The sequence below is a fragment of the Micromonospora sp. WMMB235 genome (assembly GCF_001855515.1).
In the GTDB taxonomy this organism is placed as follows: domain Bacteria; phylum Actinomycetota; class Actinomycetes; order Mycobacteriales; family Micromonosporaceae; genus Micromonospora; species Micromonospora aurantiaca.
On sequence record NZ_MDRX01000001.1, the window covers coordinates 2,032,501 to 2,146,913 of the forward strand.

The 114,413-nt window shown below is 73.4% G+C and carries 108 protein-coding genes and 1 riboswitch (2 of these 109 only partly in view); of the genes, 25 read left to right on the plus strand and 83 right to left on the minus strand.

Translation table 11 applies throughout. The features are described 5' to 3' along the window. Positions 1-949 carry the 5' portion of a tyrosine--tRNA ligase gene (gene tyrS, locus BFV98_RS08045; RefSeq protein ID WP_071098788.1) on the minus strand. Its footprint begins 335 nt before the window's first position, so the window shows 949 of its 1,284 coding nt (coding positions 1-949); it begins with the start codon at positions 947-949; its stop codon lies off the left edge, out of view. A 101-nt stretch (positions 950-1,050) separates the two neighbouring features. Between tyrS and BFV98_RS08050 the strand changes: the two genes are divergently transcribed. The 4 genes from BFV98_RS08050 (at position 1,051) to BFV98_RS08065 (ending at position 3,434) form a co-directional block, all read left to right on the plus strand. Continuing rightward, entirely contained in the window at positions 1,051-1,440 is a 390-nt protein-coding gene (locus tag BFV98_RS08050) for a PaaI family thioesterase (RefSeq protein WP_013285572.1), read from the plus strand. Positions 1,441-1,526: 86 nt separating this feature from the next. Beyond that, a complete protein-coding gene (locus BFV98_RS08055; RefSeq protein ID WP_030271094.1) occupies positions 1,527-2,753 on the plus strand; it encodes an NRAMP family divalent metal transporter in 1,227 nt (408 codons plus the stop codon). Further along, on the plus strand, positions 2,750-3,130 hold the full coding sequence (locus BFV98_RS08060) for a hypothetical protein (RefSeq protein ID WP_013285570.1): 381 nt from the start codon (positions 2,750-2,752) through the stop codon (positions 3,128-3,130). Before BFV98_RS08055 ends, BFV98_RS08060 begins: the two co-directional genes overlap by 4 nt. Continuing rightward, on the plus strand, positions 3,117-3,434 hold the full coding sequence (locus BFV98_RS08065) for a hypothetical protein (protein WP_013285569.1): 318 nt from the start codon (positions 3,117-3,119) through the stop codon (positions 3,432-3,434). Before BFV98_RS08060 ends, BFV98_RS08065 begins: the two co-directional genes overlap by 14 nt. 30 nt (positions 3,435-3,464) lie before the next feature. On the opposite strand, the gene BFV98_RS08070 is transcribed toward BFV98_RS08065, so the two are convergent. The 3 genes from BFV98_RS08070 to BFV98_RS08080 all read right to left on the minus strand — a co-directional run bounded on the left by BFV98_RS08070 (position 3,465) and on the right by BFV98_RS08080 (position 6,115). Further along, complete coding sequence (locus BFV98_RS08070; RefSeq protein ID WP_071095685.1) at positions 3,465-4,820, minus strand: hemolysin family protein; 1,356 nt, start codon at positions 4,818-4,820, stop codon at positions 3,465-3,467. 146 nt (positions 4,821-4,966) lie between these two features. Beyond that, positions 4,967-5,602, minus strand: a complete 636-nt coding sequence (locus BFV98_RS08075; protein ID WP_071095687.1) for a hypothetical protein — start codon at positions 5,600-5,602, stop codon at positions 4,967-4,969. Between the two features lie 9 nt (positions 5,603-5,611). Then, positions 5,612-6,115 (minus strand): GNAT family N-acetyltransferase, encoded by a 504-nt coding sequence (locus tag BFV98_RS08080; protein WP_071095689.1) that lies wholly within the window; start codon positions 6,113-6,115, stop codon positions 5,612-5,614. A 133-nt stretch (positions 6,116-6,248) separates the two neighbouring features. Between BFV98_RS08080 and ppdK the strand changes: the two genes are divergently transcribed. The 5 genes from ppdK (at position 6,249) to pflA (ending at position 13,635) form a co-directional block, all read left to right on the plus strand. After that, positions 6,249-8,909 (plus strand): pyruvate, phosphate dikinase, encoded by a 2,661-nt coding sequence (gene ppdK / locus BFV98_RS08085; protein WP_071095691.1) that lies wholly within the window; start codon positions 6,249-6,251, stop codon positions 8,907-8,909. A gap of 12 nt (positions 8,910-8,921) precedes the next feature. Beyond that, positions 8,922-9,365: a hypothetical protein gene (locus tag BFV98_RS08090; protein ID WP_030271088.1), complete on the plus strand. Its 444-nt coding sequence runs from the start codon at positions 8,922-8,924 to the stop codon at positions 9,363-9,365. A 167-nt stretch (positions 9,366-9,532) separates the two neighbouring features. Next, positions 9,533-10,543, plus strand: coding sequence for an alcohol dehydrogenase AdhP (adhP, locus tag BFV98_RS08095; protein ID WP_071095692.1), 1,011 nt, complete (start codon positions 9,533-9,535; stop codon positions 10,541-10,543). Positions 10,544-10,609: 66 nt separating this feature from the next. After that, the gene (pflB, locus tag BFV98_RS08100) at positions 10,610-12,853 is read left to right on the plus strand and encodes a formate C-acetyltransferase (protein WP_071095694.1); all 2,244 of its coding nucleotides are present in this window, start codon (positions 10,610-10,612) and stop codon (positions 12,851-12,853) included. Then, complete coding sequence (gene pflA, locus BFV98_RS08105) at positions 12,850-13,635, plus strand: pyruvate formate-lyase-activating protein (RefSeq protein WP_071095696.1); 786 nt, start codon at positions 12,850-12,852, stop codon at positions 13,633-13,635. Before pflB ends, pflA begins: the two co-directional genes overlap by 4 nt. 12 nt (positions 13,636-13,647) lie before the next feature. On the opposite strand, the gene BFV98_RS08110 is transcribed toward pflA, so the two are convergent. After that, positions 13,648-14,118, minus strand: coding sequence for a cyclic nucleotide-binding domain-containing protein (locus BFV98_RS08110; RefSeq protein WP_013285560.1), 471 nt, complete (start codon positions 14,116-14,118; stop codon positions 13,648-13,650). Between the two features lie 158 nt (positions 14,119-14,276). Between BFV98_RS08110 and BFV98_RS08115 the strand changes: the two genes are divergently transcribed. Further along, positions 14,277-15,185, plus strand: coding sequence for a universal stress protein (locus BFV98_RS08115; protein WP_013285559.1), 909 nt, complete (start codon positions 14,277-14,279; stop codon positions 15,183-15,185). Positions 15,186-15,255: 70 nt separating this feature from the next. Then, entirely contained in the window at positions 15,256-16,140 is an 885-nt protein-coding gene (locus BFV98_RS08120) for a universal stress protein (protein WP_071095698.1), read from the plus strand. A gap of 183 nt (positions 16,141-16,323) precedes the next feature. Here BFV98_RS08120 and BFV98_RS08125 read toward each other — a convergent pair whose 3' ends face one another. Then, complete coding sequence (locus BFV98_RS08125; RefSeq protein WP_013285557.1) at positions 16,324-16,950, minus strand: CE1759 family FMN reductase; 627 nt, start codon at positions 16,948-16,950, stop codon at positions 16,324-16,326. After that, on the minus strand, positions 16,947-18,044 hold the full coding sequence (locus BFV98_RS08130; protein ID WP_013474920.1) for an LLM class flavin-dependent oxidoreductase: 1,098 nt from the start codon (positions 18,042-18,044) through the stop codon (positions 16,947-16,949). Before BFV98_RS08130 ends, BFV98_RS08125 begins: the two co-directional genes overlap by 4 nt. A gap of 139 nt (positions 18,045-18,183) precedes the next feature. Between BFV98_RS08130 and BFV98_RS08135 the strand changes: the two genes are divergently transcribed. The 3 genes from BFV98_RS08135 to BFV98_RS08145 all read left to right on the plus strand — a co-directional run bounded on the left by BFV98_RS08135 (position 18,184) and on the right by BFV98_RS08145 (position 19,828). Then, the gene (locus BFV98_RS08135) at positions 18,184-18,822 is read left to right on the plus strand and encodes a DNA-3-methyladenine glycosylase (protein WP_071095700.1); all 639 of its coding nucleotides are present in this window, start codon (positions 18,184-18,186) and stop codon (positions 18,820-18,822) included. Positions 18,823-18,976: 154 nt separating this feature from the next. Beyond that, positions 18,977-19,402 (plus strand): hypothetical protein, encoded by a 426-nt coding sequence (locus BFV98_RS08140; protein WP_013285554.1) that lies wholly within the window; start codon positions 18,977-18,979, stop codon positions 19,400-19,402. Positions 19,403-19,474: 72 nt separating this feature from the next. After that, on the plus strand, positions 19,475-19,828 hold the full coding sequence (locus tag BFV98_RS08145; RefSeq protein ID WP_013285553.1) for an MmcQ/YjbR family DNA-binding protein: 354 nt from the start codon (positions 19,475-19,477) through the stop codon (positions 19,826-19,828). Between the two features lie 275 nt (positions 19,829-20,103). Here BFV98_RS08145 and argH read toward each other — a convergent pair whose 3' ends face one another. The 11 genes from argH to BFV98_RS08200 form a co-directional block, all read right to left on the minus strand. Beyond that, positions 20,104-21,567, minus strand: a complete 1,464-nt coding sequence (argH, locus tag BFV98_RS08150) for an argininosuccinate lyase (protein WP_030271078.1) — start codon at positions 21,565-21,567, stop codon at positions 20,104-20,106. A gap of 14 nt (positions 21,568-21,581) precedes the next feature. Next, positions 21,582-22,787 carry an argininosuccinate synthase gene (locus BFV98_RS08155; protein WP_071095702.1) on the minus strand — a complete coding sequence of 402 codons (1,206 nt, stop codon included), beginning with the start codon at positions 22,785-22,787 and terminating at the stop codon, positions 21,582-21,584. Continuing rightward, on the minus strand, positions 22,784-23,296 hold the full coding sequence (locus tag BFV98_RS08160; RefSeq protein ID WP_071095704.1) for an arginine repressor: 513 nt from the start codon (positions 23,294-23,296) through the stop codon (positions 22,784-22,786). The genes BFV98_RS08155 and BFV98_RS08160 overlap by 4 nt, the downstream gene beginning before the upstream one ends. Then, positions 23,293-24,219, minus strand: a complete 927-nt coding sequence (gene argF, locus BFV98_RS08165; protein WP_030271073.1) for an ornithine carbamoyltransferase — start codon at positions 24,217-24,219, stop codon at positions 23,293-23,295. The genes BFV98_RS08160 and argF overlap by 4 nt, the downstream gene beginning before the upstream one ends. Beyond that, the gene (locus tag BFV98_RS08170; protein WP_013285548.1) at positions 24,216-25,415 is read right to left on the minus strand and encodes an acetylornithine transaminase; all 1,200 of its coding nucleotides are present in this window, start codon (positions 25,413-25,415) and stop codon (positions 24,216-24,218) included. The genes argF and BFV98_RS08170 overlap by 4 nt, the downstream gene beginning before the upstream one ends. Next, the gene (gene argB, locus BFV98_RS08175) at positions 25,412-26,299 is read right to left on the minus strand and encodes an acetylglutamate kinase (RefSeq protein ID WP_013285547.1); all 888 of its coding nucleotides are present in this window, start codon (positions 26,297-26,299) and stop codon (positions 25,412-25,414) included. Before argB ends, BFV98_RS08170 begins: the two co-directional genes overlap by 4 nt. After that, positions 26,296-27,468: a bifunctional glutamate N-acetyltransferase/amino-acid acetyltransferase ArgJ gene (gene argJ, locus BFV98_RS08180; protein ID WP_013285546.1), complete on the minus strand. Its 1,173-nt coding sequence runs from the start codon at positions 27,466-27,468 to the stop codon at positions 26,296-26,298. Before argJ ends, argB begins: the two co-directional genes overlap by 4 nt. Continuing rightward, positions 27,465-28,466 (minus strand): N-acetyl-gamma-glutamyl-phosphate reductase, encoded by a 1,002-nt coding sequence (gene argC / locus BFV98_RS08185; protein ID WP_071095706.1) that lies wholly within the window; start codon positions 28,464-28,466, stop codon positions 27,465-27,467. The genes argJ and argC overlap by 4 nt, the downstream gene beginning before the upstream one ends. A gap of 135 nt (positions 28,467-28,601) precedes the next feature. Next, a complete protein-coding gene (locus tag BFV98_RS08190; protein ID WP_255368070.1) occupies positions 28,602-29,420 on the minus strand; it encodes a hypothetical protein in 819 nt (272 codons plus the stop codon). Continuing rightward, a complete protein-coding gene (locus BFV98_RS08195) occupies positions 29,417-31,675 on the minus strand; it encodes a hypothetical protein (protein ID WP_071095710.1) in 2,259 nt (752 codons plus the stop codon). Before BFV98_RS08195 ends, BFV98_RS08190 begins: the two co-directional genes overlap by 4 nt. Continuing rightward, positions 31,672-32,436 carry a hypothetical protein gene (locus BFV98_RS08200; protein ID WP_255368336.1) on the minus strand — a complete coding sequence of 255 codons (765 nt, stop codon included), beginning with the start codon at positions 32,434-32,436 and terminating at the stop codon, positions 31,672-31,674. Before BFV98_RS08200 ends, BFV98_RS08195 begins: the two co-directional genes overlap by 4 nt. A 214-nt stretch (positions 32,437-32,650) precedes the next feature. On the opposite strand from BFV98_RS08200, the gene BFV98_RS08205 reads away from it, so the two are divergent. Beyond that, positions 32,651-33,535: a Crp/Fnr family transcriptional regulator gene (locus BFV98_RS08205; protein ID WP_255368071.1), complete on the plus strand. Its 885-nt coding sequence runs from the start codon at positions 32,651-32,653 to the stop codon at positions 33,533-33,535. A gap of 60 nt (positions 33,536-33,595) precedes the next feature. Here BFV98_RS08205 and BFV98_RS08210 read toward each other — a convergent pair whose 3' ends face one another. From BFV98_RS08210 to rpe, 17 genes are all read right to left on the minus strand, one after another. Further along, complete coding sequence (locus BFV98_RS08210; RefSeq protein WP_071095715.1) at positions 33,596-36,160, minus strand: phenylalanine--tRNA ligase subunit beta; 2,565 nt, start codon at positions 36,158-36,160, stop codon at positions 33,596-33,598. Between the two features lie 26 nt (positions 36,161-36,186). After that, entirely contained in the window at positions 36,187-37,248 is a 1,062-nt protein-coding gene (pheS, locus tag BFV98_RS08215; RefSeq protein WP_047892351.1) for a phenylalanine--tRNA ligase subunit alpha, read from the minus strand. Between the two features lie 168 nt (positions 37,249-37,416). Continuing rightward, entirely contained in the window at positions 37,417-38,301 is an 885-nt protein-coding gene (locus BFV98_RS08220; RefSeq protein ID WP_071095717.1) for an RNA methyltransferase, read from the minus strand. Positions 38,302-38,333: 32 nt separating this feature from the next. Next, complete coding sequence (gene rplT / locus BFV98_RS08225; RefSeq protein ID WP_043324928.1) at positions 38,334-38,726, minus strand: 50S ribosomal protein L20; 393 nt, start codon at positions 38,724-38,726, stop codon at positions 38,334-38,336. A 32-nt stretch (positions 38,727-38,758) separates the two neighbouring features. Further along, on the minus strand, positions 38,759-38,953 hold the full coding sequence (gene rpmI / locus BFV98_RS08230; RefSeq protein WP_007075851.1) for a 50S ribosomal protein L35: 195 nt from the start codon (positions 38,951-38,953) through the stop codon (positions 38,759-38,761). 19 nt (positions 38,954-38,972) lie between these two features. Further along, the gene (gene infC, locus BFV98_RS08235; protein ID WP_013285540.1) at positions 38,973-39,620 is read right to left on the minus strand and encodes a translation initiation factor IF-3; all 648 of its coding nucleotides are present in this window, start codon (positions 39,618-39,620) and stop codon (positions 38,973-38,975) included. A 325-nt stretch (positions 39,621-39,945) separates the two neighbouring features. Next, positions 39,946-40,419, minus strand: a complete 474-nt coding sequence (locus BFV98_RS08240; protein WP_176921686.1) for a PH domain-containing protein — start codon at positions 40,417-40,419, stop codon at positions 39,946-39,948. Next, positions 40,416-41,378, minus strand: coding sequence for a DMT family transporter (locus BFV98_RS08245; RefSeq protein WP_013474911.1), 963 nt, complete (start codon positions 41,376-41,378; stop codon positions 40,416-40,418). The genes BFV98_RS08240 and BFV98_RS08245 overlap by 4 nt, the downstream gene beginning before the upstream one ends. Then, on the minus strand, positions 41,375-42,220 hold the full coding sequence (gene hisG / locus BFV98_RS08250; protein WP_013285537.1) for an ATP phosphoribosyltransferase: 846 nt from the start codon (positions 42,218-42,220) through the stop codon (positions 41,375-41,377). The genes BFV98_RS08245 and hisG overlap by 4 nt, the downstream gene beginning before the upstream one ends. Positions 42,221-42,263: 43 nt before the next feature. Next, positions 42,264-42,545 (minus strand): phosphoribosyl-ATP diphosphatase, encoded by a 282-nt coding sequence (locus BFV98_RS08255; protein ID WP_198039659.1) that lies wholly within the window; start codon positions 42,543-42,545, stop codon positions 42,264-42,266. 26 nt (positions 42,546-42,571) lie between these two features. Then, on the minus strand, positions 42,572-43,069 hold the full coding sequence (gene ribH, locus BFV98_RS08260) for a 6,7-dimethyl-8-ribityllumazine synthase (RefSeq protein WP_071095722.1): 498 nt from the start codon (positions 43,067-43,069) through the stop codon (positions 42,572-42,574). A gap of 4 nt (positions 43,070-43,073) precedes the next feature. Beyond that, a complete protein-coding gene (locus tag BFV98_RS08265) occupies positions 43,074-44,339 on the minus strand; it encodes a bifunctional 3,4-dihydroxy-2-butanone-4-phosphate synthase/GTP cyclohydrolase II (RefSeq protein ID WP_030271066.1) in 1,266 nt (421 codons plus the stop codon). Next, positions 44,336-45,031, minus strand: a complete 696-nt coding sequence (gene pnuC, locus BFV98_RS08270) for a nicotinamide riboside transporter PnuC (protein WP_013285533.1) — start codon at positions 45,029-45,031, stop codon at positions 44,336-44,338. Before pnuC ends, BFV98_RS08265 begins: the two co-directional genes overlap by 4 nt. Further along, positions 45,031-45,642: a riboflavin synthase gene (locus tag BFV98_RS08275; protein WP_071095724.1), complete on the minus strand. Its 612-nt coding sequence runs from the start codon at positions 45,640-45,642 to the stop codon at positions 45,031-45,033. The genes pnuC and BFV98_RS08275 overlap by 1 nt, the downstream gene beginning before the upstream one ends. Position 45,643: 1 nt before the next feature. Continuing rightward, positions 45,644-46,705, minus strand: a complete 1,062-nt coding sequence (gene ribD / locus BFV98_RS08280; protein WP_030271062.1) for a bifunctional diaminohydroxyphosphoribosylaminopyrimidine deaminase/5-amino-6-(5-phosphoribosylamino)uracil reductase RibD — start codon at positions 46,703-46,705, stop codon at positions 45,644-45,646. 170 nt (positions 46,706-46,875) lie between these two features. After that, positions 46,876-47,048, minus strand: a riboswitch (FMN riboswitch). Positions 47,049-47,121: 73 nt separating this feature from the next. Next, a complete protein-coding gene (locus BFV98_RS08285) occupies positions 47,122-48,078 on the minus strand; it encodes a response regulator (RefSeq protein ID WP_013285530.1) in 957 nt (318 codons plus the stop codon). Between the two features lies 1 nt (position 48,079). Continuing rightward, positions 48,080-48,760, minus strand: a complete 681-nt coding sequence (gene rpe / locus BFV98_RS08290; RefSeq protein WP_013285529.1) for a ribulose-phosphate 3-epimerase — start codon at positions 48,758-48,760, stop codon at positions 48,080-48,082. A gap of 261 nt (positions 48,761-49,021) precedes the next feature. Here rpe and BFV98_RS08295 point away from each other — a divergent pair, with 261 nt between their 5' ends. Both BFV98_RS08295 and BFV98_RS08300 read left to right on the plus strand, forming a co-directional pair. Next, positions 49,022-49,909, plus strand: coding sequence for a septum formation family protein (locus BFV98_RS08295; RefSeq protein WP_013285528.1), 888 nt, complete (start codon positions 49,022-49,024; stop codon positions 49,907-49,909). Between the two features lie 77 nt (positions 49,910-49,986). After that, a complete protein-coding gene (locus BFV98_RS08300; RefSeq protein WP_013285527.1) occupies positions 49,987-50,877 on the plus strand; it encodes a septum formation family protein in 891 nt (296 codons plus the stop codon). 43 nt (positions 50,878-50,920) lie between these two features. Here BFV98_RS08300 and BFV98_RS08305 read toward each other — a convergent pair whose 3' ends face one another. The 20 genes from BFV98_RS08305 to pyrR form a co-directional block, all read right to left on the minus strand. Next, positions 50,921-52,666 carry a M28 family metallopeptidase gene (locus BFV98_RS08305; RefSeq protein ID WP_071095725.1) on the minus strand — a complete coding sequence of 582 codons (1,746 nt, stop codon included), beginning with the start codon at positions 52,664-52,666 and terminating at the stop codon, positions 50,921-50,923. Positions 52,667-52,902: 236 nt separating this feature from the next. After that, a complete protein-coding gene (locus BFV98_RS08310) occupies positions 52,903-54,522 on the minus strand; it encodes an RsmB/NOP family class I SAM-dependent RNA methyltransferase (protein ID WP_071095727.1) in 1,620 nt (539 codons plus the stop codon). Then, the gene (gene fmt, locus BFV98_RS08315) at positions 54,519-55,445 is read right to left on the minus strand and encodes a methionyl-tRNA formyltransferase (protein WP_071095729.1); all 927 of its coding nucleotides are present in this window, start codon (positions 55,443-55,445) and stop codon (positions 54,519-54,521) included. The genes BFV98_RS08310 and fmt overlap by 4 nt, the downstream gene beginning before the upstream one ends. A gap of 5 nt (positions 55,446-55,450) precedes the next feature. Next, a complete protein-coding gene (gene def / locus BFV98_RS08320; protein WP_013285523.1) occupies positions 55,451-56,011 on the minus strand; it encodes a peptide deformylase in 561 nt (186 codons plus the stop codon). Positions 56,012-56,053: 42 nt separating this feature from the next. Next, on the minus strand, positions 56,054-57,316 hold the full coding sequence (locus tag BFV98_RS08325; RefSeq protein ID WP_071095731.1) for a cytochrome P450: 1,263 nt from the start codon (positions 57,314-57,316) through the stop codon (positions 56,054-56,056). Positions 57,317-57,410: 94 nt separating this feature from the next. Beyond that, complete coding sequence (locus BFV98_RS08330) at positions 57,411-58,391, minus strand: AAA family ATPase (protein WP_013285521.1); 981 nt, start codon at positions 58,389-58,391, stop codon at positions 57,411-57,413. 229 nt (positions 58,392-58,620) lie between these two features. After that, positions 58,621-60,648, minus strand: coding sequence for a primosomal protein N' (locus tag BFV98_RS08335; protein WP_071095733.1), 2,028 nt, complete (start codon positions 60,646-60,648; stop codon positions 58,621-58,623). Between the two features lie 59 nt (positions 60,649-60,707). Beyond that, positions 60,708-61,898 (minus strand): methionine adenosyltransferase, encoded by a 1,191-nt coding sequence (metK, locus tag BFV98_RS08340; RefSeq protein WP_013285519.1) that lies wholly within the window; start codon positions 61,896-61,898, stop codon positions 60,708-60,710. A gap of 97 nt (positions 61,899-61,995) precedes the next feature. Further along, positions 61,996-63,204 carry a bifunctional phosphopantothenoylcysteine decarboxylase/phosphopantothenate--cysteine ligase CoaBC gene (coaBC, locus tag BFV98_RS08345; RefSeq protein ID WP_013285518.1) on the minus strand — a complete coding sequence of 403 codons (1,209 nt, stop codon included), beginning with the start codon at positions 63,202-63,204 and terminating at the stop codon, positions 61,996-61,998. A gap of 14 nt (positions 63,205-63,218) precedes the next feature. Then, positions 63,219-63,485, minus strand: a complete 267-nt coding sequence (gene rpoZ / locus BFV98_RS08350) for a DNA-directed RNA polymerase subunit omega (RefSeq protein ID WP_013285517.1) — start codon at positions 63,483-63,485, stop codon at positions 63,219-63,221. 3 nt (positions 63,486-63,488) lie between these two features. Then, positions 63,489-64,040, minus strand: a complete 552-nt coding sequence (locus tag BFV98_RS08355; RefSeq protein WP_071095735.1) for a guanylate kinase — start codon at positions 64,038-64,040, stop codon at positions 63,489-63,491. Between the two features lie 25 nt (positions 64,041-64,065). Beyond that, positions 64,066-64,383, minus strand: a complete 318-nt coding sequence (gene mihF / locus BFV98_RS08360) for an integration host factor, actinobacterial type (protein WP_013285515.1) — start codon at positions 64,381-64,383, stop codon at positions 64,066-64,068. A gap of 175 nt (positions 64,384-64,558) precedes the next feature. Next, positions 64,559-65,398: an orotidine-5'-phosphate decarboxylase gene (gene pyrF / locus BFV98_RS08365; protein WP_030271048.1), complete on the minus strand. Its 840-nt coding sequence runs from the start codon at positions 65,396-65,398 to the stop codon at positions 64,559-64,561. Positions 65,399-65,483: 85 nt separating this feature from the next. After that, a complete protein-coding gene (locus BFV98_RS08370) occupies positions 65,484-66,758 on the minus strand; it encodes an adenosylmethionine--8-amino-7-oxononanoate transaminase (RefSeq protein ID WP_071095737.1) in 1,275 nt (424 codons plus the stop codon). Positions 66,759-66,860: 102 nt separating this feature from the next. Further along, positions 66,861-67,868 carry a quinone-dependent dihydroorotate dehydrogenase gene (locus BFV98_RS08375; RefSeq protein WP_013285512.1) on the minus strand — a complete coding sequence of 336 codons (1,008 nt, stop codon included), beginning with the start codon at positions 67,866-67,868 and terminating at the stop codon, positions 66,861-66,863. Positions 67,869-67,998: 130 nt separating this feature from the next. Further along, positions 67,999-71,346, minus strand: coding sequence for a carbamoyl-phosphate synthase large subunit (gene carB / locus BFV98_RS08380; protein ID WP_071095739.1), 3,348 nt, complete (start codon positions 71,344-71,346; stop codon positions 67,999-68,001). Next, positions 71,339-72,511, minus strand: coding sequence for a glutamine-hydrolyzing carbamoyl-phosphate synthase small subunit (carA, locus tag BFV98_RS08385; protein WP_176921756.1), 1,173 nt, complete (start codon positions 72,509-72,511; stop codon positions 71,339-71,341). Before carA ends, carB begins: the two co-directional genes overlap by 8 nt. Before the next feature lie 61 nt (positions 72,512-72,572). After that, a complete protein-coding gene (locus BFV98_RS08390) occupies positions 72,573-73,889 on the minus strand; it encodes a dihydroorotase (protein ID WP_071095743.1) in 1,317 nt (438 codons plus the stop codon). Next, positions 73,886-74,812 carry an aspartate carbamoyltransferase catalytic subunit gene (locus tag BFV98_RS08395; RefSeq protein WP_013285507.1) on the minus strand — a complete coding sequence of 309 codons (927 nt, stop codon included), beginning with the start codon at positions 74,810-74,812 and terminating at the stop codon, positions 73,886-73,888. The genes BFV98_RS08390 and BFV98_RS08395 overlap by 4 nt, the downstream gene beginning before the upstream one ends. Continuing rightward, on the minus strand, positions 74,809-75,393 hold the full coding sequence (gene pyrR, locus BFV98_RS08400; RefSeq protein ID WP_071095745.1) for a bifunctional pyr operon transcriptional regulator/uracil phosphoribosyltransferase PyrR: 585 nt from the start codon (positions 75,391-75,393) through the stop codon (positions 74,809-74,811). The genes BFV98_RS08395 and pyrR overlap by 4 nt, the downstream gene beginning before the upstream one ends. A gap of 286 nt (positions 75,394-75,679) precedes the next feature. On the opposite strand from pyrR, the gene BFV98_RS08405 reads away from it, so the two are divergent. Further along, complete coding sequence (locus BFV98_RS08405; protein ID WP_013285505.1) at positions 75,680-76,168, plus strand: transcriptional regulator; 489 nt, start codon at positions 75,680-75,682, stop codon at positions 76,166-76,168. A 62-nt stretch (positions 76,169-76,230) separates the two neighbouring features. Here BFV98_RS08405 and nusB read toward each other — a convergent pair whose 3' ends face one another. The 4 genes from nusB to aroB form a co-directional block, all read right to left on the minus strand. Beyond that, positions 76,231-76,641 (minus strand): transcription antitermination factor NusB, encoded by a 411-nt coding sequence (gene nusB / locus BFV98_RS08410; RefSeq protein ID WP_174361785.1) that lies wholly within the window; start codon positions 76,639-76,641, stop codon positions 76,231-76,233. Positions 76,642-76,664: 23 nt separating this feature from the next. After that, the gene (efp, locus tag BFV98_RS08415; protein ID WP_013285503.1) at positions 76,665-77,222 is read right to left on the minus strand and encodes an elongation factor P; all 558 of its coding nucleotides are present in this window, start codon (positions 77,220-77,222) and stop codon (positions 76,665-76,667) included. Between the two features lie 86 nt (positions 77,223-77,308). Then, a complete protein-coding gene (gene aroQ / locus BFV98_RS08420) occupies positions 77,309-77,749 on the minus strand; it encodes a type II 3-dehydroquinate dehydratase (protein ID WP_013285502.1) in 441 nt (146 codons plus the stop codon). After that, positions 77,746-78,822, minus strand: coding sequence for a 3-dehydroquinate synthase (gene aroB, locus BFV98_RS08425; RefSeq protein WP_013285501.1), 1,077 nt, complete (start codon positions 78,820-78,822; stop codon positions 77,746-77,748). The genes aroQ and aroB overlap by 4 nt, the downstream gene beginning before the upstream one ends. Positions 78,823-78,914: 92 nt before the next feature. Between aroB and BFV98_RS08430 the strand changes: the two genes are divergently transcribed. Both BFV98_RS08430 and BFV98_RS08435 read left to right on the plus strand, forming a co-directional pair. Next, complete coding sequence (locus BFV98_RS08430; RefSeq protein WP_013285500.1) at positions 78,915-79,457, plus strand: DUF2243 domain-containing protein; 543 nt, start codon at positions 78,915-78,917, stop codon at positions 79,455-79,457. Beyond that, positions 79,454-80,254 carry a cytochrome c oxidase assembly protein gene (locus BFV98_RS08435; protein ID WP_071095747.1) on the plus strand — a complete coding sequence of 267 codons (801 nt, stop codon included), beginning with the start codon at positions 79,454-79,456 and terminating at the stop codon, positions 80,252-80,254. The genes BFV98_RS08430 and BFV98_RS08435 overlap by 4 nt, the downstream gene beginning before the upstream one ends. Positions 80,255-80,469: 215 nt before the next feature. Here BFV98_RS08435 and BFV98_RS08440 read toward each other — a convergent pair whose 3' ends face one another. From BFV98_RS08440 to BFV98_RS08490, 11 genes are all read right to left on the minus strand, one after another. Next, positions 80,470-80,979, minus strand: a complete 510-nt coding sequence (locus BFV98_RS08440) for a shikimate kinase (protein ID WP_013285498.1) — start codon at positions 80,977-80,979, stop codon at positions 80,470-80,472. Next, positions 80,976-82,154, minus strand: a complete 1,179-nt coding sequence (gene aroC / locus BFV98_RS08445) for a chorismate synthase (RefSeq protein WP_071098791.1) — start codon at positions 82,152-82,154, stop codon at positions 80,976-80,978. The genes BFV98_RS08440 and aroC overlap by 4 nt, the downstream gene beginning before the upstream one ends. Before the next feature lie 158 nt (positions 82,155-82,312). Then, on the minus strand, positions 82,313-83,125 hold the full coding sequence (locus BFV98_RS08450; protein WP_013285496.1) for a shikimate dehydrogenase: 813 nt from the start codon (positions 83,123-83,125) through the stop codon (positions 82,313-82,315). Next, complete coding sequence (gene mltG, locus BFV98_RS08455) at positions 83,125-84,324, minus strand: endolytic transglycosylase MltG (RefSeq protein ID WP_013285495.1); 1,200 nt, start codon at positions 84,322-84,324, stop codon at positions 83,125-83,127. The genes BFV98_RS08450 and mltG overlap by 1 nt, the downstream gene beginning before the upstream one ends. Continuing rightward, entirely contained in the window at positions 84,321-84,782 is a 462-nt protein-coding gene (gene ruvX, locus BFV98_RS08460) for a Holliday junction resolvase RuvX (protein WP_013285494.1), read from the minus strand. The genes mltG and ruvX overlap by 4 nt, the downstream gene beginning before the upstream one ends. 127 nt (positions 84,783-84,909) lie before the next feature. Next, complete coding sequence (alaS, locus tag BFV98_RS08465) at positions 84,910-87,591, minus strand: alanine--tRNA ligase (RefSeq protein ID WP_013285492.1); 2,682 nt, start codon at positions 87,589-87,591, stop codon at positions 84,910-84,912. After that, positions 87,588-87,893, minus strand: coding sequence for a hypothetical protein (locus tag BFV98_RS08470; RefSeq protein ID WP_013285491.1), 306 nt, complete (start codon positions 87,891-87,893; stop codon positions 87,588-87,590). The genes alaS and BFV98_RS08470 overlap by 4 nt, the downstream gene beginning before the upstream one ends. A 32-nt stretch (positions 87,894-87,925) precedes the next feature. Beyond that, positions 87,926-88,387: a DUF948 domain-containing protein gene (locus BFV98_RS08475; RefSeq protein WP_013285490.1), complete on the minus strand. Its 462-nt coding sequence runs from the start codon at positions 88,385-88,387 to the stop codon at positions 87,926-87,928. Positions 88,388-88,533: 146 nt separating this feature from the next. Continuing rightward, the gene (locus tag BFV98_RS33060) at positions 88,534-89,151 is read right to left on the minus strand and encodes a hypothetical protein (RefSeq protein WP_013285489.1); all 618 of its coding nucleotides are present in this window, start codon (positions 89,149-89,151) and stop codon (positions 88,534-88,536) included. A 2,864-nt stretch (positions 89,152-92,015) separates the two neighbouring features. Next, positions 92,016-93,506 carry a replication-associated recombination protein A gene (locus tag BFV98_RS08485; protein WP_030271033.1) on the minus strand — a complete coding sequence of 497 codons (1,491 nt, stop codon included), beginning with the start codon at positions 93,504-93,506 and terminating at the stop codon, positions 92,016-92,018. A 74-nt stretch (positions 93,507-93,580) separates the two neighbouring features. Then, the gene (locus BFV98_RS08490) at positions 93,581-93,793 is read right to left on the minus strand and encodes a hypothetical protein (protein ID WP_013285485.1); all 213 of its coding nucleotides are present in this window, start codon (positions 93,791-93,793) and stop codon (positions 93,581-93,583) included. Between the two features lie 132 nt (positions 93,794-93,925). On the opposite strand from BFV98_RS08490, the gene BFV98_RS08495 reads away from it, so the two are divergent. After that, on the plus strand, positions 93,926-94,666 hold the full coding sequence (locus tag BFV98_RS08495; protein WP_030271031.1) for a GNAT family N-acetyltransferase: 741 nt from the start codon (positions 93,926-93,928) through the stop codon (positions 94,664-94,666). An 87-nt stretch (positions 94,667-94,753) separates the two neighbouring features. Here the strand turns inward: BFV98_RS08495 and BFV98_RS08500 are convergent, their stop codons facing one another. The 4 genes from BFV98_RS08500 to aspS all read right to left on the minus strand — a co-directional run bounded on the left by BFV98_RS08500 (position 94,754) and on the right by aspS (position 99,464). Beyond that, a complete protein-coding gene (locus tag BFV98_RS08500; protein ID WP_030271030.1) occupies positions 94,754-96,103 on the minus strand; it encodes an MFS transporter in 1,350 nt (449 codons plus the stop codon). Continuing rightward, positions 96,100-96,723: a helix-turn-helix transcriptional regulator gene (locus tag BFV98_RS08505; RefSeq protein WP_013474882.1), complete on the minus strand. Its 624-nt coding sequence runs from the start codon at positions 96,721-96,723 to the stop codon at positions 96,100-96,102. The genes BFV98_RS08500 and BFV98_RS08505 overlap by 4 nt, the downstream gene beginning before the upstream one ends. Positions 96,724-96,784: 61 nt before the next feature. Beyond that, entirely contained in the window at positions 96,785-97,594 is an 810-nt protein-coding gene (locus BFV98_RS08510; protein WP_030271028.1) for a sugar nucleotide-binding protein, read from the minus strand. Positions 97,595-97,658: 64 nt separating this feature from the next. Continuing rightward, complete coding sequence (gene aspS / locus BFV98_RS08515; protein WP_030271027.1) at positions 97,659-99,464, minus strand: aspartate--tRNA ligase; 1,806 nt, start codon at positions 99,462-99,464, stop codon at positions 97,659-97,661. 149 nt (positions 99,465-99,613) lie between these two features. Here aspS and BFV98_RS08520 point away from each other — a divergent pair, with 149 nt between their 5' ends. Next, positions 99,614-100,312, plus strand: coding sequence for a DUF998 domain-containing protein (locus BFV98_RS08520; protein ID WP_036310672.1), 699 nt, complete (start codon positions 99,614-99,616; stop codon positions 100,310-100,312). A 59-nt stretch (positions 100,313-100,371) separates the two neighbouring features. Here the strand turns inward: BFV98_RS08520 and BFV98_RS08525 are convergent, their stop codons facing one another. Both BFV98_RS08525 and BFV98_RS08530 read right to left on the minus strand, forming a co-directional pair. Beyond that, positions 100,372-101,421: a S1 family peptidase gene (locus BFV98_RS08525; protein ID WP_013285478.1), complete on the minus strand. Its 1,050-nt coding sequence runs from the start codon at positions 101,419-101,421 to the stop codon at positions 100,372-100,374. Positions 101,422-101,623: 202 nt separating this feature from the next. Further along, positions 101,624-102,100, minus strand: a complete 477-nt coding sequence (locus tag BFV98_RS08530; protein WP_071095749.1) for a helix-turn-helix domain-containing protein — start codon at positions 102,098-102,100, stop codon at positions 101,624-101,626. A gap of 56 nt (positions 102,101-102,156) precedes the next feature. Between BFV98_RS08530 and BFV98_RS08535 the strand changes: the two genes are divergently transcribed. Further along, positions 102,157-102,657, plus strand: coding sequence for a PaaI family thioesterase (locus BFV98_RS08535; protein ID WP_013285476.1), 501 nt, complete (start codon positions 102,157-102,159; stop codon positions 102,655-102,657). Positions 102,658-102,761: 104 nt separating this feature from the next. Here the strand turns inward: BFV98_RS08535 and BFV98_RS08540 are convergent, their stop codons facing one another. From BFV98_RS08540 to BFV98_RS08550, 3 genes are read right to left on the minus strand one after another with little or no spacing between them, the layout of a single operon-like run. Beyond that, positions 102,762-103,703, minus strand: a complete 942-nt coding sequence (locus BFV98_RS08540) for an acyl-ACP desaturase (protein ID WP_071095751.1) — start codon at positions 103,701-103,703, stop codon at positions 102,762-102,764. A 51-nt stretch (positions 103,704-103,754) separates the two neighbouring features. Beyond that, the gene (gene hisS / locus BFV98_RS08545; RefSeq protein WP_071095753.1) at positions 103,755-105,095 is read right to left on the minus strand and encodes a histidine--tRNA ligase; all 1,341 of its coding nucleotides are present in this window, start codon (positions 105,093-105,095) and stop codon (positions 103,755-103,757) included. Positions 105,096-105,135: 40 nt separating this feature from the next. Continuing rightward, the gene (locus BFV98_RS08550) at positions 105,136-105,855 is read right to left on the minus strand and encodes an MBL fold metallo-hydrolase (RefSeq protein WP_071095755.1); all 720 of its coding nucleotides are present in this window, start codon (positions 105,853-105,855) and stop codon (positions 105,136-105,138) included. 236 nt (positions 105,856-106,091) lie between these two features. Between BFV98_RS08550 and BFV98_RS08555 the strand changes: the two genes are divergently transcribed. After that, complete coding sequence (locus tag BFV98_RS08555; RefSeq protein WP_013474876.1) at positions 106,092-106,961, plus strand: peptidylprolyl isomerase; 870 nt, start codon at positions 106,092-106,094, stop codon at positions 106,959-106,961. A 94-nt stretch (positions 106,962-107,055) separates the two neighbouring features. Beyond that, a complete protein-coding gene (locus BFV98_RS08560) occupies positions 107,056-107,898 on the plus strand; it encodes a peptidylprolyl isomerase (protein WP_013474875.1) in 843 nt (280 codons plus the stop codon). 71 nt (positions 107,899-107,969) lie between these two features. Here BFV98_RS08560 and BFV98_RS08565 read toward each other — a convergent pair whose 3' ends face one another. From BFV98_RS08565 to secD, 4 genes are all read right to left on the minus strand, one after another. Further along, positions 107,970-110,441, minus strand: a complete 2,472-nt coding sequence (locus tag BFV98_RS08565; protein ID WP_013285470.1) for a bifunctional (p)ppGpp synthetase/guanosine-3',5'-bis(diphosphate) 3'-pyrophosphohydrolase — start codon at positions 110,439-110,441, stop codon at positions 107,970-107,972. Between the two features lie 226 nt (positions 110,442-110,667). Further along, positions 110,668-111,234, minus strand: coding sequence for an adenine phosphoribosyltransferase (locus BFV98_RS08570; protein WP_030271021.1), 567 nt, complete (start codon positions 111,232-111,234; stop codon positions 110,668-110,670). Between the two features lie 97 nt (positions 111,235-111,331). Further along, positions 111,332-112,519 (minus strand): protein translocase subunit SecF, encoded by a 1,188-nt coding sequence (gene secF, locus BFV98_RS08575; protein WP_013285468.1) that lies wholly within the window; start codon positions 112,517-112,519, stop codon positions 111,332-111,334. Position 112,520: 1 nt separating this feature from the next. After that, positions 112,521-114,413: the 3' portion of a protein translocase subunit SecD gene (gene secD, locus BFV98_RS08580; RefSeq protein ID WP_174361706.1), read on the minus strand. Its footprint extends 9 nt past the window's final position; 1,893 of the gene's 1,902 nt are visible here — the last part of the coding sequence; its start codon lies off the right edge, out of view — the gene reads right to left on this strand; it ends in the stop codon at positions 112,521-112,523.

Here is a 114,413-nt window from a genome sequence, read left to right on the forward strand (position 1 = left end):
GCTCGCCGTGCACGAGCGTGGTCAGCTCCTCGGCGAGCGCCCGCTGGGCCAGGCGCGCCTGCGGGCGTTCCGCTGTGGCCTTCTCCAGTTCCTCCAGTTCCTCACGGGAGCGGAAGCTGAAGTACCGCAGGTAGCGGCTGACGTCCCGGTCGTCGGCGTTGACCCAGAACTGGTAGAACGCGTACGGGCTGGTCATCTGCGGGTCGAGCCAGATCGTGCCGGTCTCGCTCTTGCCGAACTTGGTGCCGTCGGCCTTGGTGACCAGCGGCGTGGTGAACGCCTCCACCGGCCCGGCGCCGCGCCGCCGGATGTAGTCCACCCCGGCGGTGATGTTGCCCCACTGGTCGGAGCCGCCGTACTGGAGCCGGCAGCCGTGCCGGCGGTGCAGCTCGAAGTAGTCGTTGGCCTGGAGGAGCTGGTAGCTGAACTCGGTGTAGCTGATGCCCGTCTCCAGCCGCGCCTTGACCACCTCGCGGGCGAGCATCTTGTTCACCGGGAAGTGCTTGCCGACGTCCCGGAGGAACTCCACCACCGACATCTCGCCGGTCCAGTCCAGGTTGTTGACCAGTTGCGCCGCGTTCTCCCCGGAGTACGTGACGAACGGCGAGAGCTGCTCGCGGATGCGCTCCACCCAGCCGGCGATCACCTCGGGCGGGTTCAGCGTCCGCTCCGCGCTCTCCTTCGGGTCGCCGATCTGCCCGGTGGCGCCACCGACGAGCAGCAGCGGACGGTGCCCGGCCTGCTGGAGCCGGCGGGCCATGACGACCTGCATCAGGTTGCCGATGTGCAGGCTCGGCGCGGTGGGGTCGAAGCCCACGTAGAAGGTGGTGCTCCCGCCGTCGAGCAGCTCGCGCAGTTCGTCGAGGCCGGTCGAGTCCTGGATCAGGCCCCGCCACAGCAGGTCGTCGGTCAGGGAGTCCCGCCCCTGCGGGAGGTTGCTGTCGGTCACGGTCACCGATTCTCCCCCATCACCGGGCCCGGCCCGTACCGGGTTTGCCGAGGTGCGGCCGACTAGGCTGGCGGCGCCGTCGAACGCGAGGAGGAACCGCGGTGGACATGCCGAACATGACCGGTGGCTTCGTGGCCCTGCTGGGCCTGACGTTCGACGAGGTCAGCGGGGACCGGGTGGTGATCCGCTGGAAGGTGCGCCCGGAGCTGCACCAGCCGTACGGGATCCAGCACGGCGGCGTCTACTGCTCGGTGGTGGAGACGGCGGCGAGCATCGGCGGCGCGCTCTGGCTGGGCGACAAGGGCAACGTGGTCGGGGTGTCGAACCAGACCGACTTCCTGCGCGCGGTGCGCGACGGCGAGCTGACGGCTGTCGGCACGCCGGTGCACCGGGGCCGCAGCCAGCAGCTCTGGCTCGTGGAGATCACCGACGCCGACAGCCGGCTGGTGGCGCGCGGTCAGGTACGGCTGCAGAACCTCACCGCCGCCTGACATCCGCGGGCTCGCCGATTCAGCCCGAAAAGGGGCACTGACGCCGATATCGTCGCCTCGGTGAGGACATCCGCTCCCGATCCGACGTGAGGAAGCTGTTCGCCGCCACGCTCGGCGTGCTGTCGGCGGTCGGCGGCTTCGTCGACATCGGTGACCTGGTGGCGGCCAGTCAGGCCGGCGCGCTGTTCGGCATGGCCCACACCTGGGTGCTGCTGGTCGGGGTGGTCGGCATCTGCGCGTACGCGGAGATGGCCGGCCGGATCGCGGCGGTGAGCGGACGGGCGGTGTTCGACCTGGTCCGGGAGCGTCTCGGGCCGCGCGTGGCGCTGCTCAACCTGGTCGCGTCGTGGCTGGTCACTGTGGTCACGCTCGCTGCGGAGCTGGGCGGGGTGGCGCTGGCGCTGCAACTGGCGACCCGGCTGAGCCACCTGTTCTGGGTGCCGCTCGCGGCGCTGGCCGTCTGGCTGGTGCTGTGGCGGCTGCGGTTCGAGCTGATGGAGCGGATCTTCGGCCTGGCCGGGCTGACCCTGCTGGTGTTCGCTGTCGCGCTGGTGGCGCTGCCGACCGACTGGCCGGCACTCGGGCAGGGCGTGTGGCAGGTCAGCGCGTCCGGGCACGGCTGGCCGCTGTACTGGTTCGTGGCTGTGGCGTTGTTCGCCTCGACTGTGAGCCCGTACGAGGTGTTCTTCTTCTCCTCCGGCGGCGTCGAGGAGCGGTGGGGCGCGGCGGACCTGGCGCGGGCCCGCTCGAACGTGCTGATCGGTTTCCCGGTGGGCGGGTTCCTGGCGTTGTCGCTGGTCGCCGTGGCGACGGTGGCCTACCACCCGTCCGAGGCGTCGTTGGGCACGCTCGACGAGGTGGCGCGGCCGGTGGCGACGGCGCTCGGCGGCGCCGGCCTGGCCGCCGCGGTGCTGGCGTTCTTCGCGGTGACGTTCGGCGCGGCGCTGGAGACCGGGCTGTCGGCGGCGTACGCGGCGGCGCAGTACTTCGGGTGGCAGTGGGGCAAGCGGGTCCGCCCCCGGGAGGCGGCCCGGTTCCACAGCGTGCTGCTCGTCGGTCTGCTGCTCGGTGTGGTGATGCTGATGACGACTGTGGACCCGGTGCGGCTGACCGAGTACATGCTGGTGCTGAGCGCGGTGGTGCTGCCGCTGACGTACCTGCCGATCCTGGTCGTGGCCAACGACCGCGGGTATCTCGGCGACCGGGTCAACGGGCGGTGGCTGAACCTGCTCGGCGCGGTGTTCCTGCTGCTCATCGTCGCGGCCTCGGTGGCGGCGATCCCACTGGCGATCATGACGGGGATGGGGCCATGAGGGTTCAGCTCGCCAGGCGGCTGCTCGACCGGCAGATCGTCGACGTGGACGGGTTGCTGGTCGGGCGCGTCGACGACATCGCGTTCGCTGTCGACGACGAGGGCTACCCGTACGTGGACAGCCTGCTCACCGGGCAGGGCGCGCTCGGCGAGCGGATCGGCGGGCGGGTCGGGCGGCTGCTGGTGGCGGTGGCGGACCGGTTCACCGACGACCCGCCGGTGCCGCCGTTGCGCGTACCGCTGTCCCAGGTCGCCCGGGTGGACAGTGCGGTGCGGCTGCGCTGCCCGGCGACGGACCTGCCGCCGTCACCGGTGGAGGCGTGGCTGCGCCGGCACCTGATCGAGCGCATTCCGGGGTCCGGTCGTGCGAGCGGGTGAGCTGCTCGGCCGCACCGCGTACGACCTGCACGGGCGGCGGCTGGGCCGGGTGGTGGACGTGGTGGTGCGCGGCGGGTGGCCGCCGGACCGGCTGCGGATCACCGACGTGATCGTCGCCGGGCACTGGTGGACCCGGGTGATCAGCCGGCTGATCGGCCCCGAGCTGCACCCGTCCGGGCCGTGGCTGCTGCGGGTGATCGCCCGGTTGGTCGGGCGGAGCACCCGCCAGCTGCCCGCCGACGCGGTGCAGCTGCTTCCGCCGGTGCCCGGCTTCCCGTTCGGCCCGCCGGCCGGGCACCGCTGAGCCGGGCGCCGGGGGACCGGCCGGGGCCGGTCAGCGGCGTGCCTCGTCGAGTTCGGGGGCGTCGGCCGGGCCGGCGGCGCCGTCGGCGGTGTCGCCGTCCGGGGAGCCTTCGTGGCGGCCGCGGCGGCGGACGTGCACCTCGGTGATGGCCCGCTGGTCGACGCCGGCCACCGACAGCTCCCAGCCGTCCACGGTGACCTGCTCCCCCGCCACCGTCGGGATGTGCCCGAGGCAGATCAGCACCAGCCCGGCGACAGTGGTGTAGTCGCCCGCCGGCCGGTTCGGCAGCTCCACGCCGAGGTCGGTCAGGTCGTGCACCGGGAACGTGCCGGGCAGCACCAGCGTGCCGTCGGCCTCGGTGCGCACGGCGCGCAGGTCCCGGTCGGTCTCGTCGTAGATCTCGCCGACGATCTCCTCCAGGATGTCCTCCAGCGTCACGATCCCGTCGACCGCGCCGCGCTCGTCGACCACGAGCGCGATGTGCTGGCGTTCGGCCTTGAACTGGCGCAGCGCGTCGACCACGGGCAGCGAGTCGGGCAGCAGCATCGGCGGTCGGGCGATCTCGTCGACCGGCCGGTCGTCGGAGACGCCGACCAGGTCCCGCAGGTGGATCACGCCCACCGCCTCGTCCAGGCCGCCGTGGCGGACCACCGGCGCCCGGGAGTGGCCGGTCGCCGCCAGGACGAGCCGCGCGGCCTCCGCGGTGGTGCCGCTGTCGAGCGTGAAGACCTGCAACCGGGGTACGAGCACCGCCCGCAACTGCCGGTCGGCGATCTCCACCGCGCCGGCGATGATCGTGCGCTGTTCCTTGGTGAAGCCGTGGTTGCCGGCCACGATGTCGCGCAGCTCGTCCGGGCCGATCTCGTCCGGCTCGGCCTTCGGGTCCAGGCCGAACAGGCGTACCACCAGGTCGGTGGTCGCACCCAGCAACCAGACGGCGGGCCGGGTGATGCTGGACAGCACGTCCAGCGGACGGGCCACCAGCAGCGCCCACCGCTCGGCCGACTGCATCGCGATGCGCTTCGGGGCCAGCTCACCGAAGACGAGCGTGACGAACGTGAGCACCAGCGTGACAGCGACGATGGCGACGGTCTCGGCGGCGTTGCCGAAGACGCCCAGCAGCGGGACGAGCGGCCGGGCCAGCGACACCGCGGCGGCGGCGGAGGCCAGGAACCCGGCGAGTGTGATGCCGATCTGGATCGTGGCCAGGAACCGGTTCGGGTCCTTCGCGAGACGGGCGAGGGTCCGTCCGCCGCGGCTGCTGCGCTCCAGCCGCTGCACCTGGCTGTCGCGCAGGGAGACCAGGGCCATCTCGCTGCCGGCGAACACCGCGTTGAGGATCACCAGCACACCGACCAGGGCAAGCTGGCTCCAGTAGCTCTGCACGACCGGTTATCTCCCTCGGCCCGATCCGGGTCGGCCGATGGCCGACTCGCCGGCCGGTAGATCCGGTCGGCGTGGCCCTCTGTTGCCCCGCGGGCCCGCGCCTGAATCCTGTGTGATCACTGAGCGTCGGGCGGCGGGTGCCGAGTTTACCCGCTCGTGGCGGGGGCCGGCAGGTCGAGCACGTACGCGCCGCCCTCGGGGCGGAACCCGAGCCGGTGGTAGTAGGGGGCGATCATGCCGGGCGGGCTGACCACCCGGCGGAAACCCCGGTCGGTGAACAGCCGGCTGCGCCGGTAGACGAACTCCCCCGGCGTGAAGTCGCGGAACGGCGGTGTCACGTAGTCCAGGTCGATCTGGGCCACCCCGCCCGGTTCGGCGTGCGAGAGCATCACGCCGACCACCTCGTCGGCGCGTACCACGAGGAACGCCGAGCGGTCGGGGGCGGCCGGATCCCAGCGGAAGCCGGGGTTGAACCGGGCGATGTCGGCGGCGTGCACCCGCAGCGTGTGCGCCAGGAAGGCGTCGCCGGTGCCCACCTCGACCACCTGGTAGGTCTGCTCGTCGTGCCGGGTGGCCAGCAGCTTGCGCAGGTACCAGACGTTGATCACGGCGAGCACCACGTTCAGCCCGACCATCGGCCAGACCTGCACGGCGGTGTTGTAGCCGATCAGGATGAGGCAGCCGACCAGGTTGAGCGCGCGCAGCCGCAGGATCCGGGTCTGCAGCAGGGACCAGACCAGCAGCGCGGAGCCGGCCCAGCCGACGAGTTCCAGCCAGTTCACCCGGGGAGACTAGCGGTCTGCCTGGTCAGACCCCTCGGCGGGCAGCTCCAGGACGTACTCCTCGACCTCGGTGCCGCGGCCCGCGGCGTACCCGGAGTCCTCGCCGATCACGACGAAGCCGCACTTGCGCAGCACCGCGAGCGAGGCGGCGTTGTCCTTCGCAGCGCGGGCGTGCAGCGGCCGGTGCGGCACCTCGCGCAGCAGCGCGCGCAGCGCGGCGGTGGCGTGGCCGCGCCCCCAGTGCGCCGCGTCGATCCAGTAGCTGACCTCGGTCTGCTCGCCGACCGGGAACGCGGCCACCCGCCCGACCAGCCGGCCGCCGACGACGACGGCGCGGTTCACGATCCGCTCGTCGGCGCGGATGCGCGCCCAGTGCGCGTCGAACGCGGCCCGGTCGGACGGGTCCTTCGGGCCGAACGCGGCCATCCAGTTCGCCTGCGGGTCCTGCTCGTGGGCGAAGAAGGCGGGCAGGTCGTCGTCGCGTACCGGGCGGAGCAGCACCTCGTTGGTCACGGCCGGAACGATACGGGCACCCCCCGACACTCTCGGGACCTCCGGCCCGGTGTGTGTCCCGTCCGGCCCTGCCGCGCCGCCGCCCGGCCCGGCTACCAAGGAGGTGGAACGACTCAGCCGAGGAGGCCGGACCATGTCGAAGTACGTCTACGACTTCATCGAGGGTGACCGCAGCCGGGCCGACCTGCTCGGCGGCAAGGGCGCGAACCTCGCCGAGATGACCCGGCTCGGGTTGCCGGTGCCGCCCGGGTTCACAGTCACCACCGACGCGTGCCGGGCGTACCTGGCCACCGGTGCGCCGCCGGACGGCCTGTACGAGGAGATCAACGCGCATCTGCGGGAGGTCGAGGCGCGGCTGGACCGGTGGCTGGGCGACCCACGTGACCCGCTGCTGCTGGCGGTGCGCTCCGGCGGGCGGTACTCGATGCCGGGGATGATGGAGACGATCCTCGACATCGGGCTCAACGACACCACCGTGGCCGGGCTGGCCGCCCGCACCGGTGACGAGCGGTTCGCCTGGGACTCGTACCGGCGGCTGATCCAGATGTTCGGCCGGACCGTGCACGGCATCCCGGCCGAGGAGTTCGAGCACGAGCTGGCTGCGCTGCGGGCCACCGCCGAGCCGGGCGGGCCGGGCGCCGACCAGTTGCGCGACCTGGTCGAGACGTACAAGAAGATCTTCACCCGGCACGTCGGGCACGACTTCCCGCAGGCCCCGCACGAGCAGCTGTTCCTGGCCGTGCGCGCGGTGTTCGAGTCCTGGCACTCGGAGCGGGCCCGGATCTACCGGCGGCAGGAGCGCATCCCGGACGACCTGGGCACCGCCGTCAACGTGATGGCGATGGTGTTCGGCAACCTCGGCCCGGACTCGGGCACCGGTGTGGCCTTCACCCGCGACCCGGCCACCGGCGCCCCCGGCGTGTACGGCGACTACCTGACCGACGCGCAGGGCGAGGACGTGGTGGCGGGCATCCGCAACACGGTGCCGCTGACCGAGCTGGAGCGGCTGGACCCGGCGAGCTTCCACCGGCTGCGGGAGATCATGGCGACGCTGGAGCGGCACTACCGCGACCTGTGCGACGTCGAGTTCACCATCGAGCGCGGCCGGCTGTGGATGCTCCAGACCCGGGTCGGCAAGCGCACCGCGGCGGCGGCGTTCGTGATCGCCGCGCAACTGGCCGAGGAGGGCCTGATCACGGCCGACGAGGCGCTGACCCGGGTCAGCGGGGCGCAGCTCGCCCAGCTGATGTTCCCGGCCTTCGACGCCGCCGGCGCGCCCGAGCCGCTCGCGGTCGGCGTCGGCGCCTCGCCCGGCGCCGCGGTCGGGCGGGTGGTGTTCGACTCGGCCGCCGCGGCGGCGGCCGACGGACCGGTGATCCTGGTCCGGCCGGAGACCAACCCGGACGACCTGCCCGGCATGATCGCCGCGACCGGGGTCCTCACCTCGCGCGGCGGGAAGACCTCGCACGCCGCGGTGGTGGCCCGGGGCATGGGCCGGACCTGCGTGTGCGGCGCCGAGGCGCTGGGCATCGACGTCGAACGCGGTGAGTTCACGGTGGGCGAGCAGGTGGTGCGCGCCGGCGACGTGATCTCGATCGACGGCACCAGCGGGCGGATCTGGCTCGGCGAGGTGCCGGTGCAGCCGTCGCCGGTGGCCCGGTACCTGACCGGTGAGCTGCGGCCGGAGGCCGACCCGCTGGTCGCCGCCGTGCACCGGCTGCTCGGGCACGCCGACGCGGTCCGCACGCTCGGCGTCCGCGCCAACGCGGACACCCCGGACGACGCCCGCCGGGCCCGCGAGCTGGGCGCCGCCGGGATCGGGCTGTGCCGCACCGAGCACATGTTCCTCGGCGAGCGCCGGGAACTGGTCGAGCGGTTGATCCTGGCCGACGGCCCGGCCGAGGTCGGCGCCGCGCTGGACGAGCTGCTGCCGTTGCAGCGGGCCGACTTCCTCGGACTGCTCACCGCGATGGACGGGCTGCCGGTGACCGTACGGCTGCTCGACCCGCCGCTGCACGAGTTCCTGCCTCCGCTCGCCGAGCTGACCGCCCGGGTGGCGGGCGCGCAGGCGCGCGGCGAGGAACCGGGCCACGACGGCGTGCTGCTGGCGGCGGTGCGGCGCATGCACGAGACGAACCCGATGCTGGGGCTCCGGGGCGTACGGCTCGGGCTGGTGGTGCCGGGCCTGTTCGCGATGCAGGTGCGGGCGCTGGCCGAGGCGGCCGCGCAGCGGGTCCGGGCCGGCGGTGACCCGCGCCCGGAGATCATGGTGCCGCTCGTCGGTGACGTGCGGGAACTCGCCGCGGTGGCGGACGAGGCACGGCGGGTGCTGGCCGAGGTGCCTGACGCACCGGACATCCCGGTCGGCACCATGATCGAGACGCCCCGGGCGGCGCTGACCGCCGGGGACATCGCCGCCGAGGCGCACTTCTTCTCCTTCGGCACCAACGACCTGACGCAGATGACCTGGGCGTTCTCCCGGGACGACGTGGAGGGCGCGTTCTTCTCCACGTACCTGGAGCGGGGGATCTTCCCGGTGTCGCCGTTCGAGAGCATCGACGCCACCGGCGTGGGCCGGCTGGTCCGCCTCGCCGTCGCCGAGGGGCGGGCGGCCCGGCCGGACCTGACCGTCGGCGTCTGCGGTGAGCACGGCGGCGACCCGGAATCGATCGGGTTCTTCGCCGACGCCGGGCTCGACTACGTCTCCTGCTCGCCGTACCGGGTGCCGGTGGCACGGCTGGCCGCCGGCCGGGCCGCTGTCGAGGCCCGCACCGAGAAGTCCGACTCCCGCTAGGAGGGCAGCACCATGACCGCCATCTTCAACCCGACCGGACCGGCTGTCACGCCGCTCCCCCGGCCCGCGCCGCCGCCGGCCGCGACTCCCGCCCCCGCCCCGGCCGGGCCGGTCGGCCCGGTGCTGGAACTACCCGGGGACGCCGCGCTGGTGCCGGTGAACCGTGACGGCCGCCCGGTCGGCGTCTTCGTCGCGGCCGGCGGCCGGGTCCGCTACCGGCGCGTGGTCGAACCCGACCAGTTGGTCGCCGCCGCCACCGGCGCGTTCGCGGTGGCCGCGCTCACCGCCGCCGTGGCGGTGTGGTCGCGGCGCCGCCCGCCGTCGGTCGGCACCGTCACCATGGGTCCGGGCGGATGGGTCAGCCTGCGCGGCGTGCCGGCGCCGCGGCTGCGCCCGGACCACAGGCCCTGGTGGGCGCGCCTGCTGCGGGCCCGCCGCCTGGTCGTCGACCGCTGACCACCCCAGGGGTACGGCCGCCGGTACGTCACCGGCGGCCATACCGCCGTTCCCCCGCGCGCCCGCGAGGAGGGCCGTTGGTCCCGGGTCACCGCGGTCCTGCGCCCCTGCCCGGACGCTCCCGGGTGGACGACGCTGAGGGGGAGAACGAGAGAGGGAGGCCCCCGATGCGCGCCAGTGTCGTCACCGCGTTCGACCGTCCGATGGAGATCACCGAGCGTCCCGTGCCGGAGGTCGGGCCGGGCGAGATCCTGGTCCGCATCGAAGCCAGCGGACTCTGCCACACCGACATCCACGCCGCCCGCGGCGAGTGGCCGGTGAAGCCCACCCCGCCGTTCGTCCCCGGACACGAGGGCGTCGGCCTGGTCGAGCAGGTCGGCCCCGGCGTCACCGAGCACGCCGTCGGCGACCGCGTCGCCCTGCCCTGGCTCGGCTGGGCCTGCGGCACCTGCGCGTACTGCGTGACCGGCTGGGAGACGCTGTGCGAGTCGCAGCGCAACACCGGCTACAGCATCGACGGCGCGCACGCCGAGTACGCGGTCGCCGCCGCCCGGTACGCGGTGCGCGTGCCCGACGGCGTGGACCCGTTCGAGGCCGCGCCGCTGACCTGCGCGGGCGTCACCACGTACAAGGCCGTCAAGGTCGCCGGGGTGCGGCCGGGCGAGCGGGTCGCGATCTTCGGCATCGGCGGCCTGGGTCACCTCGCCCAGCAGTACGCCCAGATCTTCGGCGCCGAGACGATCGCGGTGGACGTGACCGCCGAGAAGCTGGAACTGGCCACCTCGCTCGGCGCCGCGCACACCGTCGACGCCGCCACCACCGACCCGGTCGAGCGGATCACCGCGCTGGGCGGCGTGGACGTGGCGATCGTGCTGGCTGCGAGCCCTCGCGTGATCGAGCAGGCGCACCGCTCGCTGCGCCGCGGCGGCCGGCTGGTGCTGGTGTCGCTGCCCGCCGACAACGCGATCACCCTGCCCGTCTTCGAGACGGTGCTCAAGGGCATCACGGTGCTCGGCTCGATCGTCGGCACCCGCGCCGACCTGGCCGAGGTCTTCGCGCTGCACGCCGCCGGCCGTACCCGGGTCGTCTACGAGACCCGCAAGCTGGACGACATCAACGACGCGGTGGACGACGTCCTCGCCGGCCGGGTCGCCGCCCGGCTCGTGCTCCAGCCCTGACCCCCGCCCCCGGTCCCCGCACCCGGCGGGGACCGGGCCACCGCCGACGCCCGGAGAGGGACCGACATGACCGCCACCGAACCCCTGGCCCCCTGGCGCGGATTCCACGCCGGAGCGTGGCAGGACACAGTCGACGTGGCCGACTTCGTCCGCCACAACCACGAGCCGTACACCGGGGACGAGTCGTTCCTCACCGGGCCGACGCCGCGCACGCTCGCGGTATGGGACCGGCTTCGGGAGATGTTCGGCGAGGAGCGGCGGCGCGGCGTGTACGACGTCGACGCGGCCACCCCGTCGACCATCACCTCGCACGCACCGGGGTACATCGACCGGGAGCGGGAGCTGATCGTCGGGTTGCAGACCGACGCTCCGCTGCGGCGGGCGATCATGCCGGCCGGCGGGCTGCGGATGGTGGAGACGGCGCTGCGGGCGTACGGACGCGAACCGGACCCGCGGGTGCACGAGATCTTCACCCGGTACCGCCGCACGCACAACGACGCGGTCTTCGACGCGTACCCGCAGGACGTGCTGGCCGCGCGGCGCTCGCACGTCATCACCGGGCTGCCCGACGCGTACGGGCGCGGGCGGATCATCGGCGACTACCGCCGGGTGGCGCTGTACGGCGTGGACCGGCTGGTCGAGGAGCGCCGCGCGCTCAAGGCGGCGCTGGACGACCGGCGCAGCACCGACGACGTGATCCGCGACCGGGAGGAACTGGCCGAGCAGATCCGCGCGCTCGGTGAGCTGAAGGAGATGGCCGCCTCGTACGGCTTCGACATCTCCCGCCCGGCCGCCACCGGCGCGCAGGCGATCCAGTGGCTCTACTTCGCCTACCTGGCCGCCACGAAGGAGCAGAACGGCGCCGCGATGTCGCTCGGCCGCACCGCCGGGTTCGTCGACGCGTACCTGCGGCGGGACATCGCCGAGGGGCGGCTCGACGAGAGCGGCGCGCAGGAGCTGATCGACGACTTCGTGATCAAGCTGCGGATCATCCGCTTCCTGCGCACCCCCGAGTACGACCAGCTGTTCTCCGGCGACCCGACCTGGGTCACCGAGTCGCTCGGCGGGATGGGCGCGGACGGCCGGCCGCTGGTCACCCGCACCGCGTTCCGCTATCTCCAGACGCTCTACAACCTCGGCCCGGCGCCCGAGCCGAACCTGACTGTGCTCTGGTCGCCGCGGCTGCCCGAGGGCTTCAAGCGGTTCTGCGCCCAGGTGTCGCTGGACACCAGCGCCATCCAGTACGAGAACGACGAGCTGATCCGCCCGGCGTACGACGACGACACCGCGATCGCCTGCTGCGTGTCGGCCATGCGGGTCGGCCGGGACATGCAGTTCTTCGGCGCCCGGGCGAACCTGGCGAAGGCGCTGCTGTACGCGATCAACGGCGGCCGGGACGAGCTGACCGGCACGCAGATCGCCCCGCCGGCCGCGCCGGTGGGCGGCGAGACGCTCGACTACGACGAGGTGCTGGCCGCGTACGACCGGACACTGGACTGGCTGGCGCAGACGTACGTGGACGCGCTGAACGTGATCCACCACCAGCACGACAGGTACGCGTACGAGCGGCTGGAGATGGCGCTGCACGACCACCCGGTGCGCCGGTTCATGGCCACCGGCATCGCCGGCCTGTCGGTCGCCGTGGACAGCCTGTCGGCCGTCCGGTACGGCCGGGTGAAGGTGCTGCGCGACGCCACCGGCCTGGCCGTCGACTTCGCCGTCGAGGGCGAGTTCCCGACGTACGGCAACGACGACGACCGGGCCGACGAGATCGCGGTGTGGCTGGTCGAGACGTTCGCGGAGAAGCTGCGCCGGCAGCGCACGTACCGCGACGCGGAGCTGACCATGTCGGTGCTCACCATCACCTCGAACGTGGTGTACGGCAAGCACACCGGCAACACGCCGGACGGCCGGCGCGCCGGTGAGCCGTTCGCGCCGGGGGCGAACCCGATGAACCGGCGGGACACGCACGGCCTGGTCGCATCGGCGCTGTCGGTGGCGAAGCTGCCGTACGACGCGGCCCGCGACGGCATCTCGCTGACCGGCACCGTGACGCCGGACGGCCTGGGTCACACCCGCGACGAGCGGATCGCGAACCTGGCCGGTGTGCTCGACGGCTACGCCGACGCCGGGGGGTTCCACCTCAACGTCAACGTGCTGGACCGGGCCACGCTGCTGGACGCGATGGCGCACCCGGAGCGGTACCCGCAGCTCACCGTCCGGGTGTCCGGGTACGCGGTGAACTTCGTCCGGCTCACGCCGGAGCAGCAGCGCGACGTGGTGTCGCGGACCTTCCACGGGTCGCTGTGAACGGCCGCCCGCCCGCGCCGCCGCAGGTCACTGCGGCGGCGCCGGGTGCCGTCACCGGCGCGGTGCACTCGTGGGACACCTCGGTCGGGGTGGACGGGCCGGGCACCCGGTTCGTGGTCTTCCTGGCCGGCTGCCCGCTGCGCTGCCGCTACTGCCACAGCCCGGACACCTGGTACGGCCGCAGCGGCCGCCGCCGCACGGTGGACGAGATGGTCACGCTCGCCACCCGGTACCGCCGGTTCATCCAGGTGGCGGGCGGCGGCGTCACGGTCAGCGGCGGGGAGCCGCTGCTGCAACCGGCGTTCACCCGGGAACTGCTACGCCGCTGCCACGACGACCTCGGCCTGCACACCGCGCTCGACACGTCCGGCTTCCTCGGCGTCCGCGCCGACGACGCGCTGCTGGACGCCACCGACCTGGTGCTGCTCGACGTGAAGGCGGGCAACCCGCAGACGTACCGCCGGGTCACCGGCACCGGCCGGCTCGCGCCGACGCTGCGGTTCGCGCAACGGCTCGCCGACCGGGGTACGCCCATCTGGATCCGGTACGTGCTGGTGCCCGGGCTGACCGACGCGGTCGACGAGGTGGAGCGGGTGGCCGACGTGGCCGCCGGGCTGGCGACGGTGCAGCGCGTCGAGGTGCTGCCGTTCCACCGGCTCGGCGCCCACAAGTACGCCGAGCTGGGCCTGACGTTCCCGCTGGCGGACACCGAGCCGCCGGATGCCGGCCTGCTGACCCGGGTACGCGGCCAGTTCGCCGCCCGCGGTCTCACCGTCACCTGACGGCGCGCCGGTTCAGCTGGCCGCCGCCGTCGGGTAGCCGTACAGGTCGAGCAGCCGGACCCGGGACGCCTGGAGGCGGTCCACCACCACGCTCATGAACCGGGTGGTGAGCTGACGGCCGAGCGTGTCGTCGGACTCCATCAGCCGGCGTACCCCGTCGGCGTCGAGTTCGACGGCGGTGCTGCGCTGGGTGGCGACCGCGCCGAACTGCCAGCGGTACGGCGGGAACAGCCAGGACCAGCCGAGCACGCCGCCCGGCCCGATCGTCTCGATGCCCACGTCACCACGGCCCGGCACCGGGAAGTCCAGCGCCACCTGGCCGCCGCGGACCAGCCAGAACCGGTCGGCCGGCTGGCCGGCGCGGAACAGCCGGTGCCCGGGGTGCCAGACCACCGGGCGGGCGTAACCGGTGAGCCGGGGCAGCCACTCGTCGGGCAGCCCGGCCAGGAAGGGGTGGACGCGGAGCATCTCCAGCGGGGTCATCGCGCCTCCAGGGTCGACAGGAGGGGAGCACTGGTCCCATTCCACCCCGCCGCCGGCCCGACCGGTAGGGGCCGATGGTCCCGGACGTGCCGGGCGGATCGACTCTGCCCAGGTGGGGGCCGTCGGCGCAGGCTGAAGGGGAACCGAAGGAGGACGTGATGACCGACAGAACCGGTGCCCCCGTCGTGGTGGGCGTGGACGGCTCCCCGTCCGCGCTGGACGCGGTACGGCTGGCCGCACGCGAGGCGGTGCTGCGGCACCGGCCGCTGCGGGTGGTGAACGCCTTCCTGTGGCCCCTGGTCGGCACGCCGCTGGGCATGGTCGCCCCGGTGCTGCCCGACATCGAGCTGCGCCAGGAGGCCGAGAAGCTGGTCGAGGAGGCGGTGGACGAGGCCCGCAAGGTCGACGCGGAGCTGGCGGTGACCGGCGCGGTCGTCGACGGCGGGCCGGTGGCGGTGCTGCTGCGGGAGAGCCGCGACGCCGCGCTGCTCGTGCTGGGTCACCGGGGACTGGGCGGCTTCGCCGAACTCCTCGTCGGCTCCGCCGCGGTGCAGCTCTCCGCCCGCGCGGACTGCCCGGTGCTCGTGGCCCGGGGTGAGGCCCGCGCCGACGGCCCGGTGGTGGTCGGCGTGGACGGCTCCGCGCTGTCGAACGAGGCGGTCGGGTTCGCGTTCGCCGAGGCCGCGGCGCGCGGCGCCGAGCTGGTCGTGGTGCACACCTGGCTCTACCCGCAGCCGGTGACCTACCGGGAGGCGTTCGGCGACGTCGTGCCGCTGGCGTACGACCCGCAGGAGTTGCGCGCCGACGAGCAGCGGGTGCTGGCCGAGGCGATCGCCGGCTGGGCCGAGCGCTACCCGGAGGTCACGGTACGGCCGAAGCTGGTCGCCGCCGCCACCCCGTCCCGGGTGCTCGTCGAGGAGTCCGTCGGCGCGCAGCTGACGGTGGTCGGCGCGCACGGGCGCGGTAGCCTCGGTGCGCTGCTGCTCGGCTCGGTCAGCCACGCCGTGCTGCACCACTGCCACAGCCCGCTCGCCGTCGTCCGGCACCGGGGCGACCGGACCCACTGAGCCGGTTCCCCGGCCCGGGCAGGGCCGGCAGCGCCACAATGGCCTGAGCCGACCGGAGGGAAAGCACCAGATGAACCGACCCGTCGTGGCGGGAGTGGACGGATCGCCGTCCAGCCTGGCCGCCGCCGACCTGGCCGCCGCGACCGCCGTCGCCCGTTCCCGGCCGCTGCTGCTCGTGCACGGCTACCTGCACCCGATGGGGTACGGCGTGCCGCTCAACCCGTACGACCTGGGGGTGCCGGCGCCCACCGCGGAGTCGGAGAAGATGCTGGAGTCGGTCGCCGCCGACCTGGCCGAGCGGCACCCGGGCCTGCGGGTGCAGGTACGCCAGGTCGCCGGCGGCCCGGGCGCCACGATGGTCGAGGAGTCCCGCCGCGCCGAACTGGTCGTGGTGGGCAGCCGGGGCGTGGGCGGCTTCGCCGGCCTGCTGCTCGGCTCGGTCAGCGGGCAGCTCGCGCAGCACGGGCACTGCCCGGTGCTGATCGTCCGCCCGGGGGAGCAGCCGATCCCGGTGGACGGTCCGGTGCTGGTCGGCGTGGACGGTTCCGACTCGGCCGCGTACGCGATCGAGCTGGCGGCGGACGAGGCCGACCGGCGCGACGCGGAGCTGGTGCTGATGCACGTCCGGTCGCCGGAACGCGGCGCAGTCGCGCCGGAGGTCGCGGCGGAGGCGTCCACCGCGGCGCGGGCCGAGGCGGCCGGGCTGCTGGCCGAGGCCGCGGCCCGGGTCCGGGCGGCGCACCCGGACCTGCGCGTGGCGGAACGGGCCGTGACCGCCGCCTCGCCGGAGACCGCGCTCCGGGAGGCCAGCGGTGAGGCGTCGCTCGTGGTGGTCGGTTCCCGGGGCCGGGGCGGCTTCGCCGGGCTGCTGCTCGGCTCGGTCAGCCAGGCGCTGGTGCAGCACTCCCACTGCCCGGTGCTCGTCGCCCACCGGCCGGAGCCGGCCGACGACTGACGCGCCGCGCCGCGCGTCTGGCCGGCCCGCTCCGGTCCGGTCCGCCCGGCCAGAGAGATGTCCTGCAAGCGTTATGACTGAGAGGCATATTTATGCCTCTCAGTCATAACGAGCTCTCCGGCGTGGTTCTCCGGCGACGGCCACGGCCGGTAGCTGCCGGGTCCGCGCCGACCCGCCCAGGCGTCAGGACGGGTCGCGGCCGGCGAGCAGGTCGGCGAAGTCGGTGGTGAGCGCGAACGGGTCGGCCGGGCCGGTCGCGGGCGGGCGGCGGTCCACCTGCTCGGCCAGCTCGGCTCCGGCCCGGCGGATCCGGGACCGCAGCGCGCTGTCGCCGTCGTCGCCGGCCCAGTCCTCCGGTGCGGCGAAGACCGCCGTGGGCAGTGTCGCCGCCCGCAGGTACGTGAACATCGGCCGGACCGCGTGCTCCAGCGCCAGCGAGTGCCGGGCGGTGCCGCCGGTCGCCCCGAGCAGCACCGGCTTGCCGGCGAGCGCGTCCCGGTCGACCACGTCGAAGAACGACTTGAACAGCCCGTTGTAGGACGCGTTGAAGATCGGCGTCACCGCGATCAGCCCGTCGGCGGCCGCCACCTCGTCGAGCGTCCGCCGCAGCGCGGCCGGGGCGAAGCCGGTGAGCAGGTGGTTCACCACGTCGTGGGCGTGCTCGCGCAGCTCGACCACGCGCAGTTCCACAGTGGCGCCGCGGCCGGCCAGCTCGTCGCGGGCGGCCGCGGCGAGCTGGTCGGCGAGCAGGCGGGTCGACGACGGCTGGCCGAGACCGGCCGAGACGACCGCGAGGGTACGGCTGGTCATCGCTGCTCCCCGGCCGGGGCGGCGTCGCGGGCGGCCAGCAGACTCGCGTGGGTGGGCGCCTCGGGCACGTGCGCGGGACGCAGCGAGTCGAACTCCTTGCGCAGCACCGGCACCACCTCCTCGCCCAGCAGGTCGAGCTGCTCCAGCACCGTCTTCAGCGGCAGCCCGGCGTGGTCGATCAGGAACAGCTGCCGCTGGTAGTCGCCGACGTACTCGCGGAAGCCCAGCGTGCGGTCGATGACCTGCTGCGGGCTGCCCACGGTCAGCGGCGTCTCGCGGGTGAACTCCTCCAGCGACGGCCCGTGCCCGTAGACCGGGGCGTTGTCGAAGTAGGGGCGGAACTCGCGTACCGCGTCCTGGGAGTTGCGGCGCATGAACACCTGCCCGCCGAGGCCGACGACGGCCTGGTCCGGCGAGCCGTGGCCGTAGTGCGCGTACCGCTCGCGGTAGAGGCCGACCATCCGCTGGGTGTGCTCCTTGGGCCAGAAGATGTGGTTGGCGAAGAAGCCGTCGCCGTAGTACGCGGCCTGCTCGGCGATCTCCGGGCTGCGGATGGAGCCGTGCCAGACGAACGGCGGTACGCCGTCGAGCGGGCGCGGGGTCGAGGTGAACGACTGCAGCGGCGTACGGAACCGGCCCTTCCAGTCGACCACGTCCTCGCGCCACAGCCGGTGCAGCAGGTCGTAGTTCTCGATGGCCAGCGGGATGCCGTTGCGGATGTCCTGCCCGAACCACGGGTAGACCGGGCCGGTGTTGCCGCGGCCCATCATCAGGTCCACCCGGCCGTCGGCCAGGTGCTGGAGCATCGCATAGTCCTCGGCGATCTTCACCGGGTCGTTCGTGGTGATCAGCGTGGTCGAGGTGGACAGCAGCAGCCGTTCGGTGCGCGCGGCGATCCAGCCGAGCATGGTGGTCGGCGACGACGGCACGAACGGCGGGTTGTGGTGCTCGCCGGTGGCGAAGACGTCGAGGCCGACCTCTTCGGCCTTGAGCGCGATGGCGGTCATGGCCTTGATCCGCTCACGCTCGGACGGCATCCGCCCGTTCGTGGGGTCGACGGTGACGTCACCGACGGTGAAGACTCCGAACTGCATGACCAGCTCCTCGCGTGGGGTCCGGACCGGTCGGCCCGGGATCGCTCCTCACAACATATTTGACGAGTCAACTATTCCGGTGGCTGCCCACCCCCGCGTGGCCCGGATCACGCGCCGCCCACCGACTACCCTTGCCGCGATGACGTACCCCTGGCTCGACGCACCCGCCGCGCAGGTCGCCGACACCGCGCGGACGCTGCTCGGCTGGACCGTGTCGTCCGGCGGCGTCACCGTCCGGCTCACCGAGGTCGAGGCGTACGCGGGCACCGGCGAGGACGCGGCGTCGCACGCCCACCGCGGGCCGACGCCGCGCAACAGGGTCATGTTCGGGCCCGCCGGGCACGTCTACGTGTACTTCGTGTTCGGCATGCACTGGTGCGCGAACATCGTCTGCGGTCGCGACGGCGAGGCGGCGGCGGTGCTGTTGCGCGCGGGCGAGGTGGTCGACGGCATCGAGACCGCTCGCGAGCGCCGGCCGCGCGCCGCCGACCGGGAGCTGGCCCGCGGGCCAGCCCGGCTGGTCGCCGCGCTCGGGCTCGGGCGGGAGGCGAACGGCACCTCGGCGATCGACGGCAGCGGCCCGCTGCTGCTGACGCCACCGACGAGCCCCGTCGACCCGGCGCGGATCGTCGCCGGGCCGCGCGTCGGGGTCGCCGCCGCGCACGACCTGCCGTGGCGGTTCTGGCTGGCGGACGAGCCCAGCGTCAGCGTCTACCGGCGGCACACGCCGCGCCGCCGGCCCGCTCCGGCCGCCCCGGTGCGGAACTCACCGGCCTGAATCGGCCGTTCCGGGCAACCCGGAACACCCTGCGGCGCGTCTGTCGTGCATGACGCGCCGTCTTCTCACCACGCCCCGGAGGCACGGCGTTGTGCACGAATGACTTTCAACAGGGTGTTGACAACAGGTCATTCTTGGGTGTGGGATGGACGGCATGGTCACCGTGGACAACGACCCGTTCACCGCTCCGGATGCTGCCCAGGCCCGGGCGCACCGCAACTACGCGGCGCTGCTGCGGATCGCCGAGCGGCACGCCGGCACCAACTCCCGCCGCCGGCGCTACGCCCACCCGGACGTGCCCGACGCCTACGAGGCGGCCACGCTGGTGATGGCGCTGGCCGGGGGCGCCGAGCTGGACGAGGGTGAGGAGCCCGTCGACCAGGCCGACCTGATGGCCGCGCTGACGCTGATCCCGCACGTGCGGGCCGAGGTGGACGCGCTGGAGGCCGGCCTGTTGCAGGTGGCCCGCGGCCGGGGCATGACCTGGCAGGCGATCGCCTTCGGGCTGGGGCTGGGCAGCGCCCAGGCGGCCCGGCAGCGCTACGAGCGGCTCACCGTCCGCACCGGCACCGGCGACTGACCGGCCGCCCGGCGGCGCGGGCTGTCACAGCGGCGGGCGAGACTGTGCCGGACGACGGCACGGGAGGACGCGATGACGCGCGAGGAGATGCTGGCCTACTGCCTGGCCAAGCCGGGAGCCTGGCTCGACCGGCCGTGGGAGGGCGACGAGGTGGTGAAGGTGGGCAGCCGCATCTTCGCGTTCCTCGGCTCCCCCGACGGTGAGGCCCGTCTCGGGGTGAAGTGCGGGGCGTCCCGGGAGGTGGCCGACGAGTGGCTGCACCGGTTCCCGGCCGACGCACGCCCCTCCCCCTACATCGGCCGGTCGGGCTGGAACACGCTGCGGCTCTCCGGCGGCATCCCGGACGACGAGCTGATCGAGGCGGCCGACGGTTCGTACGACGCGGTGGTGGCCAAGCTCCCGAAACGCGAGCGCCCCACCGGCTGACCGGAGAACCGGACGGAGCACCGAACAGCGCTGGATCGGACGGTGCACCGAGCGGCGGAGTCCGAAGTCCGAGACCGCAGCCCGAGGTCCCGCAAGGCAGGATCCGCATTCCACAAGGCAGGACCGCTGTAGATCTTGGAAGCTTAGCGCCCCTATGGGGGCCATTTCGTACCAAGATCTCGGCGCGGGGCGCGGGGCGCCGCGTCGGGCGCCCGGCGTGGGGCGTGCGGCTGGTCCGGGACGGGGCGAGCCCTGCCCCGGACCAGCCGCGCAGGTCAGCGGGGTACGACCCGCTCGGCGGCCCACTCCCGCCAGCCGGTCAGCTTGTCCGCCGCGGCGGCGAGCTGGTCGGCGACCGGGCCGGGGCCGGTGGAGCCGGGCGTGATGCGGGCGGCGAGCGCCGAGCGCACCGAGAGCACGTCGCGCACCGAGGGGTCCAGGTGCTCGCTCACCGCGGCCAGGTCGGCGTCGGACACCTCGTCCAGCGCGCAGTCGCGGGCCGCGCACAGCGCCACCAGCTTGCCGGTGATCTCGTGCGCGTCGCGGAACGGCACGTTGCGCCGCACCAGCCAGTCGGCGACCTCGGTGGCCAGCGAGAAGCCCGACGGCGCGCTCGCGACCAGCCGGTCCACCCGGACCGTCATCGTGGAGATCATCCCGGCCAGCGCGGGCAGCAGCAGCTCCAGCGTGTCGACCGCGTCGAACGCCGGCTCCTTGTCCTCCTGCATGTCCCGGTCGTACGTCATGGGCAGGCCCTTGAGCATGGTGAGCACGCTCATCAGGCCGCCGACCAGGCGGCCGGACTTGCCCCGGGCCAGCTCGGCGATGTCCGCGTTCTTCTTCTGCGGCATGATCGACGAGCCGGTGGCGAAGGCGTCGTCCAGCTCGACCCAGCCGAACTCCTGCGAGGTCCAGAGCACCACCTCCTCGCCGAGGCGGGACAGGTGCACGCCGATCATCGCGGTGACGAACAGGAACTCGGCCACGAAGTCGCGGTCGGCGACCGCGTCCATCGAGTTGGCGAACGAGGTGCGGAAACCCAGCTCCTTCGCGACCGCCACCGGGTCCAGCGGCAGTCCCGAGCCGGCCAGCGCGCCCGCGCCGAGCGGGCTGATCGCGGTCCGCTCGTCCCAGTCGCGCATCCGCTCCAGGTCGCGCAGCAGCGGCTGCACGTGGGCCAGCAGCCAGTGCCCGAACGTCACCGGCTGGGCGTGCTGCAGGTGCGTCATGCCCGGCGCGGCGGTGTCCACGTGCCGTTCCGCCTGCTCGACGAGGGCCTCGGCCAGCTCGACCAGCCGGGCCGCCACGCCGCGGGCGTGGTCGCGCAGGTAGAGCCGCAGGTCGGTGGCGACCTGGTCGTTGCGGGACCGGCCGGCGCGCAGCTTGCCGCCGAGGCTGCCGAGCCGTTCCAGCAGGCCACGTTCCAGCGCGGTGTGCACGTCCTCGTCGTCGACGGTCGGGCGGAACGCGCCGGAGGCGCAGGCCGCCTCCAGGTCGTCCAGCGCCGCCAGCATCCGGCCCAGTTCGTCCGGGTCGAGCAGGCCGGCGCCGGCGAGGACCCGGGCGTGCGCGCGGGAACCGGCGATGTCGTACGGGGCGAGGCGCCAGTCGAACTGGACGCTCACCGACAGCCGCGCGAGCGCCTCGGCGGGACCGCCGGCGAACCGGCCGCCCCAGAGGCTCGTCCGGTTGGCGGGGGCGCTGTTCTCGGTCAGGCTCTTGTCGTCCACCCCACCCATTGTGGTGCCCCCCATCAGGCCCCTCCCATCCGGGCGTCCCGTTGCGCGGCCATCGTGCTGGGCAGTCCCCACAGTCGTACGAATCCCTTCGCCAGCGACTGGTCGAACGTGTCGCCGGTGTCGTAGGTGGCGAGGCCGAAGTCGTAGAGGCTCGCCTCGGAGCGCCGGCCGGTGACCACCGCCCGGCCGCCGTGCAGGCGCAGCCGTACCTCGCCGCTGACGTGCCGCTGCGCGTCGTCGATGAACGCGTCCAGCGACCGCTTCAGCGGCGAGAACCAGAGCCCGTCGTAGACCAGCTCACCCCAGCGCTGGTCGACGCCGCGCTTGAACCGGGCCAGGTCCCGCTCGACTGTGACCGCCTCCAGCTCCTGGTGGGCGGTGATCAGGGCGAGCGCGCCGGGTGCCTCGTACACCTCGCGGCTCTTGATGCCGACCAGCCGGTCCTCGACCATGTCGAGCCGGCCCACGCCGTGCGCCCCGGCCCGCCGGTTCAGCTCCCGGATCGCCTGGTACGGGGTGACCGTCTCGCCGTCGATCGCGACCGGGACGCCGTCGTCGAACGTGATCACCACGTCGTCCGGGTCGCGTTCCGACGCCGGGTCCTCGGTGTACGCGTAGAGGTCCTCGACCGGGGCGTTCCAGATGTCCTCCAGGAAGCCGGTCTCCACGGCCCGGCCCCACAGGTTCTGGTCGATCGAGTACGGCGACTTCGCCGACACGTCGATCGGCAGCCCCTTCTCCTCGGCGTACGCGATCGCCTTGTCCCGGGTCCAGGCGAAGTCCCGGGCCGGCGCGACGACCTTCAGGTCGGGCGCGAGGGCGGCCAGGCCGACCTCGAACCGGACCTGGTCGTTGCCCTTGCCGGTGCAGCCGTGCGACACGATCGTGCCGCCGTGGGCGCGCGCCGCCGCGACCAGGTGCTTGACGATCAGCGGCCGGGACAGCGCGGACACCAGCGGGTAGCGGTCCATGTAGAGGGCGTTGGCCCGGATCGCCGGCAGGCAGTAGTCGGCGGCGAACTCGTCGCGGGCGTCGACCACCTCGGACTCGACGGCGCCGCAGTCGAGCGCGCGCTGCCGGATCACTGTCATGTCCTCGCCGCCCTGGCCGACGTCGACAGCGACCGCGATCACCTCCGCGCCGGTCCGCTCGGCCAGGTACGGGATGGCGACCGAGGTGTCCAGGCCCCCGGAGTACGCGAGCACGACCCGCTCGGTCACGAGGTGCCCCCTTCGACTGTGTCGTCGCGGCGGGCCCACGCGGCGAGCCGCTCACCCAGCGCGGCGCCGCCGTCGGCCTCGCGGGCCACGACGAGGATGGTGTCGTCGCCGGCGATGGTGCCGACGATCTCGGACAGGCCGGCCCGGTCCAGTGCGCTGGCGAGGTACTGCGCCGCGCCCGGCGGGGTGCGCAGCACCGCGATGTTGCCGCTGGAGTCGACGCCGTTGAGCAGCTCCCGCAGCAGCCGGATCAGCCGGGCCGGTGCGCCCTCGGCGTCGCGCAGCGGCCGGTGCCCGTCCTCCGGGATCAGGTAGACGCCCCGCCCGTCGCCGCCACGCGCGGTCACCGCCCCCAGTTCCTTCAGGTCGCGCGACAGGGTGGCCTGGGTGACCTGGATGCCGTCGCCGGCGAGCAGGTCGGCCAGCTCGGTCTGCGAGTGGATGGGGGTGTCGCGGATCAGCTCGACGATGCGGGCGTGCCGCGCGGCGCGGGTCAGCGGAGCGGTCATGCGGATTCCTCCAGGAGAAACGTCAGCAGCGCCTTCTGGGCGTGCAGCCGATTCTCCGCCTGGTCGAACACCGCGCTGTGCGGGCCGTCGAGCGCCTCGTCGGTGATCTCCTCGCCCCGGTGGGCGGGCAGGCAGTGCAACACGATCACGTCGGCGTCGGCGTGGCCGAGCAGCGCGGCGTTGACCTGGTACGGCAGGAACGGCGTGGTCCGGTCCAGTCCGTCCTCCTCCTGCCCCATCGACGTCCAGGTGTCGGTGGCGACGACGTGCGCGCCGCGTACCGCCTCGGCCGGGTCGGTGAGCACCTGGACCGAACCGCCGGTGGTGGCGGCGATCTTCTCGGCGCGGGCCACGATCTCCGGGTCGGGCTGGAACCCGGCCGGGCCGGCGATCCGCACGTGCATCCCGGCGGTCGCGCCGGCCAGCAGGTACGAGTGCGCCATGTTGTTCGCCGCGTCGCCCACGTACGTGAGGATCCGCCCGGCGGTGCCGCCGAACCGTTCCCGCACGGTGAGCAGGTCGGCCAGCAGCTGGCAGGGGTGGTACGTGTCGGTCAGCGCGTTGACCACCGGCACCGTCGCGTGCGCGGCGACCTCGGCGATCCGGTCGTCGCCGTGGGTGCGCAGCACGATCGCGGCGACGTAGCGGGACAGCACCCGGCCCGCGTCGGCGAGCGTCTCGCCCCGGCCGAAGTGGGTGACCTGGGTGTCCACCACGAGCGGGTGCCCGCCCAGCTCGGCGATGCCCACGTCGAAGGAGATCCGGGTGCGCAGGCTCTGCTTGTCGAACAGCACCGCCACCGACTTCGGCCCGGTCAGGGGCTGGTGCGCGTACCGGTCGGCCTTCATGCGGGCGGCGAGGTCGAGCACGGCGGCCTGCTCGGCGGGCGTGAGGTCGTCGTCGCGCAGGAAGTGGCGGATCATGCGGGAGCCTCCGTCGGGGTCGTGGCGTCGGGCGCGGCGGCGGACAGCGCGGCCGGCAGCGCGGCGAGGAACGCGTCGGCCTGCGCCGCGGTGAGGATCAGCGGCGGGGCGAGCCGGACCACGTCCGGCTGCACCGGGTTGACCAGGAAGCCCGCCTCGCGCAGCGCTGCCGCGGCGGCGGCGGAGACCGGCTGGTCGAGCACGATGCCGAGCAGCAGGCCGGAGCCGCGTACCTCACGTACCAGCGGGTGCCCGAGCGCCTCGACGCCCCGGCGCAGCCGCTCGCCGATCCGCTTGACGTGGTCGAGCAGGCCCTCGTGCGCGATCGTGGAGACGACCGCGAGCGCGGCGGCGCAGCTGATCGGGTTGCCGCCGAACGTGGTGCCGTGCGAGCCGGGGGTGAGCAGGTCGGCGGCCCGGCCGAAGGCCAGGCAGGCGCCCAGCGGCAGCCCGCCGCCGAGGCCCTTGGCGAGCGTGACGACGTCCGGCTCGACGCCCTCGGCCTGGTGGGCGAACCAGTGGCCGGTCCGGCCGACGCCGGTCTGCACCTCGTCGAGCACCAGCAGCGCGCCGTGCGCGGCGGTGATCCGCCGGGCCGCGGCGAGGTAGCCGGGCGGCGGGACGACCACGCCGTTCTCGCCCTGGATCGGCTCGATGATCAGCATGGCGGTGTCGTCGGTGACCGCCTCGGCCAGCGCGTCGGCGTCGCCGAACGGCACGTGGGTCACGTCGCCGGGCAGCGGGCGGAACGGGTCGGCCTTCGCGGGCTGCCCTGTGAGCGCCAGCGCGCCCATGGTCCGGCCGTGGAACCCACCGTGGGTGGCGACCACGTGCCGGCGGCCGGTGAGCCGGGACAGCTTGAACGCGGCCTCGTTGGCCTCCGCGCCGGAGTTGGCGAAGAACACCCGGCCCGGGCGGCCGGCCAGCGCGAGCAGCAGCTCGGCCAGCGCCACCGGCGGCTCGGCGACGAACAGGTTCGACACGTGCCCGAGCGTCGCGACCTGCTTGCTGACGGCTGCGACCACCGCCGGGTGGGCGTGGCCGAGCGCGTTGACGGCGATGCCGCCGAGCAGGTCGACGTACTCCCGGCCGGTCTCGTCGACCACGACGGCGCCGGAGCCGGAGACGAGCGCCAGCGGCGGCGTGCCGTAGTTGTCCATCATGGTGGCGTTCCACCGCTGCACCAGCGTGCTCATGACTCGATCACCATCGTTCCGAAGCCCTCCGACGTGAACACTTCCAGCAGCGTGGAGTGGGCGACCCGGCCGTCGACGACGTGCGCGGCCGGTACTCCCCCGCGCACCGCCCGCAGGCAGGCCTCCATCTTCGGGACCATGCCCGACTCCAGGGACGGCAGCAGCTTCGCCAGGTCGTCCGCGGTGATCTCGCTGATCAGGCTGGACGTGTCGGGCCAGTCGGCGTACAGGCCGGGCACGTCGGTCAGCACGACCAGCTTGCGGGCGTCCAGCGCCACCGCCAGCGCGGCGGCGGCGGTGTCCGCGTTGAGGTTGTGCAGCACCCCGTCGGCGTCCGGCGCGACTGTCGAGATGACCGGGATCCGGCCGGCCTCGATCAGGTCGGTGACCGCCGAGACGTTCACCGACTCCACGTCGCCGACCTGGCCCACGTCGACCGCTTCGCCGTCCACGTACGCGGGACGGCGCACCGCCGTGAACAGCCCGGCGTCCTCACCGGAGAGGCCGACCGCGTACGGGCCGTGTGCGTTGATCAGCCCGACCAGTTCCCGGCCGACCTGACCGACCAGGACCATCCGGACCACGTCCATCGCCTCCGGGGTGGTGACCCGCAGGCCGCCCCGGAACTCGCTGGCGATGCCCAGGCGGCCGAGCATGGCGGAGATCTGCGGGCCGCCGCCGTGCACCACGACCGGCTTCAGGCCGGCGTAGCGCAGGAACACCATGTCGGCGGCGAACGCCCGCTGGAGTTCGGGGTCGACCATGGCGTTGCCGCCGTACTTGACCACGACCGTGGCGCCGGAGAAACGGGCCAGCCAGGGCAGCGCCTCGATCAGCGTGGCGGCCTTGGCCTGGGCCCGGGTGAGGTCAGCGGAGAGGTTCATGTGGAGTAGGCCGAGTTCTCGTGGACGTACGCATGGGACAGGTCGTTGGTCCAGATGGTGGCGGTGTCGGCGCCGGCGTGCAGGTCGATCCGGACCGTGACGCCGCGGCCGGTGAGGTCCACCTTGGCGCGGTCCTCGGCGGCGGCACCGCCCCGGCACACCCAGATGCCGTTGACCGCGACGTCCACGCCGTCCGGCTCGAACACGGCGGCCGTGGTGCCGACCGCGGCGAGGATCCGGCCCCAGTTCGGGTCGTTGCCGAACAGCGCGGTCTTCACCAGGTTGTTGCGGGCCACCGTGCGGCCCACCTCGACCGCGTCGTCCTCGCTCGCCGCGCCGACCACCTCGATCGCGACCTCCTTCGTCGCGCCCTCCGCGTCGGCCAGGAGCTGCTGGGCCAGGTCGTGGCAGGCGGCGGTGACCGCGGCGGTCAGCTCCTCGGCGGTCGGCTCGATGCCGGAGGCGCCGCTGGCCAGCAGCAGCACCGTGTCGTTGGTGGACATGCAGCCGTCGGAATCGATCCGGTCGAACGTGATCCGGGTGGCGGCGCGCAGTGCGGCGTCCAGGGCGTCCGGCCCGGCCACCGCGTCGGTGGTGAGCACGCAGAGCATGGTGGCCATGGCCGGGGCGAGCATGCCCGCGCCCTTCGCCATGCCGCCGACGGTCCAGCCCGTACCCTGCGCCACAGTCGTCTTGGGCCGGGTGTCGGTGGTCATGATCGCCTCGGCGGCCGCCGGGCCGCCGTCGCGGGACAGGCCGCGCACCGCCTCGCGTACGCCGGGAAGCAGTTTGTCCATCGGCAGCCGCTCGCCGATCAGGCCGGTCGAGCAGACCGCGACCTCGCCGGCGCCGACGATCAGCCGCGCGTTCGCCGCGGTGATCGCGGCGGCGGTGTGCTCGGCGGTGGCGTGGGTGTCCTGGAAGCCGGCCGGGCCGGTGCAGGCGTTCGCGCCGCCGGAGTTGAGCACCACGGCGCGCACGACGCCGCCGTGCACGACCTGCTGGCTCCACAGCACCGGCGCGGCCTTGACCCGGTTGGCGGTGAACACACCGGCCACGCCGGCGTCCGGGCCGTCGTTGATCACGAGGGCGACGTCGGCGGCGCCGGAGGACTTCAATCCGGCCGCGACACCTGCGGCGCGGAACCCACGGGGGACGGTGACGCTCACGGGGCCACTCCAAACACGGACAGACCGGTGGTCTCCGGGAGACCCACCATCAGGTTGGCGTTCTGCACGGCCTGGCCGGCCGCGCCCTTGCCCAGGTTGTCGATCGCGCTGACCACGATCACCCGGCCCGAGTCGACGTCCACAGTCGCCTGGAGGTGGCAGGAGTTCGACCCGGCGGTGGCCGCGGTGTGCGGCCACGATCCCTCGGGCAGCACGTGCACGAACGGCGCGTCGGCGTAGGCGGCGGCCAGCACCGCGCGCGGGTCGGCGTCGCCGGTGGGCACCGCGGTGACGGTGGCCAGGATGCCCCGGGGCATCGGCGCCAGCACCGGGGTGAAGGACAGGCCGGTCGCGCCGGTGGCCTGCTTGATCTCCGGCACGTGCTGGTGCGCGCCCACCTTGTAGGGGGTCAGGTCGCCCATCACTTCGCTGCCGAGCAGGTGGGCCTTAGCGGCCCGGCCCGCGCCGGAGGTGCCGGAGGCGGCGACCACCACCACGTCGTCGGGGCGTACCGCGCCTGCGGCGATCAGCGGCGCCAGCGCCAGCGTGGTCGCCACCGCGTAGCAGCCGGTGCTGGCGACCCGCGTGGCGGCGGCGATCTCGCCCCGCTGGCCGGGCAGCTCGGGCAGCCCGTAGGTCCAGGCGCCGGCGTGCTCGCCGCCGTAGTAGCGGGACCAGGCGCCGGCGTCACGCAGCCGGTGGTCCGCGCCGAGGTCGACCACCTTGACCGGGTCGGGCAGCGCCGCGGCGAGCGCCGCGGACTGCCCGTGCGGCAGGGCCAGGAAGACCAGGTCCGCGTCGGCGAGGGTCGCCGGTTCGGTCGCGGCGAACACCAGGTCGAGGCCCGCGAGGTGCGGGTGTACGGCGGTGACTGGCTGACCGGCCTGGCTGTGTGCGGTGGCGGCGATCAGCTCGAACTCGGGGTGACCGGCGAGCAGGCGCAGCAGTTCGCCCCCGGCGTATCCACTCGCCCCGGCCACGGCAACCCGAATGCCCATACCCACCTCCGCATGACTATGCAGAGAAGGTTACCAGCGGCAAGGCGAGCAGTGCAAGTTCATGCAGCCTACTGCATGAAGCTGCGGCCGGGCTGGCCCTTCCGATCCCGCCCAGGGAGGGCCAGCCCGGCCGGGTCAACCTCGCTCGACGAGCCCGTGCTGACGCTCATAGGTGCGGAGGGCCGCATCCCAGGCCTGGGTGTACTCCGACGGGCCCATGTTCAAGTCGTTGTGACCCCGGACCGCCTCCCGGAGCAGTTCCACCAACTCCGGCACGGTTTCCCGGCGCTCTGCCACGTACCGACGGAACACCTCGGCGAACTGCTCCCCGGTCAGCCGGGCGGCATGCATCGTCACCGGGTCGCCTTCGAGATTCTGGAGCACCGCGCACCACCGTCGGGTCAGGTCATCGGCCTGGCGGGCCCTGACCTTCTGCAGCTCGTGGTCGCACTCCAACTTGATCCGGTCCTCCCAGTACGGCCGCAGCCGCTCGCGGACCCGCTCGTCGGGGCTGACACGGACCTGGGCGGTGAAGGAGGGGGCTGTCGCCTGACGGGGCCAGCGCTGGCCGGACAGATGCGCGTTCAGAGCCTGCTCCAGTTCGTGGGAGCGGTGCGGCTCATGCCGCCGGGCCAACTCGACCGCTTGTTCCCGGAGAATGCCACACGCCCACGTCAGGTAGCCCTCGGCCCGGAAGCGCAGTTCCTCGAATGTCATCCGGTGCGCCGTCCAGACGTAGACGGCGTACAGGCGGAAGTCAAAGGCGTCACCTTTCGCCGGCACCAGGAGGGGCTGCGGGGCCTCCTGGCGAAACGACACGGCGACGGGAGCAGCCGGGGTGGGGGAGGCGATGGTCGACGGGGCGGGCGGGAAGACGGTGTGCCACCAGCGGCGTGCCGGCTGATCCGGAGCGGAGGAAGGGGTGCTCGAAGGCGCTGCGGGAGGGGTGGTCATCTCTGTTCCTCGTTCGTGAGTCGTCGTACGTCGTCGAGTAGGGAGTTGCCGGGCATCAAGGGCTGCCAGACGTGCTGAATCTGGTGGTCCAAGCGACGCCGGAGGGGCTCTCGGCCGGCCACCACCGCCGTGAGCAGCTGACGGCAGTACAACGCCACCTCAGGCTGTCCGTCCGCGCGGCTGAGCCAGAAACCGAGCGTTCGCCAGGCTCGAAACGCGGTTCCTGGGATGGCGAGCGCGGCGGCCCAGCAGGTGGCCAGATCCTGTAGTTGGACGGTGCCACGCCGTGTCAGGTCGAGCAGTTCGGGCCAGTGTTCCCGCGGCGCGGGTGACCACCGGTCGGCCAGGATCCGCAGCGCCCGGCCGGCGTGCAGGCGCACCTCCGGGTGGGCCGAGACGGCCCACTCCGCCAGCGTGGCCGTCACCTCCGCCGTGTACCCCGCGTCGTACACCTCCACGAGGCCCCGGACCACGGAGTTGTGCCAGCGCTGCATCCGCGCCTCCGCCACCTGACGCAGGTGGAGCAGCGCGCTCTCGGGCCAGAGACGAGCGAGGCCGAGAGCGTAGGCCCGAGCCACGGTGTCCCGGCGGTGCGCCGTGCCACTGTCGGCCCAGCGGTCCAACTCGGCGCGAAGCCGATGACGCAGCGAGGGCTGCATGGCCATCGCGACCAGAGCGATGGCCGCCGTCTGACGCACACCGGCGCGTCGTTCCCGTGCCAACTCGTCCACGGCTAGCAACGCGGAGCGCACCGCGAGACTTGCCGACCAGCCGATGGCGCCCGCTGCGGCCTGCCGGACGCCGGGCACGTCGCTGCGGGCGAGATCAATCCACCACCGCAGAAGCCGCTCCGGGTGCCACCAGTCCTGCCAGGCGACCTCCAGGAGGCTGGAACGAAGTGCGTCGTTGGCCGGGATGAACTCCACTCGTCGCCCGCCCGGCACTCGATCGTCGTCGACCACCCGCACCGCCTGACGAAGTTCGGGCCCCATCAACTCGTCAAGCGCGGACCCGCGGCCAGGCATGACCGCCTGCGGCAGGTCGTCCGCCGCAGGCCCGGTCAACAATCGTGCGGCGTGGTGGACCTCCGACACCGGCTGGCCGGCGAGTACCGCGCAGGACATGCGGAACGCACGACGATCGCCGGCAGCCCAGAACTCCGACGGGTGCTGCCCGTCGGAACAGTCGAGAATGCGAGCCGCCCGCTCCCGCACCTGCCCCGGCAGCAGGCGTTCCAACCGCTGCGTCAGATCCATGCCGTTCACGGGGTTGCGGGCGATGGAATCCACCAAGCGGACCACCTCGCCCGGGCGCGGATCGCCGCGCAGGTAGGCCATCATCAGCGGGTGCCCGACGGCTTCGTCCTCGACATAGCGATCGACGCACGCTCCGACGCACTCGTTGCCACATCGCCCGACGCACCGGCCGCGCAGATGCCGCCGTAGTTGGGCCCGGAAGACATCCGCAGCGCCGGGAGGCCGATGCTCGACGATCTGGTCGGTGAACTCCCTGCCCCGCGACTGGAAATCACCGACGAGCACCACCGTGCAGCCCACCGCCTCGGCCCGAGCTGCCGCGCCGACCAGGGTCATGCCGTCCAGTTCCCGGATCGCCGCGTCGCTAAGGGGCAGGACGTAACCGTGCCCGGCTCGGAGGATGCCGGCTGTCCGGATCAGATCTCCGAGGCTCTCCACGTTGATCAGGCCCACCCGGTCGTAGCCGTGCCGTCTGGCGGAGGCCAGACATGCCGCCGTGTAGCGGCCCGTACCTTCCGGTCCGGAGAGACACAGCAGCCCTCGGCGCTTGAGCCGTCGGTCGAGGTGCTGATCGCTCGACGCCGGCGCGTACCCGTCCGCGGACTGTCGGACTGTGGCTCCACTCAACGTCTCCGACCAGCTCCGGCCGTCCCCGACGCCGGCCATGGTGACGTGCATCGCGCCGATGGCGGTGGCTCCGGTCCCGGTCGCGTTCTGGCCCTGAACGTGTACATCCCCGACCTCGATCCCCGCCGGTGCGCCGAGCAGCGCGGAGAGCCGGCCGATGATCTCGCGCGGGTCGAGAGACGGATCGTCCTCCGTCTCCTCCGTCTCCTCCGTCTCCTCCGCGAGGCCTTGCTCATCCGCATCCGACGGATCGGCGCCAGGGTCGGCCCCGTCGACCGTGGCGCGTACAGCCTCTCCGCCGTCATCCGGGTGGACCGGCGGGACCGGCACCGGGACGCCGTCGGTCTCCGGCGGGGGCACGTGGGCGATCATCGTTCGGTCCCGTCCCGGCCGATGATCGCGTCGCGGCCGACCGATCCGATCGCTGTCGCGTTCGGGCCGACAGCGCTCTGCCCATGGACCTGGAGGCTGCCGATCCGGATGCCGGCGTCGCCGGAATGCGGCGGTTCGACCGAACGGCCGATGGAGTCGGACTCGACGTCGCCTGCCGGGTCTACCGTTCGCGGTTCGCCGATCGGCAACGACGACATGTCCTCGTCGACCACGTAGAGCCAGGCGGTCTCCTCGAAGCCCTTGTCCGGGTGGCTCACCTGAACCTTGCGAAACCGCTCGGGCCGCATCTCCTCGGGGTATTCCTGGACGACGTTCCGGAAGATGTCGTCGGAGACGACGAGCGCGACTCCAGCATCCGGGAAGGCGGCAAGAGCCCGCTTGAGCGGCTCGGAGTCGCAGAGCCGGCAGACGAGGACGACTGCCGAACCCGGGAAGCCGTTCGCGCCGTCCAGGTGTACGAGGCCCTGATGGACGGCCACCCGCAAGCGGATCCGCGCCGCGGGCACCCGGCTGACGTTGTACGCACGCAGCCGTCGGTTGAGCTCCGGGACGAATCGGCCGATGATGAGCGCCTCGGGGGCGTCCCGCGGGGCAATCGCCAACTCCCCGTCACCGGCCTGCTGGGTATGCCACTGCGTCCGGTCCAGTCCGACCAACGCGGCGGCCTCATGCAGGAGGCGCCGGAACTCCTGCTGCGCCTCGTACTGCTGGACATTGCTGCGGCGGCTGTACCGCTCCATGTCCACGCTGATCAACATTCGTCGCTCGGGATGGTGCATCCGGTGTCGCCCCTTCGTCACTCTCCCGCCGGAACCGGCGGGACCACAAGGGACATCGAATCCGGGTCGCCCGAGCCGCACCCCGTAGAAGTACGGCATCCGCCGTGCCTGTCCGGAACCGGTCTTCCCGTCTTCGTCCGGGATTCGGCAGGCGGAGCCGCGATGGACTGGACACATGATCGACGTCCTCAGCGAGTTGCTTCTCGACGCGGGCTGGCACCCGGCGGCAGTGCTGTCCGTGGTGGCGATCTACGTCGGAGTCGCCGCACTGATGCGCCACGCGTCGCGCTCCGCGCAGCTTCGGCTACGCTTCGACGGTCTTCGCTGGCTGGCGAGAATGGGGTTGTCGATGCGTCGAGGGGCACCGCCCCAGGCCGAGTGGCCGTACGGGACCTTCCTCCGGCGGCTGCGCCCGGCAGATCGGGAGATCGTCCTGGGTCTCGGTGTCCGACGTCAGGTACCCGCCGGTCAGATCCTGATCCACGAGGGCGTCCGGGAATCGCACCTGGTGCTCCTGGAGGAAGGGTTGACCAAGGTGACGGCGAGTCTCCCCGACGGTCGGTCGGCGCTGCTCTCACTGCGCGTCGGTGGTGACCTGGTCGGTGAGATGTCCGCCCTGAACGATCAACCCCGCTCGGCCACAATCACCACCTGCGGCCCCACGCGGTACAGCGTCATTCCCAGAGACCGGTTCACCCGATTCCTCAAGGAGCACCCCGCATCCGCGCTCGAACTCGCGGCGATGGTGGCGGATCGGCTGCGCTGGTCCAACCGCCGCCGCATCGACTTCACCTCGTACCACGTAAAGATCCGCGTGGCCCGGGTGATCGCGGAGCTGTGCCGGACGCACGGTAGGCGGAGTCCGGAAGGTGTGGTCATCGACGTCCGCCTGACCCAGCCGGAACTCGCCACGATCTGTGGTGCAGCGGAGACATCGATTCAGAAGGCCCTGCGCGAGCTACGCGCTGAGCGGCTCGTGGACACGGACTACCGGCGGATAACGGTCCGGGATCTGCCAGGCCTGCGAGGCCTCGGCGAGTTGCCTTCCGACGACGAGTGAGCCGGCGTGTTAAAAGGGGCCCCCTCCTCTACCGGAGGCGTTAAGAGGGGGCCCCTCCTTTCATGCGCCGCGCAGGGTGGCGCCGAAACGCTCGGCGGCTACCGCTACCGCCGCGTCGCGCGCGGCCACCGCCTCCTCGCCCGCGAGGGTCCGGTCCGGGGCGCGGAACGTCAGCTTGTACGCCAGCGACTTACGTCCCTCGCCGAGCTGCTCGGAGGTGTAGACGTCGAACAGGCGGACGTCCTCCAGCAGCGCGCCCGCGCCCTCGACCAGCGCCGCCCGCACCTCGGCCGCCGGCACCGCGTCGTCCACCACCAGCGCCACGTCGATCAGGGCCGGCGGGAACGTGGAGATGGTCGGCCCGGCCGCCAGCGGGGCGGCGGGCAGCGCGTCCAGGTCCAGTTCCATGGCGCTGGTACGCCGGGGCAGCTCCAGCGCGGCCAGCACGGCCGGGTGCAGCTCACCGGCGTGGCCGACGACCACGTCGTCCACCACCAGTTCGGCGCAGCGGCCCGGGTGCCAGGGCGCCCGCTCGCCGGCCCGTACCGTCACCCGGTCGGCGGGGATCCCGGCGGCGTCGAGCACCGCCCGGCCCGCCTCGACGGCGTCCGCCCAGCCGGCCGTGCGGCCCGCGCCCCACCAGCCGGCCGGTTCGATCTCGCCGGTGAGCGCCACCGCGACGTGCCGGGGCTGGGCGGGAACGACCGCGTCGGCGGCGGCGAACTCCTCGTCGGTGGGCCGCCGGTCCACGCCCATCGCGGGCGGGGTGCCGGCACCGGGACGCGGGTGGAAGACCGTGCCGATCTCGTAGATCGACACGTCCCGCTGGCCCCGGCCGACGTTGCGCTTGACGATGCCGAGCAGCGGGCCGAGCAGCGTGGTGCGCAGCAGCGGCTCCTCCTCCGACAGCGGGTTCGCCAGCCGTACCGCGGGGCGGCGCGGGTCGTCGGCGGGCAGGCCGAGCTGGTCGACCAGTTCCGGCGCGACGAACGGCTGCGCCAGCACCTCGACGTAGCCGCGCTCGGCGAGGGAGCGGGCGACGGTCCGGCGGCGCTGCTGCTGCCAGGTCAGGCCCCGGCCGGGCGGCGCGGTGGGCAGCACCGACGGCACGCGGTCGTAGCCGTCGAGGCGTACCACCTCCTCCACCAGGTCGGCCGGGTCGGTCAGGTCGGGCCGCCAGCTCGGCGGCGTCACGGTCAGCACCTCGCCACCCCCGGCGGCGGAACCGCCACCGGTGGTCGTACCGACGCTGCCCGGGTCCTCGGCGAGCCGGTCGGCGCCGCGGGTGACGGTGCAGCCGACCTGCTCCAGCAGCTCCACCACCCGGTCCGGCGAGTAGGTCACGCCGACCCGGCGCGACGGCAGGTCCACCGGCAGCGTCACCGGCGTACGCGGCGCGACGTGGTCGATGTCGAGCACCTCGGCGCCCGCGGTGCCGCCGGCGAGGTCGGTGAGCAGCCGGACCGCCTTCTCCAGCGCGACGAGCGGCAGCGCCGGGTCCACGCCCCGCTCCCACCGCTTCGCGGCCTCGCTGAACAGCTTGTGCCGCCGCGCGGTACGGCCGACGGTGGCCGGATCCCAGTGCGCCGCCTCGAACAGCACGTTCGTGGTGGAGGCGAGCACCTCGCTGGTCTCGCCGCCCATCACCGCGGCGAGCGAGATCGGACCGCTCTCGTCACAGATGACCAGGTCCTCGGCGGACAGCGTGCGGTTCACCCCGTCGAGCGTGGTGAGCTTCTCCCCCGCCTCGGCGCGGCGCACCACGAGCGTCCCGGCGATCCGGTCCGCGTCGAAGGCGTGCATCGGCTGGCCGAGTTCGAGCATCAGGTAGTTGGTGATGTCGACGGCGAGCGAGATGCTGCGCACCCCGGCCACGGTGAGCCGCTGCCGCATCCAGCCGGGCGTCTCCACTGTCGGGTCGACGCCGCGCACCATCCGTGCCGCGAACCGGTCGCAGCCGATCGTGTCGCGGACCTCCACCGGGTACGCCGGCTCGGCGGTCGCGCCGGGCGCGGGCGCGTCGGCCGGGTCGCGGAACGGCACGCCGAGCGCGTGCGACAGTTCCCGGGCGATGCCGCGCACGCTCAGCGCGTACCCGCGGTCCGGGGTGATCTCCATCTCGACCACGACGTCGTCAAGGCCGACGACTGGCCGGGCGTCGTCGCCGGGCTGCGCCTTGACGTCCTCGGGCAGCACGACGATGCCCGAGTGGTCGTCGCCGAGGCCCAGCTCCTGCGCGGAGCAGATCATGCCGTGGGAGTTGCGCCCGTACGTCTTGCGCGCGCCGATGGCGAACCCGCCGGGCAGCACCCCGCCGGGGAGGATCACCACGACCCTGTCGCCCACGGCGAAGTTGCGCGCCCCGCAGACGATCTCCTGCGGCTCGCCGGTGCCGTTCGCGGCGCCGACGTCCACCCGGCAGAAGCGGATCGGCTTCTTGAAGCCGGTCAGCTCCTCGATCTCGAGGACCTCGCCGACGACGAGCGGGCCGGTGACCGACTCGCGCAGGTCCACGACGGACTCGACCTCGATGCCGAGGTCGACCAGCGCCTGCTCCAGGTCGCCGGTGGGCAGGTCGACCGGGAGGTCCACGTACTCCCGCAGCCAACTGACAGAGACTCGCATGACTGTTAAACCACCGTTCCCGTAGCTCAGGCGCCGAACGCGCGGGTGAACCGCACGTCGCCCTCGGCCATGTCCCGCATGTCACTGACGCCGTGCCGGACCATCACGGTCCGGTCGATGCCCATGCCGAACGCGAATCCGGAGTAGACCTCCGGGTCGATGCCGCAGGCGCGCAGCACCCGCGGGTTGACCATGCCGCAGCCGCCCCACTCGACCCACTGCGGACCGTCCCGGTGCTCCGGGAACCAGACGTCGAACTCCGCCGACGGCTCGGTGAACGGGAAGTAGTGCGGCCGCCAGCGCGTCTTCGCGCCCTCGCCGAACATGGCCCGGGCGAAGTGGTCGAGCGTGCCGCGCAGGTGCGCCATGGTGATGCCCTTGTCCACCACCAGGCCCTCGACCTGGTGGAAGACCGGCGCGTGGGTGGCGTCCAGCTCGTCGGTGCGGTAGACCCGGCCGGGCACCACCACGTAGATCGGCGGCTTGCGGCTGAGCATGGTGCGCGCCTGCACCGGCGACGTGTGCGTGCGCAGAACAAGGCCCGAGCCTTCGGGTGCGATGTGGAACGTGTCCATCAGGCCGCGCGCCGGGTGGTCGGCCGGGATGTTCAGCGCGTCGAAGTTGGTCCACTCCAGTTCGACCTCGGGGCCCTCGGCCACCTCGTAGCCCATGCCGATGAACAGATCGCTGATCTGCTCCATCAGCACGCTCAGCGGGTGGCGGGCGCCGCGCGGCCGGCGGTCGTACGGCAGGGTCACGTCGACCCGCTCCTCGACCAGCACCCGCGCGGCCCGTTCCCGGTCCAGGATCTCCTGCCGGGCGGCGTACGCGGACTCGATCGCCCGGCGGGCCTCGTTGACCCGCTTGCCGGCGTCGGCCTTCGCGGCCGGCGGCAGCGCGCCGATCTCCCGGCGGGCCAGCGACACCGGGGACCGGTCACCGAGGTGCGCGGGGCGCAGCGCGGTGAGCGCGTCCGGGTCGGCGGCCCCGGCGAACGCCTTCTCGGCGTCGGCCACTGCTCCGGCCAGGGCGTCCGGGTCGAGCAGGGCGACCTGCTTCGGGTCGTACGGATCGTTGCGGTAGCTCATGGTGAACGGGCACTCCCTCACGGCGGCGCCGACCCTCACGGGTGGCCAGGCGAGTCTACGGACGCGCGGCTTCGCCGCAGCCCGCCGGTGGGGAGTCGTGCAGGGGGAAGGGTCAGGCCCGCCGCCCGCCGACACCGGCGGGCTGGCTAAACGAACGCCGTGGCGCGTTCATGACGAGGCGGACTCCCCTGCTGTGTCGTGCGTGGCCGTAGGCCGACGCAGTGCTCTCGCGGAAGAATACAGGCAGACGGCCGCCGCCGCAGCCAGGTTCAGGCTCTCCGCGCGCCCGTGCAGCGGCACCCGGACCCGGGCGTCGGCGGCGTCGGTCAGCTCCTCGGGCAGGCCGTGCGCCTCCGAGCCGAACAGCCACGCGGTGGGTGCGGCCAGCCGTCCGGCGTCGGCGAGGTCGTCCAGGTCGCTGTCGCCGTACCCGGTGGTGGCGAAGACGGTGAGGCCGGCGGCCCGCAGCGCCTCGACGGCCGCGAGCGGGTCGGCGGCGCGCACCACGTCGACGTGGAAGATGCTGCCGGCGGAGGCCCGCACGCACTTGCCGTTGTAGGGGTCGACCGCCTCGCCCGCGAAGACCACAGCGCCCGCGCCCGCCGCGTCGGCGGTGCGCAGCACCGTGCCGGCGTTGCCCGGATCGCGGATCCCGGCGAGCACAGCGACCAGTCGCGGCCCGCGCGCCACTGCTTGCTCCAGGGGTACGTCGAGGTGGCGGCACACCGCCACCAGGCCCTGCGGGGCGACGGTCTCGGCCAGCGCGGCCAGGGCGTCGTCGGTTACCTCGGAGACCGGCACGTCGGCCCGGGCGGCCGCGGCCGCGAGGTCGGCGTACCTGTCGAGTGCCGCCGGGGTGCCGAACAGCTCGACCACGGTGCCGGTGCGGGCGAGCGCCTCCCGGACCGCCTGCGGCCCCTCGGCCAGGAACCGGCCGGCCTGGTCGCGGTCGCGGCGGCGCTGCAGCCGCCGGGCGGCCACGATCCTCGGGGTACGCGGGGTGAACGGTCCGGGAACGGCGTCGAGGCGCCTCCCCTGCGACGGTGAGTGCATGGGAGACGCCTCGATCTGCCGTACGGGGTGGGTCAGGCGGCCTGAGCCGCGGCGCCACCGGTGCCCTCGGCCGCCACGGCGGCGCGGGCCAGCTCGACGATCGCCGCGAACGAGGCGGCGTCGTTGACGGCCATGTCGGCCAGGATCTTCCGGTCGACCTCGATGCCGGCCAGGCGCAGGCCCTGGATCAGCCGGTTGTAGGTCAGGCCGTTGGCCCGGGCGCCGGCGTTGATCCGCTGGATCCAGAGCTGCCGGAAGTCGCCCTTGCGGTCGCGACGGTCCCGGTAGGAGTACTGCATCGAGTGCAGCACCTGCTCCTTGGCCTTGCGGTACAGCCGGGAGCGCTGACCGCGGTAACCGCTCGCGGTCTCCAGCAGGGTACGACGCTTCTTCTGGGCGTTCACAGCCCGCTTGACGCGTGCCATCTCAACTCCTTCTTCGGTTCAGGTGGCTCGCGTCAGCGGCCGAGCAGCTTCTTGATGCGCTTGGTGTCGGCCTTGGCCAGCTCGACGGTGCCGGTCAGCCGACGGGTCTGGGTGCTGGGCTTCTTCTCCAGGTTGTGGCGAAGGCCGGCCTGCTGGGCAACGATCTTGCCCTTGCCGGTCACCTTGACCCGCTTGCCCATACCCGTGTGGCTCTTCATCTTCGGCATTGGAACGTCTTCTCCCCTGTTACTGGCCGCTGGTCTCAGCGGTCGTGCCGGTCTCACCGGCTGCTGCGGTCTCGCCGGCCGCCGGGGTCTCGCCGGCCGGAGCGGCCGGTTCCTCCGCTGCCCGGTCGCGCGGTCCACCGCGGGACGCCGTGGCGGCGACCGCGGAGGCCTTGACGGCCCGGTGCGGAGCGAGAACCATGATCATGTTTCGGCCGTCCTGCTTCGGCGCGGCCTCGACGTATCCAAGGTCCGTGATCTCGGACTCGAGCCGGCGCAGGAGCCGGTAGCCCAGCTCCGGGCGGCTCTGCTCCCGACCGCGGAACATGATCGTCACCTTGACCTTGTCGCCGGCCTTGAGGAACCGCACCACGTGACCCTTCTTGGTCTCGTAGTCGTGCGGGTCGATCTTCGGCCGGAGCTTCATCTCCTTGATGACGGTCTGCTGCTGGTTACGCCGCGCTTCGCGCGCCTTCAGTGCGCTCTCGTACTTGAACTTGCCGAAGTCCATGAGCTTGCACACCGGCGGGCGCGCCATCGGCGCAACCTCGACCAGGTCCAGGTCGACGTCCGCGGCCAGCTGCAGGGCGCGCTCCAGCGGGACGATGCCCACCTGCTCACCCTCAGGGCCGACCAGTCGGACCTCACGTGCCCGGATCTGCTCGTTCACGCGTGGTTCGACGCTGATGGGGCCTCCTCGAGTCGAGTCTCCTACGGTGCCGACTCCGTGGGCTCCCGGGTGGGAGCCGACCCGGAAAGCAGAAGGCCCCGGCGTATGCCAGGGCCCACTCGACCGGTCGGCACGATCACAGGATCGCGCATCCAGCGTCGGGACGTGCCCGAAACCGGGGACCGGACCCGGCCACCGTGGCGGCGACTCGGGTGGGAGCGGGCGCTCCGCTTCTCGACCGCCCGCGCGTCAGGGACGGGGGCAGTCTGGTCGACTCCGCAACACTACACCCTCGGCCCAGGCCAGCCCAAACCGGGCTCGCTGGTCAGCGGGGTGCCGACTGGCCGGCGGACAGCGCCGCCAGGTGCGACTGGTGCAGACGGCGCAACGCGCGGACCGCCTCGACCGCGCTCTCCTTGTCGGCGGCCTGCAAGGCGACCATCGGCAGCAGGTCGTCGTCGTGCAGCTCCAGGCTGGCCCACGGGGCGCCCCTGTCGAACCGGACACCGCGGACGACCTCCCACGGCAGCTCGTACGAGCTGAACACGTTGCGCACCCGGACGCCCCTGGCGTCGGCGATCACGCGAGGGCGGGTGAACAGCAGGAAGCCGAGCGCGCCGAAGACACCCAGGCCGATCATGGCGAACTGGTCGCCGCGCTGGAACGTGCCGTAGCCGTTGCCGGTGGCGCCGGTCAGCGACGTCGCGACGAGGCTGAACACCACGATCAGCGTGACGGCCGACACCCAGCAGACGACCCGGACGCGGCGGGGTCGCACGGTCACCACGGAATCGCTCACCCGACCAGTCTGCCATCCGGTTCGGGCGCGCCTTCGGCCGCCACACGGTCCGGGCCACGCCGGCGCAGGCTGGTGACCACCACCGCGAGCAGCGTGAGCAGGGCGCCGGCCAGCACCGGCAGCCGGACACCGGGGCCGCCGGGCAGCACCAGGTCCAGCAGCAGCGCGCCACCGAGCTGCCCGGCCACCAGCGCCAGGCCGGTACGCAGCACCCCGGCGGCGCGTACCCCGACCAGCAGCGAGAGCACGATGCCGACGCCGAGCAGGCCGCCGACGTAGAGCCACCACTGGGCAGGCCAGCGGGGCTGGCTCGCGAGCGCTCCGGTCAGCGCCGCGACCGCGCCGATCAGCACTGTGCTGACCGCGAAGTTGACAGCGAGGCCGGCGGCCGGGCCGACCGAGGCGGCGACCCGGCCGTTGAGCGCGGACTGCCCCGCCACCGCCAGCCCGCCCAGGACGCAGAGCAGCACCAGCCCGACCGCCAGGTCACCGACCGGGCGGCCGAGCTGGGCGAGGGCCACCGCGCCGACGCCGAGCACCGCGCCGCCGACCCGGGGCACTGTGAGCGGCATCCGCCCGGTCGCGGCCAGCCCGGCCCGGTCCACCGCGAGGCCGCCGAGGCTGCCGCCTGCCACCTGGGCGATCGTGAACACCGCCACCCCGAGCACCGGCACCACCACCGGGGCGACCAGCACGATCACCGCGCCGCCCACCCCGCCGAGGTACGCCCACCACGGCAGCCCGGAGCGGCGCAGCCCGGCCAGCCCGGCGCGCATCGACGGCAGCGCCACGATCCCGGCCAGCACCAGCAGGCAGCCGCCGAGGTTGTTGACGACCGCGCCGAGGACCGGGGCACCGGTCCGCTCCCCCATCTCGGCGTTGACCGCGCCCTGGGCGGCCGAGGCCACGCCGCCGGCCACGACCACCGCGAGCGCGGCCGGGAGCGGCAGCGGTCTCACAGCCGGCAGGCGTGGATGTTGGTGACGAGGATCGCGCGGGCGCCCAGCTCGTACAGCTCGTCCATGATCCGGTGGACGTCGTCGCGGAGCACCATCGCCTGCACCGCGACCCAGCCCTCCCGGTGCAGCGGCGAGACGGTGGGCGACTCGATGCCCGGGGTCAGCGAGCTGGCCCGGTCGAGCAGGCCGGCCGGCACGTCGTAGGCGAGCATCACGTACCGGCGGGCGACGAGCACGCCGTGCAGCCGGCGCTGCAACTGTTCCTGCTGGGCGCCGCCGGGCGCGCCGGCGCGGCGGACCAGCACCGCCGAGGAGCGCAGCAGCGGCTCGCCGAAGACCACCAGGCCGGCCTGGCGCAGCGTCGCGCCGGTCTCCACCACGTCGGCGACCACGTCGGCGACGCCGAGGCGGATGGCGTTCTCCACCGCGCCGTCCAGCCGGATCACGTCGGCCTTGACGCCCAGCTCGGCCAGGTGCCGCTCGACCAGACCGGGGTACGCGGTGGCGATGCGGTGCCCGCCGAGCTGCTGGACGGAGGCGACGTCGTCGGGCCGGGCGGCGAACCGGAACGTGGCCCGCCCGAAGTTGAGGTCGACGATCTCCTCGGCCGGCGCGCCGGAGTCGATCAGCAGGTCGCGGCCGGTGATGCCGACGTCCAGGTCACCGGAGCCGACGTAGGTGGCGATGTCCTTGGGGCGCAGGTAGAAGAACTCGATGTCATTGGCCTCGTCCCGGCAGACGAGGTCCTTCGGGTCGGTGCGCTGGCGGTAGCCCGCCTCGCGCAGCATCCCGGCGGCCGACTCGGCCAGGGCGCCCTTGTTGGGTACTGCGACACGCAGCATGGGAGTGCTCCTTCGTTCGATCGGATGATCAGCGGACGGGCACTCAGAGATGTCGGTAGACGTCCTTCAGTTCCAGGCCGGTGGCGAGCATCAGCACCTGCGCCTGGTAGAGCAGCTGGGAGATCTCCTCGGCGGCCCGCTCCGGGCCCTCGTGCTCGGCGGCCATCCACGACTCGGCCGCCTCCTCGACGACCTTCTTGCCGATGAAGTGCACGCCCTTGGCGAGCGCCTCGACGGTGCCCGAGCCCGGGGTGCCGGCGGCGGCCTTGGCCTGCAGCTCGGCGAACAACTCCTCGAACGTCTTCACGGAAGGCGATTCTTCCAGCCGCTCCTGGTGACGGGCCGGGTGGGTCAGGCGAAGCCGACCCGCTGGGCGGACTGGGCGTCGATGGCGCGGACGGCCAGGGCGGCGTCCAGCGCGGCCACGGTCGCCGACCAGCCCTTGTCCTCGGCCGAGCCGGGCAGCCCGGCCCGGTCGCGGGCCTGCTCGACGGTGTCCACCGTGAGGACCCCGTGCGCCACCGGCTTGCCCTCGTCCAGCGCCACCCGGGTCAGCCCCTCGGTGACCGACTTGCAGACGTAGTCGAAGTGCGCCGTCGCGCCGCGTACCACCACGCCGAGCGCGACGACCACGTCGAAGCGGCGGGCCATCGCCTGGGCCACCACCGGCAGCTCCACCGAGCCGGCCACCCGGGCCACCACGGCCCGCGCCCCGCACGCCTGCGCGGCGGCCACCGCACGCTCGGTCATGTGGTCGGTCAGGTCGCCGTGCCACCGGGCGGCCACCACGCCCACAGTCATCCCGGCGGCGTCCACCGCGGTCACGCCCGGCTCACCGAAACCCGCCATCGCCCTACGCTCCGATCTCGTCACCGGCGACCGGGCGGCCCATCGGCGCCTCGGTCACCTCGTCCAGTCCGTCCAGCAGGTGGCCCATCCGGTCCCGCTTGGTGCGCAGGTAGCGCACGTTCTCCGGGTTGGAGCGCACCGGCAGCCCCTCCCGGCCGGTCACGGTGAGGCCGTACCCCTCCAGCCCGGCCCGCTTGGCCGGGTTGTTGGTCAGCAGCCGCATCGACCGGACGCCCAGGTCGTAGAGGATCTGCGCACCGGTGCCGTAGTCGCGGGCGTCGGCCGGCAGGCCCAGGTCGAGGTTCGCGTCCACGGTGTCGCGGCCCTGGTCCTGGAGCTGGTACGCCTGGAGCTTGTGCAGCAGGCCGATGCCCCGGCCCTCGTGCCCGCGCACGTAGAGGACCACGCCGCGGCCCTCCTGCGCGACCCGGGCCAGCGCGGCCTGCAGCTGCGGCCCGCAGTCGCAGCGCAGCGAGCCGAACACGTCGCCGGTGAGGCACTCGGAGTGCACCCGCACCAGCACGTCCCGCCCGTCGCCGAGGTCGCCCATGACCAGCGCGACGTGCTCGGCCGGGTCGTGTTCGGCGCGGTAGCCGAGCGCCCGGAACACGCCGTACGGGGTGGGCATGCGGGCCTCGGCGGCCAGCTCGACCTGCTTCTCGGTACGCCGCCGGTGTGCGATCAGGTCCGCGATGGTGACGAGCGTCAGCCCGTGCTCGGCGCAGAACTTCTCCATGTCCGGCAGGCGCATCATGGTGCCGTCGTCGTTCACCAGCTCGCAGAGCACCCCGGCCGGGCGCAGCCCGGCCATCCGGGTCAGGTCCACCGCCGCCTCGGTGTGCCCGGGACGGCGCAGCACCCCGCCGGCGCGGGCGCGCAGCGGCACCACGTGGCCGGGCCGGGCCAGGTCGGTCGGGCCGGTGGCGGCGTCGGCGAGCAGCCGGATGGTGTGCGACCGGTCGGCGGCCGAGATGCCGGTGCTGACGCCCTCCCGGGCGTCCACAGTCACCGTGTACGCGGTGCCGCGCCGGTCCTGGTTGGTGTGGTGCATCGGCGGCAGGTCGAGCCGGTCGCACTCGTCCTCGGTCAGCGGCACGCAGATGTAGCCGGAGGTGTACCGGACCATGAACGCGACCAGCTCCGGGGTGGCCAGCTCGGCCGCGAAGATCAGGTCGCCCTCGTTCTCGCGGTCCTCGTCGTCGACCACGACCACCGGACGCCCGGCGGCGATGTCCGCCACCGCCTGCTCGATCGAACCGAACGTGCTCATGCCACGGCCTCCGAGTACGTCGCCGGGATCGGGGCGGGCGCGGTCGCGACGGCCCGGGAGGTGCGCCACCAGCTGTACAGGCCGGCGGCGCAGAACGCGCCGTAGACCAGGTACATGGCGGCCGACGGGTAGAAGCCGCCGCGCAGCAGCAGCGGTACGCCGACCGCGTCGACGGCGATCCAGATCAGCCAGAACTCGACCCAGCCGCGGGCCATGCCGTACGTGGCGAGCAGGCTGCCGACCAGGATCCAGGCGTCCGGCAGCGGCCCCCACGAGCCGAGCGCGGCGAGCACCGGGTACGCGGCGGCGGTGCCGACGGCGGCGGCCACGAGCAGGCCGAGCCGTTCCGGCCAGGTGGCCCAGCGCGGCACCACGGCCGGCTCCTCCCCGCCACCGGCACGCCGGTTGCGCGACCAGCGCCACCAGCCGTACACGCTGACGGCGAAGAAGAAGACCTGCCGGCCGGCCTGGCCGTAGAGGTCGTGCGCCTGCGGGGTGACGAAGACGCCGCCGAGGAACACGGTGAACAGCAGCGCGTTGCCGATCATGCCGACCGGCCAGGCCCAGACCACGCGGCGCAGCCCGAGCAGCGCCGAGCCGAGCCCGAAGACGTTGCCGACGATCTCCCGGACCAGCACCGGCGAGCCGGCCACGTGCACCTGGGCGTCGAGCAGCCAGCCGAGCGGGCCCATCACCGGGCACTCCCCGCGCCGCGGTCGCCGAGCAGCCGCTCGACGTACTTGGCCAGCACGTCGACCTCCAGGTTGACCGGGTCGCCGATCCGCTTCGTGCCGAGCACGGTGAGCTTGAGCGTGGTGGGGATCAGGCCGACCGAGAACCAGTCGTCGCCCGCCTCGGCGACTGTGAGCGACACGCCGTCGACGGTGATCGAGCCCTTCTCCACCACGTACCGGGCGAGCCCGGCGGGCAGCCGGAACCGCACGGTCTCCCACTGCGCGGCGGGCTCCCGGGCGACGATCTCGCCGACGCCGTCGACGTGGCCCTGCACCAGGTGGCCGCCGAGACGGCTGTTGAGTGCGGCGGCCCGTTCGAGGTTGACCGGGTCGCCGGGGCGCAGCGCGCCGAGCGCGGTGCGGCGCAGCGTCTCGCCCATCACGTCGGCGGTGAACACGCCGCCGTCGACGTCGACCACGGTGAGGCAGACGCCGTTGACGGCGATCGAGTCGCCGTGCCGGGCGTCCGAGGTGACGAGCGGGCCGCGGATGGCGACCAGCGCGGAGTCGTCGCCGGTCTCGGTGCTCCGGACGATCTCGCCCAGTTCCTCGACGATGCCGGTGAACATGTCAGCTCTCCCTCTTCCGGGGCAGCGCGGTGATCCGCAGGTCGGGACCGACCCGCGTAACGTCGGTGATCTCCAGATCGATGGCGTCGGCGATGGTGCTCACGCCGGCGTCGAGCAGCGCGGTCGGGCCGGCGCCGAGCAGCTTCGGCGCGACGTACCCGACGATCCTGTCGACCAGGCCGGCGGCGAGGAACGCGCCGGCCAGCGTCGGCCCGCCCTCCAGCAGCGCGGCCCGCACGCCCCGGTGGTGCAGCTCCGCGAGCAGCGCCGGCAGGTCGACCCGGCCGTCCGGCCCGGCGCCGACCTCCGCGGCGGTGGCGATCCACGTGCGCGCGGCGCCGTCGCGGACCCGGGCGTCGGCCGGGGTACGCCCCGAGCTGTCCACCACCACCCGCAGCGGCTGCCGGATGGCCATGGTGCCGTCGCGCAGGTTGCGGGCGGTCAGCCGGGGGTCGTCGGTGAGCACGGTGCCCACCCCGGCGAGCACCGCGTCGACGGTGCCGCGCAGCGCGTGCACGTCGATCCGGGCCGCCTCGGAGGTGATCCACATGCTGGTGCCGTCGGCGGCGGCGGAACGCCCGTCGAGCGTGGCCGCGTACTTCCAGATCACGTACGGCCAGCCGCGGCGCATCGAGGTGAGCCAGGCGACGTTGCCGGCCTCGGCCTCCTGCGCGCGTACCCCCAGGGCGACCTGGACCCCGGCGGCGCGCAGCGTGGCGGCGCCGCCGGAGGCGACCGGGTTGGGGTCGGGCACGGCGATCACCACGCGGGACACCCCGGCGGCGATGAGCGCGTGGCTGCACGGGCCGGTGCGGCCGGTGTGGTCGCAGGGTTCCAGGGTGACCACCGCGGTGCCGCCGCGGGCCCGCGTGCCGGCCTGGGCCAGCGCGACGATCTCCGCGTGCGGGCCGCCGGCGTACGCGTGGAAGCCCTCGCCGACGACCTCGCCGTCGGTGTCGAGCAGCACGCAGCCGACCACCGGGTTGGGGCTCGTGGCGCCGAGGCCCCGCGCGGCCAGTTCGATGGCACGACGCATCGCCTCGTCGACGGAGACGCTCGCCATGGCCGCCTGTCCTCCCGCTCGCCGGTCGCGCGCGGGCGGGGTTCGGGAGGAACGGCCACGAAAGCCGCGGACACGCGGCGGCGGAGAACCCGGGGACGGCGACGCCGACCCCGGGGAGCCCACGCAGCGGCTGAGGGTGCTCAGCGGCCGGCAGGGGCCTCCCCCGTTCCGCGCGCTGTCTCCCATCCGGACTTTCTGGGGGCGGACGAGCCGCACCCCAACCGTCGGCCCCGGATTCTCACCAGGTCCACCGTCCGGCCGAAGCCGTCCGGGTCGCGGGCTTACCACGGTCGGACCGTGGATCACCGCCGGTTCGGAATTTCACCGAGCCCCGCCAGCGCGTGGTGGGTATAGGGGAAGTCTTACACGTTCCGCCCGGGCGCGCGCCACAGAGGCGAGCTACCTCACAGGACCGGTCAGGTGACGCCGCGCCGGCGGTCCACCGCCACGTACGAGCCGGGCTGGCTCTTGGCCACCGTCTTCATCTCCGAGGCCACCGCGATCGCCTCCAGCGGGTCGGTGAACCGCTTGCCGGAATCGGACAGCGACACGCCGATGGAGAGCGTGACGAGCGCGGCGCGGCGGATGTTGCCGCGCCGGTCCTTCAGCTCGACGAAGCCGCGTTCCCGGTCCGTGGCGTCGTAGAGCGCGTCGGCGGCCTTCTCGAAGTCGACGACGGCCCGGCTGGTCAGCGGCCGGACCTGGCTGGGCGCGCAGACGATGACGAAGTCGTCGCCGCCGACGTGGCCGAGGAACGCCGGCGGCAGCCCGATCGACACCACCGCCCGGTGCAGGCTGCGGGCCAGCGCCGAGATGAACTCGTCGCCGCGCACGAAGCCGTACCGGTCGTTGACGCTCTTGAACCGGTCGATGTCGATGTAGCCGACGGCGTAGTCGACGCCGTTGCGTACCCGGTCGCTGATCTCGCGCCGGATCCGGCTGTTGCCGGGCAGCCCGGTCAGCGGCGAGACCTCCCGGAACTCCTTGTTGCGCCGCAGCGTGGAGTTGACCCGGGCCACCAGTTCCAGCGTGTCGAACGGCTTGACCAGGTAGTCGTCCGCGCCGACGCTGAGCCCGTTGACCTTGTCCTGGGTCATCCCCTTGGCGGTCAGCATGATCACCGGCAGGGCCGAGGTCATCGGGTCGGCGCGCAGCCGCCGGGTCAGCTCCAGCCCGTCGATGCGCGGCATCATCAGGTCGACGACTGCGAGGTCGGGCCGCTGCCGTTCGATGACCTCCAGCGCCTCCTGGCCGTCGGCGGCGTGCAGCACCTCGAAGCCGTGCAGGCGCAGGTTGAACTCGACGAAGCGGGCGATGTCCTCGTCGTCGTCGACGACGAGGATCACGTCGGGTCGCTCGCCGGCCGGGTCCATCTCAGGCCCCGGTCATCGCGCGTTCCGCCAGGCCCCGCAGGCGGCGTACCGCCTCCGCGGGATCGTCGGCGCCGTAGACGGCGGTGCCCGCGACGAACGCGTCGGCGCCGGCCGCGGCGGCCTGCTCGATGGTGTCCGCGGCGATGCCGCCGTCGACCTCGATGCGCAGCTCCAGGTGCCCGCTGTCGACGTGCCGGCGGGCCGCGCGCACCTTGTCCAGCAGCTGCGGCAGGAAGCGCTGGCCGCCGAAGCCGGCCTTGATCGTCATGATCAGCAGCGTGTCGAAGCTCGGCAGCAGTTCGAGGTACGGCTCGATCGGGGTGTCCCGGTCGATCGCCAGCCCGGCCTTCGCCCCGGCCGAGCGCAGGTCCTTGGCCAGCGCCACCGGGTCGTCGCACGCCTCGGCGTGGAACGTGACGTTGTACGCCCCGGCGTCGGCGTACCCGGGCGCCCAGCGGCGTGGGTCGGTGATCATCAGGTGCACGTCGAACGGGATCCCGGTGACGGCGCGCAGGCTCTGCACCACCGGCAGCCCGATGGTCAGGTTGGGTACGAAGTGGTTGTCCATGACGTCGACGTGCAGCCAGTCGGCGGCGGGCTCCACGGCACGGACCTCGTCGGCGAGGCGGGCGAAATCGGCGGCCAGGATGCTGGGCGCGACGATCGGCGGCGGTACGGTCACGGGGCCAGTGTACGAACGCGGTGATCCGGAGGTAGCGGCACGGCTCCCGGAGCGACCAGCGGTGATCCTTCCGTCACCCGTGGTGCACCATCCGGCCGTCCGGAGAAAAAATCGGCACGAATAGTCGCCGGTGACTGGCCGATCGATTGAAAGATGACGAAACTCCTACAGGGACGGTCACGTATGCTGCACGCCCGGGCGCGGGGGACGCCGGTCGGGCCTATGACGACCGGCTGTCATCTCTCCCGGAAGGGGCGGACGATGCGACGGTGGCTCCACGTGCTCGCGCTGGCCGGCGCCGCGACTGCGGTGCTCGCGGGTTGCGCTCAGGTGCATCGGGCCGACGGCGACCTGATCGACGACTGGGCGGCGCTGCCGGTGCCGCAGCTGTTCGTCCCGGCGACCGAGGCGTGCCTGCCCCGGCTGAGCACAGTGGTGGCGGCCGCCACGTACGAGACGGTGAACTGCGCGGGCAGCCACCTGGCCGAGACCGTGCACGTCGGCCGGTTCAGCGGGCCGGCGGCGCAGGGCGTACGCCCCGAACCGGGCTCACCGGCGCTGCGGACCGCGCGCGCCGAGTGCGACCAGCGGGCCCGGGAGATGATCGGCGGGGACTGGCGCGCCGCCCGGCTCACGTTGAACATCGCGCTGCCCACCGTCACCGCCTGGACGTCCGGCGCCCGCTGGTTCCGCTGCGACCTGGCCGAGACCGACAGCATCGACAACACCCGCCCGGTCAACCGGGTCGGCAGCCTGCGGGGCGCGCTGGTCGGCGACAACCCGCTGGTGCACAGGTGCTTCGACCCGAAGCTGATCGGCCAGAACCTCAACTACATGGCCCCGGTGCTGTGCACCGAACCGCACCGGGCGGAGTTCGTCGGCGTGTACGAGGAACGCGACATGAGCTGGGCGGAGTTCACCCGGGGCGCGCCCGCCACGCACCGGCGCTGCATGACGCTCATCGCCGCGTTCGCCGAGGTGCCGGACAACGCCGAGCTGCCGTACCGGGCCGGGTCCATCTTCTACCCGCCGTCGCAGCGGGAGTGGGAGGAGGGCGACCGGGGCGTGCGCTGTTTCCTGTGGAGTGACGACCGCAAGCTGAACCGCTCGGTGCGCGGCGCCGGACCCGAGGGACTCCCGGTCACCTGAGCGGCTGCCGTATGCTGCACCGCCGAGGCGTACCGGTCGACCGGGCGGCGCCGGATGCGCGGGGGAGGTCGGTCGGGATGCGGCGATGGCGGGTGGCGGTCACAGTGGGCGCGGCGCTGGCGCTGGCGCTCGGCGGCTGTGCCGCGCCGGCCGGAGTGGACCGGGACCTGGTCGACGACTGGCCCGCGTTCGCCGCGCCGGTCGGTTTCGTGCCGCAGAGCGGGGCCTGTCATCCCACTGTCGCCGACGTCGGCTACCTCAGCGGCTACCAGCCGGTCGACTGCGCCACCCCGCACCGCACCGAGACGCTGCACGTGGGCACGATGACCGGCGCGGAGGCGGAGCGTTCCGCACCGCCGCGGACCGGCTCGGCCGGTGTGCGCGCCGCGCACGCCGACTGCGCCCGGCAGGTCACCCGGGCCGTCGGCGGGGACTGGCGCGGCGGGCGGCTACGCCTGGCGGTGGTCTTCCCCTCGGCGCTCGCGTGGTCCGGCGGGGCCCGCTGGTACCGCTGCGACGTCGCCGAGATCACCGATCTGGACGAGGGTGCCGTGGCCCAGCGCACCGGCAGTCTGCGGGGTGCGTTGAAGCCCGGCTCGAAGCTCGCGCTCGGCTGCTTCAACCCGAAGCTGAGCAAGGACGAGGTGCAGTCGATGCGGCCGGTGGCCTGCACCAGCAAGCACCACGCCGAGTTCGTCGGCGTCTACCAGGCGCCGGACATCAGCTACGCCGAGTTCGAACGCACGCCGCTGCGCACGCACAAGGCCTGCCGCGGCCTGATCGCCAAGTACGCCGGGCTGCCGAACGACGGCAACATGCAGTACCGGGCCGGCACCATCATCTACCACCCGTTCGAGGAGCAGTGGCGCGACGGTGACCGGGGCGTGCAGTGCTTCCTGTGGGTCTCCGAACGTTCGCTGACCCGGTCGGTCAAGGGCGCGGGCGCGAAGGCGCTGCCGATCACGTGAGACCCGGGCGGGGCGGGCCGGCGCCCACCCCGCCCGGGACCGCTCAGCCGACCTGCAGCGTCACGTCGTCCACGACGAAGCTGGTCTGCAACGAGGAGTCCTCGACCCCGGTCCACTTCAGCGTGACCGTCTGACCGGCGTACGCGGCCAGGTTGAAGGTGCGCTGGGTGTAGCCGGTGGCCTTGTTCAGGTTCGAGTACGTGGCCAGCGTCGTCGAACCGACCTGCACTGTGAGCTTGTCGTACGCGGTCGAGGTGGTCGTCTCGGCCGAGTCGATGTGCAGCCAGAACGAGAACGTGTAGCTGCTGCACCCGGACGGCAGCGTGACCGACTGGGACAGCGTGTCGGTACGCGAGGAGCCGTACCCGTTCATCCACGCCTTGTACGACCCGGTGCGGGCCGCCTGGCTGGAGCTGTTGGTGATCACGCCGGAACTGGCCGTCCACGGCGTGGTGCCGGACTCGAAGCTGCTGTTGCCGATGAGCTGGCCGCCGGTGCAGCCGCCGCTGCCGCCGGTCACGGTGATCGTGTAGCTGGCGGTGCGGGTGGCCGAGCCGGTGCCGGTCACGGTGAGCGTGAACGTGCCGGTGGTGGCCGTCGACGAGGCGGCGACGGTCATGGTGGCCGAGCCGCCCGAGGTGACCGAGGACGGGCTGAAGCTCACCGAGACGCCGCTCGGGGCGCCGCTGGCGGACAGCGCCACGGTCTGCGCGCTGCCGGCGGTGGTGGCGGTGCTGACCGTGGCGGTGGTGGAGCCGCCCCGGGCGACGCTGCCGGAGGTGGGGCTCACCGAGACGGAGAAGTCGTTGGACGGCGTGCCGCCGCCGACGGCGAGCTGCCAGATCGCGTACGCCACACCGTCAGCGGCCCGGTTGAGGATGGTCGTGTTGATGTTGCTGGTGTTGTCGCAGGAGCGGTGGTAGCACCCGTCGTACGCCGCACCGGCGGTGCCGCCCCACTTGCTGGCCTGCGCCGAGCTCTTGGTGTAGCTGGCGCCCGCCGCGTAGCCGGAGGTCTGGATGCCGGCGTTGGCGAACGAGTAGTCGTCCGAGCGGCCCTGGCCCTCGGTGTTCTCCTCCGGCGAGATGCCGAACGAGTCCCAGTACGCCTTCAGCGGCGCGGCGGTGGCCGAGGTGATCCGGTTGATGAAGTAGCCGCCGTTGGGCGAGCCCACCATGTCGAAGTTGTAGTAGCCCTTGATGTAGCCCCGCTGGGTGGAGCTGAGCTGGTTGACGTAGTGCTTGGAGCCCTGCAGGCCCTGCTCCTCGCCGTTCCACCAGGCGAACCGGACCCGTTTGGTCATGGTCGGGTTCTGCGCGGCCAGCACCAGCGCGTTCTCCAGCAGCACCGACGAGCCGGAGGCGTTGTCGTTGATGCCGGGGCCCGCGGAGACGCCGTCCAGGTGGGCGCCGAACATGACGACCTGGTCGGAGGGGCCCTGCGGCCACTCGGCGATCAGGTTGTTGCCGGGGTAGGTGCAGGTGGAGCAGTTCTGCTCGGTGACCGTGTAGCCGGCGGCCTGGAGCTTGCCCTTGACGTAGTTGACCGACGCCGTGTAGCCGGCCGAGCCGGAGCGCCGGTTGCCGCCGTTGCTGGTGGCGATGGAGTTGAACTGGGTGAGGTGGGCCTGGATGTTGCTCAGGGAGACGTCCGGGGCGGCGAGGGCGGCGACGGCCGGGGCGGGGGCGGCCGGAGCGGGCGCGGCGGAGGCGGTGCCGGCCAGGCTCGCCGTCGTCAGGGTGGCGACGAGGGCGAGCGCGAGGCTCGTGGTCGGCGTTCTGCGTCTCATGGAGACTCCTCGTGGGGGTTCGGCGGGCGGGGGTGCCGGGACCGGTGGTCGAAACAGTTACATGCATCGATCAAACAGTCAACGGGCTGTCACATCCCACCGGCCCCCTCTCCCCACCGGGATGCCGCACACGCTCCATCCCTCCCCATTTCTCCGCATGACGATCAAGGAGTTCGTGTCCGGGCACGGCGGCCCAGGCGACACGAACTCCTTGATCGACTGCGAGGACAGGTGGGTCAGACCCGGCGGAGGACCGCCAGGAACATGGCGTCGGTGCCGTGGCGGTGCGGCCAGAGCTGCACAGTGGGGCCGTCACCCAGGCCCGGCATGCCGGCCGGCAGCAACGGCCGCGCGTCGACGAAGTCGACGTCGAAGCCGCACCGCCGGGCCGCCTCGGTCACCGTCACGTGCGTCTCCACCACGTGCGGCGAGCACGTCACGTACGCGACCAGGCCGCCCGGCCGGGCCGCCCGCAGCCCGGCGGTGAGCAGTTCCCGCTGCAACCGGGTCAGAGGCGGCAGGTCCGACGGCTGGCGGCGCCACCGCGACTCCGGGCGACGGCGCAGCGCGCCCAGCCCGGTGCACGGCGCGTCCACGAGCACCCGGTCGAAGTGCTCCTCCGGCAGCTTCGGGTCGCTGCCCACTGTGCGCCCGTCCGTGTGCACCACAGTCACCGGCAGCCCGCGGGTGGCCTGGGCGACCAGCCGGGCCCGGTGCTCGGCCACCTCGACAGCTGTCAGCCGGGCACCACGGGTCGCGGCGAGCGCGCCGAGCAGGCCCGACTTGCCGCCCGGACCCGCGCACAGGTCCAGCCACCGGCCGTCCGGGCCGTCCAGCGGTGCCGCCACCAGCGCGTCCGCCACCAACTGGGAACCCTCGTCCTGCACGTGCGCACGGCCGTCGGTCACCGCCGGCAGGTCACCCGGCGCGCCGCCGGGCAGGTAGACCGCGTACGGCGAGAACGCGCCGGGCGCGCCGCCCACCTCGTCGGCGAGCGCCACCGGATCGGCCAGGCCCGGCCGGGCGCACAGGTGCACCGGCGGGCGCTCGTTGTCCTCGATGAGCAGCCGGGTCGTCTCGCCCATGTCGCCGCCGAGTGCCTCGGCGAACGACCGCACGATCCACTGCGGATGGCTGTACGCGAGCGCGAGGTGCCCGATCGGGTCGGCCTCCTGCGCCGGGGCGAGCTTCGCCACCCAGGCGTCGGCGTCCCGGCTGGTGATCTCCCGCAGAACCGCGTTGGCGAACCCGGTGGCGCCCGGCCCCACGGACCGGACCAGGTCCACGGTGGAGGACACCGCGGCGTGCGCGGGCACCCGGGTGTGCAGGATCTGGTACGCCCCGAGCCGCAGCGCGTCGCGCACCGGCGGGTCGATGCGCTGCACGTCCCGCCCGGCCGCGTCGGTGACGATCGCGTCGAGCGTGCCGGTGTGCCGCAGCGTGCCGTAGGTCAGCTCGGTGGCGAACGCGGCGTCCCGGCCGGTCAGCCCGGCCTCGCGCAGCATCGCCGGGAGCACCAGGTTGGCGTACGCGTCGTCGCGGTGCACCGCCGCGATCGCCTCGTACGCGATCTGCCGGGGCAGGTCGACTGCCGGACGGGCCGGACGCCCGCCCCGCCGGTCCCCACCGAACCGGTCCCCGCCCCGCCGGTCGCCGCGCTCACGGTCACCGCCGAACCGGTCGCCGGCACGCCGGTCCGCGGCGGGCCGGTCGGAGCGCTGCCGGGCGCCACGCTCACGGTCACCGAAACGGTCGTCACCCCGGCGCTCGAAGGCGGGCCGGTCGCCGTGCTCACGCGCGTACCCCCCGGGACGCTCGCCCTCGACGGGCCGGTCCGGGCGCTGCGGCCCCGTCACGCGAACACCTCGCCGGCGGTGACCCGGGCGCCGCGCGCCCAGTCGCCGGCGGGCATGGCCTTCTTGCCTGCGGCGCGCACCTCGCCGAGGCGCACCGGCGTGGTGGCGGTGCCGACCAGCACACCGGACTTCTCCACGTGCAGCTCCCCCGGCTTCAGCTCCGGGCCGGCGGGCAGCGGGGTGACCGGGCCGAGCTTGACCCGGTCGTCGCGGAACGTGGTCCACGGGCCGGGCGCGGGCGTGCAGGCGCGGATGCGTCGGTCCACCGCGAACGCGGGGTCGCCCCAGCGGACGCGGGCGTCCTCCACTGTGAGCTTCGGGGCGAGTGAGACCCCGTCGGCCGGCTGCGGCACGGCCCGGGCGGTGCCGGCGCCGATCGCGTCGAGGACCGCGACCAGCAGCCCGGCGCCGGAGTGCGCGAGCCGTTCCAGCAGGTCACCGGAGGTGTCGGCGGGACGGATCTCGTCGGTGACGGTGCCGTACACCGGGCCGGTGTCCAGCCCTTCCTCCAGCTCGAAGACGCTGGCCCCGGTCAGCTCGTCGCCGTGCAGCACGGCGTGCTGCACCGGCGCGGCGCCGCGCCAGGCGGGCAGCAGGGAGAAGTGCAGGTTGATCCAGCCGTGCCGGGGGATCTCCAGTGCCACCGGCGGCACCAGCGCGCCGTAGGCGACCACCGGTACGCAGTCCGGCGCCAGCTCGCGCAGCCGGTCGAGGAACTCCGGCTCACGCGGACGGGCCGGGGTGAGCACCTCGACGCCGTGCGCGTCGGCCCACGCGCCGACCGGCGACCGGACCAGTCCCCGGCCCCGCCCGGCCGGGGCGTCGGGGCGGGTGACCACGGCGAGCAGTTCGTGCCCGGAGGCGGCGATCGCGTCCAGGGCCGGTACGGCGACAGCCGGCGTGCCGGCGAAGATCAGGCGCATCCGGGTCACCGCCCCAGGCCGAACGGGTTGCCGGCGGCGTGCGGGCTGAGCTTGACCGTCGGCGGCGCGGCCTGGTCGTACCACTCGGCCTGGCGGATCGCCTTCATGGCCTCCTTGCGGCCGGCCGCGTCGAGCCGGTCGACGAAGAGCACCCCGTCGAGGTGGTCGGTCTCGTGCTGCACGCAGCGGGCCATCAGGCCGGTGCCGACGATCTGCAACGGGTCGCCGTAGCCGTTGAAGCCCTTGGCGATCACGTTCTGCCGGCGCTTGGTGTCGAAGTAGAGCCCGGGGATGGACAGGCAGCCCTCCGGGCCGTCCTGTTCCTCGGAGTCGGGGAACTCCAGCACCGGGTTGACCAGGTGGCCGAGGACGTCGTCGACGTCGAAGGTGAACACCCGCAGGCCCACCCCGAGCTGCGGCGCGGCCAGGCCGGCGCCGCTCTGCTCGCGCATCGTGTCGGTCAGGTCGGCGATCAGCTTGCGCAGCTCGGCGTCGAAGTCGACGACCGGGTCGGCCGGCGTGCGCAGCACCGGATCGCCGAACAGACGGATGGGCTGGACGGTCACTCGGCGTGGCTCCTTGTCTGGGTCGAACGATGCGCGTCCAGTCTACGGAGTCGGCCCGGCCGCCCCGGGTGGCGTACCGGGAACGGTGACCGGGGCCGCCTCCCGCCCCACGCTCACCGGCAGCGTGGCGTGACCACGCAGGGTGAGCCGGACCCGCCGCTCGGGCCGGCCCGCCACTGCCAGCCCGGGCAGCCGGCGCAGCAGCAGCGGGAACGCCACCTGCGCCTCCAGCCGGGCCAGCGCCGCGCCGAGGCAGTAGTGCGGCCCGGCGCCGAATGAGAGCGGCGCGATCTGCGCCCGCCACGGGTCGAAGCGGGCCGGATCGGGATAGCGGCGGGGATCACGGTTGGCCGCGCCGAGCAGCACGATGACCCAGCTCTCCGGCGGCAGGTCGACGTCGCCGTACCGGGACGGCGCGGTGCTCATCCGCGAGGTGAGCTGCACCGGTGAGTCGTAGCGCAGCAGCTCGTCGACGTACGCGGGGGCGAGGTCGGGCCGCTCGCGCAGCGCCGCCGCGGCGCGCGGATGGTCCAGCAGCGCCACCAGGCCGTTGCCGAGCAGGTTGGTGGTGGTCTCGAAGCCGGCCACCAGCAGCACGATGAGGTTGGCCAGCAGCTCGTCGCCGGAGAGCCGGTCGCCGCCGTCGTGCGCCTGGACCAGCGCGGTGGTGAGGTCGTCGGCCGGGGCCCGGCGGCGGGCCGCCACCAGCTCGGTGAAGTAGCCCCGCAGCTCGGTCGCGCCCCGGTCGGCCACCGCCAGCTCGTCGGCTGTGATCTCCGGTTCGAGCACGCCGGTCAGGTCGGTGGCCCAGCGCCGGAACAGTGGCCGGTCCGCCGCCGGCACGCCGAGCAGCGCGCAGATCACGCCGACCGGCAGGGGGTACGCGAACGCGGCCATGAAGTCGACCGGCTCGTCGGCGCCGAGCATCGCGTCGACCAGCTCGTCGGCCTGCGCCCGCACCACGTCGCGCATCGCGGCGATCCGGCGCGGGGTGAACGCGCCGGCGGCCAGCCGCCGCATCCGGCTGTGGTCGGGCGGGTTGGTGCGCAGCATCGACCGGGAGATCGACAGCACGGCCGGGCTCTCCTGCCAGCCGGGCATGAACTGGTCGCGCAGCGCGTCGTCCATCACCCCGAACCGGGCGTCGCGCAGGATCGCGTCGGCCTCGGCGTAGCCGGTGACCACGTAGAAGACCGGCCCGGCCTGGACCACCGGGCCGTGCGCGCGCAGCCGCTCGTACGTCGGATAGGGGTCGAGACGACCCTCGGGGGACATCAGCAGCGCGAGCGCGTCGGTCGGATCCACGATTCCGCCTCCCCAGGCATCGGAGGCCTTCATCATGCTCCGGCCCGCCGGATCGGGTGAACCCGTGCTGGCGAGGTGGCGGTGTCCCCGGCGGTCAGGCGCCGGCGCCCGGCTCCCCGGCGAGCACCGGGCCGCCGCCGAGCAGCGCGTGCTCCGGCAGCGGCAGCGTGATGCCGTGCGCGTCCTCCCAGTCGTGGATGAGCCCCGGGCGGGCCTGCGCGGTGAAGAAGTCGACGGCGCTGATCCCGCCGACCACCGGCTCGTCCACCTCGGCGACCAGCCGGGCCGGGACCATCGGCAGGCCGGCGCGCACCGCCGCACTGAGCCGCCGGTGGCCGTCGACGACGAAGAAGTACTCGCCGGTGTAGCCGATGCTCAGCGGCTCCGGCTCCTCGTCGCGTCCGGCCGCCTCGGCGGCGGCGTCGGAGTCCCAGAGGCCGCGCAGCGTCGACACGTCCTCGGTGGGGTACACCCGGTTCGGGTCGAGCAGCAGCAGCGGCCGGCCGGCGCGCAGCACGTCCGCGCCGAGTCGGCCCTCGTAGACGTCGATGACGTGCTGGATGACCTGCTCCGGGTTGGCCCGGGTGGTGTCGCAGACCAGGTCGTAGTTGCGCAGGCGGGCCTTGTCGACGCCGTACCGGACGATGAACCGGCCGCGCTCGCTCTCGCTGCGCTCGCGCAGCTTGGCCCGCGCCTCCTCCAGCGAGGTGTAGCTCTCCGCCGGGCCGGACGGGCGGGCCAGCACGCGCCGGGCCGCCTCGGTCGGCTCGGTGATCATGTGCACCTTGAGCGCGTCGGTGAAGAAGTGCCAGGCCAGGCGGGAGTCCATGACCAGGGACTCACCGGAGGCGGCGATGTCGCGCTGGAGCTGGTCGACGTACCCGTCGACGGCCTGGTCCAGCTCGGCGTGCAGGTTGAGCTGGAGGGCAGTCATCTGCCGCTCCTGGGCCATCTGGCGGTAGAGGTCGCCGACGCTGACCCGGCGCAGCCCGAGCCGCTTGGCGATCTCGACCGAGACGGTGCTCTTGCCACTGCCGAGGTCACCGTTGAAGACGATCGACTGACGAACGGTCACGACTGGTCCACCCCTGCTCACCGGCTGACTGACGACATCGAATCCGTGTCGGCCCGACGTGCTCTGGCACCCGCCGCGCCGCGTCCCGCGCGGGAAAACCGCACGGCTGGGCATGACGGGCGATGCTATCACCGCCCGCTACTCGATTGCCGGACCAGGTGTGCGGCAAACCCCAGGTCACGACCGTGTGCGAGGGTCCGCGTGCGCACTGTCACGCGATCACGTCCGATCAGAACAGGGTGAGCGGATCGACCTGGAGCCGTACCGGGTCGGCCGCCTTGCGGGCGCTGCGCTGCCCGGCGGCGGCGTGCAGCGCCTCGGCCATCGCGGCGGCCCGGGACCGGGGCACGCGTACCAGCATCCGCTCCCGGCCCTCGTCGGCCGGCACCGGGCCGAGCACCTCGGCGTCGCCCGGCAGCCGGGCGCCGGCGAGCAGGTCGGCCACCGCCTCGGCCGCGCCGGTGACGCTCGCCATCCGGACCGCCGGCGGGAAGCCCAGCTCGCGCCGCTCGGCCAGTTCCCGGGCCGCGAACCAGGCGGAGTCCCACCGTAGCAGCGCCTGCACCGGGGCCAGCGCGCCGTCCGCGACCACCACCACCCGGCCACCTGCCGTACCGGGCCGGGCCAGCGCGGCGGCGGCCATCCAGCGCCGCAGCGCCTCCTCGCCGGCCCGCAGGTCGGCCCGGGTCAGCAGCGCCCACGAGTCGAGCAGCAGCACCGCGCCGTACCCGCCCTCCGCGACCGGCTCGGCGCCCGGGGTGGCGATCACCAGCCCGGCGCCGCCCGGCACCGTCGCCAGCACCTCCTCCCGCCCCGAGGTCCGCACCGGCACGCCGGGGAACGCCCGGCCCAGCTCCTCGGCGGTCCGCCGGGCACCGGTCACCGAGGCGCGCAGCCGCCGCCCGCCGCACTCCGGGCAGGCGTACGCGGCGGCCACCCGCCCGCACCAGCGGCAGGCGGGCGTGCCCTGCGCCGACGGCAGCGCGAGCGGCCCGGCGCAGTGCGGGCAGCGGGCCGGGGCGCGGCAGTCGGCACAGGCCACCGACGGCACGTAACCCCGGCGCGGCACCTGCACCAGCACCGGCAGGTCCGCGCGCAGCGCGTCCCGGGCGGTGGTCCAGGCCAGGCTCGGCAGCCGTGCCGAGGCCGCGCCGGGATCGCGGGCCAGTTGCGGGTCGTCGCCGGTGGGCGCCATGGCCGGGGTACGCGCGCGCACCACCGCCCGGTCGGCCACCACCTCGCGCGCCCAGCCGGTCTCCACCAGCAACTGCGCCTCGGCGGTACGGGCGTAGCCGCCGACCACCGCGGCGATGTCGCCGAGCTGCGCCCGGGTCAGCAGCACGTCCCGGGCGTGCGGGTAGGGCGCCCGCGGTTCGGCGTGCAGGTCGTCGCCGTCGTCCCAGATCGCCACCAGGCCGAGCCGCCGAACCGGGGCGAACATCGCCGCCCGGGTGCCGATCACCACGTCCACCCCGCCCGTCCGGGCGGTGAGGAAGGCCCGGTAGCGGCGGGCCGGACCGTCGGCGGCGGCGAGCCGGACGTGGCGTCCCGCGCCGAGCACCGCGGTCAGGGCGGCGTCGAGCCGGTCCAGGTCACGGGCGTCGGCCACCACGACCACGGCACCACGGCCACCGGCCACCGTGGCGGCGACCGCGTCGGCGTACCGGTCGGCCCAGTCCTCCCCCGGCAACGCCGACCAGACCGCGCGGGCGGGCCGGCCGTCGGTGAGCGCGCGCAGCAGCGCCGGCCCGGCCGGGTAGTCCCGCCAGCCGCGCGGATCCACCTCCGCCCGGCCACCCGGCCGGGCCCCCGCGTCGGCGGCCTCGGACGGTACGCCCCCGGGCGCGGTGCCGTCGGCGGGCGCGGTGCCGTCGGCGGGGCTGCCGTCAGGTTCGGTGCCGCCGGGCGCGGGCTCGTCGGTGGGTGGCGTGTCCGTCGTGACGGCCTTCTCGGCGCGGGCGTGCCGGGGCGGCACCGCCAGCCGGAGCACGTCGGCGAGGCTGCCGGCGTACCTGTCGGCGACCGCGCGGGCCAGCCGGGCCACCTCCGGGGACAGCACCGGCACCGGGGAGACGACCTTCTCCAGGTACGCCAGCTTGGGGTGCTCGGACGACTCGGCGCGCTCCAGCAGCCAGCCGTCGACGAGCTGCCCGGCGAACCGCACCTTCACCCGCACCCCGGGCCGGGCGTCGGCGTCGAGCGCCTCCGGCACCAGGTAGTCGAAGGGACGGTCGAGGTGGGGCAGCGGCACGTCCACGCAGACGCGCGCGACCGGCGACCCCTGCGCGGGTCGCCGGTCGCGGCGCGTGGTGGCGGTCAGGCTCCCGCGGCCGACTTGAGGTCGGCGGCCCGGTCGGTGCCCTCCCAGGTCAGCTCCGGCAGCTCCCGGCCGAAGTGGCCGTACGCGGCGGTCTGCTGGTAGATCGGGCGCAGCAGGTGCAGGTCCCGGATGATGGCGGCCGGACGCAGGTCGAACACCTCGGCCACGGCCTTCTCGATCGAGGCGACCGGCACGGTCTCGGTGCCGAACGTCTCGATGAACAGGCTCACCGGGTGCGCCTTGCCGATCGCGTACGCGACCTGCGCCTCGCACCGCTCGGCCAGCCCGGCGGCCACAACGTTCTTGGCCACCCAGCGCATCGCGTACGCGGCCGACCGGTCGACCTTCGACGGGTCCTTGCCGGAGAACGCGCCGCCGCCGTGCCGGGCGTACCCGCCGTACGTGTCCACGATGATCTTCCGGCCGGTCAGGCCGGCGTCACCCATCGGGCCGCCGATCTCGAACCGCCCGGTCGGGTTGACCAGCAGCCGGTAGCCCTCGGTCTCCAGGCCGAGGCCCTCCAGCTCCGGGGCGATGACGTGGTCCCGGATGTCCGGGGTGAGCAGCGACTCCAGCGAGATGTCCGCCGCGTGCTGGCTGGACACGACGACGGTGTCGAGCCGGACCGGGCGCAGCCCGTCGTACTCGATGGTGACCTGCGTCTTGCCGTCCGGCCGCAGGTACGGGATCGTGCCGTCCTTGCGGACCGCGGCGAGCCGCCGGGCCAGCCGGTGCGCCAGCGCGATCGGCAGCGGCATCAGCTCGGGCGTCTCGGAGCAGGCGAAGCCGAACATCATGCCCTGGTCGCCGGCGCCCTGCGCGTCCAGCGCGCTCTCCGACCCACCGGTACGCAGCTCGAAGGCGTTGTCGACGCCCTGGGCGATGTCCGGCGACTGGGCGCCGATGGACACGCTGACGCCGCAGGAAGCGCCGTCGAAGCCCTTCTTCGACGAGTCGTAGCCGATGCCGAGGATGGTCTCGCGGACGATGGTGGGGATGTCGGCGTACGCCTTGGTGGTCACCTCGCCGGCCACGTGCACCTGACCGGTGGTGATCAACGTCTCCACCGCGACCCGGCTGTGCGGGTCCTGGGCGAGCAGCGCGTCGAGAATGCCGTCACTGATCTGGTCGGCGATCTTGTCCGGGTGGCCCTCCGTGACCGATTCGGACGTGAAGAGACGTGTCACGGCACTCCTAAGCATGTGAAGACTTTTAAAGGTCGCTCGGCGGCAGTTTAGTCATCATCGTTCCGCCGCGACGCTATGAACGCGGGTCGACCAACCGTCAGGAACGCGACGGCAGCCGCGGACAGACGAGGTCCCAGACGGCGTCGGCCAGGGCCTCCTTGGGCTGCTCGGGCAGCCGGTGCACGGCGCCGTCGGCGCCGATCACGGTGGCCGCGTTGGTGTCGGCGCCGAAGACCTTGTCCACGCCGACCTCGTTGACCACGATCATGTCGGCCCCCTTGCGGGCCAGCTTGGCCCGGCCGTTGGCCTCCGCGTCGTCGGTCTCCGCGGCGAAGATCACCAGCACCTGCCCGGGCCGGCGACGCCGCCCCAGCTCGACGGCGATGTCCGGGTTGGTGACCAGCTCGATGGTCGGCGCGACACCGTCGTCGGACTTCTTGATCTTCCCGGTGGCGTAGCTGGCCGGCCGGAAGTCGGCGGGCGCGGCGGCCATCACCACGGCGTCCGCGTCGGCGGCCGCCGCCAGCGTGGCGTCGCGCAGCTCCTCGGTGGTGCCCACCCGGACCAGGTCCGCCCCGGCCGGGTCGGGCAGCGCCACGTTGGCCGCGACGAGCGTGACCCGGGCGCCCCGGGCCACGGCGGCGCGGGCGAACGCGTACCCCTGCTTGCCGGACGACCGGTTGCCCAGGAACCGGACCGGGTCCAGCGGCTCGCGGGTGCCCCCGGCGGTGACCACCACGTGCCGGCCGGCCAGATCGGCCTCGGCCTCGACGCCGCGGGCCAGGGCCCGGCGGGCCACCGCGAAGATCTCCGCCGGGTCGGGCAGGCGGCCCTTGCCGGTGTCCCGCCCGGTGAGCCGGCCCACGGCCGGCTCGATCACGCGGACGCCCCGCGAGCGCAGCGTGGCCACGTTCGCGACGGTCGCCGGGTGCTCCCACATCTCGGTGTGCATGGCCGGGGCCAGCAGCACCGGGCAGCGGGCGGTCAGCAGCGTGTTGGTGAGCAGGTCGTCGGCGAGCCCGTGGGCGGCCTTGGCGAGCAGGTCGGCAGTGGCCGGGGCGACCACGACCAGGTCGGCGTGCTGCCCGAGCCGCACGTGCGGCACCTCGTGCACGTCGGACCAGACGTCGTCGGCGACCGGCCGGCCGGACAGGGCCGCCCAGGTCGGCGCCCCGACGAAGCGGAGCGCCGAGGCGGTCGGCACCACCCGGACCCGGTGACCCGACTCGGTGAAGAGCCGGAGCAGCTCACACGCCTTGTAGGCGGCGATGCCGCCGCCGACCCCGAGGACGATCTCGGCGGGCATCGGCGCTGGCGGGGTTACGGCTGGTCGGTCGGCTCGGCGGTGAGCAGGCCCGCGTTGATCTCGCGCATGGCGATGGAGAGCGGCTTCTCCTGCGGGGTGGTCTCCACCAGCGGGCCGACGTACTCCAGGAGGCCCTCACCGAGCTGGCTGTAGTAGGCGTTGACCTGACGGGCGCGCTTGGCGGCGAAGATGACCAGCGCGTACTTCGAGGTGGTCTTCTCGAGCAGCTCGTCGATCGGCGGGTTGGTGATGCCCTCGGGGTTGGTGGCGATGGATCCCACGAATTAAACCTCTGCGTCTCGTGCGCCGCCCGCGGGCGGTCGGGCCGGAGCCAGGAAGGACGAACCGAGCAATCCTACCAGCTCCGCCGCGGCGCGCTCGGTGTGGTCGTGTGCCACGGCATGGGCGAAGAGGGCCGCGACGTCCGGGTCGGCCCGGTACGCCGGGGGCGCGAGCAGCACCAGCCGGGCGCCGGGCGCCGCCACCCGTACCGCCAGCGCGCCGGCCAGGTCCAGCGGCAGCAGCACCGGCCGTCCCTCCGCGAGCCGCGCCCGCACCTCGGCCCGGGGCACCCCCCGGCGGTACGGCCCGATCCGGCACCACTCCAGCAGCTCTCCGGCGGCGATCAGCCGGTCGAAGCCGGGCGCGTCGAGGAAGACGCGGTCGACGCCCTCACGCTCGTCCGGACGGGGTGGGCGGGTGGTGGCGACCACCGGCACGCAGACAGACGCAAGGCGCGCCCGGACCGCCTCGACGACACTGCTCCGGCCGGCCCCGGAGGGACCGGACAGGACAGTGAGCCGAGCCGCCGAGCGCGCCTCGTCATCCGTGCTCACCGCTTGTTTCTACACGGCGGGCCGTTCAGTTGGCGGCGAACTCTCCGAGCAGAGCCTTGCGCTGCTGCTCGCCGAGGCCGCGCAGGCGACGGCTGTCCGCGATCTTGAGCTTCTCCATGATCTGGGTGGCCCGGATCTTGCCGATGCCCGGCATCGCCTGGAGCACGGCCGAAACCTTCAGCTTGCCCACGACGTCGTCGGACTCGGCCCGCTCGAGGACGGTGGCGAGGGTGGTCTTGCCCTGCTTGAGCTGCTCCTTCAGCTCAGCGCGGGCCTTGCGGATCTCCGCGGCCTTCTCCAGCGCGGCAGCGCGCTGCTCGGGGGTCAGTGACGGGAGCGGCACCAGTTCTCCTCAGGTCCCTAGTACGGCGGGCTGAGCGCCCCACCGCATCTGTGAAACGTGGTGTCGCTGGCAACCAAAGGGGTCCGTGGTTCCCAGCGCGGGGAAAACTAGCGGTCAACGGAGATTTCGGCAACGTGGACGCGCGATGATCAACCCAAAGTGACCGAGCCGTCAGTCAGTCCGCCGTGCCCAGGGCGGCCCGGCAGTCGGCCAGCACCCGCTCGGTGGCGGCCCGCAGGCCGGCCGGGTCGGGGCCCGCGCCGAGCACCTCCCGGGAGTACGACGGCAGCACCCACGGCAGCGCGGCGCCGAACACGGTACGCAACCCGGCGGGCGTTCCGCCCTGCGCGCCCAGCCCCGGCGCGAGCAGCGGACCGTTGACCGAGTCCAGATCGTGACCCGTCTCACCGACTGTCGCGCCGACCACCAGACCGAAGCTGCCGAGTGGCTCCGCACCGCGGTTGAGCTGGGAAATCTCGTCGATCACGGTCTGCGCGACGGTGCGCCCGCCGGCGCCCACGGCGCGCTGCACGGAGGCACCCTCCGGGTTGGAGGTGAGCGCCAGGACGAAGACCCCGCCACCGTGCTCGGCGGCGGTGGAGAACATCGGGGCGAGCGAACCTACTCCCAGGTAGGGGCTCGCGGTGACCGCGTCGACATACAGAGGGCTGGATGGATCGAGGTACGCCGAGGCGTACGCGGCGACGGTAGAGCCGATGTCACCTCGCTTGACGTCGAGCAGAGTGAGCGCTCCCAAATCTCGCAACTGTCGGATAGTTGACTCAAGCACGCCGACGCCCCGGGCGCCGAAGCGCTCGAAGAACGCCGACTGCGGCTTGACCACGGCGACCCGGTCACCGATCGCCTCCACCACGGTGGCGCAGAACCGCTCCAGGCCCGCCACGTCGTCGGACAGGCCCCAGGCGGTCAGCAACCCGGGGTGCGGGTCGATCCCCACGCAGAGCGGCCCTCGTTCCGCCACGGCCCGGTGCAGACGGGCGCCGAACGTCTCCATGCGTCTCTCCCTCTCCCGGCGGCTCCGGGCCGCCTGGCGTGTCCGGCGACGGGCCTCCCGTCGCGCCCTGTCGAACCGGCCGGGCTCAGCCGGCCTTGACCGCCGCGGCCACTCCGGCCGCGATCCGCGCCACGTCCGCGGCGTCGCAGACGTACGGCGGCATCGTGTAGACGAGGTCCCGGAACGGGCGCAGCCACACCCCCTCGGCCACCGCGGCGGCGGTCGCCCGGGGCAGGTCCACCTCGTGGTCGAGCTGCACCACCCCGATCGCGCCGAGCACGCGTACGTCGGCCACACCGGGCGCGTCCCGCAACGGCGCCAGGCCGGCCCGCAGGCCCTCGGCGATGCCCGTCACCCGTCCCGCCCAGTCCCCGGCCCGCAGGAGGTCCAGGGAGGCGTTGGCGACGGCGCAGGCGAGCGGGTTGCCCATGAACGTCGGCCCGTGCGCCAGCACCCCGTCGGCGGAGATGGCCCGCGCCACCTCGGGCGTGCACAGCGCCGCGGCGAGCGTCAGGTACCCGCCGGTGAGCGCCTTGCCGACGCAGAGCACGTCCGGGGTGACGCCGGCGTGCTCGGCGGCGAACATCCGGCCGGTCCGGCCGAAGCCGGTGGCGATCTCGTCGAACACCAGCAGGATGCCGTGCCGCCGGGTCACCTCGCGCAGCACGCGCAGATAGTGCGGGTGGTGGAACCGCATCCCGCCGGCGCCCTGGACGACCGGCTCGACGATCACCGCGGCCAGTTCGCCGGCGTGCCGCTCCACCGCCTCCACCAGCGCCGCCTCGTACGCCAGGTCCGGCGCCGCGTCGAAGCCGGGCGGCGGCACCGGCGCGAACACCTGCCGGGGCAGCACGTCGCCCCAGAGGTGGTGCATGCCACCCTCCGGGTCGCAGACGCTCATCGGGTGGAACGTGTCGCCGTGGTAGCCGCCCCGCCAGGTGCCCAGCCGGCGTCGCTGCGGGCGTCCCAGCGCCCGCTGGTACTGCAGGCACATCTTCACCGCCACCTCGACGCTGACCGAGCCGGAGTCGGCCAGGAAGACGTGTTCCAGGCCGTCCGGGGTCAGCTCGACGAGCGTGCGCGCCAGGCGTACGGCGGGCTCGTGGGTGAGCCCGCCGAACATGACGTGGCTCATCCGCCCGAGCTGGTCGGTCACCGCGGCGTCGAGCACCGGGTGCCGGTAGCCGTGGATCGCCGCCCACCACGACGACATCCCGTCGACCAGCTCCCGCCCGTCCGCGAGCCGCAGCCGCACCCCCGCGGCGCTGTCGACCACGTAGGGCGCGCCGGCGCCGGGCATCGGGGCGTACGGGTGCCACACGTGCCGCCGGTCGGCTTCCAGGATCTCCTCGGGCGTCACGTCTCCTCCTTCGACCCTCTCCCCCGCGATCTTGCAGTTGCCGCCCCGGCAGCGCCCGGAATGGGGCGGTGCGCCGGGGCCGGAACTGCAAGATCGCGCGGGTCAGGTTCGGGTTGTGATGGCTCGGGTGAGGGCGGGGCCCCGGTAGATGAAGCCGGTGTAGAGCTGGAGCAGGGAGGCACCGGCGTCGAACATGCGTGTGGCGTCGTCGGGGTGCAGGATGCCGCCCACGCCGATCACCGGCAGCCGGCCGCCGGTCTCCCGGTGCACGAAGGCGACCATCTCCCGGGCCCGGGCGGTCAGCGGCCGGCCGGACAGCCCGCCGGCCTCGGCGGCGCGCTCCCGGTCGGCCGGGGCGAGCCCGTCCCGGGCGAGTGTGGTGTTGGTGGCGATGACCCCGGCCGCGCCCCGGTCGAGGCACACCTCCAGCAGCTCGGCCACGGCCGGCTCGGTCAGGTCCGGGGCGATCTTCACCAGCACCGGCTTCTCCCCCACCAGCGCGGCGAGCAACGCGTCCAGATGGGACCGGTCCTGAAGCGACCGCAGCCCGGGGGTGTTCGGTGAGGACACGTTCACCGCGAAGTAGTCGCCGTGATCCTTGAGCGCCCGGTACGAGGCGAGGTAGTCCTCGACCGCCTCGTCCAGCGGGGTCACCTTGGACTTGCCGAGCGAGATGCCCAGCGGCACGCCGAGCGGGCGCGGCAACGCGGCCAGCCGGTCCGCCAGCGCCTCGGCACCGGCGTTGTTGAAGCCCATCCGGTTGATCACGGCTTCGCTGTCGCGCAGCCGGAACAGCCGGGGCCGGGGGTTGCCCGGCTGGGCGTGCGCGGTCACGGTGCCGACCTCGACGAAACCGAAGCCCAGTGCCGGCCAGGCCGGCAGCGCGAGTCCGTTCTTGTCCATCCCGGCCGCCAGCCCGACCGGGTTGGGGAAGCGCACCCCGAACACGGTGCGCGGCGCCGACCGGAAGTACGCCGCCCGCAGCGCGGCGAGGACCGCCGGCTGCCGGGACACCGCGGCCAGCCGCGCCAGCGTCCACTCGTGCGCCCCCTCCGCGTCCCCGCCCGCGAGCGAGAACAGCCGGGGCCGCACCACCTTTTCGAAGATCACGCCCCGGCCCCCCGCCCGGCTCCCCCGGCCCGCCCGGCCCGCCCGGTTTCCCCGTCGATCATGAGGTTGACGGCGATGTGGATCTCCGTATCCGCCGCCAACCTCATGATCGGCGCGTCGAGGCGCGGGGTCACTCGCCCGCCCGGAGGGCGGCGTGGAGATCCTGCAGCGGGCGGACCTTCAGGTCGCCCCGGATGCGGGCCTCGATGCCCATGACGGCGGCTGCGGCGCCGGGAACGGTGGTGACGCACGGGATGTCCACGCTCACCGCCGCGCTGCGGATCTCGTACCCGTCGGAACGGGCGCTCGCCCCGGAACCCTGTGGCGTGTTCACCACCAGCGCCACGTCCCCGCCGAGGATCAGCGAGACCGCGTCCGCGCCCTCACCCGACTCGTAGTGCTTGCGGATCTGCTCGCAGGCGATGCCGTGCCGGCGCAGCACCTCGGCCGTGCCGGTGGTGGCCACGATCTCGAAGCCCAGGTCGGCCAGGCGCTTGATCGGGAAGATCATGCCGCGCTTGTCCCGGTTGGCGACCGAGACGAAGATCTTCCCGGCGGTCGGCAGCGACCCGTACGCGGCGGCCTGCGACTTGGCGAACGCCTGACCGAAGCCGGTGTCGATGCCCATCACCTCGCCGGTGGACTTCATCTCCGGGCCGAGCAGCACGTCGATGCCCTTGCCGGACGGGGTGCGGAACCGCTTGAACGGCAGCACCGCCTCCTTGACCGCGATCGGCGCGTCGGCCGGCATGGTGCCGCCGTCGCCGGTGGGCGGCAGCATCCCCTCGGCGCGCAGCTGCGCGACGGTGGCGCCGAGCGCGATCCGGGCCGCCGCCTTCGCCAGCGGCACCGCAGTGGCCTTCGAGACGAACGGTACGGTCCGGGAGGCGCGCGGATTGGCCTCCAGCACGTAGAGCATGTCACCCTGCAGCGCGTACTGGACGTTGAGCAGGCCGCGCACCCCGACGCCGCGGGCGATCTGCTCGGTGTAGTGCCGCACCTGGGCCAGGTGCGAGCCGGCCAGGGTGATCGGCGGCAGCGCGCAGGACGAGTCGCCGGAGTGGATGCCGGCCTCCTCGATGTGCTCCATCACGCCGCCCAGGTAGACGTCGCCGTCGGCGTCCACGAGCGCGTCCACGTCGATCTCGATGGCGTCGTCCAGGAACCGGTCCACCAGCACCGGCCGGTCCGGCGAGATGGCGGTGGCCCGGCCGATGTAGTCGCGCAGCGTGGCGTCGTCGTACACGATCTCCATGCCGCGCCCGCCGAGCACGTACGAGGGGCGGACCAGCACCGGGTACCCGATCTCGTCGGCGATCGCCTTCGCCTCGTCGTACGAGGTGGCCATGCCGTGCGCGGGCGCGCGCAGCCCGGCCCGGGCCAGCACCGCGCCGAACGCGCCGCGCTCCTCGGCCAGGTGGATCGACTCCGGGGAGGTGCCGACGATCGGCACCCCGGCGTTCTTGAGCCGCTGCGCCAGGCCCAGCGGGGTCTGCCCGCCGAGCTGCACGATCACCCCGATGACGCCGGGGCCGCCCGCCTCCTTGCCGGAGGAGTCCTCGGCGTGCCAGACCTCCAGCACGTCCTCGAACGTCAGCGGCTCGAAGTAGAGCCGGTCGGCGGTGTCGTAGTCGGTGGAGACGGTCTCCGGGTTGCAGTTGACCATGACGGTCTCGTAGTCCACGGCCCGGAGGGCCTGGACGGCGTGCACACACGAGTAGTCGAACTCGATGCCCTGCCCGATCCGGTTCGGCCCGGAGCCCAGGATGAGCACCTTCGGCCGGGCCGAGGGCGCCACCTCGGTCTCCGAGTCGTACGTCGAGTAGTGATACGGCGTGGTCGCCTCGAACTCGGCCGCGCAGGTGTCCACCGTCTTGTAGACCGGCCGGACGCCGAGCCGGTGCCGCAGGGTCCGTACGCCGTCCTCGGCGGCCAGCTCGGGACGCAGCGCGGCGAGCTGCCGGTCGGACAGGCCGGCCCGCTTGGCCCGGCGCAGCAGGGCGGCGTCGAGCACCGGCGCGTCCACGATCTCGGCGCGCAGCTCGACCAGCGAGGCGATCTGGTCCAGGAACCACGGGTCCATGCCGCCGGACGCCTCGGACACCTCGGCGATCGACGCGCCGAGACGCAGCGCCCGCTCGACCGTGTAGAGCCGGCCGTCGTGCGGCGTGCGCAGCGCCGCGAGGGTGTTCTCCCGGGTCGCGTCCTGAGGGTCGGGGACGGTCCAGAAACCGGATGATTTGGTTTCCATCGAGCGCATCGCCTTGTTCAGCGCCTCGGTGAAGTTGCGGCCCAGGCTCATCGCCTCGCCCACCGACTTCATCGTGGTGGTCAGCTCCGGGTCGGCGCCGGGGAACTTCTCGAACGCGAACCGGGGGATCTTCACCACCACGTAGTCGAGCGTCGGCTCGAACGCGGCGGGCGTCTTCAGCGTGATGTCGTTCGGGATCTCGTCGAGCGTGTAGCCGATGGCGAGCTTCGCGGCGATCTTCGCGATCGGGAAGCCGGTGGCCTTCGACGCCAGCGCCGAGGAGCGCGACACCCGCGGATTCATCTCGATCACGACGATCCGGCCGTCGGCCGGGTTCACCGCGAACTGGATGTTGCAGCCGCCGGTGTCCACACCGACCTCGCGCAGCACCGCGATGCCGAGGTCACGCAGCCGCTGGTACTCCCGGTCGGTGAGCGTCATCGACGGCGCGACGGTGACGCTGTCGCCGGTATGCACACCCATCGGGTCGACGTTCTCGATCGAGCAGACCACCACCACGTTGTCGTGGCGGTCGCGCATCAGTTCGAGCTCGTACTCCTTCCAGCCGAGCACGCTCTCCTCGATGAGCACCTCGTGCACCGGGCTGGCCGCCAGGCCGGAACCGGCGATGCGCTCCAGGTCCTCGTCGGTGTGCGCCATGCCGGAACCGAGGCCGCCCATGGTGAACGACGGCCGGATGACCACCGGCAGGCCCAGCTCGGCGACCGTCTCGCGGACCTCGTCCATCGAGTGGCAGACCCGCGAGCGCGGCACCAGCGCGGACGGATCGTCCAGGCCCAGCCGTACGCCGGCCTTCGCGACGATCTCCTTGAACAGCTGCCGGTCCTCGCCCCGGTTGATCGCCTCGATGTTCGCGCCGATCAGCTCGACGCCGTACTTCTCCAGCACGCCCGCCTCGTGCAGCGCGACAGCGGTGTTCAGCGCGGTCTGCCCACCGAGCGTCGGCAGCAGCGCGTCGGGGCGCTCCTTGGCGATGACCAGCTCGACGAACTCCGGGGTGATCGGCTCGACGTACGTGGCGTCGGCGAACTCCGGGTCCGTCATGATCGTCGCCGGGTTGGAGTTGACCAGGCTGACCCGGATCCCCTCGCTGCGCAGCACGCGGCAGGCCTGGGTGCCGGAGTAGTCGAACTCGCAGGCCTGTCCGATCACGATCGGCCCGGAGCCGATCACCAGGACGTGCTTGAGGTCGGTCCGCTTAGGCATTCTTTCCGCCTTCACTGTGGTTCCGGTCGAAGCCACGGCCTTCGATCAACTCGGCGAAACGGTCGAAGAGGTAGTCCGCGTCGTGCGGGCCGGCCGCCGCCTCCGGGTGGTACTGGACGGTGAAGGCGGGCACGTCCATGGCCCGCAGCCCCTCGACCACGTTGTCATTGAGGCAGACGTGTGACACCTGGACACCGCCGAACTCGGTCTGGATCACCTGATCCGGCACCACGGCGCCGTGCCCGGCGCCCGGCACCTGCACCGCGAAGCCGTGGTTGTGGCTGGTCACCTCGACCTTGCCGGTGGCCCGGTCGAGCACCGGCTGGTTGATGCCGCGGTGGCCGTACCCGAGCTTGTAGGTGCCGAAGCCGAGCGCCCGGCCGAGGATCTGGCTGCCGAAGCAGATGCCGAACAGCGGGATCCGCCGGGTCAGCACCTCCCGGGCCAGCGCCACCGGACCGTCGGCGGTCGCCGGGTCGCCCGGGCCGGGCGAGAAGAAGACCGCGTCCGCGCCGGTGGCGAGCAGGTCCTCGATGGTCGACCCGGCGGGCAGGACGTGGGTGGTGACGCCGCGGGCGGCGAGCCGGCGCGGCACGTTGCGCTTGATGCCCAGGTCCACAGCCGCCACCGTGAACCGGTGCTCGCCCTGCGCCTCGACGACGTACGGCTTGGCGGTGGTCACCTCGTCGGACAGGTTCGCGCCGACCATCTGCGGCGAGCGGCGGACCCGCTCCAGCAGGGCGGCCGGGTCGTCCTCGACGCTGGAGATGCCGACCCGCATCGCGCCGCGCTCGCGCAGGTGCCGGGTCAGCGCCCGGGTGTCCACGCCGCTGATGCCGACGACGCCCTCGGCGGCGAGCCGGTCCTCCAGGCCGCCGCCGGCCCGCCAGTTGGAGCTGATCCGGGCCGGGTCGCGCACCACGTACCCGGCCACCCAGATCCGGTCGGACTCGTCGTCCTCGCCGTTGACGCCGGTGTTGCCGATGTGCGGCGCGGTCTGCACCACCACCTGCCGGTGGTACGAGGGGTCGGTGAGCGTCTCCTGGTAGCCGGTCATGCCGGTGTTGAAGACGGCCTCGCCGAAGGTCTCCCCGACGCTGCCGTACGCCTCGCCGTGGAACGTGCGCCCGTCCTCCAGGACGAGGATCGCCGATCTACGCTTCACCATTACCGGGCCCGCCTTTCGTTCGCGACTGCGGGACTCCGCTCCGCTGCGTTCCTCGCGCTCACTTGACAGCCTTTCCGTCCAGGACCGTCGGCTCGCCGCGCAGGAAGGTCGCCACGATGCGACCCGGCAGCGTCATGCGGGCGTACGGGGTGTTGCGACTGCGACTGGCCAGCTCCGCCGGTTCGACGACGCGCCGGGCGGCCGGGTCGACCAGGGTCAGGTTGGCCGGTACGCCGGGCGCCGGGTCGAGGCCGTGCCCGGCCAGCCCGGCGATCCGGGCCGGCGTGCGGGACATCCGCTCGGCGATCAGGTCCCAGCGGGGGCCGAACACGTCGAGCGCGATCGACAGCGCCGTCTCCAGGCCGAGCATGCCCGGCCGGGCGTACGCCCACTCGCACTCCTTGTCCTCCACGGCGTGCGGCGCGTGGTCGGTGGCGATGATGTCGATCACGCCCTCGGCCAGCGCCTCCCGCAGCGCGGCGATGTCGGTGGCGGTGCGCAGCGGCGGGTTGACCTTGAAGACCGGGTCGTAGCTGCCCGCTGGGCTCCAGTTGTTCGCAAGCTCACTCCTCCCGCTCACGACCTCGTCCGTGAGCAGCAGGTGGTGCGGCGTCACCTCGGCCGTGACCCGTACCCCGCGCGCCTTGGCCTGACGCAGCACCTCGACGCTGCCGGCGGTGGAGACGTGGCAGACGTGCAGCCGGCTGCCGACGTGCTCGGCCAGCAGCACGTCCCGGGCGATGATCGCCTCCTCGGCGACGGCCGGCCAGCCGGTCAGGCCGAGGCGGGTGGACACCTCGCCCTCGTGCATCTGCGCGCCCTCGGTCAGCCGGGGCTCCTCGGCGTGCTGGGCGATCACGCCGTCGAACGCCTTGACGTACTCCAGCGCCCGGCGCATCAGCCGCGGGTCCGACACGCAGTGCCCGTCGTCGGAGAAGATCCGCACCCCGGCGGCCGAGTCGGCCATCGCGCCCAGCTCGGCCAGGCGCTCGCCGGCCAGCCCGACGGTGACCGCGCCGATCGGCTGCACGTCGACCAGGCCGGCCTCCCGGCCGAGCCGCCAGACCTGCTCCACCACGCCCGCGGTGTCGGCCACCGGGGAGGTGTTCGCCATCGCGCACACCGCCGTGTAGCCGCCGAGTGCCGCCGCCCGGGAGCCGGACTCGACCGTCTCGGCGTCCTCCCGGCCGGGCTCGCGCAGGTGGGTGTGCAGGTCGACCAGGCCGGGCAGCGCGACCAGGCCGGACGCGTCGATGACTGTGGCGTCGTCCGCGGCGAGCCCGCGGCCCGTCCCGGCCACCACGCCGTCGCGGATGAGCAGGTCGGTCGGCTCGCCGCCGACGATGCTGACGCCTGTGATGAGGTACGCGGTCACCGGTTGTTCCCTCCGAGCAGCAGGTAGAGCACGGCCATCCGCACGGAGACCCCGTTGGCGACCTGTTCGACGATGGTGGAGCGGGGCGAGTCGGCCACCTCGGGCGTGATCTCCATGCCCCGGTTCATCGGGCCGGGGTGCATGACGATCGCGTGCTCGGGCAGCCGGCGCATGCGCGGCCCGTCGAGCCCGTAGCGTCGGGCGTACTCGCGGGCCGACGGGAAGTAGGAGTCACCCATCCGCTCGCGCTGCACCCGCAGCATCATCACCACGTCCACATCTGGGAGAACGGCGTCGAGGTCGTAACAGACGTCGGTGCCGGTGGCCAGGGCGGCGGCGATGTCGACCGGGATGAGGGTGGGCGGGCCGACCAGTGTCACCTTCGCGCCGAGGGTGGACAGCAGCAGCACGTTGGAGCGGGCCACCCGGGAGTGCAGCACGTCGCCGACGATCGCCACGTGCAGGCCGTCGAGGCGGCCCAGCCGGGACCGCATCGTGTACGCGTCGAGCAGCGCCTGGGTGGGGTGCTCGTGGGTGCCGTCACCGGCGTTGACCACCGATCCGTCCACCCACTCGGCGAGCCGGTGCGGCGCGCCGGAGGCGGGGTGCCGGACGACGACCGCGTCCGCGCCCATCGCCTGGAGCGTGAGCGCGGTGTCCTTCAGGCTCTCCCCCTTGGCCACGCTGGAGCCCTTGGCGGAGAAGTTGATCACGTCGGCGCTGAGCCGCTTGGCGGCCGCCTCGAACGAGATCCGGGTGCGGGTGGAGTCCTCGTAGAAGAGGTTGACCACGGTGCGCCCGCGCAGCGCGGGCAGCTTCTTGACCTCGCGGCCGGCCACCGTCGCCATCTCCGCGGCGGTGTCCAGGACCAGGGTGGCGGTGCCGGCGTCCAGATCGGCGCCGGAGAGCAGGTGCCGGATCATGAGAGGGATCCTCCGTACAGCCGTACCTCGTCACTGCCGTCGGTCTCGGCGAGGGTGACCTTGACGTTCTCGGCCAGCGCGGTGGGGATGTTCTTGCCGACGTAGTCGGCGCGGATCGGCAGCTGGCGGTGGCCGCGGTCGACGAGGACCGCGAGCTGCACGGACGCCGGCCGGCCGACGTCGCTGAGCGCGTCCAGCGCGGCCCGCACGGTGCGGCCGGAGAACAGCACGTCGTCGACGAGGATCACCCGCTTGCCGTCGATCCCACCGGGCGGCAGGTCGGTCGGGCCGACCGCGCGGGTGGCGTGCCGGCGCAGGTCGTCGCGGTAGAGCGTGATGTCGAGCACGCCGACCGGGACTGTGACGTCCTCGAAGGTGCTGATCCGGGCCGCGAGGCGGTGGGCGAGCGGCACGCCCCGGGTGGGGATGCCGAGCAGCACGGTGTCGGCGGCGCCCTGGGTCTTCTCCAGGATCTGGTGGGCGATGCGGTCGACCACCCGCGACACGTCCGCTGCGGCGAGGATCACCTTCACCGAGGGTTGTCGCGGCGGCGACGAGTGGGCAGCCGGTGGGTAGGCCACGGCGGACCTCCTTCCCCGCCTCACGGGACGGGTCGTTAAAGGACGTCTGGTCTGCTCCGGCAGGCCCGCGCGGGGCCCGGACCGGGGCTTCACGCCACGTTACCAGCGGTCACCGGGCTGCCCGCCGCCGGTCCTGACCTGCTGGTCAGCCCGGAGAAATGGGGACAAGCCACACGTGGGTGCCGGACCCGGTGGACGGCAACACTTGACCACATGTCGCAATCCCCGTACCGTCACGCTCCGTAGCGATAGCTCGGGGAACCCGAACAGCACTGGGAGTGTCCGAATGCCCTCTGAATACGCCAAGTCGCTGGGCGCCCGCCTGCGCTCCATCCGCCAGCAGCAGGGCCTGTCCCTGCAGGGGGTGGAGGAGAAGTCGAACGGGCGGTGGAAGGCCGTGGTGGTCGGCTCGTACGAGCGCGGCGACCGCGCCGTCACCGTGTCCCGCCTGGCGGAGCTGGCCGACTTCTACCGCGTTCCCGTCTCGGAGCTGCTGCCCGACGGCAGCGGGGTGCGTCACGAGCCCACCAGCAAGATCGTCCTGGACCTGGAGCGGCTCTACGACGAGGCCTCCGAGGACCTCGCGTACGTGGCCCGCTACGCGCGCGCCATCCAGCAGCAGCGCGGCGACTACAACGGCCGGGTGCTCTCGATCCGCGCCGACGACCTGCGCGCCCTCGCGATCGTCTACGACGCCTCGCCGTCGGGCCTGATCGAGCGGCTGACCGAGCACGGCGTGCTGGTCGCCGACCCGCGGGCGTTCTTCGCGTCCTGACATCCCCCGTACGACGAAAGGGCCCGTGCCGGTCGGCACGGGCCCTTCGTCGTTGCGGCGCGTCAGCGCGTGGCGTACTCGGCGATCCGGCCGAGGATGCCGTTGAGGAAGCGGGGCGAGTCGTCGGTCGACATCTGCCGGGCCAGCTCCACGGCCTCGCTGATCGCCACCGCGTCGTCGATCTCGTCGACGTAGAGCAGCTCGTACACGGCGATCCGGGCCAGGTTGCGGTCGACCACCGGCATGCGCTCCAGCGTCCACCCCTCGGCGTAGCTGGCGATCGTCTCGTCGATCCGGTCGAGGTGCGCCGCCACGCCCTCGACCAGCCCGACCGCGTAGCCGAGGTGGTCGGGGCGCGGCTGCTCGATCCGTTCCAGGTAACCGGCGAGCACCTCGACCGGCGGGCGGTCCCGCAGGTCGGCCTCGAAGAGCACGTCCAGCGCCCGCTTGCGCGCCTTGCGGCGCGCCGGCATCTGCTGCTTGGGGCCCTCGGCCATCAGGCTCGGCCGAGGTAACGGCCGTCGCGGGTGTCGACCTTGATCTTCTCACCGGTGGTGATGAACAGCGGCACCTGCACGGTCGCGCCGGTCTCGACGGTGGCCGGCTTGTTGCCGCCGGTCGAGCGGTCGCCCTGCAGGCCCGGCTCGGTGTAGGTGACCTCGAGCACGACCGAGGTCGGCAGCTCGATGTACAGCGGCACGCTCTCGTGGGTGGCGACGGTCGCCTCGGCCTCGGGGAGGAGGTAGTTGGCGGCCTCGCCGACGGTGCCGCCGGGGACGGTGATCTGGTCGAACGTCTCCAGATCCATGAAGACGTAGTCCTCGCCGTCGGCGTACAGGTACTGCATGGTGCGCTTGTCCACGGTCGCGGTCTCGACCTTGGTGCCCGCGTTGAAGGTCTTGTCGACCACCTTGCCGGACAGCACGTTCTTCAGCGTGGTGCGCACGAAGGCACCACCCTTACCGGGCTTGACGTGCTGGAACTCGACGACGGCCCACAGCTCGCCGTCCAGGTTGAGTACCAGGCCGTTCTTCAGGTCGTTGGTGGTGGCCATTTCCTGCCTTGATCATCAATTGGCGGACAGACCGGCCAAGTCTACTCGCTCTGTCGAATCGGACTCGCGCCACGGAACGGACCGGCTCAGGCTCCTGCGGCGAGCCGGGCGGCCAGGTGGTGCAGCGCCAGCCGGTAGCCGTCCACGCCCAGGCCGCAGATCACGCCGGTGGCCACCGCGGAGACCACCGAGTGGTGCCGGAACTCCTCCCGGGCGTGGATGTTGGAGATGTGCACCTCGACCAGGGGGCCGCGCAGCATGGCGCAGGCGTCCCGGACCGCGATCGAGTAGTGCGACCAGGCCGCGGGGTTCAGCACCACCGCCGCCGCCTCGTCGGCCGCCTCGTGCAGCCAGGCGAGCATCTCGTGCTCGGCGTCGGTCTGCCGGACCACCACGTCCAGGCCCAGCTCCCGGCCGTGCCGTTCACAGTCGGCCACGAGCTGGGCGTAGCTGGTCACCCCGTACACGTCGACCTGGCGGGTGCCGAGCCGGCCCAGGTTCGGCCCGTTGAGCACGTACACCCTCACGAGCTGATCTCCGCGTACGCGGCGGCGAGCAGGTCGTCCGGCAGCGCCTCCATGATCGCCGGGCGGGCGAGCCCGTCGAGCACCACGAACCGCAGCCGGCTGCCCCGGGCCTTCTTGTCCACCCGCATCGCGGCGAGCAGCTCCGGCCAGGCGTCGGCCCGGTAGCCGGTGGGCAGGTCGAGCGCGGCCAGCACCCGGCGGTGCCGCTCGGCGTCGGCCGCGTCGAGCCGGCCGGCGAGCCGGGCCAGCGTGGCGGCGTACACCAGGCCGACCGCCACCGCGTGACCGTGCCGCCAGCGGTAGCCCTCCACCTTCTCGATCGCGTGCGCCAGCGTGTGCCCGTAGTTGAGCACCTCGCGTACCCCGGATTCGCGCAGGTCCCCGGCGACCACGCCGGCCTTCACGCGGACCGCGCGTTCGACCAGTTCCCGCAGCACCGGCCCGGCCGGGTCCAGCGCGGCGGCCGGGTCGTCCTCGACCAGGTCGAGGATGACCGGGTCGGCGATGAAACCGCACTTGACCACCTCGGCCATCCCGGCGGCCAGGTCGGCCGGGGGCAGGCTGTCCAGAGTCGCCAGGTCGGCCAGCACGCCGGCCGGCGGGTGGAACGCGCCGACCAGGTTCTTGCCGGCGGCGGTGTTGATGCCGGTCTTGCCGCCCACTGCGGCGTCGACCATGCCGAGCAGCGACGTGGCGACCGGCACCCAGCGCACGCCGCGCAGCCAGGTGGCAGCGACGAACCCGGCCAGGTCGGTGACCGCGCCGCCGCCCACCCCGACCACCGCGTCGGTACGGGTGAACCCGGCGTCGCCGAGCCGGTCCCAGCAGGCCGCCGCCACGTCGACGTGCTTGCCCGCCTCCGCGTCCGGCACCTCGATCAGCAGCGGCGTCACGCCGCCCTCGCGGACACCGTCGGCGAGCCGGTCGGCGAGTGCCTTGAGCGGCGGCGCGTGCAGGAAGGCCACCCGCTCGGCGCCCGGCAGCAGCCGGGGCGGCGGGTTCAGCAGGTCACGTCCCACGAGCACGTCGTACGGCCGCTCGCCGCCGACCGGGATCCGGGTCACCTCGTCCATCGCGGGCAGCCTAGTCCAGCGCGCCGCCCCCGCGCGGCGACTGTCCACTCCCTGGGTGTTTGACCGGCCGCACCGCGGGTAGGGCGGCCGGAATGAGCGAGACGAGGGCACACGCGACCCGACCGGAGTCCGCGACGAGCATCCGGCTGCCCGCCACGATCCTCGGCGTCGGGCTGGGCGGCTTCGTCGACGGCATCGTCCTGCACCAGGTCCTCCAGTGGCACCACATGCTCAGCAGCACCGGCAGCGACCGGATCGGCGTGCGTGAGTACCCGGTGGACACCGTGCCCGGGTTGCAGATGAACACGCTCTGGGACGGCCTGTTCCACGTGGTCACCTGGGTGGCGGTGCTGACCGGTCTGGCCCTGCTCTACTCCCGGGTCACCCACTCGCGGGGCCGGCTGTGGCGCTCGCCGATGCTGTGGGGCTGGGCGCTGATCGGCTGGGGCCTGTTCAACCTGGTCGAGGGCATCGTCGACCACCACCTGCTCGGCATCCACCACGTCCGCGGCGGCCCGAACCAGCTCTGGTGGGACCTCGGGTTCCTCGCCCTCGGCGTGGTGCTGATCGCTGCGGGCTGGGCGATCCAGCGCCGGGCCCGCGCGGTGGACCTCTGCCCGCCGGAGCGCCGGTGACAGCGGCCCACGCCGGGCATGCCGACGGTGGCTTCCCGGTGACCGCGCTGATCCCGGTGGCGATGTCCTGGGCGTACCTGGCCGCCGCGCTGCGGCTGCGCGACCCGGGCGGGCCGGGCTGGCCGCACGCCCGCACGGCGAGCTTCGGTCTGGGCGCGCTGCTGCTGGTGGCCGGGCTGCTGTGGCCGGCCGGCGACTTCGTCGGGCACATGTGGCAGCACCTGCTGATCGGCATGCTCGCGCCGCTGGCGCTGGTGCTCGGCGCACCGGTCACGCTGCTGCTGCGCACGCTGGACCGGCGTACCGGCCGGGCCCTGGTCCACCTGCTGCGGCATCCGGTAGCGCGGGTGCTCGGCCACCCGGTGACCGGCCTGCTGCTCACCGCGGGCGGGCTCTGGCTGCTCTACCTCACCCCGCTGTACCGGGCCACCTTGGACAGCCCGGCCCTGCACACGCTGGTGAACCTGCACTTCCTGCTGAGCGGCTGCCTGTTCGCCTGGTCGATCGCCGGGCCGGACCCGGGACCGCACCGCCCGCGCGTACCGGTGCGGCTGGTGGTGATCGGGGTCGGGGTGGCCGCGCACGCCACCATCGCCCAGTTGCTCTACGCCGGGCTGTTCGTGGACGTGCCGGCCACCGCCGCCGAGCTGCGGGCCGGGGCCACGCTCATGTACTACCTGGGTGACCTGGCCGAGATCGCGCTGGCGCTCGCGCTGCTCGCCACCTGGCGGCCCGAACCGGCCCGGCGCCGCCGCGCCGGACGCCGGACGGCCAGGGCCGCTGCGGCCAACGCCTGACCGGCGCGCCTTCTCACCCGCCCATGGCGTTCCACCCAGCGGCGTCCTCCACGCCGACTGGAACGCCGCGGGTGCCACAACGCTCGGGAGACACCCACGGCGTTCCACTCATCCGCGGCATCCCCGCCGACTGGAACGCCACGGGTGTCACAACGCCCGCGAGACACCCACGGCGTTCCACCGAGAGAGCCGGACACGGCGGGGGCGGGGCGTTGTCAGGGTTTGAGCAGGGCGGCGATCTCCGCGGCCAGCTCCTGCGGGGTACGGCCGTCGGTGACCACAGTCGCGGTCGCCACCTCGGCGTAGAGCGGGCGGCGCTGGTCCATCAGGTGCTTGAGCGTGGCGCGCGGGTTCAGCGCGAGCAGCGGCCGCCCGGCGCCCAGACCGACCCGCTTGACCGCGTCGGGCAGCTCCACCGACAGGTGCACCACCGTGTGGCCGATCAGCGCGGCCCGGTTCTCCTCGGCCAGGACCGCGCCGCCGCCGACCGCGAGCACGCCCGCGTGCGACGCGAGCGCCGCCGCCACGGCGGCCCGTTCGAGGGTACGGAAGTGCTCCTCGCCCTCGTCCACGAAGATCTCCGGGATGGGCTTGCCGGCGAGGTTCTCGATGTCGGCGTCGGTGTCCCGGAAGTCGACGCCGAGCGCCTCGGCGAGCGCCGTGCCGACAGTGGTCTTGCCGGAGCCGGGCGCCCCGACCAGCACGCAGACCGGCCGGGTGCTCATTTGATCACCAGGCTGTCGAGGTAACCGTTGAGGTTGCGGCGCATCTCGGCAATCGAGTCGCCGCCGAACTTCTCCACCGCCGCCTCGGCCAGCACCAGCGCGACCATCGCCTCGGCCACCACCGCAGCGGCCGGGACCGCGCACACGTCGGAGCGCTGGTTGATCGCGGTGGCCGGCTCGCCGGTGGTCACGTCGATGGTGGCGAGCGCCCGGTTCAGCGACGAGATCGGCTTCATGGCCGCCTTCACCCGAAGCGGCTCACCCGTGGTGATGCCGCCCTCCAGGCCACCGGCCCGGTCGGTGATCCGCCGCACCCCGGTGGCGGTGGGCACGATCTCGTCGTGCGCCTCCGAACCGCGCGAGCGGGCCTGCTGCCAGCCGTCGCCGATCTCCACGCCCTTGATCGCCTGGATCGACATGAGCGCGGTCGCGAGGCGGGCGTCGAGCTTGCGGTCCCACTGCACGTGGCTGCCCAGGCCCGGCGGCACCCCGTACGCGAGCACCTCGACCACGCCGCCGAGCGTGTCGGCGGCCTTCTTCGCGGCGTCGACCTCGGCGACCATCCGGGCGCTTGCCTCGGCGTCGAGGCAGCGCAGCGGGTCGGCGTCGAGGCGCGCGGCGTCCTCCGGCGTGGGGCGCAGCCCCGGCTTGACCGCCACCGGGCCCAGCTCGACCACGTGGGAGACGATCTCGACGCCGAGCGCCTGGCGTACGAGCGCCTTGGCGACGGTGCCCACCGCGACCCGGGCGGCGGTCTCCCGGGCGCTGGCGCGCTCCAGGATCGGCCGGGCGTCGGTGTGCCCGTACTTCTGCATGCCGGCCAGGTCGGCATGACCCGGGCGGGGACGGGTCAGCGGCGCGTTGCGGGCCTGGCTCGCCAGCTCCTCCGGGTCGACCGGGTCGGCGGCCATCACTGTGCGCCACTTGGGCCACTCGGAGTTGCCGACCCGGATCGCCACCGGGCTGCCGAGCGTCACCCCGTGCCGGAGCCCGCCGATGATCTCGACCTCGTCCTGCTCGAACGACATCCGGGCACCCCGGCCGTAGCCGAGCCGGCGCCGGGCCAGCTCGCCGGAGATCTCCCCGGTGGTCACCTCGATGCCGGCGGGTACGCCCTCCAGCATCGCGACGAGGGCGGGTCCGTGCGATTCACCTGCAGTCAGCCAGCGCAACACGACGGTCAGTCTGTCACGCCCGGTGGTCACCGGCGTACGCCGCCCGCCGCGTCCCGCCAACCGGACAGGCCACCTCCGTACGCTGGTCCGCCGCCCGACGGGTGAGGTGTTAACAGGGGACCCTTCCTCTACCGGAGGCGTTAAGAAGGGGCCCTTCCTTACACCGGCAGCGCGGCGCGCATCGCGGTGCGTGGGGCGGTGACGCCGGTGAAGTGCTCGAACTGGCCGAACGCCTGGGCCAGCAGCAGGTCCAGCCCGGAGACCACCCGGCACCCGGCGGCGAGCGCCGCCGCCGCGAGCGGCGTGGGCCACGGGTCGTAGACCACGTCGAAGAAGACCGACTCCGGCCGCCAGTCGAAGTTGTCAGCCAGGGGGTCGGCGACGCCCTTGGGCACTGTGGAGATCACCAGGTCGGCGCGGGCGTGGGAGGGTGCGCCGTCCCACTCGGCGCCAGCGAGCGGCACCCCGGCCGCCGCCGCGACCGGGCGCAGCTCGTCGACCGCCTCCGGGCGGCGGGCCACCACAGTCACCTCGGCCGCCCCGATCCGGGCCGCCGCCGCGATGGCCGCCCGGGCGGTGCCACCCGCACCGAGCACGGTGACGACCGCCCCGGCCACGCAGCCGGCGCCGGTGAGCACCTCGACCATGCCGGTGACGTCGGTGTTGTCCGCGTACCAAGTGCCGTCTTGTCGGCGTACCAGCGTGTTGGCGGCGCCGACGGCGGCGGCGGCCGGCGAGACCTCGTCGGCCAGCGCGAGCGCCACCTCCTTGCCCGGCATGGTCACCGACAGCCCGGCCCATTCGGGGCCGAGGCCCGCGACCAGGCCGGGCAGCTCGTCGGCGCCGGCTTCGATCCGGGTGTACGACCAGCCGGTCAGCCCGGCCGCCGCGTACCCGGCGGTGTGGATCACCGGGGAGAGCGAGTGGGCGATCGGCCTGCCGACCACGGCGGCGCGGCGGGGATCGGCCATCAGATGATCCCGGCCTCCCTGGCCTTCTGCTCGTTGCGCTTCTGCTCGGCGTAGGTCTCGGCGAACGCGGAGCGGCCGTCCCTGCTGATCGCCACGAAGTAGAGCCACTTGCCGTCCGGCGGGCTCAGCGCGCCTTCCAGCGCCTCCTTGCCGGGGTTGTTGATCGGCGAGGGGACCAGCCCGCGCAGCTTGCGGTTGTACGGGTTCTTCGGGTTGTCCAGCTCGGCGGCGGTCATGTCCTTGGACGCCTTGGTCTTCTGCCCGGTCAGCTCCAGGTAGTAGTTGACCGTGACGTCCATCTCGAGGCAGTTGCAGGGGAACTCGCCGTAGACCCGGTTGTAGGCCACCCGGGCGACCTTGCCCAGGTCGGCCTTGTTGCCGGCCTCGGCCTGCGCGAGCGAGGCGACGATCAGCGCCTCGTACGGGGTGATGCCGCCGCGATCTTTCTGCACCTTCTCCGCGTACTGCATGCCGGAGGTGACGGTGAGGAAGTTGTCCACCATCAGCTTGAGCACCGTCTCGGCGGTGGCCTTCGGTGGGATCTCGTAGGTGTCCGGGAACAGGAAGCCCTCGATCGACGGGTTGACCTTCTTGCCGTCGGAACGCTTGAACCACCAGTCCGGTACGCCGAGCGCCTCCGGATCCTTCGCCGCGGCCTCGAAGTCCTTGACCGGGATGTCGGTCTTCTCGGAGAGCCGCTTGTAGACCGTCTTCGCGGTGAGGCCCTCGGGAATGGTGATCCCGTTGACGATCTTGTTCTTGAGGTCCAGCAGGGCCACGACCGCCGCGTCACCGCTCATCTGCTTGCGCATCTTGTACGTGCCGGGCTGGATGTTCTTGCTGCGCGAGTTCTCCTCGGCGGCCTCGATGAACGCCTTGGTGCTCTTCACCACGTCGGCCGCGACGAGCGCGTCGGCCATGTCGGCGATCAGCGCGCCCTGCTTGATCTCGACGGTCACCTCGCCGGTGCCGGAGCCGTCGTAGTCGGGTGTGACGAAGTAGTTCTGGACCCGGTCGAAGCCGTAGAACGCGCCGCCGCCGATGCCGCCCAGCAGGACCAGCGCGAGAGCGAGTGCGAGAAGGGTCTTGCCCCGGCCGCCGCCGGACTTGCCCTGGCGACGGCGCACCGCGCCGCGCCGGTGCCGGCCCTTCTCCCCCCTGTCCGGCTCGTCGAACCCCAGATCAAGATCGTCGATCATTGCGTCCGCCTCCGCTGTGCGTCCAGCCAGCTCTGCAGAATCTCCACCGCGGCGGCCTGGTCGACCACCGCTCGTTGGCGCTTTCCCCGGACGCCCCGTTCGGCCAGCCTACGACTCGCGACGACGGTAGACATCCTCTCGTCCGTCAGCGTCACCGGAATCGGCCTCATTACATCAGCCAATCGGCTGGCATATGCTGATACGTTCAGCGCCGCGGGGCCGTGCTTCCCGGCGAGATTGACCGGCAGCCCGACCACGATCCCCACCGCCTCGTGCTCGGCGGCGAGCCGGACCAGCTCGGCCATGTCGGCGGGCACCGCGTCCGGTTCCGCGGTCAGATCACGGGCCAGCGTCACCAGGGGCGTGGCGAGGATGCCGTGCGGATCACAGCGCGCCACCCCCACCCGGACCTGGCCGACGTCGACACCCAGCCGGACGCCACGGGACACCTCACTCACGGGCGGACACCTCCCCGCCGGTACGGGCCAGGGCGGACCGGGTGGTCCGCCCTGGCGTACATCCGTGCACTCATGCCGTGCCGGCTGGGCATGCCCTCACGGCCCTCGCTCCGCTCGGTGCGTTCGCTCATGCCGCGTCGGCGACCGCCCGCTCGACGGTGACCAGCAGGTTCGGCGCCTCCGTCGCGGGCAGGCCGCCGCCCTGGGCCAGGTCGTCGCTACCGCCGCCCCGGCCGGAGAACGCCGCCTTGACCAGGTCCTTCGCGCTCAGGTTCCGCCCCCGGGCGGCCTGGTTGACGGCCACCACGAGCGACGCCTTGCCGTTGGCCCGGGCGGCCACCGCGATCACAGCCGGGCGGGCCGCGTCGATCCGGCCCCGGATCTCCTGAGCGAGGGTCCGCACGTCGTTCGCCGCCGCGCCCTCCGGCGCCTCGGTGCCGACGTACGCGACGCCGCGCACATCCTTCGCCTGCGCCGCCAGGGCGCCGGCCCCGCCGAGCACGAGCTGGGCGCGCAGCTTCTCCAGCTCCTTCTCCGCGTCGCGCAGCTGGGTGACCGTCTGCTCCACCCGGTCGGCGACCTGCTCCCCCGGCACCCGGAACAGCTCGGCCAGCCGGGACACCAGCAGGTGCTCACGGGCCAGGAAGCCGAACGCGTCCATGCCGACGAGCGCCTCGATCCGGCGTACGCCGGAACCCACCGACGCCTCGGAGAGGATCTTCACCAGGCCGAGCTGGGCGGAGCGGGCCACGTGCGTGCCGCCGCACAGCTCGCGGGCGTAGTCACCGACCTCGACGACCCGGACCCGCTCGCCGTACTTCTCGCCGAACAGGGCCATCGCCCCGATCCGCCGGGCCTCCTCCTGGCTGGTGACGAACGCGTGCACCTCCAGGTCGGCCAGCAGCACCTCGTTGACCTGCTGCTCGACGTCGTGCAGCACGCTCGGCGCCACACCCGTCGGGGTGTTGAAGTCGAACCGCAGCCGGCCCGGCGCGTTCAGCGAACCCGCCTGGGTCGCCGACTCACCGAGGAAGTTGCGCATCGTCTGGTGCACCAGGTGCGTGGCGGTGTGCGAGCGGGAGATCGCCCGGCGGCGGGACACGTCGATCTCGGCGTACCCGGTCTCCCCGGAACGCACCTCGCCGCGCACCACCTTGGCCCGGTGCACGATCAGGCCGGGCACCGGCTGCTGCACGTCGAAGACCTCGACCTGGCCGCCGCCCACAGTGATGAGCCCCTGGTCGGGCTGCTGGCCACCACCCTCGGCGTAGAACGGGGTGGTGTCGAGCACCAGCTCGATCGTGTCACCCTCGACCGCCGCCGAGACCGCGGCGCCGCCGGACAGCAGCGCGCGTACCCGCGACTCCCGGCTCAGCTCGGTGTAGCCGGTGAACTCCACCGGACCGCCGCCGTCGAGCACCGACCGGTACGCCGACACGTCGGTGTGCCCGGTCTTGCGCGCCTGCGCGTCGGCCTTGGCCCGGCTGCGCTGGTCGGCCATCAGCCGGCGGAAGCCCTCCGCGTCGACCTGCAACCCCTGCTCGGCGGCGATCTCCAGGGTCAGGTCGATCGGGAAGCCGTACGTGTCGTGCAGCTGGAACGCCTTGTCGCCGGAGAGCGCCGCCTTGCCGGCCGACTTGGTCTCGGCGATGGCGGTGTCCAGGATCGTGGTGCCGGCGCGCAGCGTGGCCAGGAACGCGTCCTCCTCGGCGTACGCGTACTGGGAGATCCGGCCGAAGTCCTCGGCCAGCTCCGGGTACGACGGCGCCATGCAGTCGCGGGCCACCGGCAGCAGCTCGGGCAGCGCCCGGTCCTGGTAGCCCAGCAGCCGCACCGCCCGGATCGCCCGGCGCATGATCCGCCGCAGCACGTAGCCCCGGCCCTCGTTCGACGGGGTCACCCCGTCGCCGATGAGCATCAGCGAGGTACGCACGTGGTCGGCGATCACCCGCAGCCGTACGTCGTCCGGGTGCGACTCGTTGGCCGCGTGACCGGAGTGCACGCCGTAGCGCTTGCCGGTCAGCTCGGCGGCCCTGTCGAGGATCGGCTTGACCTCGTCGATCTCGTAGAGGTTGTCCACGCCCTGCAGCAGCGAGGCCATCCGCTCCAGGCCCATGCCGGTGTCGATGTTCTTCGCCGGCAGGTCACCGAGGATCGGGAAGTCCTCCTTGCCGACGCCCGGACCGCGCTCGAACTGCATGAAGACGAGGTTCCAGAACTCCAGGTAGCGGTCCTCGTCGACCTCCGGGCCGCCCTCGCGGCCGTAGGCCGGGCCGCGGTCGTAGTACAGCTCGGAGCACGGGCCGCACGGGCCGGGGATGCCCATCGACCAGAAGTTGTCGGCCTTGCCGCGGCGCACGATCCGCTCGGCCGGCACGCCGGTGGCCCGCCAGATGTCGTACGCCTCGTCGTCGTCCAGGTAGACGGTGGCCCAGATCCGCTCCGGGTCCAGCCCGAAGCCGCCCGCCTCGACCGGCTTCGTGGCCAGGTCCCAGGCGAGCGGGATCGCCCCGGACTTGAAGTAGTCACCGAAGGAGAAGTTGCCGTTCATCTGGAAGAACGTGCCGTGCCGGCTGGTCTTGCCGACCTCGTCGATGTCCGGCGTCCGGATGCACTTCTGCACGCTCGTCGCCCGCGCGTACGGCGGGGTCTGCTGGCCCAGGAAGTAGGGCACGAACTGCACCATGCCCGCGTTGATGAACAGCAGGTTCGGGTCGCTGATGGCGGGCAGCGGAGCGGACGGAACCACGGTGTGCCCGTTCGCCTCGAAGTGGGCGAGGAACCGCCGCTTGATCTCCGCCGTCTTCATCGCTGGTGGTCCTCCGGGAAAATCTCTCGGTCACCGATACGCGGGTCCTCCCGCAGCTCGGCGAACTGGTCGTCGTACACCTCGCCGCGGGCGAAGGCCTCGTGGATCTCCTGCTCACGCTCGGCCATGCCGACCCGGACGTCGTCCACGAACGCCCGGAGCGACTCGACCAGACCACCGGCGGACTCGGACAGCCCGCTGGCGATGCCGGCCGGGGTGTACGCCTGCGCCGTCCGGGTGGCCTTGCGCACCACCAGGACGCCCACGGCCAGCCCGATGCCCAGCCAGAACAACCGCCTCATGTTCTCATCCTTCCCGCGTACGCCGGCCGGGGTCAGCGGTTGCCGCGCTTGGCGGCGCGACGCTGCTGCTTGATCGTGTCGCGCACCTCGCGCTCGGTCTCGGCGTGCCGGCGGGCGGAGGCGGCCCGGCGCACGCCGTACCCGAACGCGGCCACCTTGACCAGCGGGTTCGCGGCGGCGGCGGAGACCACGGTGGCCAGGTTCGCCACGTTCGCGGTGACGTTCTGCGCGTGGCTGGTCATGGTGTCCACCTTGGCGAGCTGGAGGTTCACCCCGTCCAGCGAGGTCTGCACCTGCTCCAGCGCCACGTTGACGTTCTTCACAGTGGTGTTCACGTCACCGAGCAGCGGCGCGGTGCGCTCGTTCACATCGGTGATCATGCGGGTCGTCGCGTCCACGGTGTGCCGCAACCGCAGGATCGGCACCGCCAGCACGAGCACCAGCATCAGGAACGCGCCGGCCGCGATCAGCGCAGCGATCTCTCCACCACTCACGCGAAAGTCCTCCTCAAGCAGTGTCCCGGAACCCGACGCCCCGGAACGCGCGACCGTACCTACCCACTTCGCGCCACGCCGACCCGGTCACCGGGCACGGACGGGCGTGCCAGCCCCAGACCCTACCGTCCGTGATGAAAGTCGGCTCACGACGGTGAGGGGGTCGCCTCGCCCAGCGGGTCGTCGGTCAGGGTCGGGTACGGATCCTCACCGGTGAGTGACGGATCGGTGGTCGGCGTCGGTCCGGTGCGCTCGTCGTCGATCGCGTTGCGCACCTTCACCGACACCAACGAGCCGGTGCACTCCGCCGCTGCGGGCGCGGGCGGCGCGGTCGGCGCGGGCGCCCCGTCCACCGGCGGGGGCGTGCAGGTGCGGTCGCGCACCCACAGGTCGAGCGTGAGTTCGTCCCGGCGCCAGCAGGTGTAGCTACCAGGAACCTTCTCGTCCGGGCAACGGTCGACCTTCCAGCGCCGCCACCCGTCCCCGGCCAGCGCCTCCTCGTAGACCGCGACGGTCTCCTTCCACCCCTGCTCCGACTCGACGGAGCGTTCACGGAGGCGGCAGTCCTGGAGGCACCAGCGGCTGCCGCTGACGTTGTCGACCGTGTTGCTCTGTGCCCAGGCGGGCACGGCGAGCGCGTCGAGGGTGTCGAAGACCGGGTCGCGGCTGAGCGTACGCATCCCGAAGTAGAGCGGCACCGCACCGAGCAGCACGAGGCTGACCAGGGCGAGGATGCCCAGCCGCAGCCGGCTGCGTTCGCGCATCTGCCGGCGCAGCTCCGACCGGGCGCCGCGCAGACCACCGGCCTCCGCGCCGCTGTCGTCCGGTCCGGGACCGCCGGGCCGCGGCGCGCCGCCCGCAGCGGGCCGTGGCCCCGCGGGCTCCCCCGGGGGTACGACCACAGCCGCCCGGGCCGCCGCCGGTGTCGCCGCGTTGCCCGGTCCGGTCCGGTCCGGCTCCGCTCCGGGTGGCGTCGCCCGTCCGGTGGTCCGCTCGTCCGGCGCGACCGGGCGGGCCACGCCGGCTGCCGCGCGGGCGGTCACCGGGGCACCGGGCGGCACCGGGCCGTCGCCTGCCGGCCCTCTGGCACCGGGGGCCACCGGCGGACGAGGCCCGGCACCGGGCCGGGTGTCGTCGGGGCGTGCCACCCCGCGTCCGTCGCCACCGGGTCCAGCCGGACCGGCTCCGGGGCGGCCGGCGCCGGCCGGAATCCCCCCCGTGCGATCGACGTCACCACGCGGACCGGGACCGGCCGGACCCGCGGGGGCACCACCGGGACGGCCACCGCCGGCCGGAATCCCACCCGTGCGCTCGACGTCGCCGCGCGGGCCGGGAGTGGGCGCGACACCGGGGCGGGCCGCGCCGCGGGCCGGGCCGGGCCTACCGGGCGACGGGTCGGACGGCTGAGGCCGGGCCGGGGGCACGACCGGGCCGGGCTGGTCGGGGCGGACCGCCGGTTCGGCGCGCGCCGGCACGTCGGGGCCGGGCGGTCCGGGCCGCCGGGACGGCGTACCCGGCTCGGGACGCACCGGCGGGACGGCGACGCCGGCCCGGCCGGCGGGCGCTTCGGAACGGCCGGACGGCTGGTCGGCCGGAGCGCCGGCCGGGCGGCGGGTGACCGGCATGGCGGGGTCGGTGTGTGGCGTGCGACCCGCCTGCCGCAGCCAGTCGGCGGGCCGGTCGGGCCGTTGCGGCCGCGGCTCACCGGCGTCGTCACGGGCGGCCCGGCGACCGGGTGTCTCGGCGCCGACGCCGGTACCGCCCGGCTCGTCGGGCGCGGTCCGGCGGCCGTCAGGCGCGGCACCGCGGCCGACGGGCGCGCCGCGGCGGCCGGCGGGCGGGGTCGGGCCGGTCGCCGGGCTGCCGGAGACGGGCGCGCCCGGCAGGTCCGGCGCGTTTCCGCTGCGCGGTACGACCGGGGAGCGGTCCGGGGCGGCCCACCGGCCGGTGCCCGGAGTGGGCACGGCTGCGGTTCCGCCGCCAGGGGCGGGCACGTGGTGGCCGCCGGTGGGCTCGTCGTGCCGGGCGCGTCGCCCGCCACCGGAGACCGGGGCGGCGTCCGGAACGGCTCGTCCGGCCGGCCCGCCGGGTACGACGCCTTCCGGCGCGGCGCGACGGCCTGCACCGGAGACCGGCCGGGTACCGGGCGGAACGTCGTCGGCACGGGCCCGGCGGCCTGCACCGGAGACCGGCCGGGTACCGGGCGGAACGTCGTCGGTACGGGCCCGGCGGCCCGCCCCCGAGACCGGATGGGTGCCGGGTGCCACGTCATCGGGGCGCGCTCGGCGTCCCCCCGGAACGGGCTGGACGGCGTCGGCGTCCTCGGCGCGCGCCCGGCGGGCACCACCGGAGACCGGCTGGATGCCGGCGGTGTCGTCCGGCCGGGCCCGGCGGCCGGCGGACGGCGGCGGGATCGTCGGATCGGCCTGGTGCGGGGCCTCGGGCCCCGCTCCGTGCCGGCCGCGGGGCGTCGGCGGTACGCGGCTGTCGCCGTCGGCGGGCGGGCGGCCCGGGGCGGCGGGTGCCCGGCCGGGCGGCGGCGCAGCGGGCGGGACGCGGGTGCCGGCGACGGGCGGCTGCTGGCCGGTGGGTCCGTCCACGCGGCGGCGGTACGGCGCGTCGGCCGGACGGGGCGCCTCGGGCACGCCGGGCCACGGACCGTCGACGGGGCGGCGCGGGGCGCCGGCTTCGGGGCCGCCCGGCCAGGGGCCGTCACCGGGCCGGCGTGGGGCACCGGTCTCGGGACCGCCGGGGCGCACCGGCGGCGCGGCCGGACCGGGCGTGTCGGGACGGCGCATGACCGGCGGACGCGGACCGGGCCGGCCACCACCGGGCGGCGTCTCCGGGCCGGGACGGCCACCGCCGGAGGGCGCGTCCACGACCGGTGGGCGGGCCCCCGGCGGCGTGTCCGCGGCCGGACGCCCGGGGGCCGGGGGCATGTCCACGCCGGGCCGGCCGGACGGCGGGGCGGTGTCCACGCCGGACCGTCCCGGCGGCGGAGGCGTGTCCATGCCCGGTCGACCGGGGGCCGGGGGCGCAGCCGGACCCGGACGGCCGGTCACGGGCGGCAGCGTCGGGTCGGTTCGGCCGACCGGAGCGGGCCCGCCCGGATGGGGCCGGCCGGGCGTGTGCGGCGCGGCGGGCGGCGGAACGGCCCGGCCGGGAGTCTGCGGTGCGGCAGCCGGGGGCGGAACGGCCCGGCCGGGAGTCTGGGGCGCGCCGGCCGGCGGAGTACCGGGCCGGCCGGCGGGCGAGGGTGGCGGAACCGGCTGACCGGTCGAGGGCGGCGGGGAGCCCGGTGCCGGGGGCCGCGGAGCCTGTCGGCCGCCGGGTGGCATGCCGGGGCCCGGCCCCGGTGCGGCGGCCGGGCGGGGTGGCCGGGACGGCTCGCCGTCCGGCCAGGACGGATCGGCGTCGGGCCGCGGCGCGGGCACGCCCCCGTCCGGTCCGAGTTCGCCGCCCTGCTGCTTGGCGGTGCGCAGGTCGTCGATCCAGCCGAGTTCCTCGCCGACGACAGTCGGGTCCAGCTCGGGCTCGGCCCGGCCGCGTCCCCACCGGCGGCCCTTGCCGCGCGGGTCGCGCCGCTCGTCGGGGCCGTCCGCCGGCCGCTCCGGACCACGCGCCATCACTACTGACCCCCCTCGGCGGCGTCGCTGCCGCCCTCACTCGCCCCGCTGGACTGCTCGCCGCCCCCCACCCGGGCCCCGTTCGCGGCGGCCGGGGCGCCGGCCTCCGCCCGGGTCGCCGGAGCCGGCAGCCCGCGCACGATCCGGCGCAACAGCGGCAGCCGGGTGGCCACCGCCCGCTCCGCGCCGTGCCCGCTGGGCTGGTAGTAGTCGGTTCCGACGAGGTCGTCCGGAGCGTACTGCTGGGTGACCACCCCCCGGTGGTCGTCGTGCGGGTAGCGGTAGCCGGCGCCGTGGCCGAGGCCCCGCGCGCCGGAGTAGTGGGCGTCGCGCAGCCCGCGCGGCACCGCGCCGCCACGACCCGCGCGTACGTCGGCGACGGCGGCGCCGATCGCTGTCGTGGCCGAGTTCGACTTCGGCGCGGTGGCCAGGTGGATGACCGCCTGGGCCAGGTTCAGCTGTGCCTCCGGCAGGCCCACGTACTCGACCGCGTGGGCGGCCGCGGTGGCCACGGTCAGCGCGGTGGGATCGGCCATTCCCACGTCCTCACTCGCGAAGATCACCAGCCGGCGGGCGATGAACCGGGCGTCCTCCCCGGCCACCACCATCCGGGCCAGCCAGTGCAGTGCCGCGTCCACGTCCGAGCCGCGCATGCTCTTGATGAACGCGCTCGTCACGTCGTAGTGGGCGTCGCCGTCGCGGTCGTATCGCACCGCTGCCACGTCGACCGCCTGTTCGGCCACTGCGAGGTCGATCCGGCCGGTGCCGAGCGCGGTCGCGGTGGCAGCCGCCGCCTCCAGCGCGGTGAGCGCCTTGCGCACGTCGCCCCCGGCGAGCCGGACCAGGTGGTCCTCCGCCTCCTCGGCCAGGACCAGCGCGCCGCCGAGCCCGCGTTCGTCGGCCACCGCGCGGCGCAGCAGGCCGCGTACGTCGTCGTCGTCGAGGGCCTGGAGGGTGAGCAGCACGCAGCGCGACAGCAGGGGCGAGATGACCGAGAAGTACGGGTTCTCGGTGGTCGCCGCGAGCAGCGTGACAGTGCGGTCCTCGACCGCGGCGAGAAGCGAATCCTGCTGGGTCTTGCTGAACCGGTGCACCTCGTCGATGAACAGCACCGTCGGCGGGCCGCCGGACCGGCGCTGCCGGCGGGCGGTCTCGATCACGGCGCGGACGTCCTTGACGCCCGCGGTGAGCGCGGACATCGCCACGAACCGCCGGTCGGTGGCCCGGGCCACGAGGTGCGCGATGGTGGTCTTGCCGCTGCCCGGCGGCCCCCAGAGGATCACCGACATCGGCGCCGCGCCCTCGACCAGCTGGCGCAGCGGCGCCCCCGGCGCGAGCAGGTGCTCCTGCCCGACCAGCTCGTCGATGCCGGCCGGCCGCATCCGCACCGGCAGGGGCGAGTCCGCCCGGGTGTCGGTGAAGCCGTCGGCGCCGCCCGCGCCCGCGGGTGCGCCGGCCGGCTCGCCGAGGGTGAAGAGGGCGTCCGATTCCATCACGAAGACAGTACCGGGCCGGGCCGACGACGCCGGAATCGCGCCGCCGCCCCGACCCGGGTGGTCTTTTCCGGTCAGCCGCGACCCGGCCGCCGGCCCCGGTACCACCGGCCGCCACCGCCGCCGCGCGGGCCGGAGCCGACCCCGGCCAGGTAGAGCGAGAGCAGCAGGAAGCCGATGAGCATGAGCGTCGTGGTGCTGAACAGATCGGGCGCGCCGAGGTCGGTGTTCATGAAGTCGAGCAGCAGCGCGAAGCCGAACACGATGGCCGCGAGAATGGCGAGCATGTCGTTCCTCCGGTGGGGGTTCCCAGCAGGTCGGCGACGGATGTACCCAATCGGTCTGTTCGTCAATCTCCACCGTGGAACAGGCGGTGCCTCGGCCCTCGGTACCAGCGGGGATGGTCGTACGCTGGCGGAATGATCACGGTCGACGAGTCGCTGACCGAACGGGAGGGGCTGCTCGCCGCGGCCGGCCACCACCCGTACGCCCGGCACGCGCTCCGGCGCGGCGGGGCCGTACGGGGATGGCGGCACGACGGCGCGGTCGGATGGCTGCTGCCACCGGGTGGCTGGTCGGCCGGCGGGGCGGTCGGCGCCCCCGGCCCGGCGCTCGACGTGTTCGCCGCCCAGCGGGCGGACGGGACGCTGCGGGCCGGTCAGTCGGTCAACCTGTCCCACGCCGATCCGGACGAGGTGGCCGCGCGACTGCCGGTGGCCCGGCTGACCGAGTGGGACCTCCTCTGGGCCACCGGCCCGCCGCCGCACCAGCCGGAGCAGGAGCGGGTGGTACGCCTCACCGAGGCCGACCACCCCGCCCTGGCCGCGCTGATCGAGGAGGCGTTCCCGGCCACCACGTCGCGGCCGGGCGAGCCGGGCATCGTCGACTGGTACGGCATCCGCGACGGTGACCGCCTGCTCGCCTGCGGCGCCGACCGCAGCCGCGGCGACATCGGCTTCCTGGCCGGGCTGACTGTCGCACCGAAGCATCGCGGCCGAGGGCTGGGTGCGGCGCTGACCGCCGGGATGACGTGCGCCCTGTTCGGCAGGTACGACGCCGTGGCGCTGGGCGTCTACCCGGACAACGTGGGCGCGATCCGGCTGTACCGCCGGCTCGGCTTCACCGCCGCCGAACGCCGCACCTCCGTCGAGCTCGCCTGACGCGCGACGCCCCGACGGCGTGGGTGGAACGCCATGGGTGTCGAACGACGTCCGAGACACCCATGGCGTTCCACCCGGCCGGTCGGATCAGTCGCGGCCGGCGGGAGCGGGCGCGGCCACCGCGGGGGCCGCGTCGAGGGGCGGGCCGGCGTGGCCGGGGCCGCCTACCGTCGACTCCGGTTCCACGGTGACGTCCTGCCGGGTACGGCGGGCGGCCCGCCAGGCCGGCAGGTAGAGCGGCGCGGCCACGGCGAGCATCACCGCGCCGACGACCATGGCGATGCTGACGCTCGTGGCGTCGGCCAGCGCGGTCAGCGTCACCGCGCCGAGCGCGCCGGCCGGCTGGGCGGCCATCGAGTTCAGCGAGAGCACGCTGGTCCGGTACGGGCCGTCGACCTGCCGGTGCAGCAGTCCCATGTGCAGCGGGTTCGACGCGCCGTGCACGGCGTAGCAGGCCAGGTACGCGATGAGCACACCGACCGGGCCGGCCAGCAGGCCCATGCCGACCACCGTCACGCCCTGCAGGATGCGCATCAGCGCGGCGGCCGGGGCCGCGCCGAGGCGGCGCAGCAGGAACGGGGTGAGCGCGGCACCGGCGGCGTTCGCGAGCCAGGCCGCCGTGCCGGCGGGGCCGAGCAGCGCCGCCGCGCGGTCCGGGTCACCGAGCACGTCGGCGAGGCGTACCGGGAGCAGCGACTCGAAGGTGACCATGCCGAAGCCCCAGAACAGCTCGACGGCGACCAGGGCCGCCAGCACCCGGTTGCGGCGCAGCAGCCCGACGGCCTGCCCGACCATCCGGGGCGCGTCGACCACCGAGGCGCGCAGCGCGGCCGGGCCGGACGCGGGCCGCCGCTCCGCCATCAGCGCCAGCAGCGCCACGATGGAGACGGCCTGGAGCACGGCGGCGACGATCACCGGCAGGGCCAGCGCGCTGACCGGGCCGACCGGGCCGAGCGCGACCAGGCCGCCGCTGAGCAGCGCGCCCGCGCCGATCGCGACACCGATCACGGTGCCGGCCCAGCCGAGGCCGCGCTCGTATTCGGCCTTCGGGTCGACGGCGAGCGTGGCGTCGACGTACCAGGATTCCATCGGGCCGCTGTCGAGCGCCCGGTAGACGCCCTGCAACGCCCAGACCAGGAAGAACATCCAGAACGAGTCGGCGACCGCCATCAGCGCCAGCGAGCCCAGGCCGAGCACCCAGGCGACGACCAGCACCGGCTTGCGGCCGAGTGCGTCGGCGAAGCCGCCGGTGGGCAGCTCCAGCGCCAGCACGACGAGGCCCTGCGCGGTGGCGACCAGGCCGATCTGCGACAGCGTGAGCCCGCGTTCCTGCATCAGCAGGATCATCACCGGCATGAGCAGGCCGCTGGGCAGCCAGCGCAGGCCGTACAGCGTGAGGTAGCGGAACCGGATCTGGCGTACGGACAGCGCGGTCACGGCTTCTCCTCGGTGGACGGCGGGGCGGGCCGCGGGAACGCCGCGTCCATCGGGAGGGCGGCGAGGTAGAGCTGGACCGTCTCGGCGTCGGGATCGTCGGGGTCGGTCTCGTCGCGGTGCCGCTCGAAGAGCGCGAAGACCTCCTCCTTGATCGCTTCGAGCCGGGAGACCGGGATCCGCATGAAGAAGTCGCCCATGCCGAACGCGTCGCGCCAGGCCGGTCCCCACTGGTGCCGCTGGGCGAACCAGCGTTCGGCGTGTCCGGCGAAGAAGCGGACGTAGTCGGCCTCCAGCCACTCGATCGCGGCCCGCGAGTCGGGGTCGTCGTCGAAGTCGCTCGACTCCCAGTTGGTGACGTCGTGCGCGGCCCGCCAGTAGCGCTGCCGGCCGGTGCCGAGGTTGGGGTCCTCGACCACGAGACCGACCTCGGCGAGCTGGCGCAGGTGGTAGCTGGTCGCGCCGCTGTTGGTGCCGAGCATCTCGGCCAGGGCGGTGGCGGTGGACGGGCCTGCCACGCGCAGCGCCCCGATCAGCCGCATGCGCAGCGGCTGGGCCAGCGCGCGAACCTGACGGTGGTCGATGCGTACGGCGCGTTCCTCGGGCCGCTTCTTCTCCTCCATGAGATGCACAATATCTGTGCACACTTTCCGTGCACAAGACGCTTGCAAAGAATCTGTGCAACTAGCCGTACAGCTCGGTGATCCCGCGCAGCCGGGTCCGCAGCAGCCCCGCGGCACGGCTGGAGTCCAGCACCACCTCGCCCGGACGGTGCAGTCCGGCGGCGGCGATCGTGGTCGTCCGCAGCCCGCCCGCGTCCGCCCCGTCGTGCCGGGCCACCAGCAGGCCCAGCTCGGCGCGGCTCACCGCGTCCGGCCCGGCCACGTTCAGCAGCCCGGCGTAGTCGCCCGGCACCAGCTCCAGCACCGCGGCGGCGAGGTCGGCGACGTGCACCGGGCAGCGCAGCTCGTCGGTGAACAACGTGGCCCGGCCGGCCAGCGCGTCCCGGCAGAGCTGGATCTGCTTGCTGCCCTTCCCCACGATCAGCGACGTCCGCACCAGCACGGCGCCCGGATCCACCGCCCGCACCGCCGTCTCCGCCGCCGCCTTCGCCGCCCCGTACGGGTGCAGCGGCGTGGGCACGTCCTCGTCCGCGTACGGCTTCGGGCGCCCGGCGTGCAGCGCGTCGCTGGACAGGTGCACCAGCCGGGCGCCCACCTCGGCGGCGGCGACCGCGATGTGGGCCGCCCCGTCCGCCGTGACCGCCCAGTCGTCGTACCGGTAGGGGGTGGCGACGACGGCGTCGGGGCGTACCCGGGTCAGCAGCTCGCGCACGGCGGCGCGGTCGGTCACGTCGAGCCGGTGCGGCGCGACGCCGGGCACCGCGACGGCGGTGGAGTGGTACGTGCCGGCCACCCGGTGCCCGGCGGCGACCGCCTGCCGGCACACCTCGGCGCCGAGGAACCCGCTGGCTCCCACCACGAGCAGACGCATCAGTCCCCCTGAAGATCGAAAAGGCCCGCGTCATCATGACGCGGGCCCTTCGACGAGGCGAGGATCAGGTGGGGTCGGCCACCGGCGCGGCCGGGCCGGCGGTGCCGGCGTGCGGGCCGGCCGGCGCCTTCGGCTTGGCGTCGATGCCGGCCTCGGCGCGCTGCTGCCCGGTGATCGGGGTGGGCGCGCCGGTCAGCGGGTCGAAGCCGCCCCGGGTCTTCGGGAACGCGATGACCTCGCGGATCGAGTCCGCGCCGGCCAGCAGCATGCAGACCCGGTCCCAGCCGAACGCGATGCCGCCGTGCGGCGGGGCGCCGTACTTGAACGCCTCCAGCAGGAAGCCGAACTTGTCCTGCGCCTCGTCGGCGGTGATGCCGAGCAGGTCGAACACCCGCTGCTGCACGTCGCCGCGGTGGATACGGATCGAGCCGCCGCCGATCTCGTTGCCGTTGCAGACGATGTCGTACGCGTAGGCGAGCGCCCGGTCCGGTGCCTCCTCGAACCGGTCCACCCACTCGGCGTTCGGCGAGGTGAACGGGTGGTGCACGGCGGTCCAGCCGCCCTCGTCAGTGCGCTCGAACATCGGCGCGTCCACGACCCAGCAGAACGCCCAGGCGCTCTCGTCGATCAGGTTCGCCCGCTTGGCGATCTCGATCCGGGCCGCGCCGAGCAGTTCCTGCGCCTCGCGGGTGTTCGTGCTCGCGGCGAAGAAGACCGCGTCGCCGGGCTTCGCGCCGACCGCGTCGGCCAGGCCGGACAGGTGCGCCTCGGACAGGTTCTTCGCCACCGGGCCGCGCGCCTCGCCGGTCTCGGCGTCCAGCACCACGTACGCCAGGCCGCGCGCGCCGCGCGCCTTGGCCCAGTCCTGCCAGCCGTCCAGTTCCTTGCGGGTCTGCGACGCGCCGCCGGGCATGACCACCGCGCCGACGTAGCCGCCCGCGTCGATCGCGCCGGCGAACACCCGGAACTCGGTGCCGCGCAGGTAGTCGGTCAGCTCGGTCAGCTCCACGCCGTAGCGCAGGTCCGGCTTGTCGGAGCCGTAGCGGGACATGGCGTCGTGCCAGGTGATGCGCGGGATCGGCCGGGCGATCTCGTGGCCGGCGAGGTCCTTCCACAGCGCCGAGACGATCGCCTCGCCGAGGTCGATCACGTCGTCCTCGGTGACGAACGACATCTCGATGTCGAGCTGGGTGAACTCCGGCTGCCGGTCGGCGCGGAAGTCCTCGTCGCGGTAGCAGCGGGCGATCTGGTAGTACCGCTCCATGCCGCCGACCATCAGCAGCTGCTTGAACAGCTGCGGCGACTGCGGCAGCGCGTACCAGCTGCCCGGCTGCAGCCGCACCGGCACCAGGAAGTCGCGGGCGCCCTCCGGGGTGGAGCGGGTCAGCGTCGGCGTCTCGATCTCCAGGAAGTCCCGCTCGTGCAGCACGCCGCGGGCGATCTGGTTGGCCCGCGAGCGCAGCCGCATGGCCTTGGCCGGGCCGCCCCGGCGCAGGTCCAGGTAGCGGTACTTGAGCCGGATGTCGTCGCCGGCCTCGATCTGGTCGTCCACCGGCAGCGGCAGCGGCGCGGCCTCGGAGAGCACCTCCAGCTCGGACGCGGTCACCTCGACCTCGCCGGTGGGCAGGTCCGGGTTCTCGTTGCCCTCCGGGCGGCGGGTCACCTCGCCGGTGACCTTGACGCAGAACTCGTTTCGCAGCGCGTGCGCGTCCTCCTCGCGGAAGACCACCTGCACGACGCCGGAGGCGTCGCGCAGGTCGACGAAGATGACACCGCCGTGGTCGCGCCGGCGGGCCACCCACCCGGCGAGCGTCACCGTCGAGCCGGCGTCCGCGGCGCGCAGGCTTCCGGCATTGTGGGTACGGATCACGGCTGGCGTCTCCTCAATCTGGTCCACTCACTGCTCCCCCGCATTCTGTCAGGGCGGGCGGGCCCGCTCCCGGGCACCCGTCGAGCCGGTCCGCCCCGACGGTGGCGAAAGCGCCGTGCGGGCCGGGTCCGGCGGTCTACCGTGGCCGGGTGCGTGCCGTACCGAGCTGGGCCGTCGTCACCGCGGCCGCCGCGCCCGCGCTGCTGGTCGCGGGCTGGACGGTGGCGGGCGCCCGCCAGGGGCCGGGGTACGACCCGGTGCGGGACACGATCAGCGAGCTGGCCGGTGAGGGCGCCACCGATCCGTGGCTGATGGCCGGCGCGCTGGTGCTGCTCGGCTGCTGCTACTGCGCCACCGCCGCCGCGCTGCACGCCGCCGGGCTGCCGAGCCGCTTCCTGCTGGCGGTCGGCGGGGTGTCCACCGTCGCGCTCATCGCGTTCCCCCGGCCGCAGGTGGGCGGTTCCCCGGCGCACGGGGTGGTGGCCACCGTGGCGGTGCTCGCGCTGGCGCTCTGGCCGGCCGGGTCGGCGCTGCGGCTGCCCCGCAGGGTGCCGCGCGAAGTGGCCGCCTCCCCGGCGGGCCGGCCGCCGTGGGCGTTCCGCCGGCCGGTGGCGCTGGCCGTGACGGCCGTGCTGCTGGCGTTGTTCGGCTGGTCGGTGGCGGAGGTGACGGGCGGCTCCCGGACCGGGCTGGCCGAGCGGGTGGCGGCGCTCGCGGTGACGCTCTGGCCGCTGGCGGCGGTGCTGTCGGCGCGGCGGGCCCACCGGCACTGGACGGTCCGGCCGTCGGACCCGCCCCGCCCGGACGGCCCGCCGGTCGGTCCGGGCCGCCTCGGGGCAGGCACCTGAGACGGGTACGCGGAACGGGCCGCCGGTCACCCGGCGGCCCGTTCACAGCGGTGCGTGGATCAGAAGACGCTCACGCCGTAGCGGCTGAGGGCCTCGGTGACCGGCTGGAAGTAGGTGGTGCCACCGGTGCGGCAGTTGCCGCTACCACCGGAGGTGAGGCCGAGCGCGACGGTGCCGGCGAACAGCGAGCCGCCGCTGTCGCCCGGCTCGGCGCAGACGTTGGTGCGGATGAGGCCGGAGACGCTGCCCTCGGCGTAGTTCACGGTCGCGTTGAGGGCGGTGACGCTACCGCTGCGCAGGCCGGTGGTGCTGCCGGAACGGCGGACGGACTGGCCGACGTACGCGTTGCCGGCCGAGGTGATGTCCTGGAAGCTGCCGTTGTAGAGCGACACGTTGCCGGCCGCGTTGGCCGAGTTGTTGTGCCGGACGATGCCGTAGTCGTTGCCCGGGAAGCTGGTGCCGGTCCGGGTGCCGAGCAGGCTGGTCTGCGCGGAGTTGCTGTACCAGCTCGACGAGATGTTGGTGCAGTGACCCGCGGTGAGGAAGTAGTAGGTCGAGCCGCTGCGGACGTTGAACCCGAGCGAGCAACGGCCCCCGCCGCCGGCGTAGATGGCCTGGCCGCCGGAGATCCGGGTGCTGAGCGTGCCGGCCTCGGCCTCGATGCGGATCGCGCCGTTGTGACGGGCGGCGGCGGCCTTGACCCGCTCCAGCTTGGCGCCGGTGACGGTGCTGTCGACGGAGACGACGACCTGGTTCGTGGCCGGGTCGGTCCACCAGGCGGTGCCGGGGATCTTGGCGGAGCGCTCCAGCTCGCTGGTGGCGGCGTTGAGCTTGTCCGCGCCGCGCGCCACGATCTTCGGGATGGCACCGGCGGCGCGCACCTGGCGGGCGGTCGCGGTGTCGGTCACCGTGACGACCATCTTGCCGCTGGCGTCGGCGTACGTGCCGGCCGCGCGGGCACCGAGCTTCTCGACGAGGGTGGCGGCGGCGTCCGGCGAGAGGGCCGTGGGGGCGGCCTGCGCGGGTGCGCCGAGCAGCGAGCCGGTGACCAGGGTGCCGGCGACGGCGACTGCGGCGGCGCGGCGGAGCGTGGACCTCGTGGGTCGCATGTAACAACCTCCGAATGGGGGTGAACGGGCGCTGTCATGGGGGCGCGCCCGAGGACAACCCGGGCGACCTGGGGAAACCGCCCGGGTGCCCAAAGTATTCACATATTTAAGATCGTAAGCAAGACATGACTTTGCCCGGATTCGCACCCGCGCCCGATGTAACGCCGGAGCAACAACATCGACATCATCTGTCAGAGCCGGTTCAGGGCGTACGGCGACGGGCGCCCGGACCCGGGCGGGGCAGCACGTCCCGCGCCTCGGTGATCTCGTGCCCCTCGCCGCAGCGCAAGGCGACCCGGACCTCGGCGCCGCAGTCACGGTGCGCCACGCTCAGCGGCGAGCCCTCCGGGTCGGCCAGGTAGCGGTCACCCCAGCCGAGCACCGCGACGAGCACGGGCCACAGGTCCAACCCCATCTCGGTGAGCCGGTACTCGTGGCGCGGCCGGCTGCCCGGCTCGCGGTACGGCTCCCGGCGCAGCACACCGCGCTCGACGAGCATGGCGAGCCGGTTCGTGAGCACCTGGCGCGGAATGCCAGTCCGCACCCGCATGTCGTCGAACCGGCGTACGCCGTTGAAGACCTCGCGGAGCACGACGAGGGTCCACCGCTCGCCGAGGATCTCCATGGCGCGCGCGATGGTGCAGTTCTCCACCGACCAGTCCAGTGCCGCGGGTCTCATGCCGACCAGGCTAGGTCTGATTGACAGACTCAGCAACGCGCTGCGAGGCTGAGTCCATGACGCAGACGCAGGAGCGCACCCGCACGTTCACCTGGTCCGACCCGGCGGCCGGCGCCGCGCACCTGGGCCGGCGCAGCGGCCTGGAGCTGATGCAGGCGATGATCGCCGGCGAGCTGGACGCGCCGCCGATCATGCACCTCGTCGACATGTCCCGGATGGAGGCCGAGGAGGGGCGCGTCGCGGTCGAGCTGCTGCCGCAGGAGTTCCACTACAACCCGCTCGGCACCGTGCACGGCGGCGTCATCTCCACGCTGCTGGACACCGCCGCGGCGTGCGCCGTGCACACCACGCTGCCGGCCGGCGTCGGCTACACGTCGCTGGACCTCAACGTGAAGTTCCTGCGCCCGGTCACCGTCGACACCGGCACGCTGCGGTGTGAGGGCACGGTGCTCCAGCGAGGCCGCCGTACCGCCCTGGCCGAGGCCCGCCTCACGGACCCGGCCGGCCGCCTGGTAGCCCACGCCACCTCGACCTGCCTCATCTTCCCCCTCCCCTGACCGCCCCGCTCGTTCTCGGCGATCTTGCAGTTGCGGCCCCCGCTGCGCCGGTTTCGCGGCAGATGCGGGGGCCGTAAGTGCAAGATCGCGCGGGAGAGGAGGGGTCAGGCCTGGGTCGTCGCGGATACGCGGGCGGCTCGGGCGGCTCGGCGGTCCTCGAAGCGGGACGCCTGGCTCTCCAGGGTCTCCAGGTGGGCGGCGATCTGGTCACGGGCGGCCTCGCCGTCGGCGTTCAGGCCGGTCACCTCGAACAGGTTCCACTGGCGCAGCACCGGCATCACCACCTCGTCGCGGTGCTGGCGCAGGTCGTAGATCCCGGCCAGCGCGATCGCCACCGACTTGCGGGCGAAGCCGTCGATGCCGACACCCGGCATCTGGAAGTTGGCCAGCACGTCGGCGACGGCGCGCATCGCCTGCGACGGCGCCAGCTCGAACGCCGCGCCGAGCAGGTTGCGGTAGAAGACCATGTGCAGGTTCTCGTCCGCGGCCACCCGGGCCAGCAGCGCCTCGCACATCGGGTCGCCGGTGGCCCGGCCGGTGTTGCGGTGCGAGATGCGGGTCGCCAGCTCCTGGAACGACACGTACGCCAGCGAGTGCAGCATCTCCTGGTCGTGGACGTTCTGGTAGCCCGCCGACATGTGCACCATGCGGGCCCGCTCCAGCGCCACCGGGTCCACCGCCCGGGTCACCGTGAGGTAGTCGCGGATCGCCGTGCCGTGCCGCCCCTCCTCGGCGGTCCACCGGTGCACCCAGGTGCCCCACGCGCCGTCGCGCCCGAACAGGGTGGCGATCTCGTGGTGGTACGACGGCAGGTTGTCCTCGGTGAGCAGGTTGACGATCAGCGCGGTACGCGCCACCTCGGGCAGCGTCGAGTCCTCCGGCGACCAGGCCTCGCCGCCCAGCGGACCGTCGAAGGTGCGGCCCTCGCTCCACGGCACGTACTCGTGCGGGAACCACTCCTTGGCCAGCGACAGGTGGCGGTCGAGGTTCTTCTCGACCACCGGCTCGAGTTCGGTGAGCAGAGCGGTCTGGCTGAGCACGGTCACGACGTTCTCCCTACGGTGGCGTAACTTACGCCACCGTAGGTCGAAACGTCGTCAGGCGCCAGTGCCGGCCGGGCCGACCAGCGGTTTCAGGTCCGCCCGGGGCGGCGTCCACTCCCCCGCCGCGGCGGGCACCTGCTCGCCGGAACGGATGTCCTTGACCTCGTCGCCGTCCGCGCCGGGGAACCAGACGTACGGGATGCCACGCCGCTCGGCGTACCGGATCTGCTTGCCGAACTTGGCCGCCGACGGGGACACCTCGGTGGGCACACCGCGCGACCGCAGCGCCGCCGCGACCGCGTCGCTGGCCGCCCGGTCCTCCTCGGCGGTGACCGCCACCAGCACGCAGGTCGGCACCGAACGGGACACCGACAGCGCCTCGGCGCCGAACAGCAGACCGAGCAGCCGGGTCACCCCGATCGAGATGCCCACCCCCGGGAACCGGACGTTGCCCGAGCTGGCCAGGTTGTCGTACCGGCCGCCGGAGCAGATCGAGCCGAACCGCTCGTAGCCGATCATCTGCGTCTCGTAGACCGTACCCGTGTAGTAGTCCAGGCCCCGCGCGATGCGCAGGTCGGCCACGCAGAGGCCGGGCGCGTGCGCGGCGGCGGTCTCCACCACGGCCGTCAGTTCCGCGACGCCCTCGTCCAGCAGCGGGTCGCTCACCCCGAGGCCGCGCACCGCGTCGGCGAAGGAGGCGTCCGGCGCGGAGATCTCGGCCAGCGACAGCACGGCCTTGGCCTGCGCCTCACTCGCCCCGGCGGTGCTCGCCAGCAGCTCCGTCACCCCGGCCGGGCCGATCTTGTCGAGCTTGTCGACGGCGCGCAGCGCCGCCTCCGCGTCGGTCAGCCCGATGCCCCGGTAGAACCCCTCGCAGATCTTGCGGTTGTTGACCTGGATGCGCACCGGCGGGATCGGCAGCGACCGCAGCGCGTCGCCGATGACCAGCGGCATCTCCGCCTCGTAGTGGGCCGGCAGGGTGTCCCGGTCGACGATGTCGATGTCGGCCTGGAGGAACTCCCGGTACCGGCCCTCCTGCGGACGCTCACCGCGCCACACCTTCTGGATCTGGTAGCGGCGGAACGGGAACTGCAGCTTGCCGGCGTTCTCCAGCACGTAGCGGGCGAACGGCACGGTCAGGTCGAAGTGCAGGCCGAGCGCGTCGTCGCCGGCCGGGCCGTCGGTGTCGGCCTGCAACCGGCGCAGCAGGTAGACCTCCTTTGCGGTATCCCCCTTCCGCAGTAACTGATCCAGCGGCTCCACCGAGCGGGTCTCCAGTGGCGCGAAGCCGTACAGCTCGAACGTGGCGCGGATGCGATCGAGAACGAACTGCTCGATCATCCGCTGGGCGGTGGTCCACTCCGGGAAGCCGGAAATGGGCGTGGGCTTGCTCATCACGAACTCCTTGAGAACCCGCGCGGGCGCGGGTGAGGGTCTAGAGGCCTCGGGTGGGCGCGGCCGGGCGCGCGCCGCCGGTGCCCGCCACCTCGACGAGGTACGGGTTGGTCGCGCGCTCGCGGCCGATCGTGGTCGCGGGGCCGTGGCCGGGCAGGACGACTGTGTCGTCGGCCAGCGGGAGCACCTTGTCCCGCAGGCTGGACAGCATCCGGGGCATGCTGCCGCCCGGCAGGTCGGTGCGGCCGATCGAGCCGGCGAACAGCACGTCACCGGAGAGGCAGATCTGCTCCGCCTCCCAGCGCGAGCCGGCGCCGGGCAACCGGAACAGCATCGACCCGCCGGTATGGCCGGGGGCGTGGTCGACGGTGATCTCCAACCCGGCCAGCGACAGCGTCGCGCCGTCGGTCAGCTCGGCCACGTCGTCCGGCTCGGCGTACGGCAGCCGGCCGCCGAACAGCTGGGTCAGGTCCATCGACAGCGCCTTGCTCGGGTCGGCCAGCAGCTCCCGGTCGTCCGGGTGGACGTAGGCGGGGATGCCCCGCGCGCCGCAGACCGGGGCGACGGAGAACGTGTGGTCGAGATGGCCGTGGGTGAGCAGCACGGCGGCCGGGTGCAGGCGGTGCTCGGCGAGCACGGCGTCGAGCCGGTCGAGCACCCCGATGCCGGGATCGACCACCACGCACTGCTCCCCCGGCCCGGTCGCCACCACGTAGCAGTTGGTGCCGAAGGCGTCCGCGGGAAAGCCGGCCACGAGCACGTCGCTCCCCTTTCCGTCCGGTCGTCGTCTGCCTGCAGCCTAGTCGTAGCGGCCGGCGAGTTCCGTCCGCCACCGGCCCGGTCCGCCCCGGCCGGGCTGAGACGGCGGGACCTCGTACACCACATTCACAGTCGCTACCCGTACACTCTGGCGGGCGTGTGGCGTGGCGCACCCCGATCGGAACGGCGGACGGCGCCCGGCGCCGGCGGCGATCAGGCAGAGGAAGGGGAGCGCGCGTGGCTTCCAGCAGGGACCGGCAGCGCAAACTGGCGCGCGCCAAGCTCGACCGGCAACTCGCCCGGCGGGCGGCGGTCGCGAAGCGCCGCCGGCAGATCCGGGCCGGCGTGGGCGCCGCGGTGGTGCTCGTGCTGATCGTGGCCGGCTCCGCCTGGGCGCTCGGCGCGTTCGACTCCGAGCCGGAGAAGAAGGCCGCCGAGGACGTCTGCCTCTGGAGCGCGGAGGACGGCGCCGTCAACACCAACCTCAAGGACGTCGGCCAGCCGCCCACCACGGGCCTGCCCACCTCCGGCACCCGCCCGATGACGATCACCACCAACCAGGGTGGGCCGATCACCGTCGAGCTGGACCAGACCGACGCGCCGTGCGGCGCGGCGAGCCTGAGCTACCTGGCCGGCCGGTCGTTCTTCGACAACACCACCTGCCACGAGATCACCGCCGAGGGCGCGCTGCGCTGCGGTGACCCGACCGGCACCGGGCTCGGCGGCCCGACCTACTCGTTCTACGACGAGAACGTCCCGGCCGCGCCTGAGCCGAGCCCGTCGGCCTCGCCGGCGCCCGGGCAGCCGGCGACGTACCCGAAGGGCACCGTCGCCATGATCGGCAACCCGCCCGGCAGCAACGGCAGCCAGTTCCTGATCTTCTTCAAGGACGCCAGCCCGGCCAAGCCGGCCTACTCGGTGGTCGGCAAGGTCACCGGTGGGCTCGACGTGGTGGAGAAGATCGGCGCCATGCCGACGGTGGACAATGGCAACGGCGCCAAGGTCAAGCCGAAGACGCAGGTGCTGGTCCAGAGCGTCACAGTCGGCGAGCCCGGCGCGGCGCCGGCCGGCAGTCCCGCGCCGTCGCCCAGCGCCAGCGCGGGCTGACCCGACAACCCGATCCGGCGGCCCCGCCGCCGGTGACCCACACGTGACCGGCGGCGCGCGCGCCGACCCCATACGCAGCAGGTGAGGAGTGACCGTGACGTCCACCAGAGACCGCCAGCGCGCGGCGGCGCGGGCCAAGCTCGAGCGGGAGATGGCGGAACGGGCCGGCCGGGCCCGCAAGCGCCGGCAGACCCAGGCGATCGTCGGGGCCGCGGCGGTGCTGGTGCTCGTCGTGGCCGGCACGGTCTGGCTCGTCGCCGCGCTCGGCGACGACGACGACAAGCAGGGCGGCACGACCGCCGCCGCCGGGGCCGTCCAGTGCGCGTACACGGAGGTGCCCAAGGAGGGCCGTCCGCCGCAGATCAAGGACGTCGGCCTCCCGCCGACCCAGCAGTCCGGCAAGGGCACCCAGACGATGACCATCGACACCAACCTGGGCCCGATCACCGCCAAGATCGACCGTGCCGCCGTGCCCTGCACCGCCGGTAGCTTCACGCACCTGGCGGAGAAGGGCTTCTTCGACAACACCAAGTGCCACCGGCTGGTCACCGAGGGCATCAAGGTGCTCCAGTGCGGCGACCCGAGCGCCACCGGCAAGGGCTGGCGGGACACCGACGGCACCGGCGGCCCGTCCTACAACCTGGCCGAGGAGAACCTGCCGACCAACAAGCGCCCGCCGTACCCGGAGGGTGTCATCGCGATGGCCAACTCCGGCCAGCCGGGCAGCACGGGCAGCCAGTTCTTCATCGTGTACGGCGACTCGCCGCTCGACCCGAACTACACGGTGCTGGGCACCATCACCGGCGGCATGGACGTGGTGAAGCAGGTCGCCGCGGCCGGTGACGACGGCGCGTTCGCCAAGCAGGCCGGCGGTGGTCACCCGAAGAAGGAGATCACCATGACCAAGGTGACGATGAGCCCGGTCCAGGGCGGCTGACCGCACCCGTACGACGACGAAGCGCCCGCCGGCTGATCGCAGCCGGCGGGCGCTTTCGCGTGCGTGGTGGCTCAGGCCCCCGAGGTGACCCGGTACGCGTCGAACACGCCGTCGACCTTGCGGACGGCGGCCAGCAGGTGCCCGAGGTGCTTCGGGTCGGCCATCTCGAAGCTGAACCGGCTGACCGCCACCCGGTCGCGGGTGGTGGTGACGGTCGCGGAGAGGATGTTCACCCGCTCCTCGGACAGCACCCTCGTCACGTCGGCGAGCAGCTTGTGCCGGTCCAGCGCCTCGACCTGGATGGCGACCAGGAACGTGGAGGCGGAGGTGAGCTTCCAGCTCACCTCGACCACCCGCTCGGGCTGGGCGCGCAGGTCCTCGGCGTTGGCGCAGTCGTCCCGGTGCACGCTGACCCCGCCGGAGCGGGTGACGAACCCGAACACCGAGTCCGGCGGCACCGGCGTGCAGCAGCGGGCCAGCTTGATCCAGACGTCGCTGACACCGCGGACCACCACACCCGGGTCGGCGCTGCTCTGCCGGCTGCGCGGCGGCCGGGTGGCGACGGCGGTCTCGGCGATGTCCTCCGCCGCGCCCTCCTCGCCGCCGTAGGAGGCCATCAGCTTCTGCACGACCGACTGCGCGGAGACCTGGCTGTCGCCGACCGCCGCGTACAGCGAGGCCACGTCGGCCAGATGCAGGTCCCGGGCGATCGCCATCAGCGCGTCCGAGGTGAGCATCCGCTGCAACGGCATGCCCTGCTTGCGCATCGCCTTGACGATCGCGTCCTTGCCGGCCTCGATCGCCTCCTCGCGCCGCTCCTTGTTGAAGTACTGGCGGATCTTCGTACGCGCCCGCGGGCTCTTGACGAAGCCCAGCCAGTCCTGCGTCGGCCCGGCCGTGTCGGACTTCGACGTGAAGATCTCGATCACGTCGCCGTTCGACAGCGTCGACTCCAGCGGCACCAGCTTGCCGTTGACCCGCGCGCCGATGCACTTGTGCCCGACCTCGGTGTGCACCGCGTACGCGAAGTCCACAGGCGTCGACCCGGTCGGCAGCGGGATGACGTCACCCTTCGGGGTGAAGACGTACACCTCCTGGCTGGACAGGTCGAACCGCAGCGCGTCCAGGAACTCGCTCGGGTCCGCCGCCTCACGCTGCCAGTCCAGCAGCTGCCGCAGCCACGTCATCTCGTCGATGTGCGCCGGCGGGCCCACCACCGGGGTGCCCTTGTGCTCCTTGTACTTCCAGTGCGCGGCGATGCCGAACTCGGCGGTGCGGTGCATCGCGTACGTGCGGATCTGCATCTCCACCGGCTTGCCGGTGGGCCCGATGACAGTCGTGTGCAACGACTGGTACATGTTGAACTTGGGCATGGCGATGTAGTCCTTGAACCGGCCCGGCACCGGCTGCCAGTTGGCGTGGATGACCCCCAGCGCCGCGTAGCAGTCCCGCACCGTGTCGACCAGGATCCGCACACCGACCAGGTCGTAGATGTCGTTGAAGTCGCGCCCCCGCACGATCATCTTCTGGTAGATCGAGTAGAGGTGCTTCGGCCGGCCGGTGGTCTCCGCCTTGATCTTGGCGGCCTTCAGGTCGGTGGACACCTTCTGCGTCACCTGACGCAGCAGCGCCTCGCGCTGCGGCTGGTGCTCCCCGATCAGCCGGTTGATCTCCTCGAACCGCTTCGGGAACAGCGTGCCGAAGGCCAGATCCTCCAGCTCCCACTTGATCGTGTTCATACCGAGGCGGTGCGCCAGCGGGGCCAGGATCTCCAGCGTCTCCTTGGCCTTCTGTTCCTGCTTGGGGCGGGGCAGGAAGGTGAGCGTCCGCATGTTGTGCAGCCGGTCGGCCAGCTTGATCACCAGGACCCGCGGGTCCTTCGCCATCGCGACGACCATCTTGCGGATGGTCTCCGCCTTGGCCGCGTCGCCGAGCTTGACCTTGTCGAGCTTGGTGACGCCGTCGACGAGCAACGCGACCTCACCGCCGAAGTCGGCGCGCATCTGGTCGAGCGTGTACTCGGTGTCCTCGATGGTGTCGTGCAGCAGCGCCGCGACCAGCGTGGTGGTGTCCATGCCCAGGTTCGCCAGGATGGTCGCCACGGCGAGCGGGTGCGTGATGTAGGGGTCGCCGGACTTGCGGTACTGACCCGAGTGCCACCGCGCGGCCGTGTCGAAGGCGCGCTGGAGCAGCCGCGCGTCGGCCTTGGGGTGGTTCTCCCGGTGCGTCGCGATCAGCGGCTCCAGCACCTCGCTGACCTGCGAGGTCTGCCAGGGCGCGTTGAACCGGGCCAGCCGGGCGCGTACCCGCCGGCCGGTGGGCGCGTTGGAGAGGGCGAAACCGCTGCCGGGCGTGGACTCGGTGGAACCCTCGGTCGGGAACGGCACCACGACCGCCCCGCCGTCGGCCGTCGCGTCGGACGCGCCGCCGGTGGCGCCGGTCGCCCGGGCCGGCGGGTTGCCGCTGCGCTCGGTCACCGAGCCGTCCGCGTCGCCTGTCGGGTGCACCGTGCCCTCCACCGGAGGGACGACATCGTGGGACACCGGCCTCCTCACCGCTCGCCGGGATGCGCCGGCCGTCCGGCCGACGTCTGGTTCAACCGGCCCGGAGGCCGGTCTTGTTCCACGCGGTCGCCGGGGCCGGGCCCCGGCGCCTTCGCCGCCCCGGACAGCTCGGCCGGGTCGGGCAAAGGGCAATGCTACCCGTACGCAGGGTACGCCACCGCTCCCCCGGACGGTCGGCGCCGACCGGCCCGACGGGCCGGCCTGGTCAAACGGTCAACAGGGCATGGACCGGGCGCTGCGCCAGCCGCTTACGGCCCTCGAGGAAGCCCAGCTCCAGCAGCACGGTGAACCCGGCCACCGTGCCGCCGGCGCGTTCCACCAGGTCGAGCGTCGCCTCGGCGGTCCCGCCGGTGGCGAGCACGTCGTCGAGCACCAGCACCCGGTGGCCCGCGGTGAAGGCGTCCTGGTGCACCTCCAGCGTCGCCTCGCCGTACTCCAACGCGTAGGAGGCCGAGTGCGTGGCCCGGGGCAGCTTGCCGGCCTTGCGCACCGGCACCACGCCGACGCCGGTGGCGTACGCGACCGCCGCCGCCAGCACGAACCCGCGTGCCTCGATGCCGGCGACGGTGTCGAACGACTCCGGCCCGTGGTACGCGATGATGCCGTCGATCACCGCCCGGAACGCCTCACCGTCGGCGAACAGCGGCATCAGGTCCTTGAACACGACACCCGGCTTGGGGAAGTCCGGCACGTCCAGCAACCGGCTGGCGACGAGCTGGGCGACCTCCGGGCCGCTGTCTCCCCGTACCCCTGTGGTGTGGGTCTCCGTCACTGTGCGTCCCATGTCCTCTCGAAACGACGACGGCGTCCGTCATGCCGTGACATCAGCATGACGGACGCCGTCGGACCGATTCCGTCCGGCCCTGCGGTCAGCGGCGCTTGCCGCCGGGCCGGTTGCCGCCGCCCCCGGCGGGACGGCCGCCGCGGGCACCGCTGGGACGCTTGCCGGCCGGCCGGGCGCCCACCTTGGGTGCGGCACCGGCCAGCGCCGCCGCCTCCGGGTCGATCGGCGCGTCGGCGGCCGGCGTGGTGGCACGCGGGCCCTTCGGTGTGATCTCGCCCCGGGCGAGCGCGGCCCGGCGGGACAGCACCCGCTTGTTGTGGGCGCTGATCCGCGGGTCCATGTTCTTCAGCAGCACCAGCAGCGGCGTGGCGAGCAGGATCGAGGTCAGGAACGCCACCGCCATACCGACGAACAGCACCAGGCCGAGGTCCTTCAGCGTGCCCGCGCCGAGCAGGCCGGCGCCGATGAACAGCAGACCGCCGACCGGCAGCAGCGCCACGACCGAGGTGTTCAGCGACCGCATGAGGCTCTGGTTGAGCGCCAGGTTGGACGCCTCGCCGTAGGTGACGTTGTTGTTCGCGGTGATGCCGCGTGTGTTCTCCTGCACCTTGTCGAAGACCACCACCACGTCGTAGAGCGCGAAGCCCAGGATCGTGAGGAAGCCGATGATCGTCGACGGGGTGACCTCGAAGCCGACCAGCGAGTAGATGCCGGCGGTCAGGGCCAGGTTGGTCAGCAGCGAGACGATGGCGGCGGCCGCCATCCGCCACTCGAAGCGCAGCACCAGGTAGATCGACACCACCGCGATGAAGATCACCAGACCGAGGAAGGCGCGCGAGGTGACCTGGCTGCCCCAGGCCTCGGAGACCTGGCTGCCGCTGATCTGGTCGGCCGGGATGCCGAACTCCTGCGCCATCGCGGTCTTGGCCGCGTTGGCCTGCTCGGCGGAGAGCTGGCCGGTGCGCATCTCGTAGAACTCGCCGCTGGTGCCGCCGACCTTCTGCGCGCTGACCACCTCGACGCCCGGCGCCTCGTCGGCCAGCACGTCGTCGACGGTCCGCTCGGCCTGGTCCAGCGTGCCGACGCTGGCCGGCACCTGGAACGAGTTGCCGCCTGCGAACTCGATGCCCAGCTTGAAGCCGCTGATCGCGAAGCTCAGCACGGCGATCAGCACGAGCACGCCGGCCACGCCGAACCACAGCTTGCGCCGCCCGACGATGTTGAGATCCGCCTCACCCCGGTAGAGCCGGGCGGCCAGACCGCTCTTAGCCATCTCAGGCCTCCTTCACACGCGGGTTGCGGGCGTTGCCCGGCTCGGCCGACCGGGCCGGCAGCGCCCGGCCCAGACCGCTGACCCGCGGCGACAGGAACGCCCGGGTACGGGCGAACATCGTCATGATCGGGTGGCGGAAGAGGAACACGACGACCAGGTCGAGCACGGTCGCCAGGCCGAGCGCGAAGGCGAAGCCCTTCACCGCGCCGACGGACACGATGTAGAGCACCACTGCCGACATCAGCGTGATGGCGTTGGCCGAGATGATCGTCCGGCGGGCCCGGATCCAGGCGCGCGGCACCGCGCTCCGTGGACTGCGGCCCTCCCGGATCTCGTCCTTCAATCGTTCGAAGTAGATGACGAACGAGTCCGCCGCGACGCCCAGCGAGACGATCATGCCGGCGATGCCGGCGAGCGTGAGCGTGAAGCCGATCGACCGGCCGAGCACCACGAGCGCGCCGAACACCAGCAGCGCAGAGAGCACCAGGCTCAGGAAGATGACCGAGCCGAGCAGCCGGTAGTAGAAGAACGAGTAGATGATGACCAGCAGCATGCCGATGCCCGCGGCCAGCAGACCCGCCTTGAGGTGGCTGTCGCCGAGCGTCGCGGTGACGTTCTGCTGCTCCTGCGGCTCGAACGTCACCGGCAGCGCGCCGTAGCGCAGCTGGCTGGCGAGCGCGTTCGCGGCCTTGTTGTCGAAGCTGCCGGTGATCTGCGAGTCGCCGGTCAGCACGCCCTGGATCTCCGGGGACGAGACGATCTCGTTGTCCAGCACCACGGCGACCCGGCACTTGCCGTCCTGGCCGAGCGCGGTCTGGTCGCAGGCCTGGCCCTCGTTGGTGAACGCCTCGCGGGTCAGCGCGGTCCACTTCTCCTGGCCGCTGCCGGTGAAGTTGAGGCTGACCACCCAGGAGCTGGTCTGGTCGAGCTGGGCGGAGGCGTTCTTGACGTCGGTGCCGAGCACCTTCGCGACGTCCAGCAGGTACTTCGCGCCGGACTCGCAGGCGACCGCCTTCTGCTTCTCGTCCTTGATCGAGGCGGCGGGCCGCTTGTCGAGCTGGGCGCAGGTGATGGTCGGGACGTTGAACTGCATCTCCACCGGCAGGACGGCGATCTCCTGCGGGGTGAGCGTGCCGAACGGCTTGAGCTTGTCCGCCAGCGACGGGTCGGTGGTCAGGTCCGCCGGGGCCTGCAGGCCAGAGGCGGCGGCCCAGGCGGCCGCGCCGACCTTCTGCTCGACGGCCTTGCGCTGCTGCTCGATGCTCTGCGGCACCGGCTCGGCGCTGGCGCTCGGGCTCGGCGCGGCGGCGCTCGGCGAGGCCGACGGGGACGCGGAGGCGCTGGCGCTCGGCGTCGGGGCCATACCGCCCTGCCCGCCGGCGCTCGGCGACCCGCTCACCTTGGGGCTCGTGCTCGCCTTCGGCGACGCGCTGCCCGACGGGGTGGCGGCTCCGGACGGGGTGGCGCTGGGCGTCGGCGCGGGCGCGAGCGCGGCGCCGCTGCCGTCGGTGGCCTTGAGCACCTTGCGGAAGCGCAGCTCGGCGGCCTCACCGACGTCGGTCAGGTCGCGGTTCTGGCCGGGCAGGGAGATGACGATGTTGCGGTTGCCCTCGGTGACCACCTCGGCCTCGGCCACGCCGTAGGCGTTGACCCGGCTCTCGATGATCTGGCGGGCCTCCTCGAGGTTGTCGGCGGTCGGGGGCTTGCCGTCCACCGTGTTGGTGGCCTCGAGCGTCAGCCGGGTGCCGCCGACGAGGTCCAGGCCGAGCCGGGGCTCCAGCCGGTCCTTCCAGCCACCGCTGGCGCCGCCCGAGAAGAACACCAATAGATAGAGGACGACGAAGATGAACCCGAGCACGGCGAGCTGCCGTCCGGGCCGCATCTGTCCCTGAGG

Coding starts and splice junctions, on each gene's coding strand:
- argC (WP_071095706.1), bottom strand. CDS start 28,466: ATGGGCATTCGGGTTGCCGTGGCCGGGGCGAGTGGATACGCCGGGGGC.
- BFV98_RS08430 (WP_013285500.1), top strand. CDS start 78,915: ATGAGCGAGACGAGGGCACACGCGACCCGACCGGAGTCCGCGACGAGC.
- BFV98_RS08405 (WP_013285505.1), top strand. CDS start 75,680: ATGCCCTCTGAATACGCCAAGTCGCTGGGCGCCCGCCTGCGCTCCATC.
- BFV98_RS08125 (WP_013285557.1), bottom strand. CDS start 16,950: ATGACCAGCCGTACCCTCGCGGTCGTCTCGGCCGGTCTCGGCCAGCCG.
- rpmI (WP_007075851.1), bottom strand. CDS start 38,953: ATGCCGAAGATGAAGAGCCACACGGGTATGGGCAAGCGGGTCAAGGTG.
- BFV98_RS08210 (WP_071095715.1), bottom strand. CDS start 36,160: ATGCGAGTCTCTGTCAGTTGGCTGCGGGAGTACGTGGACCTCCCGGTC.
- BFV98_RS08505 (WP_013474882.1), bottom strand. CDS start 96,723: ATGGAGGAGAAGAAGCGGCCCGAGGAACGCGCCGTACGCATCGACCAC.
- BFV98_RS08490 (WP_013285485.1), bottom strand. CDS start 93,793: ATGCTCGCCATTCTCGCGGCCATCGTGTTCGGCTTCGCGCTGCTGCTC.
- BFV98_RS08265 (WP_030271066.1), bottom strand. CDS start 44,339: ATGAGCACGTTCGGTTCGATCGAGCAGGCGGTGGCGGACATCGCCGCC.
- BFV98_RS08090 (WP_030271088.1), top strand. CDS start 8,922: ATGACCGCCATCTTCAACCCGACCGGACCGGCTGTCACGCCGCTCCCC.
- BFV98_RS08295 (WP_013285528.1), top strand. CDS start 49,022: ATGCGACGGTGGCTCCACGTGCTCGCGCTGGCCGGCGCCGCGACTGCG.
- BFV98_RS08440 (WP_013285498.1), bottom strand. CDS start 80,979: ATGAGCACCCGGCCGGTCTGCGTGCTGGTCGGGGCGCCCGGCTCCGGC.
- BFV98_RS08120 (WP_071095698.1), top strand. CDS start 15,256: ATGAACCGACCCGTCGTGGCGGGAGTGGACGGATCGCCGTCCAGCCTG.
- BFV98_RS33060 (WP_013285489.1), bottom strand. CDS start 89,151: ATGCGCGAACGCAGCCGGCTGCGGCTGGGCATCCTCGCCCTGGTCAGC.
- BFV98_RS08470 (WP_013285491.1), bottom strand. CDS start 87,893: ATGAGGCGGTTGTTCTGGCTGGGCATCGGGCTGGCCGTGGGCGTCCTG.
- BFV98_RS08140 (WP_013285554.1), top strand. CDS start 18,977: ATGGTCACCGTGGACAACGACCCGTTCACCGCTCCGGATGCTGCCCAG.
- carB (WP_071095739.1), bottom strand. CDS start 71,346: ATGCCTAAGCGGACCGACCTCAAGCACGTCCTGGTGATCGGCTCCGGG.
- BFV98_RS08145 (WP_013285553.1), top strand. CDS start 19,475: ATGACGCGCGAGGAGATGCTGGCCTACTGCCTGGCCAAGCCGGGAGCC.
- BFV98_RS08285 (WP_013285530.1), bottom strand. CDS start 48,078: ATGGACCCGGCCGGCGAGCGACCCGACGTGATCCTCGTCGTCGACGAC.
- argH (WP_030271078.1), bottom strand. CDS start 21,567: ATGGGTGGGGTGGACGACAAGAGCCTGACCGAGAACAGCGCCCCCGCC.
- pyrF (WP_030271048.1), bottom strand. CDS start 65,398: ATGGAGACGTTCGGCGCCCGTCTGCACCGGGCCGTGGCGGAACGAGGG.
- BFV98_RS08510 (WP_030271028.1), bottom strand. CDS start 97,594: ATGCGTCTGCTCGTGGTGGGAGCCAGCGGGTTCCTCGGCGCCGAGGTG.
- BFV98_RS08115 (WP_013285559.1), top strand. CDS start 14,277: ATGACCGACAGAACCGGTGCCCCCGTCGTGGTGGGCGTGGACGGCTCC.
- aroB (WP_013285501.1), bottom strand. CDS start 78,822: ATGGACGAGGTGACCCGGATCCCGGTCGGCGGCGAGCGGCCGTACGAC.
- BFV98_RS08220 (WP_071095717.1), bottom strand. CDS start 38,301: ATGCACTCACCGTCGCAGGGGAGGCGCCTCGACGCCGTTCCCGGACCG.
- BFV98_RS08300 (WP_013285527.1), top strand. CDS start 49,987: ATGCGGCGATGGCGGGTGGCGGTCACAGTGGGCGCGGCGCTGGCGCTG.
- nusB (WP_174361785.1), bottom strand. CDS start 76,641: ATGCCGGCGCGCCGCAAGGCGCGCAAGCGGGCGCTGGACGTGCTCTTC.
- rplT (WP_043324928.1), bottom strand. CDS start 38,726: ATGGCACGCGTCAAGCGGGCTGTGAACGCCCAGAAGAAGCGTCGTACC.
- BFV98_RS08190 (WP_255368070.1), bottom strand. CDS start 29,420: ATGACCACCCCTCCCGCAGCGCCTTCGAGCACCCCTTCCTCCGCTCCG.
- BFV98_RS08060 (WP_013285570.1), top strand. CDS start 2,750: ATGAGGGTTCAGCTCGCCAGGCGGCTGCTCGACCGGCAGATCGTCGAC.
- pnuC (WP_013285533.1), bottom strand. CDS start 45,031: ATGGGCCCGCTCGGCTGGCTGCTCGACGCCCAGGTGCACGTGGCCGGC.
- BFV98_RS08305 (WP_071095725.1), bottom strand. CDS start 52,666: ATGAGACGCAGAACGCCGACCACGAGCCTCGCGCTCGCCCTCGTCGCC.
- hisG (WP_013285537.1), bottom strand. CDS start 42,220: ATGCTGCGTGTCGCAGTACCCAACAAGGGCGCCCTGGCCGAGTCGGCC.
- BFV98_RS08535 (WP_013285476.1), top strand. CDS start 102,157: ATGACGCAGACGCAGGAGCGCACCCGCACGTTCACCTGGTCCGACCCG.
- BFV98_RS08530 (WP_071095749.1), bottom strand. CDS start 102,100: ATGAGACCCGCGGCACTGGACTGGTCGGTGGAGAACTGCACCATCGCG.
- fmt (WP_071095729.1), bottom strand. CDS start 55,445: ATGCGCCTGATCTTCGCCGGCACGCCGGCTGTCGCCGTACCGGCCCTG.
- BFV98_RS08450 (WP_013285496.1), bottom strand. CDS start 83,125: ATGGCCGATCCCCGCCGCGCCGCCGTGGTCGGCAGGCCGATCGCCCAC.
- hisS (WP_071095753.1), bottom strand. CDS start 105,095: ATGAGCAAGCCCACGCCCATTTCCGGCTTCCCGGAGTGGACCACCGCC.
- BFV98_RS08110 (WP_013285560.1), bottom strand. CDS start 14,118: ATGACCCCGCTGGAGATGCTCCGCGTCCACCCCTTCCTGGCCGGGCTG.
- BFV98_RS08275 (WP_071095724.1), bottom strand. CDS start 45,642: ATGTTCACCGGCATCGTCGAGGAACTGGGCGAGATCGTCCGGAGCACC.
- BFV98_RS08525 (WP_013285478.1), bottom strand. CDS start 101,421: ATGCGACCCACGAGGTCCACGCTCCGCCGCGCCGCCGCAGTCGCCGTC.
- adhP (WP_071095692.1), top strand. CDS start 9,533: ATGCGCGCCAGTGTCGTCACCGCGTTCGACCGTCCGATGGAGATCACC.
- efp (WP_013285503.1), bottom strand. CDS start 77,222: ATGGCCACCACCAACGACCTGAAGAACGGCCTGGTACTCAACCTGGAC.
- BFV98_RS08395 (WP_013285507.1), bottom strand. CDS start 74,812: ATGATCCGGCACCTGCTCTCCGGCGCCGATCTGGACGCCGGCACCGCC.
- pflB (WP_071095694.1), top strand. CDS start 10,610: ATGACCGCCACCGAACCCCTGGCCCCCTGGCGCGGATTCCACGCCGGA.
- ribH (WP_071095722.1), bottom strand. CDS start 43,069: ATGGCGGGTTTCGGTGAGCCGGGCGTGACCGCGGTGGACGCCGCCGGG.
- BFV98_RS08205 (WP_255368071.1), top strand. CDS start 32,651: ATGATCGACGTCCTCAGCGAGTTGCTTCTCGACGCGGGCTGGCACCCG.
- BFV98_RS08200 (WP_255368336.1), bottom strand. CDS start 32,436: ATGGAGCGGTACAGCCGCCGCAGCAATGTCCAGCAGTACGAGGCGCAG.
- BFV98_RS08485 (WP_030271033.1), bottom strand. CDS start 93,506: ATGGAATCGGACGCCCTCTTCACCCTCGGCGAGCCGGCCGGCGCACCC.
- BFV98_RS08495 (WP_030271031.1), top strand. CDS start 93,926: ATGATCACGGTCGACGAGTCGCTGACCGAACGGGAGGGGCTGCTCGCC.
- argB (WP_013285547.1), bottom strand. CDS start 26,299: ATGAACCTCTCCGCTGACCTCACCCGGGCCCAGGCCAAGGCCGCCACG.
- coaBC (WP_013285518.1), bottom strand. CDS start 63,204: ATGCCCGCCGAGATCGTCCTCGGGGTCGGCGGCGGCATCGCCGCCTAC.
- alaS (WP_013285492.1), bottom strand. CDS start 87,591: ATGAAGACGGCGGAGATCAAGCGGCGGTTCCTCGCCCACTTCGAGGCG.
- BFV98_RS08130 (WP_013474920.1), bottom strand. CDS start 18,044: ATGCAGTTCGGAGTCTTCACCGTCGGTGACGTCACCGTCGACCCCACG.
- BFV98_RS08195 (WP_071095710.1), bottom strand. CDS start 31,675: ATGATCGCCCACGTGCCCCCGCCGGAGACCGACGGCGTCCCGGTGCCG.
- ribD (WP_030271062.1), bottom strand. CDS start 46,705: ATGGCGAGCGTCTCCGTCGACGAGGCGATGCGTCGTGCCATCGAACTG.
- BFV98_RS08135 (WP_071095700.1), top strand. CDS start 18,184: ATGACGTACCCCTGGCTCGACGCACCCGCCGCGCAGGTCGCCGACACC.
- BFV98_RS08170 (WP_013285548.1), bottom strand. CDS start 25,415: ATGAGCACGCTGGTGCAGCGGTGGAACGCCACCATGATGGACAACTAC.
- ppdK (WP_071095691.1), top strand. CDS start 6,249: ATGTCGAAGTACGTCTACGACTTCATCGAGGGTGACCGCAGCCGGGCC.
- argF (WP_030271073.1), bottom strand. CDS start 24,219: ATGATCCGCCACTTCCTGCGCGACGACGACCTCACGCCCGCCGAGCAG.
- pheS (WP_047892351.1), bottom strand. CDS start 37,248: ATGAGCTACCGCAACGATCCGTACGACCCGAAGCAGGTCGCCCTGCTC.
- secF (WP_013285468.1), bottom strand. CDS start 112,519: ATGGCTAAGAGCGGTCTGGCCGCCCGGCTCTACCGGGGTGAGGCGGAT.
- BFV98_RS08160 (WP_071095704.1), bottom strand. CDS start 23,296: ATGACCGCTCCGCTGACCCGCGCCGCGCGGCACGCCCGCATCGTCGAG.
- mltG (WP_013285495.1), bottom strand. CDS start 84,324: ATGATCGACGATCTTGATCTGGGGTTCGACGAGCCGGACAGGGGGGAG.